This window comes from Bacteroides sp. Marseille-P8574, from assembly GCF_902825465.1.
Taxonomy (GTDB): domain Bacteria; phylum Bacteroidota; class Bacteroidia; order Bacteroidales; family Bacteroidaceae; genus Bacteroides; species Bacteroides uniformis.
The window spans coordinates 1,326,447-1,441,789 of sequence record NZ_CADEBE010000002.1 but is presented as its reverse complement, the minus strand read 5'-3'; the positions used below and the strand labels follow the sequence as shown (position 1 = coordinate 1,441,789).

Sequence of the window (115,343 nt, the reverse complement as noted above, 5' to 3'; positions counted from 1 at the left end):
CAGAGCATAGGCATGGCAGGCAAAGCGATATTCCTTTCCCTTACCCGACAGATGCTGATTCTGCTTCCTTGCCTGCTTATCCTGCCGCAGTTCTTCGGAGTGGCAGGAGTGTGGTACAGCATGCCGGTATCCGATTTGCTTGCAAGTTTGATAGCATTGGTGATGTTGGTTTGTCAATTCCGCAAATTCAGAACCTCTCCCTTGTAGGGATAGGTCGGGGGAGAGGCTCTGAATTTTTCTTCCTACTTTCTGCAGATATTCCGTAAGAATATTTATATTTGCTATCTGCAAACCAATAGATGAATAAGCGTATGGGCAATAATTTTATAATCAATATAGGCCGTCAACTGGGCAGTGGCGGACGGGAGATAGGCGAGAAACTGGCTGCCCGTCTGGGTATTGACTTTTATGATAAGGAACTGATTAGGTTGGCTTCTGAAGAGAGTGGACTGTGTTGTGAGTTCTTTGAGAAAGCTGATGAGAAAGCTTCACAAGGTATTATTGGAGGGCTCTTCGGCATGCGTTTCCCTTTTGTCAGTGACGGGGCTATCCCGGCCACGAATTGCCTGAGTAATGATGCTCTGTTCAAAGTGCAGAGTGACGTGATACGCAGATTGGCGGAGGAGAAGTCCTGCTTGTTTGTGGGGCGTTGTGCCGATTACATTCTGCGAGAACATCCACGCTGTGCCAATGTCTTCATTTCCTGCTCCAATGAGGAGCGCATCAAGCGTATTTGCCGAATGTATTCCATTTCTGAGCGTGAAGCGGAGGAGATGATGAACAAAGCGGACAAGAAGCGTGCCGAATACTATAACTACTACAGCTACAAAAAATGGGGAGCTGCCGAAACATACCACTTGTGTATCGATTCTTCCGTATTAGGTATTGAGGCTACGGTGGACTTTATAGAAGAGTTCGTCAAGAAGAAGCTAAGACTTTAAGGAATTAAAATTAAAGGCTGCGTAGTTGGGTTAAACCAACATTGCGCAGCCTTTAATTTTAATTCCTTAATTTCCTCCTACATCATTGTCAGCAGTATCATCTGTCCCGCCAGAATTCGCAGGAACATTGTCAATGGATATACCGTGGAGTAACCTACTGCCGGAGCATCATTGCCTGATGTCTGATTGGCGTATGCCAATGCAGGAGGGTCTGTGTTGCTACCTGCTATTAAACCCATCAGGGTGAAGTAGTTCACTTTGCAATAGAAACGGGCTATCATGCCGATTATCAACAAAGGGATGACGGTTATCAGGAATCCATAGCCTACATACAGTAATCCGCTGCCTTCTACTACTGTTTGTACAAAATGCTCACCGGCTTCTATACCTACACTGGCAAGGAAGAGTACAATACCGATTTCACGCAACATCAAGTTAGCGCTCATGGTGGTGTACGTCACAAGATGCATTTTGTGACCAAAACGTCCGATAAGGATTGCCACTACCAGCGGACCACCTGCGAGACCTAACTTAACCGGTGTCGGCATACCCGGGAATGCGATGGGGAGGCTTCCCAGCAGGATTCCTAGGAAGATTCCCACGAAAATAGTAACGATATTCGGAGTGTCCAAACGTTTCAACTGGTTGCCCAATACACCGGCTACACGCTCTACGGCATCTTGCTGGCCAACCACCATTACGCGGTCACCTACTTGAAGTACCAGATTGGGATCAGCAAACAAGTCCATACCTGAGCGGTTGATACGGGTTACATTTACACCGTACATACTGCGGAAGTGGAGGCTTCCCAGCTTCTTACCGTTGATTTCGGACTTAGTGACGAGGATACGACGGGAAACCATTGGGGTGTCCTGCTTTTCCCAGTCTACATGTATTTCTTTTCCGATAAAGGCAGCTACCGCTTCGGCATCTTCTTCGGAGCATACGATGAAGAGCTGGTCTCCTACGTGGAATACCGTTTCATGGTTGGGGATACTGACGTGCCCCTCATGGCGTATGCGTGAACAGACAAACGGACGTCCCAGGAAATCCTTTATCTGGAGCAGGGTCTTTCCGGAAATTGATTCGTTGCGTACTTCGAGGTGAAGCATGTGCGGCTGATGCTTTACATCTGCTTCCTGCGTATTGAGTTCCTGCTCCTCTTTCTTGAGGTTCACCCGGCAGATATAACGGATGGCTATGATGGAACCTATGATACCTACCACACCAAGCGGATAGGCGCAGGCATATCCCAATGCGATGGGGTCTCCCGTATAGTTTATTTGGTTCAGGGCTTCTTGTGCGGCACCCAGACCCGGAGTATTGGTTACGGCACCATAGAGAATACCTACTATCATTGGCAAGTCTATCCCTCCGTCAATGAAGTAGATGCTCAATGCTACTGCGATATTCAGCAACACGATACCGACAGCAAGCATGTTCAGCCGCATCCCCCCTTTCTTAAAGGAAGAGAAGAAGGAAGGCCCGACTTGCAGACCGATACAGAATACAAATAAAATCAAACCGAATTCGCGGATGAAATGCAAAATGTGTGTTTCGCCCGTGAAGCCAAAATGCCCCATCAGGATACCCGCAAAGAGGACGAATGTAACCCCCAACGATACCCCGAAAATCTTAATCTTACCCAGCAATACGCCCACAGATATTACGAATGCATACAAACAAACGATGTGAGCGACAGATGAAGGGTCCCATAACAAGCTTTCTAACCAATTCATAGTACCTTTTAATATGTCGTTTTTTTAAATTTCGCGCAAAATTACTTAATAAAAAGGAGGTGACAAAAGCTTTGTGGTACTTTTTGCTATATCAACTTTGCAAAAATAGGGTGTGTTTCCGGTGAATACGCTGAATCCGTATGGATGCGGAGTCATCTGTAAGTGCAATTTTCTCTAAAAAAAGATTTTGTTCTAAGTATTTCCTTATATTTGCAAGTCTCTTGATGACAAAAATGAATAGTATTCATCTATTTTAATTTTAAATAAACTATGGCAGACAGTAAAGAAAAACTCTTCTCCGACTTCTCTCCCGTTTCCACTGAGCAGTGGATGGAGAAAGTTACCGCAGACCTGAAAGGGGCGGATTTCGAGAAGAAACTCGTTTGGAAGACAAACGAAGGATTTAAAGTGAAACCTTTCTACCGTATGGAGGACCTGGAAGGTTTGAAGACGACAGATGCTCTTCCCGGCGAGTTCCCTTATCTCAGAGGTACCAAGAAAGATAACAATGAATGGCTTGTGCGTCAGGAAATCAAAGTGGAATGCCCCAAAGAGGCCAATGCCAAGGCGTTGGATATCTTGAATAAAGGTGTAGATTCACTCTCTTTCCATGTAAAGGCCAAGGAATTGAACGCAGAGTATATTGAAACTTTGTTGAAAGATATCTGCGCAGAATGTGTTGAGTTGAATTTCTCTACCTGCCAAGGGCATGTGGTGGAACTTGCGGAACTTCTTGTCGCTTATTTCCAGAAAAAGGATTATGATTTGACGAAGTTGCAGGGTTCCATCAACTATGACTACTTCAACAAGATGCTGGCCAAAGGTAAAGAAAAAGGTGATATGGTGGCAACAGCCAAGGCACTGCTCGAGGCTACCGCTTCCCTTCCGAAATACCGTGTGTTGAATGTGAATGCGTTGACATTAAACAATGCAGGTTCTTATATTTTCCAGGAGTTGGGTTACGCTTTGGCTTGGGGTAATGAATATATGAATCAGTTGGTTGATGCCGGTCTGCCGGCTGCAATGGTAGCCAAGAAGATTAAGTTTAATTTCGGTATCAGTTCCAACTACTTCCTTGAAATAGCCAAATTCCGCGCTGCACGTATGCTGTGGGCTAATATTGTGGCTTCTTACAGTCCTGAGTGTCTGCGCGACTGCGAAAACAAGGGTAAGGATAACGAGTGTCGCTGTGCAGCCAAGATGAAGATTCATGCGGAAACTTCTTCATTCAACCTGACTTTGTTTGATGCACACGTAAACTTGTTGCGTACGCAGACTGAGGCGATGAGTGCCGCCCTTGCCGGTGTTGACTCAATGACGGTTACTCCGTTCGACAAGACTTATGATGCTCCTAACGAATTCTCTGAGCGTATGGCGCGTAACCAACAATTGCTGTTGAAAGAAGAATCGCACTTCGATAAGGTTATAGACCCGGCTGCAGGTTCTTACTATATCGAGAACTTGACCGTCTCTATTGCCAAGCAGGCTTGGGACCTCTTCCTCGCTGTAGAAGAAGACGGTGGTTTCTATGCTTCCGTGAAAGCCGGAAAAGTGCAGGCTGCCGTAAACGAGAGCAACAAGGCACGTCATGCTGCAGTCGCCAAGCGTAAGGAAGTGTTGCTGGGTACTAACCAGTTCCCCAACTTCAATGAAAAGGCCGGGGATAAGAAACCGGTTGAGGCTACTTGCTGTTGCGGCGGCGGACATACGTGCGAAAAAGATGTTCCGACACTGAACTTTGACCGTGCTGCCAGTGAATTTGAAGCGTTGCGTCTCGAAACAGAGGCTTCCGGCAAACGTCCGAAAGCGTTTATGCTGACTATCGGTAATTTGGCCATGCGCCAAGCACGTGCACAGTACTCTTGCAATTTCTTGGCTTGTGCCGGATATGAAGTTGTAGACAACCTCGGTTTCTCCACTGTAGAAGAAGGTATAGAAGCTGCAATGGCTGCCAAGGCCGACATCGTGGTATTGTGTTCAAGTGATGATGAATATGCAGAATATGCTGTTCCCGCCTTCAAGGCTCTGAATGGTCGTGCCATGTTTATCGTAGCCGGTGCTCCTGCTTGCATGGACGACTTGAAGGCTGCCGGTATCGAGAACTTTATCCATGTCCGTGTCAACGTGCTGGAAACATTAAAGGAATACAACGCTAAACTTTTGAAGTAAGATGAGAAAAGATTTTAAAAACTTAGATATATATGCCGCTTTTCAACCCGTCAATGGTGCTGAGTGGCAAAAGGCTAACGGCATCCATGCTGATTGGAAAACGCCGGAACACATTGAGGTGAAGCCTGTTTATACAAAAGAAGACCTTGAGGGAATGGAACATTTGGGTTATGCTGCCGGACTTCCTCCTTATTTGCGTGGTCCGTACTCTGTAATGTATACATTGCGTCCCTGGACTATCCGTCAGTATGCAGGTTTTTCTACAGCGGAAGAGTCAAATGCCTTTTACCGTCGTAATTTGGCTTCCGGACAGAAAGGTCTGTCCGTAGCTTTCGACTTGGCCACTCACCGTGGCTACGACCCCGACCACGAACGTGTAGTGGGTGACGTAGGTAAGGCAGGTGTGTCTATCTGTTCCTTGGAGAATATGAAGGTGCTGTTCGATGGAATTCCTTTGAACAAGATGTCCGTCTCCATGACCATGAACGGTGCCGTACTTCCTGTTATGGCATTCTACATCAACGCAGGTCTGGAGCAGGGTGCCAAGTTAGAAGAAATGGCTGGTACTATCCAGAACGATATCTTGAAGGAATTCATGGTGCGTAATACCTATATCTACCCGCCTGCATTCTCTATGAAGATTATTTCTGATATCTTTGAATATACTTCTCAGAAAATGCCTAAGTTTAACTCTATCTCCATCTCCGGCTACCACATGCAGGAAGCGGGTGCTACGGCAGACATCGAGTTGGCTTACACCCTGGCAGACGGTTTGGAATATCTGCGTGCCGGAACGGCTGCGGGTATTGACATCGATGCTTTCGCACCGCGTCTCTCTTTCTTCTGGGCCATCGGAACGAACCACTTTATGGAAATTGCCAAAATGCGTGCCGCACGTATGTTGTGGGCAAAGATTGTGAAGCAGTTCAACCCGAAGAATCCGAAGTCGCTGGCTTTGCGTACGCACTCCCAGACTTCCGGCTGGTCGCTGACAGAGCAAGACCCGTTCAACAATGTGGGCCGTACTTGTATCGAGGCGATGGCTGCTGCATTGGGACATACTCAGTCACTGCATACCAATGCTCTTGACGAGGCTATTGCCTTGCCGACGGATTTCTCTGCACGTATTGCACGTAATACGCAGATTTATATTCAGGAAGAAACTTACATTTGCAAGAATGTAGACCCATGGGGTGGCTCTTATTATGTGGAAAGTTTGACCAATGAGTTGGCTCACAAGGCTTGGGAATTGATTCAGGAAGTAGAGAAGCTGGGCGGTATGGCAAAAGCCATCGAAACCGGTATTCCCAAGATGCGTATCGAAGAGGCTGCTGCACGTACACAAGCCCGTATTGATAGCGGTTCACAGACCATTGTCGGCGTGAACAAGTATCGTCTGGAGAAAGAAGCTCCGATTGATATTCTTGAAATCGACAATACGGCTGTCCGTCAGGAACAGATTGAAAACCTGAAGCGTCTGAAGGAAGGACGTAACCAGGCAGAAGTGGACAAGGCATTGGAGGCTATTACTGAATGTGTAAAGACAGGTAAGGGTAACTTGCTGGAACTGGCAGTCGAGGCAGCCCGTGTCCGTGCCACTTTGGGGGAAATCTCTTATGCTTGCGAAAAGATTGTAGGACGTTATAAAGCAGTAATTAGAACTATATCAGGCGTGTATTCATCAGAAAGTAAGAATGACAGCGACTTCCACCGTGCTTGTGAATTAGCTGAGAAGTTTGCGAAGAAAGAGGGACGTCAGCCTCGTATCATGGTAGCAAAGATGGGGCAGGACGGTCACGACCGCGGTGCCAAAGTTGTTGCAACCGGATATGCCGACTGTGGCTTCGATGTGGACATGGGACCCTTGTTCCAAACACCGGCCGAGGCTGCCCGCGAAGCAGTTGAGAACGACGTTCATGTAGTGGGGGTTTCTTCATTGGCTGCCGGACACAAGACATTGGTTCCGCAGATTATCGAAGAACTCAAGAAGTTGGGACGTGAGGACATCGTAGTGATTGCCGGTGGTGTAATCCCCGCACAAGACTATGACTTCCTTTACAAGGCAGGCGTAGCTGCCATCTTCGGCCCCGGTACTCCGGTTGCCAAGGCTGCTTGCCAGATATTGGAAATCTTGTTGGATGAAGAATAATCCGACACGTTAAATGTTAAAAGAGGGACGGCATATGTTTACATATCCGTCCCTTTTTCTTAATCTGTGTTATAGAACATATTTTTTAGTTGGATAATTTGCAGATTTATCAGAAGTCCGTATCTTTGCAATGTGTTTTTCATAGTATTAGATTTAAGGTTAACAAAGGTTGGAGTACAGCGGTACTCCTTTTTTTATGTTCATATGTCAGCTTTTGGGGAGAAAAAATTACCAGGTCTATGTTATCGTTCCTTGCTTATCGTTTCGTTCTTGCCCCCTTTTTATTACCTTTGTCCCACTAAATAAAATAGCGAATGATAGTTTGTATTGCCGAAAAGCCCTCTGTGGCGCGTGACATAGCCGATGTATTGGGAGCGAGAGAAAAGAAAGACGGATACATCGAAGGAAATGGATACCAGGTGACCTGGACATTCGGTCATCTTTGTACGCTGAAAGAGCCGCATGAATATACCCCTAATTGGAAGTCATGGAGCTTGGGAAGCCTGCCCATGATACCTCCCCGTTTCGGCATTAAGCTGATTAGTAATCCCACATACGAGCGCCAGTTCCATACGATAGAGAACCTCATGCAACATGCCGATATGATTATAAACTGTGGTGATGCCGGGCAGGAGGGAGAATTGATACAGCGTTGGGTGATGCAGAAGGCCGGGGCACGTTGTCCGGTGAAACGTCTTTGGATATCTTCATTGACAGAGGAAGCTATTCGTGAGGGGTTTGCCAAGCTGCGTGATGCGTCGGATTTCCAGCCTTTGTACGAAGCAGGCTTGTCGCGTGCCATTGGCGACTGGCTGCTCGGGATGAATGCCACCCGCCTCTACACCATGAAGTATGGGCAGAACCGGCAGGTACTTTCTATCGGCCGTGTGCAGACGCCGACACTGGCGCTGATTGTAAACCGTCAGTTGGAAATACAGAATTTTGTTCCCAAGCAATACTGGGAGCTGAAGACCGTCTATCGTGATACCACTTTCTCCGCCATCCTCCGGAAAAGTGAGGAGGAACTGGTACTGGAAGCCGAGAAGCAGAAAGAGGCCATAGCTGCTGGGAAGAAACCTAAAAAAGAAGAAGAGAATCGAGGTATCGACCCCATTACCGACCGCGAACGTGGGCTTGCTCTATTGGATCAGGTTAAGAATTTTCCTTTTACTGTGACGGATGTCACCAAGAAAGAGGGGAGGGAGGCGCCACTTCGCTTGTTTGACTTGACTTCTTTGCAAGTGGAATGTAACAAGAAGTTTGCCTATTCCGCTGATGAGACGCTGAAAATCATCCAGTCTTTGTATGAGAAGAAAGTGGCTACCTATCCACGTGTAGACACTACCTATTTGAGTGATGACATCTATCCCAAATGCCCCGGCATCTTGAAAGGTCTGCGTGATTACGAGACATTTACAGCCCCTTTGACAGGAACTGCATTGTTGAAGTCCAAAAAGGTTTTCGATAACTCGAAGGTAACAGACCACCACGCCATTATTCCTACCGGCCAGCATCCGCAGAATCTGACGGATATGGAACGTCGCGTATTCGATTTGATAGCACGCCGTTTCATTGCTGTATTCTATCCCGATTGTAAGTTTGCCACTACCACCGTATTGGGCGAGGTAGAGAGTATAGAGTTCAAGGCCACCGGCAAGCAGATTCTGGAATCGGGTTGGCGTGTTATCTTCGGCACCCCCTCGGTACAATCGCAGGAGGAGAAAGAGGAAAAGGGAGAAGAGGAGAATGTGCTTCCGGCTTTTGTGAAAGGAGAAAGCGGACCGCACGTTCCTGATTTATATGAGAAGTGGACGCAACCGCCCCGGCCTTATACGGAAGCCACCCTGCTGCGTGCTATGGAAACGGCGGGCAAGCTGGTGGATAACGACGAACTGCGTGATGCGCTGAAGGAAAACGGTATCGGTCGTCCGTCTACCCGTGCAGCCATCATCGAGACGCTGTTCAAGCGGAATTATATCCGCAAGGAAAAGAAGAATCTGATAGCCACTCCTACCGGTGTGGAGCTGATACAGATTATTCATGAGGAGCTGTTGAAGTCGGCGGAACTGACCGGTATTTGGGAGAAAAAACTACGTGAGATAGAAAGGCGGACATATAATGCCGGACAATTCTTGGAAGAATTGAAGCAGATGGTATCGGAAATCGTGATGAGTGTACTTTCTGATAACAGCAACCGCCACATCACCATCCAAGCGTCTGCTCCCGAAAAGGGCAGTAAGGCTTCTGCCAAGACAGAGGCTGCCGATAAGCCAAAAAAGGAGCCGAAGAAAAGAGCACCGAGAAAGTCTGCCGCCGCAGGTAAAAAGACGAAACAGGCTTTGGGCGCTGTGGCAGCTTCAAGTGTGGAGGTTCCCGTACAAGCTGACGATTTCGTCGGTCAGTCTTGTCCGCTTTGCGGAAAAGGTACCGTTATCAAGGGGAAAACAGCTTACGGTTGTTCTGAATGGAAATCCGGATGCACATTCCGCAAGCCGTTTGAATAAGGGTAATCACATTAAATAATTCTCTCCGCCATGTATTTCCAGAGGGGAGCAGCCATCAGCGCCTGGCGGATGCTTCCTTGCTGCAGCAATTCCTTGACCTCTTGCAAGGAAAGCAGGTGTACGGTCAGGTTTTCTGTATCTTCCAACTGTTGCTCGGAGATTTTCTCCACGTCCGTAGCCAGGAAACAGTAGGTAATGTTGGTGTGGGTACTTGGATTGGGAGAGATTTGCATGAACTCTTTCCATACTCCGTTTCCATAGCCGGTTTCTTCCAAAAGTTCCCGTTGTGCGGAAACCATCGGAGAGCCGTCCTCTTCTTCGCATACCCCTGCACAGAGCTCATAGGACGTTTCTTGTATGCCATGCCGGTATTGGCGGATAAAGACAAATTGTCCATCACGGGTGATGGCAATGGTATTCACCCAGTTGGGATATTCCAATATATAATAGGAGGGGATGTGGTTGCCGTTGGGTAGCACTACATGGTCCTTACGCACAGTGAGCCACGGGGCCCGATGAAGGTATTCGCTGGATAAGACGGTCCAGGTGTCTTTTGATTTTTCCATAATGGTAGAATTGACTATATTTTAAACAGCATCCCTCCGATATTATCTGCCGTGGCTCCCGTTACCGAGGCGAGGCATCCGGGTGTGTCCGCCATATAGAGGGCACCCAGGAAAGCAAAGATTAGGGCTTCCTTGTACTCTATGATTTGCCGGCTGGGAATCACGATTTCACACGGACACAAAGCGTCGATACGTTCTATGAGGAACTTGTTGAATGCACCTCCACCGGTAATCAGCAGCTTTCCATTGCCATCGGGCAAGGGGTGGGCGGTGATGATGCGTGATATTTGCCAGGCGGCATGCTCGTAAAAGGTACGTAGCATATTTTCCATACTCAAGCCATAACGCTCGAGCATGGGATATACCAGTGTTTCCACCCACTCTCGTCCCAATGATTTCGGTCCGGACTGATGGTAGAAATCCATTCCGTTCAGTTCGTCCAGCAGTTCTTGGCAAATGTTGCCTTGCCGTGCTATCTCGCCGTCACGGTCAAATTCCAATCCTATTTGCCGGCAGTAATGGTTGATGATGTAATTCACCGGACTGATGTCAAAAGCGATGCGCCGCCCGTCCTGCTCGAATGAGATGTTGGAGAAGTCGCCGATATTCAAACAGAAGTCGTAGTCAGCAAAAAGCAACCGGTCGCCAATAGGTACGAGTGGAGCGCCCTGCCCACCTAGCATGATGTCCAGCCGCCGGAAATCCGAAACGGTAGGTATATGGGTTTCAGCGGCAATGGCGGCTCCATCACCTATTTGGTACATGATTCTCTTTTGAGGCTCATGGAAGATAGTATGCCCGTGGGAGGCGATAATATCGGGGTGGACTCCAAATTCTTGCATGAACTCGTTGACACGTTCACCGAGAAACTTTCCATAGGAGCTGTGGAAAGTGATGAACTCCAAAGCACTCATTGTCTGTGCACCGGTACCCAATATCTGCTTCATGGCGTCAGGGTAGCTATAGCCTTTCGCACAGTCTATGTGGAAAGACCATTTTCCAGCTTGTCGTCGGAAAGTGCAACAACATACGTCCAGTCCGTCAAGAGAGGTGCCGGACATCAGGCCGATGGCTTGAATTTGGAAGTCTTTCATCCTGATTTTCTTGTTTTATTTATAATTGAGGTAGAATTCGACAACGGCTTCTATTCCTTTACGGAAGATGTCCAATGGTATATTCTCATTAGGTGAGTGGATGGCGTTGGATTCGAGCCCGAAGCCCATCAATACGGTTTTGATACCCAGCACTTGCTCGAAGGTGGAAATGATGGGGATACTTCCACCTCGACGCACTGCCAGCGGTTTCTTTCCGAATGCTTTTTCAAAACCTTTTTCGGCGGCTTGATAGGCGGGCAGGCTGATGGGGCATACATATCCTTGTCCGCCGTGCATCGGAGTGACTTTTACCTGCACCGAATCCGGTGCTATGTCTAAGATATAGTCGGCAAACAGTTTGGATATTTTATGGTGGTCCTGGTGGGGAACTAACCGGCAGGATACCTTGGCGTATGCCTTGGATGGGAGCACGGTCTTGGACCCTTCACCCGTATATCCGCCCCAGATGCCGCATACGTCGAAAGATGGACGGCAACTGTTACGTTCCAGCGTACTGTAACCTTTCTCTCCGAAAAGCGCTTTTACATTGATAGCCTTTTTGTATTTCTCTTCGTCGAAAGGAATGCGGGCTATCATGTCGCGCTCAGCTTGGGGAACTTCTTCCACATCGTCATAGAAACTCGGTATGGTGATACGTCCCCCCGCATCCGTTACTTTGCTGATAATCTGGCAAAGCACGTTGATGGGATTGGCGACGGCACCGCCGAAGTGTCCGCTGTGCAGGTCGCGATTAGGGCCGGTCACTTCTATTTCCCAATAGGCAAGTCCGCGCAATCCAGTGGTCAGTGAAGGCAGGTCGGCGCCAAGCATGCTGGTGTCCGAAACCAGTATGACATCTGCTTTTAGCAGTTCTTTGTGCTCTTGGCAGAAGCTTTCCAGACTGGGCGAGCCGATTTCTTCTTCTCCTTCGAAGATGAATTTCACGTTGGTTTGCAGCAGTCCGTTTCTGACGAGGTATTCAAATGCTTTCACTTGTATGAAAGACTGCCCTTTGTCATCATCAGCACCACGTGCCCAGATATGTCCGTCGCGTATTTCAGGCTCAAAGGGTTCGCTTTTCCAAAGTTCGAGAGGCTCGGCCGGCATCACGTCGTAGTGGGCATATACCAATACGGTCTTGGCGTCCGGGTCTACGATTTTCTGTCCAAAAACAATTGGATTTCCTTTTGAAGGCATTACCAGAGCTTCGTCTGCTCCGGCTTCGAGCAACAGTTGTGCCCAGCGTTTGGCGCAGGCAAGCATATCGTCGTGATACTCGGGTTTGGCACTGATGCTTGGAATACGGATGAGGCTGAACAAGTCTTCCAGCATTTTAGACTCGTTCTCTGTAATATATTTCTTTATTTCCATAGGTGAATATTATAGCTGAGTTGTTCTGTCAATCAGGTAATAATCCAGCAATGTCATTGCTGTCATTGCTTCCACGATGGGTACTGCGCGTGGCAATACGCACGGATCATGGCGTCCGCGGGCTTTCAGGGTGGTGTCTACACCGTCAATGTTCACGGTGTGTTGCTCCATCAGTACGGTTGCCACGGGTTTGAAGGCTACACGGAAATAGATGTCTTGTCCGTTGCTGATTCCACCTTGTATACCGCCCGAATGATTGGTGCGGGTCTCGATACGTCCGTTGTTGTTGTAGAACACGTCATTCTGCTCTGAGCCTTTTTGCTTTAATCCCTTGAAACCGTCTCCATACTCGAATGCTTTTGCTGCATTGATGCTGAGCATGGCTGCTCCGAGTGCCGCATGGAGCTTGCCGAATACGGGTTGTCCCAGTCCGATGGGGCATCCTTTGATGACACAGGTCACCACTCCTCCGATAGTATCTCCTTCTCCCTTTATCTTGAAGATGAGTTCTTCCATTTCTTTCGCCTTCGCCGGGTCGGGGCAGCGGACCGGATTGGTCTCTATCAGGTCGAGGTCGTATGCGGTATAGTTCTCTTCAAGGCGGATAGAGCCTACTTGTGAAGTGTATGCCGTGATGTGTATACCCAACTGCTTTAGTGCCAATTTGGCCAAGGCGCCCGCCACTACACGCGAGATTGTTTCACGGGCCGATGAACGTCCGCCTCCGCGATGGTCTCGGATGCCGTATTTTACCTTATAAGTATAGTCGGCATGTGACGGACGGTAGACCTCTTTCAGGTTATTGTAATCGTCAGAATGCTGGTTTTGGTTCCATACAATGAATCCTATGGGGCAGCCCGTGGATTTTCCTTCGAAGATGCCGGAGAGAAACTCCACTTTATCACCTTCTTTCCGGGCAGTAGTGATACGTGACTGTCCGGGGCGGCGTCGGTCGAGCTCTGCCTGGACGAAATCCATATCAATGACTATTCCTGCAGGGAATCCGTCTATCACTCCTCCCACACCCTTACCGTGTGATTCCCCAAAACTGGTAAGACGGAGAATATTTCCAAATGAGTTGAACATATCAAATGCTTTAAAGGTTTATATATGAGGTTAATGTGCCAATACGCTTTATAGGAAATGCTTTTGACTTTATAAAGATAACAACTTTCTGTCTGATAACCAAACTTTATTGCAATATGTTGTGTAAGGGGTTGTAATACAAGGATACTTTCTAAAATATTCCATTGATAACCAAATGTGATAACCGATTTTAATAACGTTTGGTGATAACAAGGAATGAGCGAACAGTTATTTTTGGATTTCAGTCTGAATTTCAATTTACGGCAGACGAGGAGGAATGTGCCGACCATCATTTACGCTCTGTTTACCTTCCAGGGGAAACGGTGCAAGGTCAATATCGGTGCGAAGGTTTATCCGGCACAATGGAACAAGCGGAGGCAGATAGCCACCGTCAGCAACGGGCAGACAAGGTTGGATAACCGCAATAATGAGATAGTCAATAAAAGAATAAGGGCCGTACTTGCCGCCTTTGAAGAGAAGAAGAGCTATCTTTGCGAGAACTTGGAGAGAATGGACTTCCTTCTTGAAGAACTGAGGCAGGCCATCAATCCTAACCTTAAAACCCGTCATGCAGCCATGAAAGAGAACAACGAATTATCCGCAACGCTTATATTAAGTCGGATGGCAGAGAGCAACATCGCTTCGGAGAGCAGTAAAAAAATTTATCTGGGATATGTGTCGGCATTCAAGGAATATCTGGAAGCCAAAGGCATAAGCGACAGATTATCCTCTATAAATAGGGACGTGCTGGAAGACTACCAGCAATATTTGCAGGGAAGTCGGCCTGCGACAGTCAAGACCCTTCTGAACAAGGTCAAGGGCATTGTAACGCTGATTAACCATGCCAACAAGGACAAGACTGTAAGGTCGAACATAAACACCAACGGCATAGCATACCTGGAAGACAACCGGAGCAGGGAGCAGAGGAAGAGCAAGCAGGTTCCGTTGACGGAAAGCCAGCTGTTAGCCATATACAACTACACGGACTTGAACGCCAAGGAAAGGGAAACCAGGGACTTGTTCATCTGCCAGTGCCTGCTGGGGCAACGCATATCGGATTTGCCCAAAATTCTTAAGGGTGACTACCGGATAACGAAGCTGGAGGACGGCAACGAGGTGATTTCATTCATGGCCCAGAAGACTTCGCAGGAAGCCACATTGTATCTCTTTCCGGTAGTAAAGGAAATTTTAGATCGGTATAGGCAGACTGGCTTTGAGCACATAGACCTGCTTGCGGAGGACAAGAAGGTAATCGCCAGGAATGAAGTCAAACTGAACAAGACCATAAAAGAGGTGTGCAGGAAAGCCGGGCTGGACAAAGATATAGACTATGTCGAACAGATAGGCAGTAAGAGAATCGCACGGAGAAAGAAGCTGTTCGAGCTAATTCATACCCACACGGCGCGGCATACCTTCATCACTCTGATGTGCCGTTATGGTGTGCCTAAAGAGGATGTCATAGTGGCAACCGCGCATACGGACATCAAAATGATAGACGAGGTTTATCTGCACGAGACCGTAAATGACAAGGGAACGAGGTACGTCAATTCCATGAAGAGAATCAAGGGTAGTGCATTCTTCAAGGTCGAAGGGGCAGACAATACGGCAGATACAGTTGTAGACAAGGAAAGGACGGCCAGGCAACCGATTTCAACTGCGGGCAACATAACCTTTGAAACCTTGCTGGACACCCAGTTTCTTGCATCCCGAATCAATGAAGCCAGTGACATGGCAGAACGGATGGGGTATGTAAAGGACGGCAAACTGTATGACTACAATGACGAGATAAACGGCATTGTAAAAGAAGTGGAGGCTTTCATGCAGTCTCCTGCCCCCGGCTTTGAGGTAGCTTGTAAATATGTGGAGCGGTTGTCTGTCGGTAATCTATCCAATTTGAGAGATGAGCTGAAATTGCTAATAGTCAGATGTATGAGGATAGAAGCGAATACAGAAACCGTCATGCAGATTATTGACAAGGCTTTCAGAATGGGTATTCTGGATAATGACAGCCTTAATGACATGAAAGAGATTGTATCTGCAATATTGAAGGTTAAAGAGAAGGAAAGCGGAAAGTAATTCTGGAATGAAATGCTATCCTCCGGACAGATGTGGCTGTAAGGAGAGTTCAGACATGATAGAAAGCCATTAACTGACGTTAACTGATTATCCGGATACAAGGAGAGTTCGAGCATGATAATATTTCATTAACTGACGTTAACTGATTATCCGGCTGTAAGGTCCGTACATGATAAAACTCATTAACTGACGTTAACTGATTGTCCGGACTTGTGCTCCAATCCGGACTAAATCAAGTGATTACAAATAAAAGACCGTAAATTCTTGGAATTTATCAGTAGAATGGTTTACCTTTGCAGCAGTTAAATGATTAACTCATGTTGTTGATGAGTTAAGTATTGAGCAACATGTTCTTTGAAATCATGTACAATCCGACACCAGCACCTCGGTGCTATAAGCTACCACCGGATGGTACGCTGTAACAATTAAAGAATATATTCATAATTGTTAATATTATTAATTAGGCAATTTTCGGATTGCCGGGTATATATGAAGGTATAAGTATGCCTGCTCTTATATACCATTTAATAAATTATATATTATGGTATATATAGAAAAATTCGGGAGTGAAGAAGCTCCCAAGTGGTACTTTGTTACCAAAGTAATAATAAATGGTAAGGAACAAGAAATCATTCCTGCCTTCACTGATTATTCTATCAAACGTAAAGACTTTGAGAAGGATAAAGTGTGCGAATTTATAGATAAGAGCAAGTTCTTGCCGACTGTGGTTTGCTTCACAGAAGCAAAACCATTCTACGCAGAGAATGTTCCTCTATATGATTATGATGGCAGGAAGATTGAAGCCCTTCCCGATAATGCTCCGGCTGTAATGGTCTATCTGGATAAAGCCGACAATGTTAACTTGCTTGGTTTGATAGATGAGCCATTGCCTGCCGAATTGGTAAAATGTGATAGCGTTTCTGACGCTTACCGCAGAGTGGCAACAACCGCATATCTCTCCCAATGCCCCTCAAAAGATGAATGGATAGGATATGCTGGAATTGTAACGGGAGATGAATTATTTCAGAATATCCGCAAGTTCGGCATAAGGTACTCTATGCCCGGCACTGCCGTACAGGGATATTTTGGTATGAGCACTACTGTTTCTTTATTACAAAGCAAAGCTCTTGCAGCAAGTTCTTCCCCTTACAATGGGAAACACAGAAGCTATGAGGAGGCAGAGCGGTTAATGAAAGCAACGGTACAAGCCTTTGGCGTGAAAGCTGCAAAACAGACCAGATACATTAAAGCCATTAATTATTGTATCTCGCAATATGACTTTGAGACGGTCTGTAAAGTGCTTGACAACATCGGCGCAACAGAGAAGTTGCAGGTTGAAACAGTCAAGTGCGAAGATAAAATCAGTTGTATTCAGCAATTAATCATAGAACATGTTGTTGCGATGCGTGAGGCTCAACAGCAATAAGAATAACCGGATTGTACATGATACATAAAATAAGAGGCTGTCTCAAATTGATTTTGAGTTCAGCCTCTTTTGTTTTATAGTGTTCTCCGGTCTCAAAGAATCAGTGCTTTCGGTAAATCTGAACATCACATTCTCCCCGAACAGCTACGGTTATGGGAAAAATTTTTGCTTTATCGACCCCTCAACTCAAGATGTTAAAGAATCGGACATACCCTTTGGCATGCTCCCTTGAAGTCCGTATCTTTGTACCAGCCCATGAATTTGGAGCGAGATTACCTATTCCACCAGATTGTTCCAACCAACTACAAACCCCAGTCAAATGCAGGAATTAACTTATGAGGACATACGGAAACTGGCAATAAAAGAGGGTGTCAAGGACACCAAACTCCATATAGGACTTTGGGCTTCTGACCGATACGTCAAGACAAGGAAAGGGATTAAGGGTAAAAGATGTACCGTCTATTATCCTTTCAATAAAGCCGTTCCACTAAAAGATTTATTTTAGAAACAGATACAGTCCAATTATTATATCCCAGACCCGTTGCGGGAAACTGGAGGTATAAAGTTGTGGGGAACTGGAGGGATGACTTGCGGTAAACTGGAGACCTATTCACTACCTATAACAATACCTTATATCATTACCTACCATAGTATCGCAACGCTCCGCATTGCTTTACAAATGACGGAATGGCGACAGCGGGTAGTAGGGATGCTGACAAGTCGTGTTATCCCATGCAGGCAAGCAGATACAACCATTACCAACTAATAAATCCAAATAACGGTATGATAATACATGTACCAACAAAGACAGCTTTTAATAACAGACGTGAAGCCAAGGAGTTCTTTGGAGCGGCATACTTCTGTAAGATGCTGAGAGAAGGTAAAGATATTCTATTCATTAATGACGCACACATTGCTTTCAATGGAACAATATACAGTACTGACAAAGGAAATAACGGAGATAGACGGTAATAATAAATTTACGGCTACACTGGTATATGCCTATATAAAGTCAAGAGAAAACTATGAATCAAATGTTACCGGCAGGCTCACTTATCCTAATATTGCCAAGAATATAAAGGTGGCAGAAGGAACAGTCGAGAATATTGTACCTGCATTAATCTCCAGGAGGGCGCTATTCACTAAAGTAGACGGGAGGACTATGCCGGATGAGAAAGGAGAGATACATACACATAATACATACTACTTTGCCCCAAGCTATCCCAATTACTTCTACATCAATAATGCCTTCTTTAGTGAAGACATAAGCAGTGGCATTGCAAGCATCAAGGAAGCCAACAAGGTCAAAGGTCTGTTGCTCCAATTAAAAGCCGTATGTATAAATGAGACCAATAAATATATCAGCAGACAACCTTATAAGGGTGGAGTAAATATCAGTGAACTGTCAAGACTGCTTAATACTGACAGAGATACTCTGACCAGGTTACTGAAACTTGCTGTAGAACTTAAACAAGTGAAGTATATACCCAAAGGCATACTGATTACCAACAGACATATCATACCGGATTATATAGTGGCACATAATAATAGGCAAGGCAAGCCTCTATTGACAGCGGTATATCATACAATCTATAACTGGTGTCTTGATAATGGGATTATTCCTCCGGATAGGAATGACACGATACATAAAGCGGGCAATAAAGTGAAAAGGAGCAATGAGATACTATCCAGAATAGCCGCCAAATTTAATGTGACCGATGAGGATATTGTAAGGTTGGCAGATGCCAGTCATGTAAGTGTCAATGTGTATCTACAGAATGCAATAGAGACCGAACAGCCTTTCATCCATTGTTACCTCCCTTATGTGCTAAGCCGGAGACTTGTTACCAAACCGGAATACATTACGTTGGAATATATAGCAAGTACATTGAATATACCGCCAATTGACAGTGAGGATGAAGATAACTCCATAATCATGCTATAAGTATTGTCACAATACAACCTTTTAATAGGATATATTTCCATTATATACCCCAACTCAAATTAGGTAGTTTCCAAACAACACCCCCTCCCTTCCAGATACGGGAAATGCTTCCATATAAGGTACAGAGCCATATAGAGTGGAATTACTGGCAGTAGAGAAAAATGGCTGGCATGTATATCCGTATCTGGTGCATGTTTCAAGCGCTTCTTTACTGTTACTCCTAACTACCCTCACCGTATCTTTAGGGGAAATGAACACCAGATGCGAAATCACCTTCCAGCCCCGAACGCTTGAAATTCTGTAACAGCCATTACGGGCAGATACAGATTTATTACAGAAATACACATGCGTGCAAGGCTGGGAGGCTTTCTGCTTTCTGGCTATCATTCCCTTTCAATTCATTCATTACTAACCAATAAATTATCGCTTATGGAAGATTTAAAGGCAATTCTGACGGTTGGTGCAATACTCGTTGTACCGTTCATTGCAGCACCAAAGGCAATGTTTGCCATAGTGCTGTACATTATCATTTATATGGCATTCAGATGGAGAAATTTCTAATTATCAACTTAATAATTTACAGATTATGGAAGCATTACAGATTATGCCAGTCATGGCACAGAGAAGGAACAGTAATTTAGGAGAATTTGCAGAGGATGCAACGGTTGTAACGGACGATACAAAGGGGAAACGACCTCTGTTCATAGAGGCTAATACAGTTGAAGCGACTTTACAGCATTTGAGGGACGACTGTATAATTCCAGTATTCGCCAAAGACAACGAGGCTACACTGTCGCACGTCTCGTTCATTGAAACGGTGCAGGATGCAGCTAATACATTCTTTAACGGTGAACGGATAGGGCAGCCGGATATAAGGGTGTCACACGTTATCAAAGGTCGTATTCCAGAAGCAATACATAAGCCTGCCAATCAGTTATTAGAGAGTGACAAGACCATTTATTACGAGCGTTGCGCTTTCGTGATTGAAATACCTACCATCTACGAGACGGTGAACGGTAATAGGCTGACCCTTACTGTAGGTGGGGTTAGGGCTTATAACCATACCAATCTGTACAGTAAAAAGGGTGCAGAGCGTTTTAAGGTATTCATAGGCTTCATTTGTAATGTCTGCACCAATTTATGTGTATCAACAGACGGTTATCTTACTTGTTTGGAAGTAACCAATACCAACGAATTATATCGTGCCGTATTGGAAATGTTCAACAAGTACGACCCTGCCAAGCACATACATCTGATGCAGACACTTGGCGGCTCATATCTGACTGAACACCAGTTCTGCCAGTTACTTGGGAGAATGCGACTTTATCCACTGTTACCGCAAGGACAGCAGAAGGCTATCCCCAGAATGCTGCTTACTGATACGCAGATAAACAGTGTAGCCAAAGCATATATTCATGATGATAACTTTGGCAGTCTTGGCAGTGACCTATCCATGTGGAAGTTCTATAACCTGCTTACTGGCAGTAACAAGAGCAGCTACATAGACAGTTTTCTGGATAGAGCCTACAACGCTACAGAACTGGCAACGGGCATTGCATCCGCTCTGCATGGTGATGAGAGATACAGTTGGTTTCTCTCTTAGTTGTATCTGGAATTATACTCTATTACTGATTTCTCAAAACTGGAGATTATGCTACGGAATTTATTCTATGTGTTACTGGCGACTTTGGTATTCTTCATTGCAATGGCATTGTTTCCATTTATAGCGGTGGGATATATCCTGCTATTGGGCTATGCCATTGTTAAAGGATAGCTTAGTATGAAGGACATCTATATAATAAGGTATAGGTGTCCTCTTACTGTTAATGGGAGAAATGTTCACTTTCATTATTAGTGAATGTATCTTTGATTATCAGCAAGTTGGATATTCCAACTTGAAAATGATATTCACTTTTATTCATTTCATTATAAGACTGAACGTTATGTCACTTAAATATTCAAGTACAACCGCAGATTATCTGCAATGGAGCGAGGCAATGAACTTGATAAGGAAGTTAGCCAAAGACGGGAATTATAAAATCTCGCTTCTTGTTGCTCTGGGCTGTTTTACTGGCTTAAGAATATCTGACATTCTGGCTTTACGCTGGAAGCAGATATTAAATGTGGAGGAATTTACCGTTATCGAAATCAAGACGGGAAAGCAAAGGACTGTGAGAATTAACATGCAGCTACAGAAGCATATCTGTGACTGCTACAAGCATATCAGTCCTATAGGCATAGACGCGCCTATATTGGTAAGCCGGAAAGGTACGGTCTATTCCATACAGAGGATAAATGTAGTCCTCAAAGAGGTTAAAAGGAAGTATAGGCTGCATATAGGCAACTTCTCATGCCACAGCCTTAGAAAGACTTTCGGCAGGCAGGTCTATAACATGAACAGCGAAAGTTCGGAGCTTGCACTGGTCAAACTCATGGAGCTATTCAATCACAGTTCTGTATCCATTACTAAGAGATACTTGGGATTAAGGCAGGAAGAACTGCTGAATACCTATGACTGCCTTAGTTTTTGATTACTGGCGGTTGCGCTCACCAATTATTAAGAATGGAGTGGAACAGCCTTTTAAGCCAATAATTCAAGTTGGGAGTAAATTTCTAAATTTCTACTCATATAGACCTTTTACAAATTTGCTCCTAACCTTGATTTATGGAGTAGGAATGCCTTTCTGCATTTAATAAACAATAAGTTCTTGCCAATCAAACGTAAATTCGTAACTTTGCAGCAATTCTAACAGCCTAATGCGTTGGGAAGTTGGAAGGACATATTAGTTAACGAAGAGCGTTTGAGATATTATCCTTAATCTGAAATCTGGACAATTTCATAAGTCAAGGATAATAGGCAAGAACGCTCACGTCAATGCTATATACCCACTTACTCAAGTGGACTATATAACGTTTGGCGTGGGCTATTGTTTATTACTTGACTTAGGGCAGTCCAGAGCCTCAGATTAGGTAATATTCAATGTTCCCACGCTTCTTTATTGTATAACAGTTAGTTAGGGGACACTGACTATAATACATGAATTAACCGTAAAGATACAGACTACTACTTATTAATTGACAACTCATTTATGAAGTGTGCAGCTATCGCTGTGTTCCTCACACTGATACAACTATTTATTATTAACTGCCACCTATTAGGGACGTAGAGGCATAAACAGATTTATAGCAATGAAGACATTAAGATTGATTGGAATGGCTATCGTAGCAGTAATTATGAGTGTTAACTTCGCAGCATGTAGTGATGATGATGATGAAGATAATAATGGTAATAATCCGTTGGTAGGTACTTGGATAGATAGCTATGGAGAAGATTATTATTTTATATGGAAATTTAATGCAGACGGTACGGGAATGAACCAAGAATATTATCATGGAGACCTTGAATATCCGGTTTCATTTACTTATACTTATGATGCTAAGACTACCGTTCTAACCGTTACATATAAAGATGACGTGAGTTTGATTCCAGAAGTTGATACTTATTATGTCACATTTAATGGTAATACCATGATTGCTAAAGAATTTGGGGAGTGGGGTGAAGATGAGCCAAACACTTGGACCAAGCAATAATTAAATAGATTGAAGTATAAAGGCAGCATGGAATTAACTCCCTTGCTGCCTTAACTGTTTACGCTTCTTGACTAACTTAGGCTTTCGTTTACTTGCCGCATCTTTGAAAAACTGTTCCAGCCTCTCTCTGGTAATAGGCAGGTATGTGACCTCTGTCAATATGGTTTCCCTAATCTCTTGTGGTAAATAATGAATTGTGTTATGCCTCTTGGGTATTGCTTGCATTTGTGTGGAAATAAAAGGTTGGTAATTGATTTATCTGCCACAAAGGTACTGATAAGAATCCGTCCAATCTAATGCAAGAGACGCATTCTGGGCTATCGGAATATATGTGTGTATTGGACGGGAAGGACAAGGCTGTGGATAGCAATAAAATGGAATTTTACTTCTGTGAGCGGAATAATGGACAAGGGTGCCTGGGCACAAATTACCCTAAGCCTAAAAGGGGGTTGGGAGTATTCCAAGAATTTCTCATCCGATTTCGTTCATTGTATGGCGAGAATGTCTATCTTTGTGACGGTTGGAATGAGTATTTTAGCACAGTATATGACAACCTCTCTTCTAATATACTGATAATCAGATGGGGTAATAAAGATAACAACTTTTTTTGGGATTCGTTTGAATAGAATGTATTTTTTTGCAAACAATAGGTTCCTTGTGGTGGCTATTTTGCAGTGTAGAGAGGCAAAAGAAGCGGTTCGGTACTAATCATATTAAAGATGAGCTGTGTTAAGTTGTTGAATATCATTTGTATATCGGTCCTAATGCAGTTCAATGTATTGGTACCTTCAGTGTCAATACTTGAAAACTCTACATTGATATAAGATCAACTTATGATTGATAAGAAGCGAACAATTGTTTTTTGTGGAATCCTTCTACTTGGATTAATAAGGGATATCTTAAAAATGGAACATCCTTTTTTTAGAAAAGACCTTGCTCAGTATTTCTAAAAAGTGTTCCTTTGCGTTTTCTCTTTAAAATGGAGACAATTATCTCTTGGGAGATTTTTTTATTAACTAAATATGTTTTTTTAAGTATGAAAAAGAATTTGTTTTTTTTATTTGCGTTGATTTGCTCTATGAGTTTGTTCACTGCTTGTAGTGATGACGACGATGATAAGATTAAAGACCCGGTTATTGGTACTTGGAAAGTTCCGGCTGTTGAATTGGATGAAAATAATTCGGTGATCGGAGGTAGTGTTTTTATGACATGGGAGGCACCTGAGGACACATATCTATCATTTTTGCCGGTAAGTGCTATTCCGTCGTTAGCTATACAGATGGGGTCTGTGATATTGCCGCAGGTATTGCAGGATGTTACTTTGAGTGCTGACGGTAATATAGTGGCCACTTATTCTTCTGCAGGGATAGATCTTTCAGGTGAGAAGCCAATAACTCCGGTATGGGAGACTTCACCGGCAGATTATGCAACCTTTAAATTGCAGGGGAATGGTAAAATGTTGCTTTTCCTGAATCTGGAAAAAATAATAGCCGATGCTAATACTAAAGCTGATATAACTACTGTTATATCTCAATTGTTGGAACTTGTGAAGAATGGAATCCCTGTGAATTATGCGTTGTCTAATAATAATGAAGAAGTGAAAATCTTTATTGATAAAGAACTTATGACTACTATTGCTGCTATGGGACCGGCAATTGCAGAATTGATTCCTGATGATCCGGATGCATTAGGTAGTTTTGGTCCTATGATAAAAGCTATATTGGGAGACCTTCCGACTGCAATGTCAAAAACTACAAAGTTTGAATTGGGTTTGAATTTGAAAAAGTAATCTAATTTAGACAGGAAGATAACAACTTAAGATAGGGAATCCCACTATTAAGCAATGTCTTAATAGTGGGATTTATTTTATTCCTTCTATTCCTTCTATTATAGAATAAAATACATTACCTTTGTCTGCATCTAAATTGAATAAATATGACAAAAACGGAAAGACAACAGATTATTGATTTGGTTAAATCCGAGGTCGTTCCTGCTATAGGTTGCACAGAACCTATAGCTGTGGCATTGTGTGTGGCAAAAGCTGCGGAAGTATTGGGCAGACATCCGGAAAAGATAACGGTTCTTTTAAGTGCCAATATCTTGAAGAACGCGATGGGCGTAGGAATTCCCGGTACAGGAATGATTGGGCTGCCTATTGCAGTAGCGCTTGGTGCCTTAATCGGTAAATCGGAATATCAACTGGAGGTATTGAAGGATTGTAATCCCGATGCCGTGGAAGAAGGAAGACGTTTTATAGATGAAAAGCGCATCCATATAGCACTGAAAGATGGCATTAAAGAGAAGCTTTATGTTGAAGTTTGTTGTGAGGTCGGGGATGAAAAGTCCACTGCTATCATTGCAGGTGGACACACTTCCTTTGTATACATGGCACGCAATGGGGAAGTGCTGTTGAACAAGCAGGCTGTTGCAAGCACAGAAAAGGAGGAAGGTGCGCTGGATTTAAGCTTGCGGAAAGTCTATGATTTTGCTTTGACGGCTCCGTTGGACGAAATTCGTTTTATCCTCGAAACGGCCCGTCTGAATAAGGCTGCCGCAGAAAGCTCTTTTGAGGGTGATTACGGACATGGCTTGGGAAAAATCCTTCGTGGTACTTACGAGCATAAGGTTATGGGGGACAGTGTTTTTTCCCATATTCTTTCTTATACTTCCGGTGCTTGCGATGCCCGTATGGCAGGAGCCATGATTCCGGTCATGAGTAATTCAGGAAGCGGTAATCAAGGTATATCCGCTACGTTGCCGGTTTTGATTTATGCCGAAGAAAACGGGAAATCAGAAGAAGAATTGATTCGTGCCTTGATGTTGAGCCATTTGACAGTAATCTATATCAAGCAGAGTTTGGGACGGTTATCCGCCTTATGCGGTTGTGTGGTTGCTGCCACTGGTTCCAGTTGCGGTATAACTTGGCTAATGGGGGGTACTTATGAGCAGGTGGCATATGCTGTACAGAACATGATTGCCAATCTTACCGGAATGATTTGTGATGGTGCCAAACCTAGTTGTGCATTGAAAGTGACTACCGGAGTTTCAACCGCAGTACTTTCAGCCATCATGGCCATGGAAAACCGTTGTGTAACTTCCGTAGAAGGTATTATTGATGAGGATGTGGATCAGAGTATCCGTAATCTGACAAAAATCGGTTCTAAAGGAATGAATGAAACGGATAAATTGGTATTGGAGATAATGACAAGTAAATAATTAAAAAAATGAAGAATTAAAAATGAAAGAATTATCATGCAGCATACTTATATTGCGTAGTTTGATTCTTTCATTTTTAATTCTTCATTTTTAATTCTTCTAGTGGCAGCATCCGCCTCCACATTCATGGTCGCCGCATCCGTCGCCACAGTCACCACAACCGCAGCTGCCGCAACCGCCACCCATCATACGGGCGACTTCGGCAAGTTCTTCGTTTGTAGCTAGGCGGCTTTCCACTACTTCTCCAGTGAAGTTCAAGTCACAACCTGCGAGCGGATGGTTCATATCCATTACGACGATATCTTCCTTCACTTCTACCACACTTCCGTTGATGCGTTGACCTTCAGAAGTCATCAAGGGGATAACGGCACCTTCTACTACACGATCGCTGTCGAATTTCCCTTCTATCATAAAGATTTCTTTGGGGAGGTCAATAACATGGTCGTCGTCATATTCACCATAAGCTTCTGATGCCGGAATGGTAAAGTCGAATTTATCGCCTATCTGCAAGTCTTTTATCTGGGCTTCAAAGGGTTCGAGTGTCATTCCCAGCCCTGAGATAAACTGAAAAGGATGCTCTACGGGTGCTTCTTCTTCGAAATCTTTTTCTCCGTTTTCGATTGAGTACAGCTTATATGCTACGGTGATGTACTTGTTTTCTACTGTTTCCATTAATTTTCTATCTTTATTTAATTAGTAAATACTTTTTTTGAGTATTTGAAGAGACAAAGATACGAATTATTTGTTTCGGGATGTAGAGAGCCTTTGGTAATTTTCAGATTATTAAATGGTTTCAATGATTGGCAATACATTTACATTGGCTGTCCGAATGGTTCTATTTAGAACTGTTAAGTGATAAAATAGGATTTTAGGGCGATATTTTCTTACGATTATTCATATTTATCTTATTTTTTTATTCAATTTGTTTGGAGATTATAAAAAAGCCCTTACCTTTGCAGCACATTTGAAACAAAAAAGAAGAATTAAGTTATGAATTTACATACATCTATTAACCTGGCATTCCTGCATATTATTCGCGTCGTGGTGGTGGCATCAAGAGCGTGAGAAAGGTTATGTATGTATTCGTATGTTAGAAGATAATTTATTAAGCCTTTCTCACTATAGTGGGAGAGGCTTTTTCATTAAAAGGAGATTTGAAAATGAAGCATCAGTTACGCAGCTCGTTCAGCACACAAGGTCGTCGCATGGCGGGAGCCCGTGCATTGTGGACGGCGAATGGTATGAAGAAAGAACAGATGGGTAAGCCCATTATCGCTATAGTCAATTCCTTTACACAATTCGTCCCCGGGCATGTACACCTGCACGAAATAGGCCAGTTTGTAAAGGAAGAGATTGAAAAGCGGGGATGTTTTGCTGCGGAGTTCAATACGATTGCCATTGACGACGGTATCGCTATGGGGCACGACGGAATGCTTTATTCCCTGCCTTCAAGGGATATCATTGCCGATAGTGTGGAGTATATGGTAAATGCTCATAAGGCAGATGCTATGGTTTGCATCAGTAACTGTGACAAGATTACTCCGGGGATGCTGATGGCAGCTATGAGGCTGAATATACCGACTGTGTTTGTTTCAGGCGGTCCGATGGAAGCCGGGGAATGGAACGGACAGCATTTGGATTTGATTGATGCCATGATTAAATCTGCTGATGAAAGTGTGGGCGATAAAGAGGTGGCACAGATTGAGCAACATGCCTGCCCCACTTGCGGATGCTGTTCAGGCATGTTTACCGCTAATTCCATGAATTGCCTGAATGAAGCGATTGGATTGGCACTGCCCGGTAACGGCACGATTGTAGCCACTCACGAGAATCGCAAGAAACTATTTGAGGATGCAGCCAGGTTGATTGTAGAGAATGCCTTTAGATATTATGAAGAAGGGGATGAGAGTGTACTCCCGCGCAGTATTGCTACCCGTGAGGCATTTTTGAATGCCATGACGCTGGATATTGCGATGGGCGGTTCCACTAATACGGTACTTCATTTGTTGGCTGTGGCTCACGAAGCCGGAGCGGATTTTAAGATGGACGACATTGACATGCTCTCCCGCAAGACCCCCTGCTTATGCAAGGTGGCTCCCAATACCCAAAAGTATCATGTACAAGACGTTAACCGTGCCGGTGGCATCATTGCCATCATGGATGAGCTTGCCAAGGGCGGATTGGTCGATACGAATGTCCATCGTGTGGATGGAATGACGTTGGCAGAGGCAATCGACCGGTATAGTATTACCAGCTCTAATGTATGTAAAGAGGCAATCAAGAAATACTCCAGTGCGGCAGCCGGAAAGTTCAATCTGGTACTCGGCTCACAAAATGCGTCTTATAAGGAACTCGATACGGACCGTGCGACCGGTTGTATCCGTGATTTGGAACATGCATACAGCAAGGATGGCGGTCTGGCGGTTTTGAAAGGAAATATAGCTCAGGACGGTTGCGTTGTTAAGACTGCCGGTGTAGACGAGAGTATCTGGAAATTTACGGGGCCGGCGAAAGTTTTCGACTCACAAGATGCGGCTTGCGATGGTATTTTGGGTGGAAAGGTAGTCAGTGGAGACGTCGTCGTCATTACTCACGAAGGACCGAAAGGTGGACCGGGTATGCAGGAGATGCTTTATCCTACTTCTTATATCAAATCCCGCCATCTGGGTAAGGAGTGTGCATTGATTACTGACGGGCGTTTTAGTGGTGGTACTTCCGGACTGAGTATCGGACATGTTTCTCCCGAAGCGGCTGCCGGTGGTAATATCGGTAAGATTAAGGATGGGGATATTATCGAAATTGATATACCGAACCGTTCTATCAATGTGAAGTTGACGGATGAAGAGCTTGCAGCACGCCCTATGACTCCGGTAACCCGCAACCGTGAAGTCTCCAAAGCATTGAAAGCATATGCCAGTATGGTGAGTTCCGCTGACAAAGGGGCTGTGAGGTTGATTGATTAAAGGCCTCACCCCCGACCCCTCTCCGAAAGAGAGGGGAGGAGGGAATGATACAAATTTCCGAAGTTTTTAATAAAAAGATAAAGTATGGCTGATAATAATAAAAAGAGTAACTTTTCCTCCCTCTCCCAAGGAGAGGGTCGGGGTGAGGCTCTAATAACAGGCGCAGAAGCATTGATGCGCTCTCTGGAGCATCAGGGAGTAAAGACTATTTTCGGTTATCCGGGAGGGAGCATCATGCCGGTATTCGATGCCTTATACGACCACCGGAAGGAATTGAACCATATCCTGGTTCGCCATGAACAAGGAGCCACCCATGCGGCGCAAGGCTTTGCACGTGTGTCGGGCGAGGTTGGCGTTTGTCTGGTTACCAGTGGACCAGGTGCTACCAATACTATCACGGGCATTGCAGATGCCATGATTGACAGTACGCCTATCGTTGTCATTGCCGGCCAGGTAGGGACGAACTTCTTGGGTACGGATGCATTTCAGGAAGTGGACTTGGTAGGCATTACTCAGCCTATCACGAAATGGAGTTACCAGATTCGTCGTGCAGAAGATGTGGCCTGGGCAGTGGCACGTGCTTTCTATGTGGCAAAGAGCGGACGTCCGGGACCGGTCGTGCTGGATTTTGCTAAAAACGCCCAAGTGGAGAAAACAGAATATGCGCCTACTAAGGTGGACTATGTCCGTAGCTATCTTCCCGTTCCCGAAATGAAGCCGGAGGCCATACGGCAGGCTGCTGAATTAATAAATGGTGCGGAACGGCCTTTGGTGCTGGTAGGACAAGGCGTGGAGCTGGGAGAAGCCCAGCAAGAGCTTCGTGCTTTCATTGAGAAAGCCGGAATGCCTGCCGGATGCACTTTATTGGGACTTTCCGCATTACCTACGAACCATCCGTTGAACAAAGGAATGCTTGGTATGCACGGTAACCTGGGGCCCAATATCAATACCAATAAATGTGATGTCCTTATCGCCGTAGGCATGCGCTTTGATGACCGTGTGACGGGTAAATTGGAAACATATGCCAAGCAGGCGAAGATTATCCACTTTGATATTGACCCTGCCGAAATAGATAAGAATGTAAAGACCGATGTTGCTGTCCTGGGAGATTGCAAAGAGACACTGGCTGCCGTTACCCAATTGCTGGAACCCGCCAACCATCAGGAATGGATTGACAGTTTCCGGCAATACGAGGAAGTGGAAGAGGAAAAGGTAATCCGTCCGGAATTACATCCGGCAGGAAAAGCGCTAAGCATGGGTGAGGTGGTGCGTGCTGTGAGTGAGGCTACCCATAACGAGGCGATATTGGTGACTGATGTCGGCCAGAATCAGATGATGTCCGCCCGTTATTTCAAATACAGCAAGGAACGTAGCATTGTTACTTCCGGTGGCCTGGGTACTATGGGCTTCGGCCTTCCGGCAGCTATCGGTGCCACTTTTGGACGTCCGGACCGCACGGTATGCGTATTCATGGGAGACGGCGGCTTGCAGATGAACCTGCAGGAGCTGGGTACCATCATGGAACAAAAGGCTCCGGTGAAGATGATTCTGTTGAACAATAACTTCTTGGGTAATGTTCGTCAATGGCAGGCGATGTTCTTCAATCGTCGCTATTCGTTTACTCCGATGATGAATCCGGATTATATGAAGATTGCTTCGGCATATGATATTCCTGCACGCAGGGTAATGACCCGTGAGGAGTTGGCAAAAGCGATTGAAGAGATGATAGTAACTGACGGACCGTTCCTGCTCGAAGCTTGTGTGGAGGAAGAAGGAAATGTAATGCCGATGACACCTCCGGGGGGGGCGGTCAATCAGATGTTGTTGGAATGCTGAAGTCATGCGAAATTAAAGAATTTACTCTATCTATGGATAAAAAACTATATACAATCATTGTTCATTCGGAAAACTTTGCCGGTTTGCTGAATCAGGTGACGGCTGTGTTTACCCGCCGGCAGATAAACATCGAGAGTTTGAATGTATCGGCCTCCTCCATCAAGGGGGTACATAAATATACCATTACCGCTTGGACGGACAAGGATACCATTGAAAAGGTGACCAAGCAGATTACCAAGAAAATAGATGTGCTGCAAGCCCATTATTTCACGGATGATGAAATCTATCAGCACGAGATTGCCCTTTATAAAATAACGACCCCTACGCTGGAAGAAAAACCGGAGGTGTCCAAAGTAATCCGTAAGTACAATGCCCGTATTGTGGAGGTGAATGCTGTATTTGCCATTGTTGAGAAGAATGGCATGAGTGAGGAAATAACTAATCTTTATGAGGAGTTGCGCCAGTTGGATTGCGTACTTCAGTTCGTCCGTTCGGGTCGCGTAGCCATTACGACCAGCTGCTTTGAGCGTGTCAATGAATATCTGGCGGACCGTGAAGCAAAATATCGTCAAAGTAAACACCAGGAATCATGATGAGCGAGAACAATAAAATAGGTACCTACAAGTTTGTTGCCGAACCGTTTCATGTCGACTTTACCGGACGGCTGACAATGGGAGTATTGGGCAACCATTTGTTGAATTGTGCGGGTTTCCATGCCAGCGACCGCGGTTTTGGCATCGCGACTCTAAACGAGGACAATTATACTTGGGTATTGTCCCGTCTGGCTGTCGAACTGGATGAAATGCCTTATCAGTACGAAGATTTCTCCATTCAGACTTGGGTGGAGAATGTCTATCGCCTTTTTACAGACCGTAATTTCGCTGTCATCGATAAGGAGGGCAAGAAGATTGGGTATGCACGTTCCGTTTGGGCGATGATTAGCATGAATACCCGTAAGCCGGCAGATTTGCTGGCTCTTCATAGTGGCAGCATTGTAGATTATGTTTGCGATGAGCCTTGCCCGATAGAAAAACCTTCGCGGATAAAGGTGGCCTCAAAGGAACCGGTTGCTGCTTTGGTAGCCAAATACAGTGATATTGACATTAACGGGCATGTGAACAGCATCCGTTACATCGAGCATATCCTTGATTTGTTCCCGATAGAGATGTATAAGGAGAAGCGCATCCGTCGTTTTGAAATGGCATATGTAGCCGAAAGCTATTATGGGGATGAGTTGACTTTGTTCATGGATGATGCCGGTGAGGGCGTTTACGATGTGGAGGTGAAAAAGAATGGCAGCGAAGTGGTCTGTCGCTCTAAAGTGATATTTACAGAGAAATAAATAAATTTATCAACGTTGGCGTAGCCACAAATAAAAATTAAAACAAAAAATGGCACAATTGAATTTTGGTGGTGTTATTGAGAATGTAATGACCCGCGAAGAATTTCCTTTGGAAAAAGCACGTGAGATTTTGAAAGATGAAACAATTGCAGTAATCGGTTATGGCGTACAAGGCCCGGGCCAGGCTTGCAACTTGCGTGATAACGGTTTCAATGTGATTGTAGGACAACGTCCGGGCAAGACATACGAAAAGGCTGTGGCTGACGGATGGGTACCGGGTGAGACTTTGTTCGGCATCGAAGAGGCTTGTCAGAAAGGTACTATCGTCATGTGTCTGTTGTCTGACGCAGCTGTAATGTCTGTATGGCCGACTATCAAACCTTACTTGACTCCCGGAAAGGCTCTTTACTTCTCTCATGGTTTTGCTATTACCTGGAACGACCGTACCGGCGTGGTTCCTCCTAAAGATATTGATGTTATTATGGTTGCTCCCAAAGGTTCCGGTACTTCACTTCGTACCATGTTCCTCGAGGGTCGTGGCTTGAACTCATCATATGCCGTCTATCAGGATGCTACGGGTAAAGCTTTTGACAAGACGATTGCACTGGGTATCGGCATCGGTTCGGGATATTTGTTCGAGACAACTTTCATCCGCGAAGCCACTTCCGACTTGACCGGTGAACGCGGTTCATTGATGGGTGCTATCCAGGGATTGCTGTTGGCTCAGTATGAAGTATTGCGCGAAAACGGCCATACTCCTTCTGAAGCATTCAATGAAACAGTGGAAGAGTTGACTCAATCTTTGATGCCATTGTTTGCCAAGAACGGTATGGACTGGATGTATGCCAACTGTTCTACTACGGCACAGCGTGGTGCGCTGGATTGGATGACCCCGTTCCATGATGCCATCAAGCCGGTTGTACAGAAATTGTATGCAAGTGTGAAGTCGGGCAACGAAGCCCAGATTTCTATCGACAGTAACTCCAAACCCGATTATCGTGAGAAGCTGAATGCAGAATTGAAAGCCTTGCGTGAAAGCGAAATGTGGCAGACAGCTGTTACAGTTCGTAAACTTCGTCCGGAAAACAATTAATCAGCTTTATATAAATAGGTGAAATACCCTCTTCGGTGTTACCGGAGGGGGTATTTCTTTATTATTGATTCCCTATATTTTGAATAAACTCCAATAGCTTCCGGTAAAAACCGTGATGTTTCAGCGTCTCTGCCTCTCCCAATATTACCAGCTTCATACGTGCCCGGGTGATGGCTACATTCATTCTCCTTAAATCATTCAGGAATCCTATCTGTCCTTCTTCGTTGGCACGGACAAGGCTAATGAAGATAACATCGCGCTCTTGCCCTTGGAAGCCATCCACCGTATTTACAGTGAACAAGCTGCGATAAGGCTTGAGTGAAGCGTCTGCCTTTATCTTGCTGCGGAGATATTGCACTTGTGCCTTGTAAGGGGAGATGATGCCGATGTCTATTTTTTCTTCCAGAATGCGGTTGCCACCGATACGGTTGATGTAGATTTTCAGTTCTGATAGGAGCAGGTCCGCTTCCGCCTTATTAATGCGCCCGAAAGTCTCTCCCACAAATTCTTCTTTGAAATCCATTTCGGAGGTGTCAATCCAGTGGATGGGGGTATCCCAGTCCAGGATGCCCCGGTAACGCACTTCGGGAGCGGCTTCCAACTCGCTATTATAAAACCATTGGGAAGGAAATTTCATGATTTCCTCGTGCATGCGGTATTGCACTTTCAGCAAAGAGACAACGGCAGGTTTGTTGGACACCACTTTCTCCATCAATGTTCGTTCCAGACCTCCACGGGCGGCTTCGTAGCATTTTATGGTGGGCGGAAGTTGGCAGTGGTCACCCGCCAACACCACGCGGTCTGCCTTTCGGATGGCTATCCAGCAGGCAGCCTCTAAGGCCTGGGCTGCTTCATCAATGAAAAGGGTGCCGAAACGGCGTCCGTTCAGCAGCCGGTGATTGCTGCTTACCAGCGTGGAGGCTATGACATGTGCCCCATCAAAAAGCTCTGAATTGATTTGTATTTCCAATGCGGTGGCGCGGTCGCGCAGGCGGCTCATACGGCTGCGTACTCCTTCGCGTTCGTCATAGCTGCCACGGCGGGCACGGCTGCCCAGTTCACGGAGATTTTTCCGGATGCTCCACAGTTCCGGATAAAGTGGATGGTTCTCGAAACGACGCTCGTAGGTAAAGGAAAGCATCTTGTCGTTGACACGGGTCGGATTGCCGATACGCAGGACATTGACGCCACGGTCCACAAGTTTTTCCGAAATCCAGTCGACGGCGGTATTGCTTTGGGCACATACCAGTACCTGCGGTTCCCGATGCAGGGTTTCGTAGATGGCTTCCACTAAGGTGGTCGTTTTTCCGGTTCCCGGAGGACCATGTACAATGGCCACGTCGCGGGCACACAGCACTTTGTTTACAGCTGTCTCCTGCGTGGAGTTCAGCCAGGGAAACCGTACGGGGTAGAGCTCTCGGAAACCGGCTTTCGAGGTTCCCAGCAATATGTCCCGCAATTCGGCCAGGCGGTTGCCTTTGGAGCGTAACGTATCTTCCAAGGCTTCGAACATGGTCCGATAGGATGTTTCGTCGAAATAAAGTTGCACGCCGAGGTTGTCCGTTTCCTGCACTTCCATAACGGCACCGGCTCCGGGCATTATCGCTACCATCCGTGTCTCGTCGGCATAGCTTACGGTAGCGGTGAAGTTCATATAGGTTATTTTCCCATCGGCAGACTGGCGGAAAAAACATACGGGACGGCCGAACTCAAAATTATGTTCTATATAGGTATTTTCTGTGTGTGTAATTTCTATTACTAATTGATTCAGTGAATTATAGTAACTTCGTCCCGGAGTGGCAGGATACCAGCAAAGTCCCCGTTTCACTTTCCGGGCAACTCCCATGTTTTCGGTTTGGCGTTTGAATTCCTCTTTTTCGTATTCGTATTCCATGCGCAGCAAAAGTTGTTGCTGCTGGAGGTGAATAATAGGACTATTTGAATCTTGTTCCTTCATGGTTGCAAAGGTAATCATTCTTCGCTTCCGACGGAAAAAATGCTTTATTTTGTTAAACTATTCAGCCTTTTTATTTGTTTATGATATTAATTTGTAATCTTTACAATAATGAAAAACTAAAAAATAGTGGTTATGGTATATGATTTAACGATGCTCAAAACGTTTTATGCCGCTTATTCGGAGAAGATAGAACGCGTACGGAACGTACTGCGGCGTCCGATGACTTTAGCGGAGAAAATTTTGTATGCTCATTTGTATGATGGGGATAAAGTGAAGAACTACAGACGGGGAGAAGACTATGTGAATTTCCGTCCCGACCGTGTGGCCATGCAGGATGCAACGGCTCAAATGGCCTTATTGCAATTTATGAATGCAGGCCGTGAGCAGGTTGCCGTGCCTTCCACTGTGCATTGTGACCATTTGATTCAAGCATATAAAGGTGCAAAAGAAGATGTTGCGACTGCTACGAAGACCAACGAGGAGGTCTATAATTTTCTCCGTGATGTTTCTTCCCGCTATGGCATAGGTTTTTGGCAGCCGGGAGCAGGCATTATTCACCAGGTGGTATTGGAGAACTACGCATTTCCGGGTGGAATGATGGTAGGCACGGACTCTCATACGCCCAATGCCGGAGGTTTGGGCATGGTGGCCATTGGTGTGGGTGGTGCCGATGCGGTGGATGTGATGACCGGCATGGAATGGGAACTGAAAATGCCGCGTCTGATAGGCGTACACTTGAAGGGTAAATTGAGTGGCTGGGTAGCTCCCAAAGATGTTATTCTGAAGTTGGCGGGTATTCTTACTGTAAAAGGGGGAACCAATGCCATCATTGAATATTTTGGACCGGGAACCGCTTCATTGTCTGCCACTGGAAAGGCTACCATCTGCAATATGGGGGCAGAGGTGGGGGCGACTACCTCCCTTTTCCCTTACGATGAGCGTATGGGTACCTACTTGAAGGCTACCGGACGTGAAGAAGTGGCAAAAATGGCTGCTTCCGTAGCTGCCGACCTTCGCGCCGACGACGAAGTGCTGGCAAATCCGGAAAAATATTACGACCGCATCATTGAAATAGACCTCTCGCTATTGGAACCGTATATCAACGGGCCCTTTACGCCGGATGCAGCAACACCGATATCGAAATTTGCCGAGGTAGTGATAACCAATAACTATCCCCGCCGGATGGAAGTCGGCCTGATAGGGTCGTGCACCAATTCGTCCTATCAGGATTTGAGCCGCGCAGCCTCCCTTGCCCGGCAGGTAAAGGAAAAGAATTTGAAGGTTGCTTCTCCGCTGATTGTCAACCCCGGTTCGGAGCAGATACGTGCCACTGCTGAACGCGACGGCATGATTGCCGCTTTCGAAGATATTGGCGCAACGATAATGGCGAATGCCTGCGGACCTTGTATTGGCCAGTGGAAGCGCGATACTGATGACCCCGAACGCAAAAATTCCATCGTCACCTCTTTTAACCGTAATTTTGCCAAACGTGCCGATGGAAATCCCAACACTTTTGCTTACGTCGCTTCCCCGGAGATAACGATGGCGCTGACCATTGCCGGTGACCTTTGTTTCGACCCGTTGAGGGATACGCTGGTCAATGCCAAAGGAGAGGTTGTGAAACTGTCCGAACCGGTCGGTGAAGAACTGCCGGCACACGGGTTTATAGGAGGAAAGGAAGGATACATTGCTCCAGGCAAAGGACAGACGGAAATTACGGTCAATCCTCATTCACAGCGCTTGCAACTGCTGACTCCCTTCCCTGCCTGGGATAGCATGGATTTGCTGAATATGCCTTTATTGATTAAAGTGCAGGGGAAATGTACCACCGACCACATTTCCATGGCAGGGCCATGGCTCCGTTTCCGGGGACATCTGGAGAATATTTCGGATAATATGCTGATGGGAGCTGTCAATGCTTTCAATGGAGAGACGAATAGTGTCTGGAATCGCTCTACCAATACCTATGGAACGGTGTCAGGCACGGCGAAATTGTATAAATCCGAAGGCATCCCTTCCATTGTCGTTGCCGAAGAGAATTATGGTGAAGGTTCCAGCCGTGAGCATGCTGCCATGGAACCACGTTTCCTGAATGTACGCGTCATTTTGGCGAAAAGCTTTGCCCGTATCCATGAGACGAATTTAAAGAAACAAGGCATGTTGGCGTTGACCTTTACGGATAAGGCCGATTATGACAAGATTCGGGAACGCGACCTGATTTCTGTCATGGGTTTGAAAGATTTTGCTCCGGGACGCACGTTGAAGGTGGTTCTTCATCACGAGGACGGGAGTAAAGAAAGTTTTGAAGTACAACATACGTATAACGAACAGCAGATAGCCTGGTTCCGGGCCGGTTCTGCACTTAATGCAAGATAGAATATGGAAAAAATTACTGTACCTTTTATTACCGGCGATGGGGTGGGAGCAGAAGTGACCCCATCCATGCAGGCTGTCGTGAATGCCGCTGTCAAGAAATCCTATGGTGACCGGCGTGGCATTGAATGGAAAGAAGTGCTGGCAGGAGAACGTGCCTTCCACGAAACCGGTTCCTGGTTGCCGGACGAAACCATGGAAGCCTTCCGTACCTATAAGGTGGGCATCAAAGGTCCTTTGACAACTCCCGTCGGCGGAGGTATCCGTTCCTTGAACGTAGCCTTGCGTCAGACGCTCGATTTGTATGTCTGCCAACGTCCGGTACGTTGGTATAAGGGCATTGTTTCTCCACTCAAAGAGCCGCAGAAGGTGGATATGTACGTATTCCGTGAGAATACCGAGGATATTTATGCAGGCATCGAATGGGAAGCCGGAACTCCGGAGGCTGAAAAGTTCTATCGTTTTCTCCATGATGACATGGGGGTGACAAAAGTCCGTTTTCCCGAAACCTCCTCGTTTGGCGTGAAGCCCGTTTCAAGAGAAGGAACAGAGCGCTTGGTGCGTGCCGCCTGCCAATACGCCCTTGAGCATCATCTGCCTTCCGTGACGTTGGTACACAAAGGAAACATCATGAAATTTACGGAAGGCGGCTTCAAGAAGTGGGGGTACGAACTGGCAGAACGTGAGTTTGGTAAAGAGCTGGCAGAAGGGCGTCTGGTCATCAAGGACTGCATTGCCGATGCATTCTTGCAGAACACGTTGCTTATCCCTGAAGAATATTCCGTGATTGCCACGTTGAATCTGAACGGCGATTATGTGTCCGACCAACTGGCTGCCATGGTAGGCGGCATCGGCATTGCACCGGGTGCGAATATCAACTATAAAACGGGGCATGCCATTTTTGAGGCTACTCACGGGACGGCTCCGAACATTGCCGGGAAAGACATTGTGAATCCCTGTTCCATCATCCTTTCCGCTGTGATGATGCTTGAATATCTGGGTTGGAAGGAAGCAGCCTCTCTTATAGAGAACGCCTTGGAGCAAAGTTTCACAGAAGCCCGTGCTACTGCCGACTTGGCCCGTTTTATGCCGGGTGGCGTCTCGCTGTCCACTTCGGCTTTCACCCGGGAGATTGTAAGGAGAATAGAAAATGGGAATAACGAATAAAACGAAACGATTATGAAGAAGGAGTATCTGATTTACAAGCTTTCCGAAGATTTGAAGGAAGCTACCCGGATTGAGAATGAACTGTTCAGGAAGTTTGATGTGAAGCGCGGTTTGCGTAATGAGGACGGCACGGGAGTCTTGGTGGGGTTGACCAAAATAGGCAATGTGGTCGGCTATGAACGCATCCCCGGTGGAGGGCTGAAGCCTATTCCCGGCAAATTGTTCTACCGCGGTTATGATGTGGATGACTTGGCACACGCCATCATCAAAGAGAAGCGTTTCGGTTTTGAGGAAATTGCCTACTTGTTGCTTTCCGGTCGCCTGCCCGACAAGGAAGAACTCTCTTCTTTCCGTGAGCTCATCAACGACAACATGCCGCTGGAACAGAAGACCAAGATGAATATCATTGAACTTGAAGGAAACAACATTATGAACATCCTGGCGCGCAGCGTGCTCGAGATGTATCGTTTTGACCCTGATGCAGATGACACTTCCCGCGATAATCTGATGCGGCAGAGCATTGAGCTTATTTCGAAATTCCCGACCATCATTGCGTATGCCTATAACATGCTTCGCCATGCCACCCATGGCCGTTCATTGCATATCCGCCATCCGCAGGAAAACCTTTCCATTGCCGAGAATTTCCTCTATATGCTGAAGAAGGACTACACGGAGCTGGATGCCCGCACACTCGACCTGCTGTTGGTTCTTCAGGCCGAGCACGGTGGTGGTAACAACTCCACTTTTACCGTACGTGTCACTTCTTCTACCGGGACGGATACTTACTCTTCGATAGCGGCAGGTATCGGTTCCTTGAAAGGGCCGCTTCATGGAGGTGCCAATATTCAGGTTGCCGATATGTTCCACCATCTGCAGGAAAACATTCAGGACTGGACGAACGTGGATGAGATTGATACTTACTTCACCCGCATGCTCAACAAGGAAGTCTATAACAAGACCGGTTTGATATATGGTATCGGACATGCCGTCTATACCATTTCCGACCCGCGCGCCATTCTGCTGAAGGAGCTTGCCCGCGACCTTGCCCGCGAAAAAGGGAAAGAACGTGAGTTCGCTTTCCTTGAACTGCTCGAGGAGCGCGCCATTGATGTGTTTGGCCGTGTGAAGAATAATGGAAAGACGGTTTCGAGCAATGTGGATTTCTATTCGGGCTTTGTCTACGAGATGATTGGGCTGCCGCAGGAAATCTTCACGCCTTTGTTTGCCATGGCACGTATTGTCGGTTGGTGTGCACATCGCAATGAAGAATTGAACTTTGAAGGTAAGCGTATTATCCGTCCTGCCTATAAGAATGTTTTGGATGAGGTGGCTTATGTGCCCATTAAGAAACGGTAAGTATTAGACTTGTATCTTTTAAATCGTTCCATCACGGGGGAAAAATCGTTCCACCATGGTGGAACGATTTTTTCTCCATGGTGGAATGAAATTTACTCCATGATGGAACGATTAGATTTTCGTATCTCTACTGCTTAATCTTCTCAGTAAAAAACACTGGTTTTTGCATGAAAAAACAATTATCCGGGGAAAACGATTTGTTTGTTGTGAGTTTTCTTTATCTTTGCTTCGCATAAATAAAGAACTATGAATCAGGAAACTTTTCAGATATTTCTGTGGGTAATGAGTGCTGTGGCATTGGTTGTCTTTATTGCACTCTATTTTGTCAAAGCGGGTTATGGCATGTTCCGTACTGCCTCGTGGGGAATCTCCATCAATAATAAATTGGCGTGGGTGCTTATGGAAGCGCCGGTATTCATCGTCATGTTTGGGTTGTGGGGGAAGAGTGGAGCGGGATTTGCCGTGCCGGTATATTTCTTCTTCCTGCTGTTTCAGTTGCACTATCTTCAGCGGGCCTTTATTTTTCCGTTCCTGCTGAAAGGTAAAAGCCGGATGCCGGTAGCTATTATGGCGATGGGTATCGTCTTCAACCTTTTGAACGGGATGATGCAGGCGGGCGGTTTGTTCTATTTCGCTCCCGAAGGCTTGTATGCCGATGGCTGGGCCTATTTGTTGAAACCTCATGCCTTGTTGGGAGTCATTCTGTTTTTTGCGGGTATGTTCGTCAATTTGCATTCCGACTATGTGATACGTCATCTGCGCAGGCCGGGTGATACGAAGCATTATCTTCCCGGAAAAGGACTTTACCGATACGTCACTTCTGCCAATTACTTCGGTGAACTGGTGGAATGGACGGGGTTTGCCATACTCACAGCTTCTCCCGCCGCCTGGGTGTTCGTCTGGTGGACGTTTGCCAACCTTGTTCCCCGTGCCGATGCCATTCACCGCCGTTATCGGGAGGAGTTTGGTGATGAGGCGGTAGGAAAGCGCAAACGCATCATTCCATTTCTTTATTAATGGAAAATGGAGAGTTGAAAATGGAAAATGAATAATTCATAACTTATAACTCATAACTCATAACGATGGAATCCAAGTTATTCACCCCCGTCACTTTCGGACCGTTGACTTTGCGTAACCGTACCATCCGTTCGGCTGCTTTCGAGAGCATGTGTCCCGGAAACGCTCCGTCGGACATGTTGCTCGACTATCATCGGTCGGTAGCGGCGGGAGGTATAGGTATGACTACTGTTGCTTATGCGGCAGTTACTCAGAGCGGCTTGTCTTTTGACCGCCAGTTGTGGATGCGTCCTGAGATTATCCCCGGACTCCGTAGGCTGACTGATGCCATACATGCGGAGGGGGCTGCGGCAGGCATCCAGTTGGGACACTGTGGCAATATGTCCCATAAGAGTATTTGCGGTTGTATGCCTGTCGGTGCATCTTCCGGTTTCAATCTTTATTCTCCTACTTTTGTGCGCGGACTTCGTGCCGATGAGCTGCCGGAGATGGCGCGCGCTTATGGACGTTCGGTGAATCTGGCACGGGAGGCCGGATTTGATTCTGTAGAGATTCATGCAGGGCATGGCTATCTCATCAGCCAGTTCTTGTCCCCGTCCACCAACCATCGGAAAGACGAGTTCGGAGGCTCGTTGCAGAACCGTATGCGTTTTATGGATATGGTGATGGAAGAAGTGATGAAGGCTGCCGGCAGTGATATGGCTGTGCTGGTGAAGATGAACATGCGCGACGGTTTCCGTGGAGGGATGGAGCTGGACGAGACGATGCAGGTGGCCCGGAGGCTGGAGCAGTCGGGAGCACATGCGCTGGTCTTGAGCGGTGGGTTCGTCAGTAAGGCGCCGATGTATGTCATGCGGGGCGAAATGCCTATCCGCAGCATGACGCATTACATGACCTGCTGGTGGTTGAAATACGGTGTACGCATGGTAGGCAAATGGATGATACCGAGCGTACCGTTTAAGGAAGCCTATTTCCTGGAAGATGCCTTGAAATTCCGTGCCGCCTTGAAGATACCGTTGGTTTATGTGGGTGGCCTGGTTTCCAGGGACAAGATAGATGAGGTGCTGGATGACGGCTTCGAGGCTGTGCAAATGGCACGTGCTCTGCTCAATGAGCCGGGGTTCGTCAACCGCATGCGTGCCGAAGAGAATGCACGTTGCAACTGCCAGCATAGTAATTATTGCATTGCCCGGATGTATTCCATCGAGATGGCATGCCATCAGCATTTGAAGGAGGAGCTTCCACCTTGTCTGAAAAGGGAGATAGAGAAAATCGAAGCGAAAGGCTGATTTTTAGTTTTTAATTTTCAATTTTTAATTATTAAAGTGAATTTAGCTGTTATAACCGGGGCAGACGGTGGCATGGGCATGGAAATTACCCGCGCAGTGGCAACTGCCGGCTATCAGGTCATCATGGCATGCCGTGACCCCCAAGCTGCCGAACCCAAGCGGCAACTGCTGATGCGTGAAACCGGTAATCCGCGTATTGAGACTGCTCCCATTGATTTGGCATCTCTGGCTTCAGTGGCCGCATTTGCAGAGCATCTGTTGAAGCGGGGAGAGCCGTTGGCGTTGTTGATGAACAATGCCGGAACCATGGAAACGGAACGCCGCATTACCGAAGACGGACTGGAACGGACGGTGAGTGTCAATTATGTAGGGCCTTACCTGCTGACCCGCAAGCTGCTGCCATTGATGGGAGAGGGGAGCCGTATTGTGAATATGGTATCTTGTACGTATGCCATCGGTCATCTTGACTTTCCGGATTTTTTCCTCCGGGGAAAGAAGGGTGGCTTTTGGCGCATTCCTATATATAGCAACACGAAGCTGGCATTGACTCTGTTCACCATCGACTTGGCCAGTCGCGTCAAGCACAAAGGTATTGTTGTGAATGCGGCCGACCCGGGGATTGTGTCTACCAATATCATCACCATGCATATGTGGTTCGACCCGCTGACAGATATGCTTTTCAGACCTTTTATCCGTACTCCCCGTAAGGGAGCTGCAACGGCTGTCGGCTTATTGCTGGATGAGGATGCCGGTAAACGTACGGGTACATTGAATGCCAGTTGCCGTCCCAAGTCTCTTTCGGAGAAGTATACCCGGCATGTACAGATGGAAGAACTGTGGGAGAGGACGGAAAATATAGTGAAGAAATGGTTGTAAAAAACAGAGAAGGCGCATATGTCGCCTTCTCTGTTTATGGGGTATCTGAACTGTCTGTCATCAGATCGACAGTTCTCTCAATACATTTACAAGGTCTTTTTTGATGGGTTTATCATTTTTGATGGCTTTCGTGAAAGGAACGTATACCACTTCATCGTGGTCAATGCCTATCATGACATTGCGCTGTCCTTCCATGATGGCGTCGATGGCGGCTGCGCCCAGACGGCTGGCAAGGATACGGTCGTGTGCCGTAGGACTACCACCGCGTTGCAAGTGACCGAGGATGGTTACGCGTACGTCATATTGGGGGTATTCGTTCTTTACACGCTCTGCATAGTGCATGGCACCGCCGGTCAGTTCACTCTCGGCTACCAGTACGATACTGCTGTTCTTGGATTTCCGGAAACCGTTCTTGATGAATTCTTCCAGTTGGTCTACTTCCGTACTGAATTCCGGGATAATGGCTGCTTCTGCTCCGGAGGCGATGGCGCCGTTCAGAGCGAGGAAACCGGCATCGCGTCCCATGACTTCTACGAAAAACAAGCGCTCATGGGAAGTGGCTGTATCACGGATTTTGTCCACAGCATCCAGGATCGTGTTCAGCGCGGTGTCGTAGCCGATAGTGGTATCTGTTCCATAAAGGTCATTGTCGATAGTTCCCGGCAGCCCGATACAAGGCACGTCAAACTCTTGTGCAAAGATACGAGCACCGGTCAGCGAACCGTCGCCTCCGATAATCACTAAGGCGTCAATGCCTTCTTTCTTCATGTTGTCGTAAGCAATCTGGCGGCCCTCGGGAGTCGTGAACTCTTTGCAGCGGGCTGTCTTCAGGATTGTACCACCCAGCTGGATGATGTTGCTGACATTTTGGCTTTTGAATTCTTTGATTTCGCCGGTTACCAGACCTTTGTAACCTCTATATATACCTTTAACTGAAAGTCCGTTGTAAATAGCCGAACGTGTCACGGCACGTATGGCTGCGTTCATTCCCGGAGCATCACCTCCTGATGTCAAGATACCAATGCACTTAACTGTTCCCATAACAATCTTTTTGTTTAGTATTAATAATCATGATGAAAAATAGATTTGGACTATTTTTTCATGCCGCAAAGATAAGGAAAAAGCTGAGGCCGTGACTAATAAATTACGTTAATTTGCTGTTCCAAAAGGATGACAAACTGTTATTTAAGTTTTGACTTTATGGCTTCTGAAATTTCTTCCATCAGCCATTTAGGGGTGGAAGTGGCTCCGCAGACACCGATGGAATTGGCACCGGCTAACAGAGAACTATCTATTTCTTCGGCACTGTCTATCAAATGTGAATTGGCATTGACTTTTTTACACTCACTGAACAGCATCTTGCCGTTGGAACTTTTTTTACCGCTAACAAAGAATATTAAATCATGGGAAGCGGCAAATTTTCGGATATTGGGTATCCGGTTTGCTACTTGTCGACAGATAGTGTCGTATGATTCAAAAGTAACTTCCGGTGAGATGTGTCCCTCTATGTATTTTACAATGTTTTGAAATCCGTCCAGAGATTTTGTGGTCTGGGAATAGAGCCGGATGTCTTTGCTGAAATCCAGTTTCCTTGCCTCTTCCTGCTTTTCAATAACGATGGCCTTTCCCGTAGTTTGACCTACCAGTCCCAGTACTTCGGCGTGTCCATTTTTGCCATAGATGACAATTTGTTTGTCTTGGCCGTCTTCCTGGACATACTCTTGCTTTATCTTCTTTTGCAGGCGGAGTACGACCGGGCAGGTTGCGTCAATGATTTCTATATTGTTGCGGCGGGCAATGTCATAAGTTTCGGGGGGTTCTCCATGAGCGCGAAGCAACACCTTGGCGTTGTGGAGGTGGTTGAATTCCTCATGGTTGATGGTAATCAGTCCCATTGCTTTCAGGCGTTCCACTTCACGGCTGTTGTGCACGATATCTCCCAGACAATAAAGGGTTCCTCCTTTCGCCAGTTCCTCTTCTGCCTTGTTTATTGCGGTGACAACTCCGAAACAGAAGCCGGAGCCTTCGTCTATTTCTACTTTTGCCATATCCGGTTCAGTTCTTCTCCTTTATAACCCGTTCGAATTGTTTGGCCAGCCATTCCTTTTGTTGGGAAATGGTCAGGTGGCTGTTGTCCAACAATAAAGCGTCAGAAGCTTTGCGCAGCGGACTTACTTCCCGGTTTTGGTCAATATAGTCCCGTTGTTTCACATTTTCCAGAATTTCGTCAAAGCTGGCTTCTTCCCCTTTGGCCTTCAGTTCATCATAGCGGCGTTGTGCCCGTATTTCGGGGCTGGCAGTTACAAAAATTTTCAGCTCGGCATCCGGGAAAACGGTAGTGCCGATGTCGCGCCCGTCCATAACGATGCCTTTGGCCTTGCCCATCTCTTGTTGCTGTGCCACCATAGCTTCGCGTACGAAATCCAATGCTGCAATGGGACTGACACGTGAAGACACTTCCATGGTACGGATTTTGTTTTCTACATTTATTCCGTTCAGGTAGGTGTCCGGGCGTCCGGTTTCGGGGTTCAGGCGGAAAAAAATATGTATATCCTTTATTAGACTTTTAAGTTTTTCGGTATCTATGCGGTCACCCTGGAAAATACCATTCTCCATACTATATAATGTTACTGCCCGATACATGGCACCGCTATCTATATATATGTAGCCGATTTCGCGGGCGAGGTCTTTGGCCATAGTGCTTTTTCCGCAAGAGGAAAAGCCGTCGATTGCTATTGTTATCTTTCTCATGACTTTTATACTATAGTTATATAGGTATAACACCTGCAAAACAGAAAATTTCAATATTTCATTTAAAATTCTTGCCAAAGATACGGTATTTTTAAAATATCTCGTTACATTTGTGGCACAAAAGCACATGGAGGCTTTTGAAGGATTAAAAAAATGAAAATGGAGCGCCTATTGTGTAAAAAAAAACAGCAGTGCGTGAACATTCTTGGGAAAAGTGCTATATTTGCCCCAAATGAGAAACACTAAAATTATATTATAAATTATGGAAATTAAGAAATCACCTAAGGCAGACTTGGAGAGTAAGAAGTCGACTTGGCTGCTTGTCGGTTATGTGATTGTGCTCGCTTTCATGTTTGTTGCGTTCGAGTGGACAAAGCGTGACATCAAGATTGATACGAGCCAGGCTGTTGCCGACTTAGTATTTGAAGAGGAAATTATTCCTATTACGGAACAACCGGAGCAGGTTACTCCTCCGCCCCCCGAAGCTCCTGCAATTGCAGAAACCTTGACTATTGTTGAGGACGATGCTGACGTGGAAGAAACTGCTATCGTATCTTCTGAAGAATTGAACCAGGCTGTGGAAATTAAATATGTTCCCGTAGCAGTGGAAGAAGAAGAACCGGAAGAACAGACTATTTTCGAAGTGGTAGAACAGATGCCTGAATTTCCGAATGGTGGTATGGCTGGTCTGATGCAGTATCTGAGCAAGAACATCAAATATCCTACTATTGCACAGGAAAACGGAACTCAAGGTCGTGTAACTGTACAGTTCGTGGTTAATAAGGATGGTAGTATTGTAGATGCTAAAGTTTTGAGAGGTGTTGATCCGTATTTGGACAAAGAAGCTGTCCGCGTGATTATGGGTATGCCGAAGTGGAAGCCTGGTATGCAGCGTGGTAAACCCGTTCGCGTTAAGTATACTGTACCTGTAATGTTTAGATTGCAGTAATAAAATATCTATAAGTGGGAGAGGCTGCCGGAATGCAGCCTCTTTTCATTATCCGCTATTTCCTAAATTCTGAAAATGTCATGTTTACAGCTTCCGAGCTTTTAGAAAGAATAAATTCTCATATTGCAGAATTGCAGTTTACCCGTACTCCTCAAGGTTTATATGCTCCCATTACCTATGTGCTGTCCATGGGTGGAAAAAGAATCCGTCCGGTATTGATGTTGATGGCCTACAATCTGTATCAGGAGGATATTACCCGTATTTTTAATCCTGCAATGGGTATTGAAGTGTATCATAATTATACTCTTTTGCACGACGACTTGATGGACCGTGCAGACCGTCGCCGTGGCAAGGATACAGTACATAAAGTCTGGGATGACAATGCTGCCATTCTTTCGGGGGATGCAATGCTTGTATTGGCTTATCAGTTTATGGCTCAATGCCCGGTTGAACATTTGAAAGAAGTGATGGATATATTTAGCTTGACCGCACTTGAAATCTGTGAAGGGCAACAGCTGGATATGGAGTTTGAACATCGGAAAGATGTGAAGGCAGAGGAGTATCTGGAAATGATTCGTCTGAAAACTTCGGTATTGTTGGCTGCAAGTCTGAAGATTGGTGCTCTTTTGGGAGGGGCTTCTTCTGAAGATGCGGAGCTGTTGTATGATTTTGGCATGAACTTGGGTGTCGCTTTTCAGTTGAAAGATGACTTCCTGGATGTTTATGGCGATGCTGCCGTCTTTGGAAAGAATATTGGAGGTGACATTCTGTGCAATAAAAAGACCTACATGCTGATAAAGGCTTTTGAACATGCGGATGAAGGCCAGTTGACTTATTTGAATGCTTGGGTGGATGCTGTTTCATTCAATCCGGAGGAGAAGGTTGCTGCGGTGACGGAACTGTATAACCAGATTGGTGTCAAGGAGTTGTGTGAGAAAAAAATGGAAGAGTATTGTGAGCGCGCAATGGAAAGTTTATTGGCGGTGAACGTGGCGGATGAAAAGAAGGAAGAATTGAAGAGCTTGATGGCTAACTTGATGCATCGGGAAGTGTAACTTAAATCCGGGAGAAATGCCTTATAGAAGATTGCCTAATACAGATCAAGCGAGAATACGGGCGCTGAAAGCAGTGGTCGTCAAGGGTGATATATGTAATGTGTATGATTTGGCCGTATCTTTGAAGGTATTGACTGATGCGCGGAATTTTCTTACAAAGTTTGAAGCTGCGCAAGCTTATTATGCCGACTGTTTTGAGCGGCAGGCTCGGGCGGGACGTAAGCATCAGGCTAATGTAAAGACTGCCCGTCTGTATATTTCTCATTTTATCCAGGTGTTGAATTTAGCTGTCATCCGTTCTGAAGTGCGTATTGCTCATAAGGAATATTACGGTTTGGACACAAGCAACAATAATGTGCCTGATTTATCGACAGAGCCTGCTTTGGCAGAGTGGGGGCGTAAAATCGTGGATGGGGAAAACAAGCGTATATCTCAGGGAGGAATTCCCATTTATAACCCTACGATTGCAAAAGTGAGGGTGCATTATGATATTTTCATGGATAGTTATGAGAAACAAAAGAATCTTCAATTTTTAACAGCCCGCAGTTTGGACACCTTGGCTTCGATGCGTGCAGAAGCGGATGAGTTGATTCTGCATATATGGAACCAGGTGGAAAAAAAATTTGAGGAGGTTACTCCTAATGAGAAACGGTTGGATTTATGCCGTGATTATGGAATAATCTATTATTATCGTACTGGTGAAAAACGCAAAGAGTAAGTTGAAGAATGAGATTGATTGATTCACATTCCCATCTTTTTTTAGAAGAGTTTGCAGGGGATTTGCCCCAAGTGATGGCCCGTGCCCGTGAGGCAGGAGTCACGCATATTTTTATGCCCAATATCGATAGTACCACCATAAAGCCTATGCTTCGGGTGTGTCGTGAATATAAGGGGTATTGCTATCCAATGATTGGGTTGCATCCCACGTCTGTGGATGCGGATTATGAAAAGGAGTTGGATATAGTGGCCCGGGAGCTGGCCTCATCGAACGAATTTGTTGCAGTTGGTGAAATTGGTATGGATTTGTATTGGGATAAGACTTTTCTCAGAGAACAGCAAAGGGCGTTGGGCAGGCAGATTGAGTGGGCTTTGGAATACGATTTGCCGGTAGTGCTGCATTGTAGGGAAGCGTTCGACCATATATATAATGTGTTGAAACTTTATCGGCAGACTCCTTTGAAAGGAATTTTCCATAGTTTTACGGGGACCTCGGAAGAGGCCTGCAGGATTATGGAATTTGCGGATTTCATGATAGGAATAAATGGTGTGGTGACTTTCAAGAAATCAACTTTGCCCGAAGTCTTGAAGAATATTCCTTTGGAACGTATCGTGCTGGAAACCGATTCCCCTTATCTGACTCCGGTTCCCAATCGAGGCAAGAGGAACGAAACCGCATATGTTAAGGATACTTTGGTAAAGGTGGCCGGAATCTATGGGAATTCTCCTGAAAAGGTGGCTCAGGTTACTTCTGATAACGCTTTAAAAGTGTTCGGAATGCTCAAATAAGCTCTTTAAGATTTTAAAGTTTATTAATTTTGAGATTTTATTTAATATAAAACGGGGAGAATGAGGCAGAACAACAAAAAAAAGAATACATTTGTAGCTGAAAACGCTTGTGGTTCGCATTTTTTTTGTAATTTGCACCCGATTTCAGAAAAGGCGTCTATTGGAGAGATGCTCGAGTGGTTGAAGAGGCACGCCTGGAAAGCGTGTATACCCCTAAAGGGTATCCGGGGTTCGAATCCCCGTCTCTCCGCAATGTGATAAAATGGAGATAAAACAACAAATTATAATAAATAAATTAATTAATTAATCTTAAAAATTAGACACACAATGAAAAAGTTATTTGCAATTGTTGCTGTGATGGGAGTCTTAACATTTGGCTCAACTCAACTTGCTCAGGCTCAAGATGCTCCTGCAGCTGAACAAACTGAACAAGCAGCTGTAGCACCTGCTGCTGACGCTGCTGCTCCTGCCGCTATGGAAGCTGCAGAAGGTGGTATCCACAAAGAGATTAAAACAAAGTTCATTGAAGGTACTGCATCTTTCATGAGTTTGGTAGCTATCGCATTGGTTATCGGTCTTGCATTCTGTATTGAACGTATCATTTATTTGAGTTTGGCTGAAATCAATACAAAGAAGTTCTTGTCTGCTATCGAAGCTGCTTTGGAAAAAGGTGACGTTGAAGCTGCTAAAGACATCGCACGTAACACAAGAGGTCCTATTGCTTCTATCTACTATCAAGGTCTGATGAGAATTGACCAAGGTATTGACGTAGTAGAAAAGTCTGTAGTATCTTATGGTGGTGTACAAGCTGGTTACTTGGAAAAAGGTTGCTCTTGGATTACACTGTTCATCGCTATGGCTCCGTCTTTGGGATTCTTGGGTACTGTAATCGGTATGGTGCAGGCATTTGATAAGATTCAGCAGGTAGGTGATATCTCTCCGACGGTTGTAGCAGGTGGTATGAAGGTTGCCTTGATCACTACTATCTTCGGTTTGATCGTTGCTTTGATTCTGCAGGTATTCTACAACTATATCTTGTCTAAGATTGAAGCTTTGACAAGTGAAATGGAAGATTCTTCTATCTCACTGTTGGATATGGTTATCAAATATGACTTGAAATACAAAAAATAATTAAGATGGCTAAGTTATCATATAAAGTATCATACTACGTACTGTATGTCATGTTCGCTATCATCTTGGTAGTGTTAGGCTTGTTCTACTTCGGTGGAGATGCTCAGGGCGATGCAGTATTGATGAGTGTTGACGCAGAAATGTGGCAACCGGCTCAGACAGACGCATTGATTTATTTGATGTATGTCTTGTTCTTTATAGCTATTATTGCTACCGTGGTTGGTGTTGTGTTCCAATTTGGATCTGCACTGAAAGATAATCCGGGAGCAGCGTTGAAATCTTTGATCGGTTTGGTTATATTGGTTGCAGTTGTTGTTATTTCTTGGGCTATGGGTAGTGAAGAGCCACTCGTTATTCCGGGTTATAGCGGAACTGAAAATGTTCCTTTCTGGTTGAAGCTTACTGATATGTTCCTCTATTCTATCTATATCTTGTTTGCTGGTACAATCTTGGCAATCATTTTTAGTAGCATTAAGAAGAAATTATCATAACCGATTGAGGTAAATCAATCTAAAGAGTAATTACAATGGCAAAAGGAAAAAGAAAAGTTCCTGATATTAACTCAAGTTCTACAGCGGATATTGCATTCTTGTTGCTGATTTTCTTCTTGATCACGACATCTATGGATACTGACCGTGGTTTGGCAAGACGTTTGCCGCCTCCACCGGAAAAAGACCAGAAGATTGAGGACCAGAAGAAGAAAGAACGTAATGTTCTGCAAGTCTTCTTAAATATGCAGGACCAGTTAATGTGTGGGAATGATTATATTACAGTTGACCAATTGCGTGCGAAAACAAAAGAATTCATTGCCAATCCGTACAATGATGAAACGAAGCCGGAAAAGATTTCAAAGAATGTTGCTTTCTTCGGTACGGTTCAAGTAACGGAAAATCATGTGGTTTCTTTGCGTTGTGACCGCGGTTCTTCCTATAAGGCATATATGGCTGTACAGAATGAGTTGGTAGCAGCTTATAATGAGTTGCGTGATGAATTGGCTCAAGAGAAGTGGCAGAAAAATTATGCTGAGTTGGATCAAGAACAGCAAGATGCAATTCGTGAAATTTATCCTCAGAGAATTTCTGAGGCAGAACCTAAAAAGTACGGAGAAAAGAAGTAATGGGAAAATTTAATAAGACTGGTAAACGTGAGATGCCGGCGTTGAACACTTCTTCTCTGCCTGACCTTATCTTCACCTTGTTGTTCTTTTTCATGATTGTGACAACGATGCGTGAGGTAACATTAAAGGTTGAGTTTAAGGTTCCGCAAGCTACGGAATTGGAGAAACTGGAGAAGAAGTCGTTGGTTACGTTTATCTACGTAGGAAAACCTACTGCCGAATTTCGTAAGAAGTTAGGTAATGAGAGCCGTATCCAGTTGAACGACAGTTATGCTGAAGTTGCTGAAATTCAAGATTATATTATTGGTGAACGTGCCAGTATGAAAGAAGAAGATCAGCCACAGATGACAGTGTCTTTGAAAGTTGACCAAGATACGAAAATGGGTATCGTAACAGATATCAAGGAAGCTCTTCGTCAAGCTTATGCTTTGAAGATTAACTATTCTGCGCAACCGCGTCAGTAAGAGTTGATTTAAGATATAATAAAGGTCGTTTCAACAAATGAAACGACCTTTATTGTTTTAAGTATATTGGATTTTTAAGATTTCACATTATATACTTCGCAGTAGATGTGTTCCTTTACAGAGTCAAAATCCTTTCCACATTCTATATCTCCATAGGCCATGATGAGCATAGGTAGGTAGTTGTCTCCTGCTTTGTAGGGTGGTTGTTGGTAGGGCTTTTCCCATAAGGAGAATCCTTGCCGTTGATAGAAGTTAATGCGGCGTTTAGCCATTTCTTCTTGGGGTATTTCCACTTCCAAGACGATGGGATGTTTTAAGAGTTGGCACAAATGGTTCAGTACACTCTTTCCATACCCGCCGTTACGCTGTGCGGGGTCAATGGCAAAATGCTCTATATAGTAGAAATGTCCGAAATCCCAGTAAGTGATGAGGCCTACCGGGGTGTTGTTATGGAAGATGATATTGTTATAGAAGTGCGTTTTGGTATCTGTATACTTGCGCAATTCCTCCAGTTCCCGGTACTCCTCTGAAGGGAACGATTGAGTCATTAATTTCTCCATATAGCTGTACAAGTCTGTGTCAGCTGTTGTAATACGTTGAAGTCTGATCATAAGTTCTTTAAGTTTAGTTTGTTCTTATTCTGTATAAAATTCAATGATGCGGCGGATAGCTCGTTGGCAGATAGGACAGAAAGTGGGATATTCATTGGTACGCATGCGGCAATTGTCTGCCGGACGGTAGATGCCTTTGGCAGAATAGCCGGCTCCTTCATATACACCTACGGGATATGTTCCACTTTCAGAAGAGGGAGTAGGAACGGGAATTCCTTGTGCAAGCATGTCTTCCCACTTGGAGGTGAAATTGATTCTCGTGCTGATATTCTGTTCCCAGGGTTCCACATCTAATGGATAGGTATCTGTCATCACGTCATTGTCATAGAAATATTCATCGGCCAGTCCGCCAAAGCTATGCCCGAACTCATGTACCACAACGGGGCGGAACATTGGATGGTGGGCGGTAGTAAGGGTATAGGAATTATAGATTCCACCGCCGCCATATTCTTCCGTATTGGCAAGGATGATGATGTGTTCATACGGTATTCCAGCCAGCGCATCGTGTATGGATTTGACACGGGAGGTTGTCAGATACCGGTCTGAATAGAATGTGCTGAAATGAGAACTGAATGCTGTCCGTTTCCATTCTCCGAGGCGTGGTACACTTACTCCGCTGTCTTCGGAGGGGCTGGCCACTGCTACAATGTTGAAGTACTTTTTCATGGACCGGAAGGGTTCGTGGGCAAACAGACTTTCGCAGGCAATGGCTGCATCTTTGTAGAATACCGGCATCTCTTCGGGAGTATATCCTTCTGCAAGGATGGCTACGTCGATGCATTTGTCTGTATTGCCGCTTTGCAGCAGATATTTATGTGGTGTGATGTGGGCAGTACCTTTCTGCTGTATTAGGATATCGTCGGGACTGACCGTATGTTTCATGCTTGCCCGTACATTTCTACGCGGGTCAAGGAGTGTTATTTCTATTTCTGCAGGACGAAGGGGATAGGGAAGGAGGAAGGTGTTTTCGAATCCTTTGGTTACTGCTTTGGCTTCATCTGTTTCCAGCCACTCCTGAAAGAGCGAAGAAAAGGATGTTTTGTAGATTACGTTGCCATTGGCAGCATCCCGCATAATGATTTGTCCGTTTCCTTGCAGGGGCAGTTCAGACAAGTGATGCTTCCTTCCTGCCCAAGAGGGGAGACAAGACAGTCCGTCCAGGCATATCTCTTGTTTGGCTGCATTTCCGGTAAAGATATAGTCGATACGTAGGGTCTTATCGGCAAAATAATCGGCAAAGCTTTGGGCATGCAAGGATATTGCTGCCATCAGGCATAATAGGAATAAGGAATACTTTTTCATAACGGTTCATTATTATTGCTACGACAAAGATAATATCTTTATTACCCCGTCTGATTATCAATATATTAGAAGAATAGTTGTCATATACTGTGCTAAAATACTCATTCCAACCGTCACAAAGATAGGCATTCTCTCCATACAATGAACGAAATCGAATGAGAAATTCTTGGAATGCTCCCAACCCCCTTTTAGGCTTAAGGTAATTTGTGCCCAGGCACCCTTGTCCATTATTCCGCTCACAGAAGTAAAATTCCATTTTATTGCCATCCACAGCCTTGTCCTTTCCGTCCAATACGCATATATATTCCGATAGCCCAGAATGTATCTCTTGCATTAGATTGGACAGATTCTTATCAGTACCTTTGTGCCAGATAAATCAATTATCAACCTTTTATTTCCACACAAATGCAAGCAATACCCAAGAGGCACAACACAATTCATTATTTACCACAAGAGATTAGGGAAACTATGGTTACAGAGGTCACATACCTGCCTATTACCAGGGAGAGGCTGGAACAGTTTTTCAAAGATGCGGCAAGTAAGCGAAAGCCTAAGTTAGTCAAGAAGCGTAAACAGTTAAGGCAGCAAGGGAGTTAATTCCATGCTGCCTTTATACTTCAATCTATTTAATTATTGCTTGGTCCAAGTGTTTGGCTCATCTTCACCCCACTCCCCAAATTCTTTAGCAATCATGGTATTACCATTAAATGTGACATAATAAGTATCAACTTCTGGAATCAAACTCACGTCATCTTTATATGTAACGGTTAGAACGGTAGTCTTAGCATCATAAGTATAAGTAAATGAAACCGGATATTCAAGGTCTCCATGATAATATTCTTGGTTCATTCCCGTACCGTCTGCATTAAATTTCCATATAAAATAATAATCTTCTCCATAGCTATCTATCCAAGTACCTACCAACGGATTATTACCATTATTACCATTATTATCTTCATCATCATCATCACTACATGCTGCGAAGTTAACACTCATAATTACTGCTACGATAGCCATTCCAATCAATCTTAATGTCTTCATTGCTATAAATCTGTTTATGCCTCTACGTCCCTAATAGGTGGCAGTTAATAATAAATAGTTGTATCAGTGTGAGGAACACAGCGATAGCTGCACACTTCATAAATGAGTTGTCAATTAATAAGTAGTAGTCTGTATCTTTACGGTTAATTCATGTATTATAGTCAGTGTTCCCTAACTAACTGTTATACAATAAAGAAGCGTGGGAACATTGAATATTACTACGTTGAGGCTCTGGACTGCCCTAAGTCAAGTAATAAACAATAGCCCACGCCAAACGTTATATAGTCCACTTGACTAAGTGGGTATATAGCATTGACGTGAGCGTCCTTGCCTATTATCCTTGACTTATGAAATTGTCCAGATTTCAACGTAGGATAATATCTTAAACGCTCTTCGTTAACTAATATGTCCTTCCAACTTCCCAACGCATTAGGCTGTTAGAATTGCTGCAAAGTTACGAATTTACGTTTGATTGGCAAGAACTTATTGTTTATTAAATGCAGAAAGGCATTCCTACTCCATAAATCAAGGTTAGGAGCAAATTTGTAAAAGGTCTATATAAGTAGAAATTTATAAATTTACTCCCAACTTGAATTATTGGCTTAAAAGGCTGTTCCACTCCATTCTTAATAATTGGTGAGCGCAACCACCAGTAATCAAAAACTAAGGCAGTCATAGGTATTAAGTAGTTCTTCCTGCCTTAATCCCAAGTATCTCTTAGTAATTGATACACTGGAATGATTGAATAGCTCCATGAGTTTGACAAGTGCAAGCTCCGAACTTTCGCTGTTCATGTTATAGACCTGCCTGCCGAAAGTCTTTCTAAGGCTGTGGCATGAGAAGTTGCCTATATGCAGCCTATATTTCCTTTTAACCTCTTTGAGGATTACATTTATCCTCTGTATGGAATAGACCGTACCTTTCCGGCTTACCAATATAGGCGCGTCTATGCCTATAGGACCGATATGCTTGTAGCAGTCACAGATATGCTTCTGTAGCTGCATGTTAATTCTCACAGTCCTTTGCTTTCCCGTCTTGATTTCGATAACGGTAAATTCCTCCGCATTTAATATCTGCTTCCAGCGTAAAGCCAGAATATCAGATATTCTTAAGCCAGTAAAACAGCCCAGAGCAACAAGAAGCGAGATTTTATAATTCCCGTCTTTGGCTAACTTCCTTATCAAGTTCATTGCCTCGCTCCATTGCAGATAATCTGCTGTAGTGCTTGAATATTTTAAACTCATAATGTTCAGTTTTGTATGTAAATGAATAAAAGTGAATGTCATTTTTAAGTTGGAATATACAACTTATTGATAATCAAAGAAACATTCACTAATAACAGAAGTGAATATAATAAATAAAGGACACCAAGTTAATGATGTCCTTTGTTACGTTCAAGCCTATATAAACGGCAAATAGGCTTCATCCAATGCACCGCTCTCAATAATCTTTTTGCAAAGTTCATGTGAGGCTTGATTTCTAAGGTCTGTACCATAGCTTTCATCACCAACCATCTGAATGATTGCCACAATGGTTCTCATAAGCTCCTGCTGTAGTGTACGGTGATAATACCTCGTACTCTCTGCAAACCTTTTAGGATTCCAACTATAATCGTTCAAGGCTCTTTCAAGTTCTTGCGCTGCCTTGTATTCGCGACTGTCTTCTATTACCATATCTTTTAATATTTAAGAGGTTTATAAATAAAAAGAGCACCTATACCTTATTATATAGATGCCCTCCATACCAAGCTATCCTTTGATAATGGCGTAGCCCAGCAGCAGGATATATCCCACCGCTATAAATGGAAACAATGCCATTGCAATGAAGAATACCAAAGTCGCCAGTAACACATAGAATAAATTCCGTAGCATAATCTCCAGTTTTGAGAAACCAGTAATAGGATATAATTCCAGATACAGCTAAGAAAGAAACCAACTGTATCTTTCATCACCATGCAGAGCGGATGCAATACCCGTTGCCAGTTCTGTAGCGTTGTAGGCTCTATCCAGAAAGCTGTCTATGTAGCTGCTCTTGTTGCTGCCAGTAAGCAGGTTGTAGAACTTCCACATGGATAGGTCACTGCCAAGACTGCCAAAGTTATCATCATTAATGTAGGCTTTAGCCACACTGTTTACTTGTGTATCAGTAAGCAGCATTCTGGGGATAGCCTTCTGCTGCCCTTGCGGTAACAGTGGGTAAAGTCGCATCCTGCCAAGTAAGGTCACAAACTGGTGCTCATTTAGGCAGGTATCGCCTAAACTCTGCATCATGTGGATATTCTTGGCTGCATTGAAATTATTAAGCAGTTCCAATGTAGCCTTGAACAGTTCCTTTGTGCCCATTAGCTTTATATCATCCTTATATCCGTCTGTAAACTCGCACATGTTACAGCATACGGAATTCTTGAACGATACAGCCAGTCTGAACAGTTCTGGGCTTTTCTTGGTAGCAAGGTTCTCCCTATTCAATGCACGTACCCCCACTATGGAAAGGTTGAGCCTATTCCCAGACACTTCCTCATAGATGGATGGTATGTCTATGGCGAAAGCGCACCTTTCATAATACTGGGTCGTGTCAGCTTCCGTCAGCAGGTTCTTGGGTTTGTTGATGGCTTCCGGCTTTCTTCCCTTTATCACATGGCTGCACCTTATGTCTGGTTGCTCTATCCGTTCACCGCTATAGAATGAACTGGCAGCTTCCCAGACCGTTTCAATGAATGCGTTGTGTGAAATGGTAAGTTCATTATCCTTGCTGAATACTGGTATCACACAGTCATTCTTCAAGTGCTCCAAACTCACCTCCACGGAATTAGCCTCAATGAAATGGTTCACCTTCTTGGGCTTTGTAATCTCTTCCACAACTACCGTTGCATCCTCTGCAAATTCGCCTAAATTGCTGTTCCTTCTCTGTGCCATGACTGGCATAATCTGTAATGCTTCCATAATCTGTAAATTATTAAGTTGATAATTAGAAATTTCTCCATCTGAATGCCATATAAATGATAATGTACAGCACTATGGCAAACATTACCTTTGGGGCTGCAATGAACGGTACAATAAATATTGCACCAACCGTCAGAATTGCCTTTAAATCTTCCATAAGCGATAATTTATTGGTTAGTAATAAGTGAATTAAAGGGAATGAGAACCGGAAACAAAAAGCCTCCCAGCCTTGCACGCATGTGCATCTCTGTAATAAATCTGTATTTATCCGTAATGGCTGTTACAGAATTTCAAGCGTTCGGGGCTGGAAGGTGATTTCGCATCTGGTGTTCATTTCCCCTAAAGATACGGTGAGGGGAGTTAGAGGTAACAGTAAAGAAGCGCTTGAGATATGCACCAGATACGGATATACATGCCAGCCATTTTTCTCTACTGCCAGTAATTCCACCCTATATGGCTCTGTACCTTATATGGAAGCACTTCCCGTATCTGGAAGGGAGGGGGTATTATTTAGAGACTGCCTAATTTGAGTTGGGGTATATAATGAAAATATATCCTATTAAAAGGTCGTATCGTGACAATACTTATAACATGATTATGGGGTTATCTTCATCCTCACTGTCAATTGGCGGTATATTCAATGTACTTGCTATATATTCCAACGTAATGTATTCCGGTTTGGTAACAAGTCTCCGGCTTAGCACATAAGGGAGGTAACAATGGATGAAAGGCTGTTCGGTCTCTATTGCATTCTGTAGATACACATTGACACTTACATGACTGGCATCTGCCAACCTTACAATATCCTCATTGGTCACATTAAACTTGGCGGCTATTCTGGATAGTATCTCATTGCTCCTTTTCACTTTATTGCCCACTTTATGTATTGTGTCATTCCTATCCGGAGGAATAATCCCATTATCAAGACACCAGTTATAAATTGTATGATATACCGATGTCAATAGAGGCTTGCCTTGCCTATTATTATGTGCCACTATATAATCCGGTATGATATGTCTGTTGGTAATCAGTATGCCTTTGGGTATATACTTCACTTGTTTAAGTTCTACAGCAAGTTTCAGTAACCTGGTCAGAGTATCTCTGTCAGTATTAAGCAGTCTTGACAGTTCACTGATATTTACTCCACCCTTATAAGGTTGTCTGCTGATATATTTATTGGTCTCATTTATACATACGGCTTTTAATTGGAGTAACAGACCTTTGACCTTGTTGGCTTCCTTGATGCTTGCAATGCCACTGCTTATGTCTTCACTAAAAAAGGCATTATTGATGTAGAAGTAATTGGGATAGCTTGGGGCAAAGTAGTATGTATTATGCGTATGTATCTCTCCTTTCTCATCTGGCATAGTCCTCCCGTCTACTTTAGTGAATAGCGCCCTCTTGGAGATTAATGCAGGTACAATATTCTCGACTGTTCCTTCTGCCACCTTTATATTCTTGGCAATATTAGGATAAGTGAGCCTGCCGGTAACATTTGATTCATAGTTTTCTCTTGACTTTATATAGGCATATACCAGTGTAGCCGTAAATTTATTATTACCGTCTATCTCCGTTATTCCCTTTGTCAGTACTGTATATTGTTCCATTGAAAGCAATGTGTGCGTCATTAATGAATAGAATATCTTTACCTTCTTTCAGCATCTTACAGAAGTATGCCGTTCCAAAGAACTCCTTGGCTTCACGTCTGTTATTGAAAGCTGTCTTTGTTGGTACATGTATTATCATACCGTTATTTGGATTTATTAATTAGTAATGGTTGTATCTGCTTGCCTGCATGGGATAACACGACTTGTCAGCATCCCTACTACCTGCTATCGCCATTCCATCATTTGTAAAGCAATGCGAAGCGTTGCGATACTATGGTAGGTAATGATATAAGGTATTGTTATAGGTAGTGAATAGGCCTCCAGTTTACCGCAAGTCATCCCTCCAGTTCCCCACAACTTTATACCTCCAGTTTCCCGCAACGGGTCTGGGATATAATAATTGAACTGTATCTGTTTCTAAAATAAATCTTTTAGTGGAACGGCTTTATTGAAAGGATAATAGACGGTACATCTTTTACCCTTAATCCCTTTCCTTGTCTTGACGTATCGGTCAGAAGCCCAAAGTCCTATATGGAGTTTGGTGTCCTTGACACCCTCTTTTATTGCCAGTTTCCGTATGTCCTCATAAGTTAATTCCTGCATTTGACTGGGGTTTGTAGTTGGTTGGAACAATCTGGTGGAATAGGTAATCTCGCTCCAAATTCATGGGCTGGTACAAAGATACGGACTTCAAGGGAGCATGCCAAAGGGTATGTCCGATTCTTTAACATCTTGAGTTGAGGGGTCGATAAAGCAAAAATTTTTCCCATAACCGTAGCTGTTCGGGGAGAATGTGATGTTCAGATTTACCGAAAGCACTGATTCTTTGAGACCGGAGAACACTATAAAACAAAAGAGGCTGAACTCAAAATCAATTTGAGACAGCCTCTTATTTTATGTATCATGTACAATCCGGTTATTCTTATTGCTGTTGAGCCTCACGCATCGCAACAACATGTTCTATGATTAATTGCTGAATACAACTGATTTTATCTTCGCACTTGACTGTTTCAACCTGCAACTTCTCTGTTGCGCCGATGTTGTCAAGCACTTTACAGACCGTCTCAAAGTCATATTGCGAGATACAATAATTAATGGCTTTAATGTATCTGGTCTGTTTTGCAGCTTTCACGCCAAAGGCTTGTACCGTTGCTTTCATTAACCGCTCTGCCTCCTCATAGCTTCTGTGTTTCCCATTGTAAGGGGAAGAACTTGCTGCAAGAGCTTTGCTTTGTAATAAAGAAACAGTAGTGCTCATACCAAAATATCCCTGTACGGCAGTGCCGGGCATAGAGTACCTTATGCCGAACTTGCGGATATTCTGAAATAATTCATCTCCCGTTACAATTCCAGCATATCCTATCCATTCATCTTTTGAGGGGCATTGGGAGAGATATGCGGTTGTTGCCACTCTGCGGTAAGCGTCAGAAACGCTATCACATTTTACCAATTCGGCAGGCAATGGCTCATCTATCAAACCAAGCAAGTTAACATTGTCGGCTTTATCCAGATAGACCATTACAGCCGGAGCATTATCGGGAAGGGCTTCAATCTTCCTGCCATCATAATCATATAGAGGAACATTCTCTGCGTAGAATGGTTTTGCTTCTGTGAAGCAAACCACAGTCGGCAAGAACTTGCTCTTATCTATAAATTCGCACACTTTATCCTTCTCAAAGTCTTTACGTTTGATAGAATAATCAGTGAAGGCAGGAATGATTTCTTGTTCCTTACCATTTATTATTACTTTGGTAACAAAGTACCACTTGGGAGCTTCTTCACTCCCGAATTTTTCTATATATACCATAATATATAATTTATTAAATGGTATATAAGAGCAGGCATACTTATACCTTCATATATACCCGGCAATCCGAAAATTGCCTAATTAATAATATTAACAATTATGAATATATTCTTTAATTGTTACAGCGTACCATCCGGTGGTAGCTTATAGCACCGAGGTGCTGGTGTCGGATTGTACATGATTTCAAAGAACATGTTGCTCAATACTTAACTCATCAACAACATGAGTTAATCATTTAACTGCTGCAAAGGTAAACCATTCTACTGATAAATTCCAAGAATTTACGGTCTTTTATTTGTAATCACTTGATTTAGTCCGGATTGGAGCACAAGTCCGGACAATCAGTTAACGTCAGTTAATGAGTTTTATCATGTACGGACCTTACAGCCGGATAATCAGTTAACGTCAGTTAATGAAATATTATCATGCTCGAACTCTCCTTGTATCCGGATAATCAGTTAACGTCAGTTAATGGCTTTCTATCATGTCTGAACTCTCCTTACAGCCACATCTGTCCGGAGGATAGCATTTCATTCCAGAATTACTTTCCGCTTTCCTTCTCTTTAACCTTCAATATTGCAGATACAATCTCTTTCATGTCATTAAGGCTGTCATTATCCAGAATACCCATTCTGAAAGCCTTGTCAATAATCTGCATGACGGTTTCTGTATTCGCTTCTATCCTCATACATCTGACTATTAGCAATTTCAGCTCATCTCTCAAATTGGATAGATTACCGACAGACAACCGCTCCACATATTTACAAGCTACCTCAAAGCCGGGGGCAGGAGACTGCATGAAAGCCTCCACTTCTTTTACAATGCCGTTTATCTCGTCATTGTAGTCATACAGTTTGCCGTCCTTTACATACCCCATCCGTTCTGCCATGTCACTGGCTTCATTGATTCGGGATGCAAGAAACTGGGTGTCCAGCAAGGTTTCAAAGGTTATGTTGCCCGCAGTTGAAATCGGTTGCCTGGCCGTCCTTTCCTTGTCTACAACTGTATCTGCCGTATTGTCTGCCCCTTCGACCTTGAAGAATGCACTACCCTTGATTCTCTTCATGGAATTGACGTACCTCGTTCCCTTGTCATTTACGGTCTCGTGCAGATAAACCTCGTCTATCATTTTGATGTCCGTATGCGCGGTTGCCACTATGACATCCTCTTTAGGCACACCATAACGGCACATCAGAGTGATGAAGGTATGCCGCGCCGTGTGGGTATGAATTAGCTCGAACAGCTTCTTTCTCCGTGCGATTCTCTTACTGCCTATCTGTTCGACATAGTCTATATCTTTGTCCAGCCCGGCTTTCCTGCACACCTCTTTTATGGTCTTGTTCAGTTTGACTTCATTCCTGGCGATTACCTTCTTGTCCTCCGCAAGCAGGTCTATGTGCTCAAAGCCAGTCTGCCTATACCGATCTAAAATTTCCTTTACTACCGGAAAGAGATACAATGTGGCTTCCTGCGAAGTCTTCTGGGCCATGAATGAAATCACCTCGTTGCCGTCCTCCAGCTTCGTTATCCGGTAGTCACCCTTAAGAATTTTGGGCAAATCCGATATGCGTTGCCCCAGCAGGCACTGGCAGATGAACAAGTCCCTGGTTTCCCTTTCCTTGGCGTTCAAGTCCGTGTAGTTGTATATGGCTAACAGCTGGCTTTCCGTCAACGGAACCTGCTTGCTCTTCCTCTGCTCCCTGCTCCGGTTGTCTTCCAGGTATGCTATGCCGTTGGTGTTTATGTTCGACCTTACAGTCTTGTCCTTGTTGGAATGGTTAATCAGCGTTACAATGCCCTTGACCTTGTTCAGAAGGGTCTTGACTGTCGCAGCAGGCTGACTTTCCTGCAAATATTGCTGGTAGTCTTCCAGCACGTCCCTATTTATGGCGGATAATCTGTCGCTTATGCCTTTGGCTTCCAGATATTCCTTGAAAGCCGAAACATATACCAGATAAATTTTTTTAATGATCTCCGAAGCGATGTTGCTCTCTGCCATCCGACTTAATATAAGCGTTGCGGATAATTCGTTGTTCTCTTTCATGGCTGCATGACGGGTTTTAAGGTTAGGATTGATGGCCTGCCTCAGTTCTTCAAGAAGGAAGTCCATTCTCTCCAAGTTCTCGCAAAGATAGCTCTTCTTCTCTTCAAAGGCGGCAAGTACGGCCCTTATTCTTTTATTGACTATCTCATTATTGCGGTTATCCAACCTTGTCTGCCCGTTGCTGATGGTGGCTATCTGCCTCCGCTTGTTCCATTGTGCCGGATAAACCTTCGCGCCGATATTGACCTTGCACCGTCTCCCTTGAAAGGTAAACAGAGCGTAAATAATGGTCGGCACATTCCTCCTCGTCTGCCGTAAATTGAAATTCAGACTGAAATCCAGAAATAACTGTTCGCTCATTCCTTGTTATCACCAAACGTTATTAAAATCGGTTATCACATTTGGTTATCAATGGAATATTTTAGAAAGTATCCTTGTATTACAACCCCTTACACAACATATTGAAATAAAGTTAGGCTATCAGACAGAAGGATAATATCTTTAAAGCTCATCTGCAATTTTCCAGTCGTGCGAGATGGAATTTGCGTATACGCTTTGAAATGCCTGATATGCGGTATTATTCTTTTTTTTGTAAGAAAAGTTATAAACCGTATTTTTATTGGCGAAAAAATAGCTAACTTTGCATGTTGCCGTATAGATATGCGGGAGATATAGTAATTTATTAATCATTAGAATTTGAAATGGGACATCATCAGTTGGATACTTTAGACGAACAGATTTTAAAACTTATAGCCGATAATGCACGCATTCCTTTCCTTGAAGTGGCTAGAGCTTGTAATGTATCGGGAGCAGCCATTCATCAGCGCATTCAAAAGCTGACAAACTTAGGTATATTGAAAGGTTCTGAATATGTGATTGATCCGGAGAAGATAGGATATGAAACATGCGCCTATATCGGTATCTACCTAAAGGATCCTGCTTCCTTCGATGCTGTAACGAGAGCATTGGAAGCTATTCCCGAGATTGTGGAATGCCATTTTACAACGGGCAAGTATGATATGTTCATAAAGCTTTATGCCCGCAACAACCATCATTTGCTGAGCATCATACATGATAAGTTGCAGCCGCTGGGACTGGCGCGTACGGAAACCTTGATTTCTTTTCACGAAGCCATCAAGCGGCAGATGCCTATAACGGTAGAAGAAGAGGAAGATTGATTCTACCGACGGATATAATCGACGAATGCATAAGGGCAGGGATGCTTCTCATCTGCGGGGTGAGACTCCCTGCTTTTTTCTTGCCATACAGTCGGAGCGACTTCGGGAAAGTAGGCGTCCACCTGAGTGGCTTCTGCATCCACTTCGGTCAGGCAGAGGGCATCCGCAAAGGGGAATGCCTGGCGATAAACACTTGCACCGCCGATGATATAGACGTGTTCGTTGGGTTGGCAACTGTTCAGTGCTTCTTCCAGTGAGGGAAAAACTTCTGCACCGGGACAGAGCAAATCTTTTTGAGTGGACAGAACAACGTTGCGGCGGTTGGGAAGCGCGCCTTTGGGGAGAGATTCAAAGGTCTTTCGGCCCATGATGATGGTATTTCCCGTGGTGAGGGCTTTGAAACGCTTTAAATCATTGGGAAGCCAAAATAGCAATCGGTTCTGATAACCGATACCTCTCTTTCTATCTACTGCGGCGATAATACTAATCATATGTGTGTAAAATTCTTTTCTCTTTCTATCTTTTTATTATAGGATTTATACTGACACTTTCCCTGCAATATGCGGATGCGGGTTATAGTTGATCAGCTCGAAATCCTCGAACTTGAAGTCGAAGATGCTTTTCACATCAGGATTGATTCTCATCTGCGGCAAATCCCGCGGTTCACGAGATAGTTGGAGCTTTACCTGCTCCAAATGGTTCAGATAGATATGGGCGTCTCCTAAGGTATGGATGAAATCCCCGGCTTTCAGTCCGGTGACTTGTGCCATCATCTGCAGGAGCAGGGCATAGGAAGCGATGTTGAAGGGCACTCCTAAAAAAATGTCCGCACTACGCTGGTACAGTTGCAGACTCAGTCGTCCGTTGGCGACATAGAACTGGAAGAAAGCGTGGCAGGGAGGGAGGTTCATGTTGTCCAAATCGCCTACATTCCATGCGCTGACTATAATCCGGCGTGAGTCGGGATTGTGCTTGATGGTTTCTACAGCTTCGCTGATCTGGTCGATGGATCCGCCTTTATAGTTCGGCCAGGAGCGCCATTGATACCCGTAGATATGTCCTAGGTCGCCGTTTTCGTTCGCCCATTCGTTCCAGATACGTACACCGTTGTTCTGGAGATATTTCACATTGGTGTCTCCCCGGAGGAACCATAGCAGTTCGTATATGATTGATTTAAGATGCAGCTTCTTGGTAGTAAGGCAGGGGAAGCCTTCATCCATGTTGAAACGCATTTGGTGGCCGAATACGCTGATGGTGCCGGTACCCGTACGGTCGCTTTTCTCTACGCCTTCGGTCAGTACGCGGTTCAGCAGGTCTAAATATTGTTTCATGATGTAATGCTCTGTTTTTATCCGAACGCAAAGGTAGGGGAATTAATTAAAGATTAATAATTAAAAATTAAAAACTTAGAGGAAGGGGGTCATCAAGTTTCCCACCCAGCCTACGAATTTCTTCCATCCGGAACGCTTTTTCCAGACTTCAGGAGTGAGCAGCGTACTGTTTTGCATGTCTCGTTCGAACATGGCATTCAGTTCATTGGTGGTCTTGGGGTCGAAGATGAAAGCGTTTGTCTCGTAGTCGTAGCGCAGGCTGCGGCTGTTGAGATTGGCGGTACCTACTGTGCAAAAAGTGCTGTCTACCATCATTATCTTGGAATGGTGGAAGCCGCCGTTGAAGAGGTATATCTTGGCTCCTTTCTTCATCAGCTTATGTGCTATATAGAATGAGGCATCCGGTGTAAAGGCTATGTCTGACACGGCAGGTATCATGATTTCCACTTCAGTACCTTTTTTCAGTGCGTTCTTGATTGCCTTGCGGATTGATTTGGTCGGAACGAAATAGGGATTCACGATTCGGATATTCTTCTGTGCGGCTTGTATGGAAGCTGCATAGGCATGGCTGATGGAGCGTGGTGTTTCGCGTGGCGTGCGGTCTACGATGGCTATTTCTTCGGCAATACTGTCGGGCAGTTGCGGAGTGTCCGGAAAATAGGCGGGACCTCCAACGTGTTGTCCCGTCTCCCGGTTCCACATGGTCAGGAAGATGCCTTGCAGATAGCGCACGGCATCTCCTTCAAGATGTATGTGCATATCGTGCCATTTACCGATTTTAGGCAATCCGTTGATGTAGTAGTCGGCGATGTTCATGCCACCGGTATAACCTATCTTTCCGTCAATTACTACTATTTTCCGATGGTCGCGGTGTATGGCGTGGTTTACCCAGGGAAAAGTGATAGGGTCGAACTTGACGATTTCGATGCCTTGGGCATGGATGGATTTCAGATGGTGTTCCTTCAATGGTTGGTTGTTGGACCAGTTACCGAAGGCATCGAACATGGCGCGGACTTCAACCCCTTCCTTGACCTTCTCTGCCAGAAGGCTGAACAAGGCATTGGCTATGGAGTCGTTGCGGAAATTGAAATATTCCAGATGGATATGATGCCGGGCATGGCGGATATTCTCGAAGAGGTCGACGAACTTGTCATGACCGGTCATCAGTAATTTCACTTCATTGTTGTAAGTAACGGGAGCGCCCATTTCCTTCAAGTAATTCATGACGATGGAATCGCTTGTTGTTTGCGCTTCGATATTCCCAATAGAAAAAACGAATAATGTGATGAATAGAATCTTTCTCAAAACTTTCTCCTCTTATTTAGTTTTCTGAGTGGGCAAAGATACAATTTCTTGTTGATATATGTCTGTCCGTTTAAAAAAAAAATTAGCCCTTACCTTATTGGATAAGATAAGAGCCAAGACTTTGTTGGAGTAGTGCATGTCCTCTTTCTCCGGGCACGGATATGTATTTATGCCATGGATACAATCTTTCGGTAACCGAAATAGAGCAATACTACTCCGGCAATGATTAACGACTTGGGATCAAGCTCTGACGCTCCGCTCCGGATGGCAGAATCAAAGGTCTCGCGCAAGGTGTCTAGTATCAGCTGCACTCCGTCAAGGGCAACGAATAGTACGAGGCACAATGTGAAGCAGAATGCTGCCCATATTTGTGCCAAGTGGTGGCTACGGTCGGGCAAGTGTCGCAGTACGCGGCGGCTGAATCTGTTATCGGCTATTTCCTGCCGGTGTTCGGCAAAGAATGAAGTCAGGAGTTTATCATTATTTTCCATCATAACCATTTTGTTTTAAGTAGGAAGCCATTTTATCTTTCGCCCGCGAGAGGTGGCTTTTTACCGTTCCCGCCGGACATCCGGTGATACCTGCAATCTTTTCGATGCTTTGGTCTTCCATGTAGAAGAGCGTGATGCAGGTGCGTTCCATTTCCTTCAGTGTGGCGAGGGCACGGTAAATGTCTATGTGCTGCCCCACGTCCTGCTGCAGTGTGCTGCATTGAGCATCCACTTGGTACGTATCCAAACCGTCTGTTTCCTTCCGGCTGCGAATATAGTCATAAAAAACATTATAGGCAATACGGTAGAGCCAGGTCGAGAAATTGGATAGATTCTTGAACGAAGCGATGTTTGTATAGGCTTTGATAAACGTATCTTGTGCCAAGTCGTCACTCAACTCGCTGTCGCCGCAGGTCTGGTGCAGGAAGAACCGCCGTACGGACGACTGGTACTTCTTCACCAACCGGTCGAAGGCCTTGGTGTTTTGAAATACCACGACCTGTGCGACTAACGATATGTCATTGAGTTGACTCATTTTTCTTCGTTCTTCTTCTGTTGGCTGTAGAAAATCACCAATTGTCCGAAGCCGGTGAACATGACGAGTAAGCCGATACATCCGAGACCGAATTCTCCGGTAATGGCCCAAAGGAAGATGAACAGGCCGATGCCGACGAATATGTTGTTGATGCCTTTGCTACGGATGTCTGTTGCTGCGGCTTCTTTGAAGAAGTTTTCAGGCAGTTGCTGTCCGCTGGCCAGAGCTTGTTCTGCCAGGCGGTACTTGGCCTTCCGGTTTTTATAGCGGAAGAAGAATACTACGAATATGATGAGTAGCGGCAGTCCGAATACAAAGACGATGGCTGTTACGGCAATCACGGTCTCCGAAGTCTTGCTTCCGAGGTCGAACCCGTTCCAGTCCATACTGCTGTTGTGGTGGGTTCTCCATTTTTCCGGAGCATCGCTACTGCCGGTACCGTTTTCATAAGTCATGATGCTGAGTGTGTCTGTTACGGTTTCTCCATTGATGACAGTGTCCCTCAATTCGATGACTCTTTTCTTGTTCCCCTGACCGTCGTTCTCTGTTACGGTTCTGTTTGCGCCTTGCACCAGTGTGCAGAACATCATGGCGAGCATTAATCCTAAAATGATACGTTTCATAATCTATGGTTTTTTAATTTGTTTCTTTGTTGGTTAGACGTATCGTCACCTTTATAAAGTTGCAAAGAGAAGATATTTTTTTTAGAAAACCGGAAATAAGACGATATTTTTCCGGAAAATGTCTTATTGTCTTTTTCCTGGAATAACAAGAAGTAGGTATTTGCGACTGTAAATAGAGGTAAATATACAAACCGGGTTGTTTCTTATTGTAAATACTGTTATCTTCGCACATCTGTTTTTATTGGGAAGTCTTGATGAAGTTGAGGAATATAATGAAGTGTTTCCTCCCTCTGCTGTTCATTGCCTATCTGGGAGGAATTACGCTGTTTACCCACTCGCATGTGGTGAATGGTGTTATCATTGTGCATTCCCATCCATTCAAGGGACAGCATGAGCATACAGAGGTGCAGTTAGAAACCATTTTCTATCTTGCCTCTTTCGTCTCCTCTTCCCTTCCGTTGCTTCCGGTTGCCGCGACGGTTTTCCTTGTTTTGTTGTGTGTACTGAGCATTCTTGCCACGGAATGCATCAAGTGTGTAAAGCTTCGTGGCGGTATTTGCCTGCGTGCTCCCCCTTCTTTTTTTCAAATCCGATAGATTAAGGCAATTCCGTTGTGGGATTGCGTCAACCTCATTGATTAACATATTATTTTAGAAGTACATGAAAAAATATATATTTTTTGTGGTGGGAGCAATATGTCTGTTACTCTCATCAACCGTTTATGCCGAAGATTTGAAGAGTACCGATGCCAATATTGTCGGTCATGTAATAGAAAAAAGTACAAGGGAACATTTGCCTTATATGACAGTTTCGCTGAAAGGCACCACCATCGGGACCATGACCGATGCCACCGGTCACTATTTCCTAAAGAATCTGCCTGAAGGTGAGTTCACGTTGTCCGTCAGTGCCGTAGGTTATAAGTCGCAGGAGCGCAAAGTCGTTCTGAAACGTGGTAAGACCTTGGAAGAGAACTTTGAGTTGGAAGAAGACATGGTGGCACTGGACGGGGTGGTAGTTACAGCCAACCGCAACGAGACTGCCCGGCGTTTGGCACCCACTTTGGTCAAAGTGGTTACTCCTAAACTGTTTGAGCAGACAAATTCGCATACTTTGTCGCAAGGACTGGCCTTTCAGCCAGGTGTGCGGGTGGAGACCGATTGCCAGAATTGCGGTTATTCACAAGTGCGCATCAACGGGCTGGATGGGAAATATACCCAAATATTGATAGACTCACGTCCCATCTTTTCCTCTCTGGCCGGTGTGTATGGGTTGGAACAGATTCCCGCCAACATGATAGAGCGTGTGGAAGTGGTGCGTGGAGGTGGTTCAGCCTTGTTCGGTTCTTCAGCCATTGCCGGGACGGTGAATATCATTACGAAGGAACCGATTCGCAATTCCGGTTCTTTCTCGCATACCATTTCCAATTTCGACGGTTCCGGCTCGTTCGACAACAACACGACCCTGAATCTTTCCTTGGTTTCTTCGGACAGTAAGATGGGGGCTTATGTGTATGGCCAGAGCAGGCATCGTTCGGCATGGGACTCCAATGGAGACGGTTTCTCCGAATTACCGAAGCTGAAGAACCAGACTGTCGGTCTGAATGCTTACTACCGGACAAGTGCCTATTCCAAGCTGAGCCTTGAATACCATCATATGGAGGAATTCCGCCGTGGTGGAAGTGGCTTCAGCCTTCCCCCTCATATAGCCGAGGATGCCGGATTGAACGGTACCGGGGCGCCCGGACTGGTGGAACAGCTGAAACATTCCATCAACACGGGTGGGCTCAAGTTTACGGCTTTCTCCAAAAACCAGAAACATACGTTCAGTACCTATGCTTCGGCTCAGCACATCGTGCGCAATAGTTATTATAGCGCTTATGGAATGACTACGGACTTTACCGGTGTGCTGGGTGCCCAGTATATTTATCATTTTGACAAGTGCCTGTTTATGCCTGCCGATTTGACCGGAGGCATTGAGTTCAATCACGACAATCTGCATGACAAGGCAACGGACGTACAGAAGTATCGTGATGCTGCTTTGGCCGAAGATCCTACGGCAACGGGTGACCGCTTGCAACAACTGATTGAGAAATATACCCCCGCCCCGTTGAACCAAATGGTGAATATAGCAAGCGCCTATGCCCAGAATGAGTGGAAGAACGAACAGTGGAGTTTCCTGATTGGCGGGCGCGTGGATAAAAACAGCATCATGGACAAGGCTGTTTTCAGTCCCCGTGCCAATATCCGTTATAATCCTACTCAGGATGTGAATATCCGTTTCAGTTATGCTGAGGGATTCCGTGCTCCACAAGCGTTTGATGAAGATCTGCATATCAGTAATGTGGGTGGAGAATTGGTTTCCATTGTCCGCGCCAAAGGATTGAAGGAAGAGCGTTCGCGCAGCTTCAATGCTTCGGTAGACTGGTATCATTACTTCGGAGATTTCCAGGCAAACCTATTGGTGGAAGGCTTCTACACGAAACTTTCCGACCCGTTTGTCCTGACGCCTCCGGTGAAAGACCCGGACGGTAGTGCTTATCTGATACAGACCCGCATCAATGGTTCGGGAGCTAAAGTGTATGGCGGCACATTGGAAGGAAAGGTTGCCTATAAGGATAAGGTTCAGTTGCAGGCAGGGTTGACACTTCAACGAAGTATCTATGACTCTCCCGAAGAATGGAGTGCGGATGAGGAGCACTTGTCGGAGAAAGAACGTTACAGTGACAAGATACTGCGTACTCCCGACGTCTACGGCTACTTTACAGCTACCTATATGCCGGTTAAAGCCTTCTCAATAGCTTTGAACGGCAATTATACCGGGCGGATGTACGTTCCCCATTTGCTTTCGGAGGTGAACGGTGAGGCGGATGTATTGGTAAAGAGTCCGGACTTCTTTGAACTTGGAACAAAGATAGCTTACGACTTTGATTTTCAAGGGTTCTGTTTGCAGCTCAATGCCGGTGTACAGAATATATTCAATTCTTATCAGAAAGATTTTGATAAAGGAGCGAGCCGCGATTCCGGTTATATCTACGGACCGGGTGCACCGCGTTCCTATTTTGCAGGGGTGAAACTCAGTTTTTAAAAAGAGTATTGAACCGTGCTTTTTGTTTAGCCCCGTAGATTGGTGAAACGTATTTTGCACTATCTTTGCTGCCATAAAACAGTTCAAAGCATGAAGCTACCCTCATCTTTCACCGATTATACACGCGCCCTCTTGGGTGTGGAAGAATATGAAAAGCTGGCTGCCGCCCTGGAAGGGGAGCAGCCGGTCAGTATCCGACTGAATGAAGATAAATTACCGGAATCTTCATTCAGTCTTTTTCGTTCCTCTTTGGAGCATGTTCCCTGGTCTGCTGCCGGATACTATCTGGACAAGCGGCTGACATTCACTTTCGACCCGCTGTTTCATGCAGGCTGCTACTATGTGCAGGAGGCTTCGTCCATGTTTGTGGAGCAGGCTTTGAGGCGGTATGTGGGCGAAGGACCGGTGGTGATGCTTGACCTCTGTGCGGCTCCCGGCGGGAAATCCACGCATGCCCGTAGCGTGTTGCCCGCAGGCAGTCTGCTGGTGGCCAATGAGGTAATCCGCAACCGCTCGCAGGTATTGGCGGAGAATCTTACGAAGTGGGGGCATTCCGGTGTGGTGGTCACTAATAATGACCCGGCGGATTTTTCTTCCTTGACGGACTTCTTCGACGTCATATTGACGGATGTCCCCTGCTCTGGCGAGGGGATGTTCCGTAAAGACCCCGTTGCGGTAAGTGAGTGGAGTGGGGAGAATGTGGAAATCTGCTGGCAGCGCCAGCGTCGCATCGTTACGGATATCTGGCCTTGCTTGAAGCCCGGAGGCATTCTCATCTACAGTACTTGTACCTATAATACAAAGGAAAACGAAGAGAACATCCGTTGGATACGGGATGAATTCGGGGCGGAGGTATTGCCATTGGAAATTTCTACTGACTGGAATATTACGGGTAATCTATTGTCGGGAGAGGACTTTCCCGCCTATCGTTTCCTGCCCCATCGGACGAAGGGGGAAGGATTCTTTTTGGCAGTTCTCCGCAAACCAGGCGTGAGCGATGGGAATACCTGGGCCGGGCAGGTGAAATCCCGGGAAAAAGGAAGAAAACCCCAAGGAAAAGGAGCGAAAACTCCGGGTGTTTCCAAAGAACAGCTTTCGGCACTGCATGAGTGGTTTGCGGTTCCGGATAATTACGAATTTATCGTCAATGGCAACAACGTCAGCGCTTTCCCTAAAGCGTATCTCTCCGAACTGTCGGCTTTGCGTTCGTCACTCCGTATCGTGCAGGCTGGGGTAGATGTTGCCGAGTTGAAAGGAAAAGACTGGATGCCTGTTCATGGGCTCGCCATGAGTATAGCACTGAATCCGGATGCCTTTGCCCATGAAGAGATAGGCCGCGAGCAGGCCATCAGTTATCTGCGCAAGGAGGCTGTTGTCCTTTCGGAGACTGCTCCGCGCGGCATTGTCTTGCTCACCTACAAACAGATACCTCTAGGATTTGTCAAGAATATAGGTAACCGTGCCAATAATCTTTATCCCCAGGAATGGCGCATACGCAGCGGATATTTGCCGGAAGGGGTGCTGGAATTGGCAACAATAACCGGGTGAAATCAATCACGTTACTGCAAAGCTGCTGTATATATTTTGCAGTAGCACTGCAGAGCTGTTGCAGTGACACTGCAAATATATATGCAGCGCGACTGCAACACATATGCAGTGGTGCTGCAACACATATGCAGTGCGACTGCAAAAAATATGCAGAACTTTGCAGTATAATAATAGAGTAGGAATGTACTATTTTTTATTGTTTCTTCAATGCAGTATTTTGTTTGTTCAAGCATTTTCTATATATAGATAACTGTTTTAAAACTAATACTATTTGCTTATGCTTAAAAAAACGATTACTGCCTTAAGCCTACTTTGTATCCTTGCAGCCTGCCAGAGTGACGACAACTCTTCACCACAACCCAAGCCCCGCAAAGACATTGCCTTGACCCGTGCCGAGCAGGAGATGACGGATTTAGGAACGGATTTCGCTTTCCGTTTCTTTAATCAGGTTTGTAAAACTGAGGTGGAAAAGCCCAATCTGTTCATCTCTCCTTTGAGCGCTTCGCTCTGTCTGTCTATGATTGCCAATGGAGCGTTGGGAAACACACTATCTGAGATGACAGATGTCCTGGGCTTTTCGGGCTATTCGTTGGAAGAAATGAACAACTATAATAAGAAGCTGGTGGAGGCGTTGCTCGATTTGGACAATACCACACAGTTGGGAATTGCCAATTCCATCTGGATAAAGAAAGGGTTCGGTGTTCATGACGACTTTGTAAGCGTAAACAAAAAGATGTATGACGCGCAAGTGCAGGAGCTGGATTTTGCCTCTCCCAAGGCTCCGGACATTATAAACGGCTGGTGTGCCGGGAAAACGAATAATTGCATCCCCAAAGTCTTGAATGAGATTCCGGAGACGGCGCGTCTTTATCTGTTGAATGCGCTTTATTTCAAGGGGATTTGGAAGAATCAATTCAAAAAATCGGATACGGCAGAAGAGGCTTTTACGAATGCTGACGGAAGCAAATCGACTGTACACATGATGAATCTTCGTGACGAGAGATTCAACTATGCCGAGAATGAGTATTTCTCAATGGCAGAGTTGCCTTACGGCAATGAGGCTTTCAGTATGGTGGTGTTCTTGCCGGCAGAGGGAAAATCGTTGGATGAGTGCCTGCCGAAGCTGAATGACGAGCGTTGGGGGGAATGGAACAGTAGTTTATCAAGCTCTGCCTTGAACCTTAAGTTACCCCGGTTTGAAATGGAATATGATAAAGAACTCATTGACGATATGATGGCAATGGGAATGCAGGAGGCTTTTACTCCATTGGCCGATTTTTCCGGAATGGCGGATGAGGATTTGTTTATCAGTTTGCTGCAACAGTTCACTTATGTGAATGTGAATGAAGAGGGGACGGAAGCTGCGGCTGTAACTGTCGGAGGAATGGACCTGGCCGTTCCCGGACCAAGTACGGTAATTCCGTTCTATGTGGACCGTCCTTTCATCTTCCTGATAAAGGAGAAGAGTACGGGGGTTATTCTGTTTATGGGTAAAGTCACAAAACTATAACTACAATATATTGAAATAGAAAGAGCTGTCTGCCAACCGCAGACAGCTCTTTCTATTTATAACCGGCTCTTGTATATCTGTGCCATTGCCTTCTGATACTGGTTTTCCAGTTGCAGAAGGTTTGTCTTGCTTTGATAGACAACCGATATTTCAACGAAGTATTCAATCATACTGATTTGTCCTCCCATAAGTGCTTGTTTCAGTAAAGAAAGGTCTTGCTGTTGATGGAAGGTGCGCTCGTATTCCTCCATGGAAGCGTGCAGGTTCTTGGCCTCTTCATAGAGTTGCCACAAGGCAGAGCTGGCTTGCAGTGCGGCGTTCTCCTTTTGATAGTCTATGTTGAGCGCTTGTGTCTTGGCTATCTTGACCTTATTGCGGTTTTCGAAAAGCGGGAAAGAGAAGCCTACTACTACGCCGTTCAGCGGATGCCCCGATTCGGTATTTCTACGGTAACCCAGTTCCAGTTTGGGTAGCCAGCCTTGCTTGCTTGCCGAAATCTGTTTCCGGGCGGCAGAACTTTCACCCTGCAAGGATTGCAGGGTGGGGTCTGAAGCCAGCAGTTCGTCGGCTAGCGAGCGGAAGTCGGCCGGCAACGGCACTGCCGGGTACTCTGTCAATCCGAGTGTTTGGGCGTCGGGTGTGGTACCGGGCATGGGACGTCCCGGTGTGAGCGGCTGGTTTCCGTTGAGGACAAGCAGCTCTTTCAGTTTGTTGTTAAGTGCCGTCTGGTTCATGCGGGCTTCCGTGCGTACATTCAGCAACTCCAGATTAATCTTGTTGGTTTCCAGTGCATTGGCATCTCCCGTTTCCAAACGTCGGGTGTACATGGCCGACAGCTCCTCCGCATTCTTTAACCGTTCGTCGAGCAGGGCTTGCTGGCGTTGCAGCATGATGATGTCCAGGCATACTTCCTTCGCTTGCAGCAATATCTGCTGGCGGAAGGCGGTGGCTTGTGCATCCAGTGCATTTGTCTTGAGTCGGTTCATCTTCCCTCGGGTGGCGTAAAGCGTGGGGAAGTCGAAGCTTTGTGAGATGACCATTTCGCCGACTGTTTCGTCACTGTTCTTGGAGTCCCAAAGGTGGGCGTATGACAGTGTAGGGTCGGGGAGGTTGTTGTTTGTCTTGTTCTCCAGTTTTTGTGAGGAAATGAGGTGGGAGTTAGCCTGCAACTCCTTGTTGTTGGCCTCTATCTGCTGGAGCACGGCATCAATGCCGGACGTTTGTGCGCTCATCCCCACAAAAGCGAGGATGGCGGCGCTGAATATGAAAAATCTTTTATTCATTGTCTGACGTTTTAGGTTGTTGGTTACGGTGCATCATCAGATAAACAATCGGAATGATGAAACCGTTCAGGAACGTGGATGTTAAAAGGCCGCCTAAGATAACCTTTGCCATCGGGCTTTGTATCTCGTTGCCCGGCAGGTCGCCACTGAGAGCCAGCGGGATAAGTGCCAGTGCACTGGATAGGGCGGTCATCAGGATTGGATTCAGACGGTCGAGCGAACCGCGGATAACGCTGTCGTAGACGCCATAGCCTTCTTCCTGCTGCAAGTGGTTGTAATGGCTGATGAGCAGCATTCCGTTTCGGGTGGCGATACCGAACAGTGAGATGAAACCGATGATGGCGGGGATACTCACTTCTCCCGTTGTGATGAGCAGGGCGAATACACCGCCTATCAATGCCAGCGGCAGATTGATAAGGATGATGGCGCTCTCCTTCACACTGCGGAATTCATGGTAGAGGAGCAGGAATATCACCACGATGGACATGAACGAAGTAAGTGCCAGAGTGCGGCTTGCTGCCTGCTCGCTTTCGAATTGTCCGCCGTATTCGATGTGGTATCCTTCCGGCAGTTTGATTTGTGCGTCTACCTGGGCTTGTATATCATTGACTACACTTCGCAGGTCGCGGTCGGCCACGTTGGCGGAGATGACGATTTTACGCTTTACATTCTCGCGGCTGATGGTGTTCGGACCCATGGCCGAGCGGATTTCCGCTACATAGTTCAGTGGAATTTTCTGTCCGTCGCCCGTATCAATCATCAAGTTGCGTATTTTTTCCATTTTGTCGCGCAGGTCGTCTTTCACGCGTACGGTTAGGTCGAAGCTCTTTCCCTTTTCGTAAACTTGGGAAACGGCTTCACCGGCCAGACAGACATTGACAAATTCCGAAAATTCGGGCAGTGAAATGCCGTATTTGGCAAGCATTTCCCGTTTGGGCGAAATGACAAGTTGCGGACGCTCAATCTGCTGTTCCACGTTTAGGTCAGCAATACCGGGAATACCCTGGATGGCACTCTTGATTTCATTGCCCAGAGTGAACATGCGGTTCAGATCGTCGCCGAACAGTTTGATGGCGATGTTCGCCTTTGTACCGGATAGCATGGCGTCTATACGGTGGCTGATAGGCTGGCCTATTTCCACGTTTGCCCCTACAATGGTACCCAGTTTTTCGCGGACTTCTGCCACGAGCTCGCTGCGTGAGCGGTCTTTCAACTCAAACGGTGCCTCAATCTCAGAGACGTTTACTCCCAGAGCGTGTTCGTCCAGTTCTGCACGTCCCGTTTTACGGGCCACGGTCTGTATTTCGGGGATGGAGAGCAGCAGCTCCTCGGCACGGTGCCCCATCTTGTCGCTTTCTTCCAGGGAGATACCCGGAAGCGAGGAGATATTGATGGTGAACGAACCTTCATTGAAAGGCGGCAGGAACGAGCGGCCCAGGGTGAAGAAACAGCCGAGTGCCACTACAAATAGTCCGATAATACCTCCAAGTACCCCTTTCTTATGCCCCAATACAAAAGTCAGTGCTGAACCATACCATTGCTTCATCTTGCGTGCTACGGCAGAATCGCTGTTTTCGTTATTTTGTTTTTTCGTTTTCTCTTTTCCCAATAGATAGGAGCAAAGTACCGGCGTTACGGTCAGTGCCACAACGGTTGAAGCCGCCAATGCCACGATGAATGCAATGCCTAGTGGTACCAACATCCTACCTTCCATACCACTAAGGAAGAACAGTGGTACGAAGCTGACAATGATGATCAGCGTTGAATTGAGGATAGGCATACGCACTTCTTTCGAAGCATTGAACACCACTTCCAGAATAGGAAGTCGCTCGCCGGCAGGTTTCAGTCGGTTTTCGTGCAAACGCTTGTAGACATTCTCCACGTCCACGATGGCATCATCCACCAGCGAACCGATGGCGATAGCCATACCTCCCAGGCTCATGGTATTTATCGTAAAGCCCATATAGTGCAGGGCAAGGATGGAGGCAATCAGTGACAACGGCAGTGTCACCAGCGAGATGACTGTGGTACGTACGTTGGCAAGGAACAGGAAAAGCACGATGACAACGAAAATACCTCCCTCCAACAACGACTTCTGAACGTTTCCGATGGAACTTTCGATGAAACGGCTTTGACGGAAGATGTCTGTGGAAACCTTTACGTCCGCCGGTAGATTCTTCTGCAGGTCTTGCAGGGAAGCTTCCAGTTTGTCTGTAAGCTCCAGCGTGCTTGTGGCGGGTTGCTTGGTGACTGTCAGCAGTACGGCATGCTTACCGCGTTCCGAGGCGGTACCCAGTTTAGGAAGTTTGGCTCCGATTTGAACGTCGGCAATATCTTCCAGCAGGATAGGGGTGCCGGAGACTCCGTTGCTCCGCACCACGGCCTTGGCTATCTGGTCTACCTTGTCGGTAGAAAGTACGCCGCGTACGATATATTCATTGCCATATTCATAGAGCACTCCACCATTGGCATTCAGGTTCATTTCGCGGGTGATGTTCATCACTTCGCTCAATGTCACGCCGTAATGGCGCATCCGTTCCGGGTCCAGCTGCACTTGATATTCCTTGATGTCGCCGCCCAGTACGGCAACTTGTGCCACACCGCCCGTAGAGAGCAGGCGGGGACGTATGGTCCAGTCGGCAATGGTACGCAAATCCAGCATAGAGGTCGAATCTGCTGTCAGACCTACAATCAGCATCTCGCCCAAAATGGACGATTGTGGGCCCAGTGTCGGCTTGCCTACGTTGGCCGGTAAGGATTCGCTGACGACTGCCAGTTTCTCACTGACAATTTGCCGGGCAAGATAGATATCTGTATCCCAGTCGAATTCTACCCAGACTACAGAAAAACCGTTCGTTGAGGAAGAGCGTACACGGCGCACACCCGTTGCACCGTTTACAGCCGTTTCTACGGGAAAAGTGACCAGTTGTTCCACTTCCTCTGCTGCCATACCGTTTGCTTCGGTCATGATGACCACGGTCGGCGCATTGAGGTCAGGGAACACATCCACTTCCGTATGCATGGCGGTATAAGTACCGCCAATCAGCAACAGCACCGATGCTACCAGCACCAGGATGCGGTTCTGAAGAGAAAAACCAATTATTTTGTTTAACATCTTTCTATTTACTATTTACAATGTACAATTGGGCTGCGCAATGTCAGCCGCACTTGCTGTTTTATCTAATATTTCTTGTTTATCTGACTTTACACTCCCATTCGTCACGTAACCCTTATACTGCATAGCGAAATGGTACTTTGTAAATTGTCAAATTGTACATGAGATTAGTGTTCATGGCTATGTGCCGGAATAGCATTCGTTGCCGATGCCAGCTTCACTTGATAGGCTCCTTGGGTTACGACGCGATCGCCTGCTTTTATGCCGGAAAGGATTTGTACACTCTCGCCATTGTCGGCACCCAGGGTGACAAGCTGTTTTTTGTAGCCCTCTTCATCCAGTTGCAGGTAGACAAAGAAGCTGCCTTGTTCCTCGGTCAGCGCACTGTGAGGAAGAGACAACACGTTCTCCATTGGTGAGGATAATAGGAATACTTCTACAAACGAGCCGGGAATAACGTCTCCCTTATTGTCGAATTCAAAAGTTACGGGTACATAATATCCGTTCTCACCCGAAGCCTTTCCATAAGAAAGCATGCGCCCGCCCAGTTCTTTCAATGTATATACCTTATTATTATAAGGAGTACAGAAGTTGGCGGAACCGATGCTGTTCAGGTAAGGATAGTACTTTTCGGATACATCCGCACGCAGGAAAAGCTTACGGTTCTGGGTGACGCTTACCAACGGCTGGCCGACGCTGACGTAGTCCCCTTCTTTCACCAACAGATTCTTCACATAACCGCTGATGGGAGAAACAACCGCCTGGCCGCTTGCCGAATGGTTCTTTGCGACTGCCTCGTAACTGATACGGGCATTTTCATAAATCTGTTCGGCTTGCGCGAATTCCTTTTCAGATACGATTTTGTTGCCTACGAGCGCTTTCATACGCTCGTATTCTTTTTGGGAAACCTCATAGGCTATCCGGGCTTTCTGCACCGGGTCTCCGTCGGCCATGTTTTTGGATGACAATACCACCAAAGGAGTACCTTTGCTGACGCTCATTCCTTCGATAACTTTTCCCTTGAAGGAAACCACGCCTGCTACTGTAGCTACGGCTACGCTCTCGTCTCCCTGGGCTGCCATCACCTGGCCGCTGGTCTTGATGACTTGGTGGAAACTACCCGGTTTAACAGTGCTGACTGCTACGCCGGCAGCTTGTGCCTTTGCCGGTGGCAGGATGATTTCATCGCTTCCTCCGGCATGGTTTTCCTGCTCTTCGTGCTCATGGTTGTGTCCCTCATGTTCGTGGTCATGTCCTTCGTGGTCATGTCTGTCATGATTGTGCTCTTCTGTTTCGTGATTATGTCCTTCGTGGCTGTCTCCGGACTTACTGTTGCAGGAGCCTAAAAGGAATAATCCCAAGACTCCCATGAAAATAACTTTTTTCATGATGATATTTGTTCTTACTTTTTGATTTTGAATACAAAGTTAGGGCATAGGGCGTGCAACCAAATTGCATTGTTCCTTATGCCGGATAGAAATCTGTCCCGGTGATGTTCCGGTAACAGTTAAGCAAGAAGAGACGGAGGGGCACGAAGTCCCGTAGCACATATGATAAATGTGCTATGAAGAGATTCCAAATAGATACACTCCTGCCTGCTTATATCAAACTCGGGTAGGATGAGTAACTTGGAAAAAGGTTCAATGAGTAGGGTGACTGTCCACAAGGCATCCGGATGTGAACACACATCATTGGAAGAGCTGGGCGTCTGTTGTACAAAGTGGGTTGTCATGCATCCCGTGTCGCAACAGCAGTGCTCGTTGCCCGGGCTATGACGGTGTCCGCAGCAATCGGCGGTGATATCATTCTTCATGCATATCATTCCGTCGGCATGATGATGGTGGGGAATGACGGGTATCACCAGCATTATCAAGCTGATGAAAAAAAGAATATAGGTTATGTACTGTTTCTTTTTCATTCCTCTATCTTTGGACGGATGCAAAGATAGAGGTTAAGGACTTAATTACCAAATAGAAAATGCTAAAAAGGTTTGAATAACATATTCAATCCCTCATTCATGCTGGGGTGGGTGAAAATGAAGTCCCGCAGGAAATGGTAACGCTGTCCCGTTTTCATGATTGATGCTACGGTATTGATTACTTCCGGTGCATCGGCACAAAGTAGGGTACAACCCAGAATCCGTCCGGTATGGATGTCTACAATGGCTTTGAGCATACCGTCTATGCTGTGTAGCGTACGGGCACGTGGAATCATGGCAGCAGGGATACGTGCCACATGTATGGAATAACCGTTCTTCATCGCTTCCTCTTCCGTCAGTCCTATATGTGCCAGCGGTGGGTCGGTGAAAATGGCAAAGGGGATTGGATACCGGTCTTTTGTACTCCTTTTTTTGTTTTCAAAGAGTTGGTTACGGATGATACGGAAATCATCGATGGACAAGTAGTCGAACTGTTCGTCTCCTCTTACGTCCCCCAGGGCCCATACGTGTGGGGCTGTAGTCCGTAATTGGTCGTCGACAACGATGGCTCCCCGCTTGTCTGTTTGTATACTCGCTTTTTCCAGATTCAGCTCTGCAGTCATGGGCTTACGGCCGATGGCTACCAGCAAGGCATCTCCTTTCAGGTAGTAGGGAGTGCCGTTTGCACTGTCCGTATAGGTCAGTGTTATTCCTTCGGCTGTGTCGTACACGGATTGGACACGGGCGTTCAACCGGACATTGATACGTTTTCGGTCCAATGCTTCCAGCATGGAGGCGGCAATGTCGCGGTCCACTTTAGGCAGAAAGCGGTTTCCCGCTTCCAGCAGTGTGACGTGGCTTCCAAAGCCTGCATACATAGTGGCAAACTCCAATCCGACAGCACCGCCGCCGATGACGAGCAGGTGTGCGGGCAGTTTGTCCGATTGCAGCAAGGTCTCACTGGTATATACATACTTGCTCTCCTTGAGTCCGTCGATGGCAGGCAGGATAGGGGAGGACCCGGTGTTGATGAATATTTCTTTCCCCTCAAGAATCGTTTCGTCCTTGCCGGAAATTATACGGATTGTATTTTCGGACAAGAAAGAAGCAGTTCCGTCATAGAGGGTTATGTTAGGCTTGTTTTTTACATTTTCATAATTTTTCTCACGCAGGAAGGATACAAGCTTGTCTTTCCGCGCCACGGCAAGTGCATACAGTTTGGACTGGTTCTTATAATCGTCATAGTATCTCCTTTCCGCATATTCCGATTCGTGAATCAGGGCTTTGGTGGGGATACATCCTACATTAACACATGTCCCTCCGTACATCTGGGGGGAGCGTTCCACTATGGCTACTTTCCAGTTCCGTTCGGACAGTTCAGCAGCCAATAACTTCCCGCCTTTGCCGAATCCTATTATGATGGCATCATATTGTTTCATTTTAATATCTCTTAGTTAAGTGTTTAGTAAAATGAAAACAATATGTATCGGCCATTTGTTCGGACGCCGGGTTTAGCGGATGCTTATCGTTCCAGTTCGCGGAGGGAGTCCATTTTCTTCTTTTCAAGGAATTCGTAGATGCCGCTCAAATGCTCTTTCACTTGCTTGTTCCCGAATTCATATACCTTGCTCACCAGTCCGTCCAGGAAGTCACGGTCGTGGCTGACGAGAATCAGGGTGCCGTCAAAATCCAGCAGAGCCTGCTTCAGGATATCTTTGGTTTTCATGTCCAGATGGTTGGTCGGTTCGTCCAGTATCAACAGATTCACCGGTTCGAGCAGGAGCTTTATCATGGCAAGGCGTGTACGCTCTCCACCGGAAAGCACCTTGACCTTCTTCATGGATTCTTCGGGGCCGCCGAACATGAAGGCGCCCAGCAGGTCGCGTATCTTGTTGCGGATTTCCCCTTTGGCAACGTCGTCTATGGTCTGGAACACGGTTAGGTTCTCATCCAGCAGTGAGGCCTGGTTCTGTGCAAAATATCCAATCTGCACGTTATGTCCTATGGTGAGTGTACCTTCATGCTCTATTTCCTTCATAATGCATTTTACCAACGTTGACTTTCCTTCACCATTCTTGCCGACGAAAGCAACCTTGTCTCCCCGTTCTATGGTGAGATTGGCGTTCTTGAAGACCACATGGTCACCGTAACTTTTCCCTACTCCTTCCATGATGACGGGATAATTGCCCGAACGGGGGGAGGGAGGGAATTTGAGGCGCAACGCTGAAGTGTCTTCTTCGTCCACTTCCAGCAGCTCCAGTTTTTCCAGCATCTTTACGCGGCTCTGCACTTGCAGGGTCTTGGAGTAGGTACCTTTGAACCGTTCGATGAATTCCTTGGTTTCGGCAATGAACTTCTGCTGGTCGTCGTAGGCTTTCTGTTGCTGTTCACGGCGTTCCTTGCGGAGTTCCAGGTATTTGGAATAGTTTACTTTATAATCGTATATCCGGCCCATGGTCACTTCGATGGTACGGGTGGTGATGTTGTCCACGAACTTGCGGTCGTGGCTGATGACGATGACAGCCTTTCCGTTGCTGATAAGAAAATCTTCCAGCCATTGTATGGATTCTATGTCCAGATGGTTGGTAGGCTCGTCCAGCAACAGTACGTCGGGCTTTTGCAGCAACAGTTTGGCAAGCTCGATGCGCATGCGCCATCCACCGCTGAAGTCACTGGTCTGGCGGTTGAAGTCTTCGCGTACGAACCCCAGTCCGAGCAGTGCTTTTTCCACATCCTCCTCGTAATTGGTGGAGTCGATGGCATAGAACTTTTCGCTCAAGGCGGAGACGTTCTCGATAAGTTCCATGTAACTGTCGCTTTCGTAGTCGGTACGCGTTTCCAGTTCCTTGTTGAGGCGCTCTATCTCGGCTTCCATTTCATGCAGGTGGGCAAAGGCCTGTGCTGCTTCCTGGAATACGGTACGGCCGTCTTCCGTCATAAGGTGCTGCGGAAGGTAAGCTATGACACTGTCTTTGGGGGCTGAGATTTTTCCACGGGTAGGCTGTCTTACACCTGCCAGGATTTTCAACAATGTACTTTTCCCCGCTCCATTTTTACCCATTAGGGCGATACGGTCTTTTTCGTTGATAACGAAAGATATGTCACTGAATAAAGTAGTTCCGCCGAATTCTACGGCCAGTCCGTCTATAGAAATCATTATATATTTTTTTAATGAGCTGCAAAGATAGTGCAAATCTATTATTTTTTATATCTTTGCCCCTATATAAACAAAACGCATAGGTCATGGAAATAGAAAAAGTGTCAGGAGATTACCGTCCGCTTATTCTGGTTGCGGAAGATGATGATAGTAACTTTAAACTGATAAAGGCTATTATCGGCAAGAAATGCGAGATACTATGGGCAAAGAATGGTGAGGATATTGTAAATTTGTTCGAAGAGAATCGCAACAAGGCGGAAGCTATTCTGATGGATATAAAAATGCCTATTATGAACGGGCTGGATGCTACGGTGATTATTCGCAAGAAGGATAAGGAACTTCCCATCATCATGCAGACCGCTTACGCCTTTACTGCCGACCGCGAAAAAGCCTTGGAGTGCGGAGCCTCGGAAGTGCTGGTAAAACCCATCACTCTGTCTGCTTTGCGTACATGTCTGAGCCGTTATTTACCTAAATTAGTTTGGTAAGGCTTTACTGATAATAAAAAGGGAACCGGATGACTAAGTAATGAATATATCATCCGGTTTCCTTCTTTTTATTCTTGTGCATTGTCTTTTCTCTCTTCCATCTTCTTTTTTACAAATTCGATTTTGAGATTGGCTTCTTCCATATTCTTCTTTATTTCCGTCATGGATGACAGCAGTTGTGCCAGTTCGTAGACGCTGGCAAGGGCCTGGCGGTCGGCGGGAGTCATGGTGATGGAATAGGGACGTTCCCCTTGATAGTTGACTTTGATATTCTTGTCCTTGTTCAGATAAAGGAACCCCATGACGTTTCCGTCTTCTCCCAGTTTGAAGTCTGCCTTTTCAATCTTTTCACCGAGGTCAGTGGTTTCGTAGCTGTCTTTGGCGGCGGGTGTTTCGGCAAAACTGCCGTCGGGAGCAGTAACTTTGACGGCCACATGGTGGATATTATGGGCTCCGCAATAAATGGAAGTCATACTCATGACTCCGTTTTCGTCTACTTGGAAGCGGAGGAAAGAACGGTGCAGATTTTTTTCTATCACTTGGGAGGGATGCAGGTAATTGCCAATATTCTGGTATTCGGCATCTTTTTCAAAGGTGTATTTCCCTTTGATTGCGTCGAATTCCTTTTGCTTGGCTTGAAGCATACTGTCCAAGTAGACCAGGCTCTTTTCCTGCTCTTTCAGTTCCACTTCCTGCATCAGGCCGATGCCTGCACGGCGAGTTTCAAACGCTTTGGGATAGAGCATCTTGATGCTGTCAATCAGAATCTTCGCTTCATTGTAGTTGCCGAGTTCAAACGCTTCGCGGGCAGCTTGTAGTTTTTCACCGGCTTTCTTCTCCACATCTTCGCAAGAGAAGAGTGTATAGCATAGGCATGCAAGGAGTATTACTTTTTTCATATTTGTTGTTCTTGGAGTTAGAGTCCACAAAAATAGAAATAATATCTTTATCTTTGCAGCATTTTAATGTGCAAATGTGCTAATAGGCCATTAACACATTTGCGTATTCATTACATTAGCGCATTATTTATGATAGATTTGACGGCAGAAGAACTGAAGCAATATTTTAGTGATGATATATTCAAGCGGATATCCGAAACGGCTGATGAATTGGGATTGGAATGTTACGCAGTCGGTGGATATGTACGTGATATTTTCTTGCAACGTCCTTCCAAGGATATTGATGTGGTGGTGGTAGGCAGTGGCATTGCCATGGCCGAGGCGCTGGGTAAGCGTCTGGGGCGTGGGGCGCATGTTTCCGTCTTCAAGAATTTCGGTACGGCACAATTGAAGTACTATGGTACGGAAGTTGAGTTTGTGGGTGCAAGAAAAGAATCGTATACACACGATTCCCGCAAGCCTATTGTAGAGGACGGTACATTGGAGGATGACCAAAACCGCCGTGATTTTACTATCAATGCACTGGCTGTTTGTCTGAACCGGGCGCGTTATGGCGAGTTGGTCGACCCCTTTGGCGGTATTGGAGACTTGAAGGAAAGGACCATCCGGACTCCCCTCGACCCTGATATAACTTTCAGTGACGACCCTTTGCGCATGATGCGCTGTGTCCGTTTTGCCACCCAGCTGGGATTCTATATTGACGATGGGACATTCGATTCTTTGGAGCGTAATCGCGAACGCATCTCCATTATCTCCAAAGAACGCATTGCAGACGAACTGAACAAAATCATCTTGTCACCTATTCCGTCTAAGGGATTCATTGAGCTGGACCGCTGTGGTCTGCTGGAACTGATATTCCCGGAACTTGTCAGGCTGCAAGGCGTGGAGACGCGCAATGGACGCGCCCATAAGGACAATTTCTACCATACGCTCGAAGTACTCGACAACATCAGTAAGAAGACTGATAATCTTTGGCTACGCTGGGCAGCTCTTCTGCACGATATAGCCAAGCCTGCCACCAAGCGTTGGGAACCCCGTGCGGGTTGGACGTTCCATAACCATAATTTCATCGGCGAGAAGATGATACCCGATATTTTCCGCAAGATGAAGCTCCCTATGAATGAGAAGATGAAATATGTGCAGAAAATGGTGAGCCTGCACATGCGTCCCATTGTGATAGCGGATGATGTAGTGACCGACTCGGCAGTGCGTCGCCTCTTGTTTGAGGCAGGTGATGATATAGACGACCTGATGACACTGTGCGAAGCTGATATTACTTCCAAGAATATGGAGCGTAAGAAACGCTTCCTTAATAATTTTCAGTTGGTACGCCAGAAGCTGAAGGATTTGGAGGAACGCGACCGTATCCGTAATTTCCAGCCTCCGGTCAGTGGTGAAGAAATCATGAAGACTTTTGGCCTTTCTCCTTGCCAGCAGGTAGGTGCCTTGAAGAGTGCCATTAAGGATGCCATTTTGGACGGCATTATTCCCAATGAATACGAAGCCGCCCGTGCGTTTATGTTGCAACGGGCGGAGAAGATGGGACTTAAGAAGTTATGAGTTATAACACATAACTTATTCTTCGGCCTGGAACTTGCGGCTTACTTTCATCAGGTTGATGGTGTAGGTCACTACGTTCTGGGCTTCTTGTATCATAGTCAGATATACCATGCTGACTTTGATACTGCCACTCTGACTTTGAATGCGTTGCAGCTCTTCGCGTTTCAGGTGAGACAACTGGCCGTTGAGATCGTTGGCTTTGCGAATCTCTGTTTCCAGTTCACCATAATTGTTCGTTTCTAACTTATGGCGGCATACTTGTAACAGATAGCAGATGTCCTCGGCTACGTCTGTAAATTCTCCTTTCTGAATGGCATCCAGCGGTTTGAAGTTGTTGTCTATATGTTCCAGACACGGTTCGCAAAGACGGCCTATGCTGTACACCAGTTCGCTGGCAAAGTCGTTGCCTTGATAGTAATAGAGTCCTTTTTCCAGTACGGTATTGTTGTCGAGGCGGCACATGGCAAGTGTTCCGGTACGCTTCATCTGCTTGATGAGTTGTTTTTCGAATTTTACTGAGCCCATGGCACGACGCAGTCCGCGTAGATTCTCGTGTAGGAAGGAAGTGACGGTACGTTCAAAATTCTCTTCTGTGAATTCCATAATCTTCACCAGTTCTTCACGGGTATGCTTACGGAGTAATTCGATGACTTCGTTGTTGTCCGTACTCTTCATCAATTGTTTCAGGGTCTCGTTGCCTTTTTCTTTCTCCTTGCGCTTTTTGTACATCACTTGGCTACGAATCAGCATGAAGACTGCCAGACCAATCAGTGCCAGGATGGCAACCGTACCGCCGAAATGGATAATCAGTGCTACGAAGAAACAGATGGTGAACGCTGCTCCGGCAGTGATGAACCAGCCGCCGATAACGCTGAGCACACCCGTAATGCGGAATACCGCCGAATCACGTCCCCAGGCACGGTCGGCAAGCGATGTACCCATGGCTACCATAAAGGTGACATAAGTGGTGGAAAGGGGGAGTTTCAAGGAAGTTCCCAAGGCGATGAGCAGACCAGCCAATACGAGATTGATGGAAGCGCGAACCAAGTCAAAAGCGGCGCCGTCGGCTATGATGGCTTCATCCTTCTGGAAGCGTGTGTTCATCCACCGCTTGCTGCTTTCGGGCATCGTTTTGGATATTCCGTTAGCCAGGGTCATGCTGAAGCGTACCAGCGTGCGGGCTATCGGGGTACTTCCGAAGTTCTCTTCACCGTCATCCTGGCGAGCAAGGTCCACGGAAGTCTTGATGACGTTGTGGGCTTTCTTGGATGTGCAGAGTGCATAGACCATGATAGCGCCTGCACCGATAAGGAAATACCACGGGGTTTTGGCTGCACCGAGGAGTGAGGACATCAGGAATCCGTCGGGGCCGGCGGCCGTACCATTGGCTGTATAGTCAATAAATGAGGAATATCCTGCGAGGGGGACACCGATAAAGTTCACCAAGTCATTGCCGGCAAAGGCAAGGGCGAGGGCGAAAGTACCCATCAGAACCACTACTTTGAAGACATTTATCTTGCACCAATGCAGTATCTGCATCAGTATGGTGAAGAATACAAAGAAACCGGTTATCAGCAATGCGGTATTGTCGTGTATCCATTGCTTATTTTCAGGGGTCATGAATGAGCTGTCTTTCAGCCCCTTTATCAGCATGAAGTAGATGATGCTGGTGGCAGCTATACCACCGAACAGCGCGATGCTGTATTTCATGTTCTTCTTGTAGTTGAAGGTGAACACGATACGTGCCAGCCACTGTACCAGCATACCGAAGAAGAAGGCAATGGCTACGGATACAAAAATGGCCATGATGACAGACAGCGCCTTGTCTGTATTGATGAGGTCGCCCAGTCCCAATGTATCGTTGTTATAGACCTTGATGAGCGCCAGTGCGAACGTACCTCCCAACAGTTCGAACACCATGGATACAGTGGTGGAGGTAGGCATTCCCATAGTGTTGAAGACATCTAATAGCACGACGTCCGTCAACATGACGGCAAGCAGAATGCACATGATTTCGGCAAAGTAGAAGTGCTCCGGTTGATAGATGCCGTGTCGTGCAATGTCCATCATGCCATTGCTGAGTGCCGCACCGATGAAGACGCCAATGCCTGCAATGAACAGTATGGTTTTGAAAGATGCTGCCTTTGCTCCGACAGCCGACTGAAGAAAATTGACCGCATCATTACTGACACCTACCACGAGGTCGAAAATCGCGAGTACGAACAGAAAGATGACGATACCCAGATAAATTGTTTCCATAAACATGTATTTTATTTCCGGCTGCAAAGGAAAGAGTTTGGTGTTGCAGGGAAATGTCATACATGTTACAGAAGTGTTACAAATGTTTCTGAGATGGCTTGTAAGTGACCATATTAGACTGAAATACTCTATTTAACCAGAAAAAGTAATCATTAATTCTAATCATAAAGTTTAATAATAAAGGGTATGGATGAGCAGATATTTTTAGATTTTAAGTTGAATTTTAATTTGTGTAGCTCAAAGCTAGATAGACCAACTCTTGTTTATGCAGTTGTTTATTTTAGGGGTAAACAATATAAGATTAGTACTGGTGTGAAAGTATATCCAAATCAATGGAACAAACGAAAGCAGATTGCAATGGTTAGTACTGGTTTTACAAAGTTGGATAATCGTAATAATAGCATTGTGAATAGTAAACTTCAAGAGATTTTATATCGTTTTGAGCAAAGTAAATTATACCTTTGTGACAATGTAGAACAGATTGGCTGTTTATATTATATATTGAAACGGTATATTAATCCTAATATGAAAGATAGAAGTGTTAAAATGAAAATAGAAGAAGTTGGTACTGTTATACTTTCTAGATATGCTGAAAAAAAAGGACGAGGGTATGATGGAGCAGTTAGTAATTTAAAGAAGTATCTAAAAGAGAAAGAAAGAAGTGATACTTTGGAGAATATAAATAAAAAATTATTGGAAGATTACCAAGAATATTTGTGTAATACTCCAACTAAAGGGAATGTGGTAAGAACGTATAATACAATAAAGGATACGTTGATGAAGCTAAGAACTTTGCTTAAAATGGCACATGAAGATGCTAATATTACGTTTGACTATTATAAAAATGAGATAGATAAATTTAAGATTATACAAAGTGAATTGAGTAGGAAAGAAAAGAAGAGCAAACAAGTACCGTTAACAGAAGAGCAAGTAGAGATTTTGTATAAATTAAAGTTATCTGGCATAGAAGAAGAGGTTAGAGATGTGTTTGTGTGTCAATGCTTATTGGGGCAACGCATTGGTGATATGCCTAGATTATTTAGGGGGGATTATACTATAATTGACAATAATACAGTTACTATTCCAGTACAGAAAACCAATGAGGATGCTACTATTTATTTATTCCCAATAGCAAAAGAATTATTGAGTAAATATCGTGAAAGGGGCTTTAGACATTTACAAATTCCAGCAACAGAGGAAGAATGCAAAAAAAGTAGAATGGTAGATGTCCTAAATAGTATAATAAAGAAGATTTGTAAAGATGCAGGCTTTGATAGTGGTGTCACTTATAAAGAGCAAAGGGGAACTGAGAAACTAACTTTGACAAAGAAATTGTATGAATTAATTCATACCCATATTGCAAGGCATACTTTTATAACAATAATGTGTAATATGGGCATTCCTAAAGAGACTGTTATTATTGCAACAGCCCACGAAGACACCAAAATGATAGATGAGGTTTATTTACATCAATCTGCCCAAGACAATGCGATGAAATTAGCTGCTGCCATTGAGGAGAAAGCCAGAGGTAGTATTTTTAATACTGGTGAAACATTTCCAATCAATAAAGTAGAGCATACTATGAATGTTCCAATAGGAATTACTTTTGAAACCTTGCTGGACACTCAATTTTTTGCATCCAAAATCAATAAGGCTGTTGAACTACAATCACAAGTAGGTCACTTGAAAGATGGGAAACTATGTAGCTATGACAATGAAATTGCGTCCCTTATAAGCGAGATAGAAAAGTTCTCCCAATCTTCCACTTCTGATTCTGATGTGGCAAAGCAATATGTGAAACAGTTATCTGTTGGGAAGCTGTCAGACTTGTATGACTGTTTTAGGGAAATGATTATCAAGTGCGTTAAGATTGGTATCAGTAGGGATGCAATTATGCAGTTTATCAATAAGGCTTTGGAAATAGGCTTGTTGGATAATGCAAGATTCACCAATATAAAAGAAATCACTACAGCCTTATTGGATAAAAGAAATCAAGACTGACAAGTTTTTTATGAAATTAGGATTTCTGGTAAGGCTGAACAGCATATTCTCCCCGAACAGCTACGATTATGGGGAGAATTTTTGCTTTATTGCCCCCTCAACCCAAATATTCCACAATTTCTACTTGTCGTTTGGTGATGCAGTCGGGACTTTATACCTTTGCACTGTGATTGAAAGTCAGAAATGACCGAGTTCCTCGTCACCCAGATTCACCACTACAAACCTAAATCCACTTCAAATGAAAGAACTGACCTACGCTGACATTCGTAAAATGGCACTGGAGCACGGTATCAAGGACACAAGGCTGCACATTGGGCTTTGGGCTTCTGACCGATACATCAAGAAACGAAAAATGATTCAAGGCAAGATGTACATGGTTTACCTGCCGTATCACAAACCGGAGCAGGAATAGTTTTCAAGTTCCAAACTTACTTCCAAGCTATCAGAAGAGGACATACCCTCACTCCATGAAGCTCCCTACACGAAGTTTTAAGAAAGTTGTCAAAGTGTTTTGGCACCTCACCAAAGTGCAGTATCTTTGCAACATCAACATGAGATAAGGGCGGTATCACTGAAACCACTGAATTACCGACTTGAGGCACATCTGAAATTGAATTGTCTGAATTTACCTGCCATTTCAATCCACCTTATCTTGCCAGATTATCTATTTAATAATTATTTATGGGACTAAGAATGAATGGAGAAACAGAACTTACATTCAAGCAACTACGTGAGCTTGCACTAGCCCACCAGGTAAAGGACAGCAAGACTGTTATTGGAATATGGGCTAAGCTGAACGGCTATTCCAAGAGACGCAAGCAGAAAGATAACAAGGTTTACACCGTTTACATCAAGATGAGCAATGATAAATCCAATAAAACTAACAACTATGAGAACGCATAGACTACCACAATTAATCAAGTACATTGACGTTAGAGGCGTTAACAAATCAATGATTGAATTTAAGGCAAATCTAGACAAACTGAACGACTTCTTTAGTATATTTCCCAAGTGGGGAATTTCTGTAACAATTAAACTGCTTAAAGAGTTAAGGAATGATTCTGAAGCCATGTGTAACAAATATTTCAGTATCATATCAGAAAGAATCTTGAATGAACTTTCTGCACGACCAGACGGTCTGGATGTTGAGAGCTACAAGAAAGAGGCTAGCCAATTAAAGGTGCATTTCAATCGCATTAAACTGTGCATGCGAAATACAGATTTCAGATTCTTCATTCATGAAGGATTGAACGAGGACATGTTTTATGTCTCAAATAATAAAGTTTATGGAAACCTAAACACAATGTACTTCTATATCAACGAAAATTCACGCTATGCAGAATGTGGAGATGAATCTTTTATTTTAAACAAATTGCAGGACATCTGTCACGAACTGAACGAACTCAGACAGTATGACATTTTGAATGCGTTACCAAAATTGATAAAGGATAGTCCCAACGAGGGATATGTAGTTGACTCAAACGCTTTCGACGAATGTATGGATAAGGTATTGTATAAGAGATGACAATAAAATGTATAAGGGAGGACTGTGCAAACGGTTCTCCCTTTTCGTGTTCATACCCACCAGACATATATCCCCAACTGTATATGTAACCAAGTCCAATACCCTGCCGCCATGCGAGCCAAGAACAGAAGTGATAAATACAGATGTACATCTAGTCTGGAATTTACCTATTCCCTATTTTGAGACTCCAATAAGTATTCCCGATTTTAATACCGGTACACTCCCTAAAATGATACCCTAGTAACATACCTATTATATAACATACCTTATATATGAAAAATGAAGTTCCTACGGAACTACAATTTTCTGGAACGGGAGTTACAGATAATTCCACTAATCAGATGAATGACAACCAATCAATTCTAACGCTAAAGCAGTATGATATGGTATAAACCAGACAACATTATTTTTAAGAACAGGAAGGAAGCCAAGAAGTATTTTGGAACTAATAAATATTACAAGATTGAACGGGAGAAGAAAGATATAATATTTATAGACGACCACAAATCCATAGCTACTGATGGGGGCAATCAGACAGACATTGATAAGTAAGGATATTATCAGTTTCAAGAAGACACTGAACGCTTATATCTACTCCATTATAAAAATGAACAGCAATTATTATAACGGGATGTCAGAAATCACCTATCCTAAAATAGCTGGACTGTCAGATATATCAGAGGGCATTATAAAGGCACATCTAAGTGAGAAAGATGAGAAGGGGAAGTTTGTTTTTAAGGACAATCCACTATTTCTAGGCTGGGAATATTTCTATGTTAACAGTAAAACCCATATCAGATATAAAATGAATACCAAGCCAGAGAACTATTTCATATTGAGGAATGACTTTATTCTGGATAAGAATCTAACCCCTAAAGAAAAAGACTTCTTGCTAAAGTTCATGGCTATTTGTACTAATAATACACATTACTTAAAAGCAAGCAAACAAGACATTAAAGATAAAATAGGAGTAGGTAAAAACAGCACTGTAATTGACAGCCTCATCAATAAAGGGTATATAGTTCTTATTAATGGATATTATATTGCCAGATGCAAAGACATGCCATTATCCAGAGACTTGGAAAGAGCCAATATCTACCAGACAATAGAGGACTTCTGTATAGAACACGGAGTTATACCACCAGCCTATGACAGAAAGAAAATAAATCTTATTCTTACCAAATACACTACTGTTGGCAAAAGCAACCGTCAAGACTTCAAACAAACACTAATTAAGAAATGCGAGCATATAGAGCAAGGGAATTATCAGTATTTATTAACTGCACTAGGTCTATATAAGAAGGAGATTAAACCATATCCCCAACCAGAAAAATTTGAAATCATATTATAGGGGAAAGCTCCAGACTGGCAGATAAGGTCTGGGGCTTTTTTGTGTCATTCTCACCGCCTCTATCCATATAAGTAATGTTGAGGTGTGACAAGTCAATCCATAGACCGTTGTCATTGGCAAATTTTATCAGTTCTTCCGTTTGCCTTCCCTTATAGCCCTCTGTTGGTTCAGTTTCTCCTGCTGCCTCCTTACATCTTCCAATGATGCAGGCTGCCTGCTCCAAGAGGCTATTGATTGGCGTGTTCGCTCTATCCATTGCTTGTGAAATTCATTGATATAGTCCATAACCGCATAATCATGAGTTTATGCAAATGTAGTCAATTCATCTGGAATTGGCAAGCCAAATGCCCAACTCAAAAATATAGGTACTTAAAATCATACCCCTCCCCCTTTAGTTCTGGGAAGTGTTTCCATATAAGGTACAGAGCCATATAGGGTGGAATTACTGGCAGTAGAGAAAAATGGCTGGCATATATATCCATATCTGGTGCATGTCTCAAGCGCTTCTGTTGTGTTACCCCTAACTACCCTCACCGTATCTTTAGGGGAAATGAACACCAGATGCGAAATCACCTTCCAGCCCCGAACGCTTGAAATTCTGTAACAGCCATTACGGGCAGATACAGATTTATTACAGAAATACACATGCGTGCAAGGCTGGGAGGCTTTTTGTTTCTGGCTATCATTCCCTTTCAATTCAATCATTACTAACCAATAAATTATCGTTTATGGAAGATTTGAAGGCAATTCTGACGGTTGGTGCAATACTCGTTGTACCGTTCATTGCAGCACCGCAAGCAATGTTTGCCATAGTGCTGTACATTATCATTTATATGGCATTCAGATGGAGAAATTTCTAATTATCAACTTAATAATTTACAGATTATGGAAGCATTACAGATTATGCCAGTCATGGCACAGAGAAGGAACGGCAATTTAGGCGAATTTGCAGAGGATGCAACGGTAGTTGTGGAAGAGATTACAAAGCCCAGGAAGGTGAACCATTTCATTGAGGCTAATTCCGTGGAGGTGAGTTTGGAGCACTTGAAGAATGACTGTGTGATACCAGTATTCAGCAAGGATAATGAACTTACCATTTCACACAACGCATTCATTGAAACGGTCTGGGAAGCTGCCAGTTCATTCTATAGCGGTGAACGGATAGAGCAACCAGACATAAGGTGCAGCCATGTGATAAAAGGGAGACGTCCAGAAGCCATCAACAAGCCCAAGAACCTGCTGACGGAAGCTGACACGACCCAGTATTATGAAAGGTGCGCTTTTGCCATAGACATACCATCCATCTATGAGGAAGTGTCTGGGAATAGGCTCAACCTTTCCATTGTGGGGGTACGTGCATTGAATAGGGAGAACCTTGCTACCAAGAAAAGTCCAGAATTATTCAGACTGGCGGTATCGTTCAAGAATACCGTATGCTGTAACATGTGCGTGTTTACAGACGGATATAAGGATGATATAAAGGTAATGGGCACAAAGGAACTGTTCAAGGCTACATTGGAACTGCTTAATAATTTCAATGCAGCCAAGAATATCCACATGATGCAGAGTTTAGGCGATACCTGCCTAAATGAGCACCAGTTTGTGACCTTACTTGGCAGGATGCGACTTTACCCACTGTTACCGCAAGGGCAGCAGAAGGCTATCCCCAGAATGCTGCTTACTGATACACAAGTAAACAGTGTGGCTAAAGCCTACATTAATGATGATAACTTTGGCAGTCTTGGCAGTGACCTATCCATGTGGAAGTTCTACAACCTGCTTACTGGCAGCAACAAGAGCAGCTACATAGACAGCTTTCTGGATAGAGCCTACAACGCTACAGAACTGGCAACGGGTATTGCATCCGCTCTGCATGGTGATGAAAGATACAGTTGGTTTCTTTCTTAGCTGTATCTGGAATTATATCCTATTACTGGTTTCTCAAAACTGGAGATTATGCTACGGAATTTATTCTATGTGTTACTGGCGACTTTGGTATTCTTCATTGCAATGGCATTGTTTCCATTTATAGCGGTGGGATATATCCTGCTGCTGGGCTACGCCATTATCAAAGGATAGCTTGGTATGGAGGGCATCTATATAATAAGGTATAGGTGCTCTTTTTATTTATAAACTTCTTAAATATTAAAAGATATGGTAATAGAAGACAGTCGCGAATACAAGGCAGCGCAAGAACTTGAAAGAGCCTTGAACGATTATAGTTGGAATCCTAAAAGGTTTGCAGAGAGTACGAGGTATTATCACCGTACACTACAGCAGGAGCTTATGAGAACCATTGTGGCAATCATTCAAATGGTTGGTGATGAAAACTATGGTACAGACCTTAGAAATCAGGCCTCACATGAACTTTGCAAAAAGATTATTGAGAGCGGTGCATTGGATGAAGCCTATTTGCCGTTCATATAGGCTTGAACGTAACAAAGGACATCATTAACTTGGTGTCCTTTTTTATTATATTCACTTCTTTACAAAGTGAATGTTTCTTTGATTATCAATAAGTTGTATATTCCAACTTAAAAATGACATTCACTTTTATTCATTTACATACAAAACTGAACATTATGAGTTTAAAATATTCAAGCACTACAGCAGATTATCTGCAATGGAGCGAGGCAATGAACTTGATAAGAAAACTGGCTAAAGATGGAAATTACAGAATTTCCCTTCTTGTTGCTCTGGGCTGTTTTACTGGCTTAAGAATATCTGACATTCTGGCTTTACACTGGAAGCAGATACTAAATACCAGTGAATTTACAGTGATAGAGAAAAAGACAGATAAGGTAAGAACTATTAGGATAAACGCCCAACTTGGGCAGCACATTAAAGAGTGCTATGAACAGATAAAGCCTATAGGGATTAACGCACCTATTTTAGTGAGCCAGAAAGGGACTGTTTTCACTATCCAAAGAATCAATGTGATACTGAAAGAGGTGAAAAAGAAGTATAAATTAAAGGTTAAGAACTTTAGTTGTCATTCACTTAGAAAGACTTTTGGCAGACAAGTTTATAATATGAACAGTGATAATTCAGAGCTTGCCCTAGTAAAACTCATGGAACTGTTCAATCATAGTTCTGTAACCATTACTAAAAGATACTTAGGTTTGAGGCAGGAAGAACTACTTAATACCTATGACTGTCTTAGTTTTTAACACACAAGTTTAGTTCTAATACAAACGCTTTTCGTATATTTGTGCCGTTCCAGTAATGGAATAACATATTTATTTAACGAAAGGCGTTTTGCATTATCCTTGTCTCTAAAGTTCGCCAAAATTTTACACTACGAGGATATGCACAACGCCCATACTTGGCTATATACCTGCTTTCTGGCAGTATACATAGTCTAGGTGTGGGCAACTTGTGTGTATTTGTAGTGTGGGTGTTTGGCGATACCTAGAGACAGATATGCTGATAGTTCCCACACCTTTCTTGTATGTAGAAATTGCATCTTTGGGAACTGGATGCACAATTAAATGCAAGAATTATGAAACACATATCATTACAGTTGTCCCCAACCTTGTTTGTGCTTTGCATGGCAGGTGAAATGTTAAATCCTTTACAAATTCATAGATTAGGCATTTTTATCTAAAAATCTTTGTGCAGGAATGCGGATTAATTAATATCTTTGAAAGCAAATAAGAAGGCATTGTATTAGCCTTTTTCATAGAGGCTATTTCAGTCCTCCAGTGTCTTGAATACTATGTGAAACAACTTCTGAAAGGGGACAAGGAAGTAGAAATTAACATTTAGAGGGAAGAGGTTATTTAACTAATCTGTAAATGAGAATTCTATACTAAAGTAGAAATATAATTTATCTAATGAATATATAGTTATATGGCACCAACTTTTCGTTTAAGTCCAGAAAGCCTGCAAATGATTGAGAATATCTGTAATGGCTTTAGAAGATTTGAGAATTATCATATTGTAACAACTGATGATAATTGGAGTACTGGAACATTTCATGTTGATGTTTATCACATGGGACGCTTTTGTTCTAAATATATGTTTTGTCCCACTCTGAATGGTAAAATTGGTTCAATAGCCATATATGGCGTTGGACTACCTGACCATCTAAAAAAAATACAAGCATCTATGAACTGTTTTGGTTTAAGTGTTGCAGAAGTTTCCATAGACAAAGAAGGAATGTCTCCTTATGTGGATGTAGTGCTAGCTCCTTATTAAAGTGTGTATACCTATAATATGATAAATTTTTATTCCTTTCTAATATTTTGATTTGCAGATTGTAATATTCAATTTGTATATTATGGATTAATATTAGTAATGATTGGGTAAAGCTAAGTGATTTTAAACAAATGTAAGTATAAATCTTTATTTTTAATACAATGACAGACTTTTATAAGAATTTAATGAACAGTATCAATTCTGAAAAGGAAAGAAACGCCAAAATGATGGGAGCGTTAAGAATTGAGGATAAAGCTGCAATTTTACAGCTTGTATGCCAATTGATTATTTCTGCGGATGGCGGTATGATAGAAGAAAGGGACGATTGTGTGGTAGATTATGTTCTGAAAGAGTTAGGATATGATACAAACACTAGCTCTGGGGCAACGGACGGCAATTTATTATGGAATCGTGCTACTGAATTCAACCCATTTGAAGCATTCCAAATAGTATCAGAACTTGATAGGGGTGTGAAAAATATGGTTAAGACCATATTACTGCAAATTTGTAAAATGGGAGGCAATTTTGTAAATAGAGTGGATATTGCCCAGCAGATATTTCAAAGAACAAATATTGAATATTATCCAGTAGACTTGACATTATGATAACACGGGCAGAAGCTCAACAAATAACCGTTTCTTCTTATAATGACTTATGTAACAGGCATGGAGGAACGGTCAGAGGAAATGATACTATCTCTGATATAGTGAATGTTGGATGTCACTACCTCTTGTCCCATTACAAGGATATTGTACAAACTGCTGATAAAGACGAAGTATATGACTTGGTTCCTCTGAACTATAAATATATGGCAGAAGCAAAAATTATAGCAGGGGCAATGAAACAATGGTTGCCAGATTTATTGACTCAACAACATATTGATGGTATTGCTTCCATGATTATCCTCAATATAGGTTGGTCTGGAATGTGGAATTTTTTATGCGATTATTTTAAGCAAGAGCATGATAGAGTAATATGAAAACATTCTTACTGGACAGCTTTAACAGATATAAAAGATTTAGTGAGGAATTGGATGTTAGGACTATATTGTGTAATAAGCCTTGGCTGATATTCAATGATTGTGGGGACAAGGAATTATATGTTTTTCAAGAAGACGGTTCTCTCATTGCATCAGTAAATGGTAATGTTACCAATGCTAAATGGCAATATATACCTGCCAATAAATCTCTTGTTGTTTCTTTCAAGGAACAATCATATATGTTTCATCCTTCGTTTATTAATAACGTCATATTCGCTTTACAGCAAGATGGCACAGAAAGGTTTGCCTTTATGATAAGTGAAGAGCAAAGTGAATCTTTTTATCCTAAATCTCTTAAAGAGCTGAATAACTATTTTGAAGGAATAGAACGTAAAAGAAACGAAGCGAAAGAACAAGAGAAAAGATGGCTGATTGAACAGCAACAGAAAGAGCAGCAACGAATAGAGGAAGAGAATAAAAGACAGCAACAATATCGTATAGAGCAGGAAAGACAACGACAAGAGGAAGCTAGAAGAGCAGAGGAGGAGCGAAGAAGAGAAGAAGAAAAACTTGCAGAAATCAAGAAAGAGAATGATATATTAAAACAATACAAATTATTTTTGGCTGCAAAAGTTTTAGGCTATAATTTAATAGGAATTATTACTGTAACACTCACAATTTTAACATATAATAGCGCCACTGACGGGGTTTGGGTTATTGTTCCTCTTATAGTTTTCTGTATATCATATTATCTTCATAAAGCAATTATTTCATGGCTACGGAGAAGAATAATATCTAATCATTTACAAACTAAAAAGAAGAAAAAAGAAAAGGAAGATAGAAAGAGAAAAGAAGAATGGGGAAAGTATATAAAGCAGAGAGACCAAAGAGATTTTGAACAAATTGAAAAGCATAGAATGGAAAGAGAAAGACAAGAAAAAAGAATGAGAAGAAAAAATTATAAAATTACGAGGTGGCTTAATAAAATGCTTTTGAAGTGATTGAATTAAATGAGGTGAAATCAACAATTAGAATCACTTTAAGACTTGTTTGGAATAACATACCCGTCTATAAAATCATTTTAATAAATGGAGAATGAAAATATTTAGAATATTAATAGTATTGATGGTATTGGCTTCTGGATTTTATGCTTGTGTAAATAAAGAAAACGAAACTAGAGATAATGCCATTGACAGTACATTACAGACCAGTGCTACTGCCATACTGGAAAGCAAGTTGGCTGAACTTAATGCCCAATCTGGGCAGGTAATTGTTATGGAAGTCCAGACTGGGCAAATAAAGGCTCTGGTTGGACTTGAAAGGAAAGACAGTGCAGACTACCAACCATGCGAGAACTTCTCTGTACAACAGCCTACTGGCTTGATGCAGGGTGTTTCACTGTTGGCTGCACTGGAGACTGGAAAGGTGAAAATGAGTGATAGGGTGAATGCTGGCAATGGCATTTATGTCTGCAAGGGAGATACAGTTTTCGACCATAACTGTCATAGAGGCGGCTATGGTGAAATTACAGTAAAGCAAGGACTGGCTAGCGGCTCAAACATTGCTACAGTCAAGACTATGGAGAATGCTTTTGGTAACAATGCACAAGCATACTTTGATGTATTGTCAAAAATGAGCTATGGCAAGCCAGACAGTATCAATGGCATTCTGCAACCCTATAGGATTACAGAAAAAAATATCACTTGGAACTGTATAGGATATGAACAGCTTATTTCTCCTATTCAAGTCCTTACATTCTACAATGCTATCGCCAATAACGGGAAAATGGTGCAGCCTCAACTATACAAGGACAGTGTAGTGGTTATCAATCCCCAGATAGCAAATAAGGCTAATATCGACAGCTTGAAACTGGCACTGGCATATAATGTAACAGACGGACTGGGGCAACCTGCCAAGTCAGATAAGACTACCGTAGCAGGAAAACAAGGCACTATCATAGTCTCTACAGATAATGGCAATACAATGTATGCAGTGGAGTTCTGTGGTTACTTCCCTACTGACAATCCCAAGTATAGTGTTGTTGTATCTATTAACAAGACTGGTTTGCCTGCTAGTGGTGGGGTGATGGCAGGTGATGTTTTTAAGAAGATAGCTGATTATATTAATGACTGGGAAGTATGAGCGTAATAGTGTTTATTATTTGCCTTATTTCGTGTATAGCAAGTATAATAGGATATTTGAGAAGAAAGTATAAGCAGCGGTCTAGATTTATGCACGGTTATTATGAACATGACCCAAACAGTTATAATAAACTAAGCTTTTCTGGTGTACATATACTACTCATTCGTGGTGTACATATACTAAGCCCTTATGATGTGTACAAACTATTTGTTGGACAAAACAAGAATAGGGATTACCAACAAAGGGAGCATGATTACCATTGGTATAGGTTTGATAGGTATGAATTGACAAGTTCCAAGAAGTATATATTTACAAATATAGTCTTGTGTATAGCAATGGCAGTTATGATTATTCATTATACCTTTCTAGTTATGGACGGTGTTGCTATTTTAGAGGGAGGTTATCAATATATTCCACTACTAATATCTGTGGCTATTTGTACAAACAAATTAATCAATGAATACAAAGCATACAAGATAGCAAAGGTTATTGAGAATATATATGATAATATGTTACCTCAAATAATAGAAGGGAAGAGAATAAATCTAAGTTTTAAATATTTAGGAGAGTATGTTACTCTTGCTTTTAAATTTGTCATATTTCCCGATGGAATACGTATGATAGATGAAAGACCATATAAGCGCGGAGAGATAGATGTATTTATTGCTATAAACAATAATGAAACAGAGAAAGGTCTATATATCTATAAAGAAACTAACGATGAATGAATATATAGAGCTTATAGATGAGCTTTGTGCTAAATGTGATTCTGGGGAATAAAGGGAAGAAGGAGGAATGAACTATGATAAGAATGACAAGCAATGATTTTTATAACTTCTTGGAGAAGGTTTTAGAGAGATACGAAGAGTTATCAGAGAAAGTATATTTTATAGGGGAAATAGAAAAAAGTTCTCTATCTTTATAGAGACCAATTAACATGTTTGGATTATGCTCAAATGGTTTAATAAGAAGAAAGCAGAAGTTCTTAAAAGTGAAAAGCCACATACCATTATTAAATGTGGCATTACCCCTACATACATAAAAGTTCTAAAGGAAAACGAGGTATTTGTATTTGGAAGTAACTTGCAAGGCATACACGGTGGCGGTGCAGCACGAATTGCCAGAGAATGTTTTGGCGCAATCATGGGGCAAGGTGTAGGGCTACAAGGACAGTCTTATGCCATACCTACTATGCAAGGTGGAGTGAAAACAATAAAACCGTATGTTGATGAATTTATAAAGTTTGCTCAAATTCATACAGAATTTCATTTTTTGGTAACAAGGATTGGCTGTGGCATTGCAGGCTTTAGGGATGAAGACATTGCACCATTGTTTGAGAATGCCATAAATCTATCTAATATAAGTTTGCCAAAAGAATTTGTTGATATTATTATTACATCCTAATAATCTAAGTTTATTGGTATATAGTTATTATGTTTATAAAGCAAAGTTTGTAATTATGCGTATAAAAGACATGGATAAGTCACCATATTCTATTGGAAATCCACCATATTTCCCGTTTACAGAAATTATAGGAGATTGGAAGTATGAGTACCCACAAATGGGAACTTGTATAGGTACGAACCTAAAAACGGGAAATGGCTTCTTTTGTGAATACAATCCACCTATTGATTATCTAACCTCGGCAAATACGGATTATGAAGGAGGTCTGTAAATGATGAAAGGGGATAGACTTTTTTTAGTTATGGCAGATTTATGTAGCAATGCCTTACCGCTTACTTTGCCTACAATCATCTCCAATTTCAATAATACTGGAGTTGTAAGAGGATGTATCATATTGCTGCCACCTAAATTTGAAAGACGAAAACAAATAGAATTAGCTAATGAGCGCATGAGTATTCTGTCTCCATTATTTGACTTTCTTATTGTGGTTAATCCTCAAAAACTTTCCCGTGAATTTGTAAAGATGCATAATATTAACGGGTTTGAAGCTTTTTATAATGAATTATGGAAAGATACTGCAACTCTAACAGCTATAGTCCATACTTCCAAGAGCTTGGATGAAGTTAGGGTAAATTGGCAAAAAAACAAATCGTCAAAAGCACTATTACAGTGTGGAGCTTTATATATTATTAGAGATAAGGATATTGATTTTACTCCTAGTAAGAGAACTTTGCTTCTAAGTATAGGATACGCAGGTAATGGAGTGGCAGAAGAAGTTCATTTATTAGGTTTAAACAATATGGCGGTGGTTCGATTAGGAATTGGTGATGTGAGATGTTGGGGAAATAGTCATGGATTGGATTTGGCAGGAAGTTGGAATTATTTTTATGGGATTGATAAAAGTTACCGTTTTTGTATTGAATTTGTGAAGGAGAATATAAATGCAATCCAATATGATATAGAGTACTTTTTAGGGTTCGATGTTTCTTGCCAACCAGATATACAAATTAAAGAACTTGAAAAATATAGTAAACACGGTCATTAATAAACACAATAGTATGATAAAATTCAGCCAAATACCATATTCTACATATTCCTATGATGGAATGCCCAAACCAACATGGGTAAAAGCTATTTGTCCCCCAAACGGTTTTCCTCATAATTTCAGCTTATCTGATGATGATATGCTAACCTATTATCTTGAAATATTTAGGAATAGAACTGCTAAGGATAAGCCATATATAAACCAATATAACTCTATAGAAGAATTGGAAGAAGATATATATGGAAACTGTTTATATAATTGGATTCCTAAAGATTTTAAGGAAATATACTATACTCTTGATAAACAAGAATTTTTCCATAAAATAAATGTGTTGATAAAGCAACATGGTAATGCCATTGTAATAAAACATCGTGCTTTATGTATAAAAACAGATGAGAATATCAACTTGTATTCTTTTTACAAAGGTTTATGTCCAGATAAAGATATATTGTCTATATGTATTCCAATAAGAATATTTGAATTAGGACTATGGGAGGAAGGAAGCTTAATGTATATGACTGACGAAGATTATGATAATTTATTAGAAGAACTTCTAGTTAAACAAGAAGCAGGAGAATTAACGGAAAACAAAATAGAAGAAATAATAGGTTCTGTAATCACAAACTATTGGTTTATTGATATAAAGCCAATCCAATAAAATACTCAAAAAAGAGATTACATCATAGAAGGACTTACTGATTGTTATGTAGAATATGATGAGAATGGTTAGGAGGTATTCATTCCTAATGAACTAGGAAAATTAGGATATAAAAATGGAGATAAATTATGATTACATATGAGATATATCAATGGATTATACGTAAGTTAAAACCAAAGCCAAAGGTCAGAGTATATAGTAATGATGTACGTGTAGATTATCCTGAGGGCAGGCATATTCCAGAATGGATATATGAGCAGTTATGGAAGGATATTGATTGCAGTAAACCAGTGAAATTGGATAAGCCTATGTGTGAAGACTGGATAGATGATAAGTTTAAGGAGATTGAAGAACAGTAGATGAATAACTATAAATCTAAAAAAATAATAGGAGGAACAAACAATGATAATGACAAATGAAGAATATACTAACTTTAGTGGAGATTTATTTGCCAAATTTAAGGCAGGGGAAATGACAGCAGAGGAAGTATACGCAGAATTAAATAAGGTAGAAGGCGTTGTATTCTCTGGTCCGCCCAGACGTAACTTGCCAGAGAAGACTATTGAGGAGATTGAAGAAATAAAACGAGAATTCAACATTAAATGAATTAATATGGATAATGAATTATCAGAACCAATTTATGAGGATTATGGTAAATTCCAAGTTCTTAATGAAGCTAACATTATACGTACTGACGAAGAGATAAAAGAATTGTTTAATTGTAAAGGAGAATGGGAAGTTACAGATGGAGTTACAGATATGAGTTTCTAGTTATTAATATATTCATCCATAGGAGGAACGCCTTATGGACTTAATAGAGGAAATGTGGATAAGCAAACCACAAAGAAGAATAACTAAATTATCTGATTTATCAGACGGAGTTATAGCAAGAATAAAGTTTTATAATGCTAATAAGGAATATACTGTAGAAAACTTTAAAATGATATTTTTTGAATATCAGAGGTCTATATACTGCAATCAAGAAGTTGTAGAAGTAGTCCGTTCCATTAATGACTATGGCTGTATTGTGGATTATATTAATAATTCCCATTTCAGAAATGAATTGGATATATTTACCCCAGAATTTGATAAAAAGCGTACTCACCATATGACATCTTATAGGTCAAATGAAGATGTATTACAAGTAAGAGTAATTTCCAATGAAGGAGTTATAAAAAGCTATGATATGTCTGCAATAGGAATTACATTTAAAGATATATTTCACATTGTAGATAAGGAACGTAATCTTTAAGTCAATTACAGACTGGAAAGAAGCTGCCCAATGGTTGTCTGAATGGTCTTTTATGATAGCAACTCCGTTAATTATAACTAATAAAACTAATGATTATGAGTTCACTAAGAATGTTAAATAACATATTTGAGGAGTATGACTTATCCGAGGAAGAGTTTATCAAAGACCCTTATGGGTTTATAAATAAACTAGAAGATGAGAAGTTAAAGTGGCTATTGTTAATAGCAATGGAGATACAGGATTAATAATTATAAACCTTAAATGAATTAATATGGCTGGTAAACTAATGCCAAATAAACAACCGGAGTGCTTCACTCCCAATGCTCCAATTAAATACGCAATGGCAGGAGGAAGAGGAGTAATGATAGGTTGCGGAATTATGACAGCCTTATATGTTATAGGCGTAATTGTAGGGTTGTGTTTGTGCTATGGTTGGAGCAGCCTATTTTTTCCCATACTTCCATTTATCATCATAGGTGTTATGGTGGAATTTCCATGCTGTATATGGAAAGGCTTTAAGAAGTTCTACAATCTGGGATATGATAAGGAACGGAGAATATAAAAATGTTTTTCTCATGTTAGACTGATAAATAGGTAAAACAATGAGATATATGAGAAAGAAACTAATTATTGAATATCTTTTTGTTTTGTTAAATAATTTCGTGAATTTGTAATAATGCAGTAAGATTACTATATTTGCCAAAAAGATAAGATGCAAGTGTATGGTTAGAATGTCGTCAAAAGAAGATTTAAATGTTCCTACCTATCTGATTTAGCATTTATTGGCTATCATTAAGATTACTAATGAATCCCCCAATTTATTGCAAACGCAAGCGGACTATTCAACCATTTTTGAGACGATTGAAGATGTGAGATCATATATTTGTAAATGTGCTCAAGAATATGAAATCATAGAAGAGTTTACTTCTAAAAAAATTGAGGACTTAATTAATTGTTTTGATTTCCTTATTTGTGACCATAAACTAATTCGTCTCTGTAATTTATTGTTGTTATTTAAAAAGGCACAAGAGATTAAACTCGTATCTGATACCAATGAGCGTAAAACCTTAGAAGCTGACGAGCAGAAAATTATAGAAACAGCTATACAGAACGAATTATTTGAGCACTTGAAGATAAGCCATAAGTTGGAAGAATATGCCCCATTAATAGTCTGGAACCGTTCCAATCCTCCCACCAGTTTTATTTATGAGAAAAAGGAGGGTATATACACCTATGCTGCTAGTAATCCACGACCTATTTCTATTGACAAAAGTGCTCTTAAGCAAATGAAGAATAAAGAGGCTGAAATTTTAAAATCGCAAACTTATATTACTAACCACTTATATAAAAGATTGATACAAAAAGGATTTGTTCTTCCTTCTCCATCACGTACAAAACTAAAGACTAAACCTGCATGTTTCATTTATGATACTTTGATGTTTTTGGGGTATTTCTCTAATGATTATTCCATTATGAATAACAAATATCGAATCAATAAGGCTAAGAGAGACCGTATAAAAGAGATTATAATATTCACAAAATGAAGGTTATCCAATCCATTTAAAATTGGGGGAATCATTAACACAACATCTCATTCTATCCCCCCCTAGGACAAATTCTTATGTCCCGTTTTTTATCGACCTTTGCCACCAGAAAGGAACGAGAGTAGAAATGTTTCTACTGGGATGTCCTATTTTTATTATGAACAAAAAAAATGAGCTAGCACTTCAAGTTTTAACACTAGCAGTGCTAGCCAGTAAAGGACTCAAGATAGCTAGGCTATCGGGTAACCGCAAGTTTGATGAAAAGGTGGTCAAATCCAAAATGAAGTCCATGAAGAAGAATGGCATGTTAGTCCCTGCTATCATTGTAGATGCAAAGGAAGCCATTAAAGCCGGATTGGAGATTGTGGACTTTGGAACGGGAGAAATCATTAGCGCAGCTGATGCTGAATATTATGTTGTATTGGTTGACGCTAACCATCGCTACCAAGCTCACCTGAATCTTCTTAAAGAGAATGAAGGTTTGAAAGAAGAAGAACAGTATAAAGGTGAGTTTTATCTTATTTATGCTTTGAATGACAAGCTTGCCATCTCAAAGCTGTTATCAGAAATCAACATTTGTACAAATCCATGGCGAGGTAATGATTTTCCTAAAAGTGTTAAAATGGCAAATAAAGAGAATCTGCCACTACTTGATTTCATTGACGAGCTTACAAATGATGATTGGTCTTTAGCAGCCGCTTCCAAATGGGCAACTTTTAAAAGTGACATTACTAAAGAGATACTAGCGGATGCGGCAGATAATAAAATTAGCGAGAAGCTAAGGAATACCAGTGGTATAGAACGAGGACGTAAATTATTGGAAGCTGCCAAGAAAAGCTTTTCGGTCAAATTCCTTAAAAGCCGGAACATCATTGATTGGCTCATAGCCCAATATGACAAAGCTAATGATGATAATAAAACGGCTACCGTTAACCAACTGGCTAAATTCCTAGAAAGCTTAGGTCGGGATAAAGCTGAATTAATTGAGAAAACTAAAGGACAGCGAGGTGGCGATACCAAAGAGACCATTATAAATCGTCTTCTTAACAATTTCTACGAGCAGTTCACACAATCTCAAAGTGCTTCTACTGATGAGTAAAATTAAAAGCCGGTTATCGAGATGATAGCTGGCTTTTTTGTTTATTGTACTTATAACTTTTTCTATCCCTAATAGTAGTTTATTCAATTTTATAAGTTATTTTTGTACAATTCTAGATGGGGTGTTTTAAGCCAAATATTTAATAATATCTCTGTAATTGCTTGTAAAACAGTATATGTTAGAAATGTCATACATGTTACAGAAATGTTACAAAGCAATTGACGATTGATAATTGACGATTGATAATTATCGTTAATCGCTAATCCTTGATCCCTTGTTTCAAGTATTCGTAAAAGCTATATTGCGACCGTACCTTCTCCTTTTGCGGTCGCGACGACTTCCAGCAGTTTCGCAACCGGTCGTCCACAAAGCAGGCTTTCCGTTTGTCTGACAGTTGTATGGATAGCATATCGATGAGCTCTTGCTTCAAGTCCGGGTCCAGAATGGGGGTGACGGCTTCGATACGGCGGTACAAGTTACGCCGCATCCAGTCCGGCGAGCCGAGGAAGAGCTTGGGTGCGCCGCCGTTGCCGAAGTACCACACACGGGCATGTTCCAGAAAGGTATCCACGATGCGTGTCACGCGGATGTTGCGGCTGTACTCCTGCCCGGGGATGAGGCAGCAGATGCCGCGGACAATGAGGTCTATCTCTACACCGGCTTGCGAGGCTTCGTAGAGGCGGTCTATCATGGCGGGGTCCTGCAGGGCATTCATTTTTAGGATAATCCGTCCTTGCTTGCCTTGCCGGGCCAGTTCTATTTCGTGATTGATGAGGCGGTTCAGTTCAGGAATCAAGTTGAAGCGGGCCACAAGCAGGCGGTGGAACACCGGATTTTCCTTTCCCTGCAGAGTACGGAACAAGTTGTGCAGGTCGTTTACAATCACCGGGTTGCAGGTGAATAGTCCGCTGTCCGCATAGAGGGTGGCGGTCTTTTCGTTGAAGTTGCCGGTACTGATGTAGGCGTAGCTTGTCAGTTTGCGCCCTTCTTTGTCGCGGCGTAGCACGAGGGCTACTTTGGCATGTACCTTTAGTCCTGGTATGCTGAAAATGATGTTGATGCCGGCGGCTTTCATCATCTCGGCGGTGGCGAGGTTGTTTTCTTCGTCGAAGCGGGCTTTCAGTTCCACAAAGACGGTGACTCTCTTTCCGTTCTGTGCAGCGGCTATCAAGGTGTTGATGACGGTGGAGTTCTCTGCCACGCGATACTGAGTCACCATGATTTCGCGCACGGTGGGTTCATGGACGGCTTCATATAGGAAATGGATGAAGTGGTCGAAGGAGTGGTAGGGATAATGCAGCAGCAGGTCCTTCTTCTCCACATAGCGGAAGATGGATTCGCGTTCGTCCAGGCAGGTCAGCTTCATGGGCTGGGGTTTTTTGATGGGACGTACGCTTTGGTTGGGATTGGGCAGATGCCGCAAATCCTCCATGTTGAGGTGCTTGTCTCCCGGCACCAGCTCCCGGCGGTCTATGCGGTAGGCATCTACCAGAAAGTCGAGGAAGTCCTGGGGCATGGCGCGGTCGTATACAAAACGGCACACGGCGCCTATCTTGCGTTTCTTTACCTTCTTCTTCACCTGCTCGATGATTTCGGAGGTATTGGCGGCATCGTCTATCAGAATATCCGCATCGCGTGAAATCTTGATGCAATAACTGCTGTCCACTTCATAACCGGGGAAGATGGTATCCAGATTGGCCTTGATGATGTCTTCAATGAACATCAGATAATAGTCTTTCCCCACCTTGGGCAGCTGGATGAAGCGCGGCACTTTGCTGTACGGCAGTTTCATCACGAAATACTGGATACGGTTTGGAGAACTGGCGGGAGCTCCTTTCAGATGAAGCCGTACGGCTAGATAGAGACGGTTGTCGCGCAGGAATGAAATCACCTTGTCCTTGCTTACGGGCACCGGGGCCAGATAGGGGAATATCTCTTCGCGGAAGAAGCTGCGCACAAAGTCGCGGTGAAACGGTTCTACGTTGCGGCTTTGATAGAATATGATGTGATGTTTCCGCAGGGCGGGCAGTATCTTCTGTTCGTAGATGCGGATACGCTCCTCCAGTTGGCGGTTGACTTCTTGGTTGATTTCATCTACCAGTTCGGCGGCAGACTGCATAGTCTCTTCATCGCTTTGCGAGGCTCCGGTGGCTATGGCCTTATGGTCGGCTACGCGTATCTTGTAGAATTCTTCCAGATTGGAAGAGTATATAGAAATAAAGTTGATGCGTTCGTATAGCGGCAATGTCTCGTCTTCCGCTTCCAGCAGTACGCGGTAGTTGAAGGAAAGCCAGCTGATGTCACGTTTGAAATATCTGTTGTCCATGGTGTTAAGGTGTTAATGTGGCATATTAGCACATTACCACATTGTATTCTTCCCAAATATAATTACCTTTGTCTTAATAAACAAAGGAAAGATGACAAAAGTTGGTTTATTATCGGATACGCATGGCTACTGGGATGAAAAGTACCTGCAATATTTTGAGGGCTGTGACGAAATATGGCATGCCGGTGACATCGGTTCGCTGGAAGTGGCACAGAAGCTGGCGGCTTTCCGTCCCTTCCGTGCCGTGTATGGCAATATTGACGGGCAGGAGATACGGCAGCTCTATCCGCAGATTCTCCGTTTTACGGTGGATGGGGCAGAGGTGCTGATGAAACATATCGGCGGTTATCCCGGCAACTACGACCCTTCCATCAAGGGCAGCATTCTGGTGCGTCCCCCAAAGCTGTTCATCAGCGGGCACTCGCATATACTGAAGGTGAAGTATGACAAGACGTTGGATGTACTCCACATCAATCCGGGCGCTGCGGGCATTCAAGGTTTCCATAAGGTGCGTACGATGGTACGCTTTGCGGTTGATGGGGGAACGTTTAAAGATTTGGAGGTGATAGAACTTGCTGACCGATGATGTAGTTTGTTTATTTACAATGGATTGTATTTACCGATTGTTTACGCTATAGTGTAAAAGCCGTTACATGCTAATGTAAAGGTCGTTACGCTATTGGGTAAAGGCCGTTACACTATTTGGTAAAGGTCGTTACACGCTGAGGTAAAGACCGTTTCATCAAGGGGTGACGGCCGTTACGCACTGAAGTAAGCAAAACAATGTACCGGAGTAAGCAAAGCAATGAAGTAAAAAGATGAAACCAAGCCTTCACTTAATCGAATTTTTCCATTATCTTTGTGCCCGAATAGCAAGTAGAGCCGTGGGGCATCGTCCTCCTTCTTATTTTATTCTCCATTTTGAAGTATCACCGAAAAAGAACTGAAATATGAAAGGAATTATTCTTGCAGGTGGCAGTGCCACTCGTCTCTATCCGTTGTCCAAGGCTATCTCCAAGCAGATAATGCCCGTCTACGACAAGCCGATGATATACTACCCGCTCTCTACACTGATGTTGGCGGGAATTCGCGAAGTGCTTATTATCTCTACTCCACGTGACTTACCCATGTTCCGCGAACTGCTGGGAACCGGCGAAGAACTCGGCATGTCCTTTTCCTATAAGATACAAGAGAATCCCAACGGATTGGCACAAGCCTTTGTGCTGGGTGCAGAGTTCTTGGACGGCGGACCGGGCTGCCTCATCCTGGGCGACAACATGTTCTACGGTCAAGGCTTCTCCGCCATGCTGAAGCGTGCCGCTTCCATAGACAAGGGTGCCTGCATCTTCGGTTATTACGTCAAGGACCCCCGTGCCTACGGTGTAGTGGAGTTTGATGCCAACGGCAAAGCCGTCTCGCTGGAAGAAAAGCCTGCCAACCCTAAAAGCAACTATGCCGTCCCCGGACTGTACTTCTACGACTCCACCGTGACAGAGAAAGCTGCCTCCTTGAAGCCCTCTGCCCGCGGCGAATACGAAATTACCGACCTCAACCGTCTCTATCTGGACGAGGGCACGCTGAAAGTGGAGCTTTTCGGTCGCGGTTTTGCCTGGCTCGACACCGGCAACTGCGACAGCCTGCTGGAAGCCAGCAATTTTGTCGCCACCATCCAGAACCGTCAAGGCTTCCGCGTGAGCTGTATCGAAGAGATTGCCTGGCGCAAGGGCTGGATAGATGTAGACCGCCTGTATCGCTTGGGTGAACAGCTTGGCAAGACCGAATATGGCAAATACCTGATGGAACTGGCTGAATCGAAGCGATGAACTCTTTGTTCCCCAAAAAGAGAAGGAGAATAGTTCTCCTATAAAGGCCCGCTGACTTTAATTTTTTAATTTATAATTTTTAATTCTCATGAAGACTTATCTCGTAACCGGTGCTGCCGGCTTTATCGGCGCCAACTATATTAAATATATCTTGGCAAAACATAATGATATTAAAGTGGTGATACTGGATGCCTTGACCTACGCAGGCAATTTGGGCACCATTGCCAATGACATTGACGATGAACGTTGCTTTTTTGTAAAAGGTGACATCTGCGACCGCGTGCTTGCCGACGAACTGTTTGCCAAGTATAAATTCGATTACGTAGTGAATTTTGCTGCCGAGAGCCACGTAGACCGTAGCATAGAGAATCCCCAGCTTTTCTTGATGACCAACATCCTGGGTACACAAAACCTGCTCGATGCCGCCCGCCGTGCCTGGGTCACGGGTAAGGACGAGTCCGGTTATCCCACTTGGCGCAAAGGCGTCCGTTACCATCAGGTGTCTACCGACGAAGTTTACGGCTCACTTGGTGCCGAAGGCTACTTCACAGAGCAAACCCCGCTCTGCCCGCACAGCCCTTACAGCGCCAGCAAGACGAGTGCCGATATGGTAGTGATGGCCTATCACGACACCTATAAGATGCCCGTCACTATCACCCGCTGTTCCAACAACTACGGTCCTTATCACTTCCCCGAAAAGCTGATTCCGCTTATCATCAAGAATATTCTCGAAGGCAAGAACCTCCCCGTCTATGGCGACGGCAGTAACGTGCGTGACTGGCTCTACGTGGAAGACCACTGCAAAGCTATCGACCTGGTTGTCCGCGAGGGTGTGGAAGGTGAAGTTTACAACGTAGGCGGTCACAACGAAAAGACCAATCTTGAAATCGTGAAGCTGACTATTGCCACCGTCCGCCGCTTGATGGAGGAAGAACCCCGTTACCGCGCAGTGCTGAAGAAACAAGTAAAGGCCGCCGACGGTACGATTGACATCAGCTGGATAAACGAAGGCCTCATCACCTTCGTCAAAGACCGCCTAGGTCACGACCAGCGTTATGCCATCGACCCCACAAAGATTACCAATGCCCTGGGCTGGTATCCGGAGACGAAGTTCGAGGTCGGCATCGTCAAGACCATTGAATGGTACCTGAACAACCAGCCGTGGGTGGAAGAAGTGACCAGCGGTGACTATCAGAAGTATTACGAACAGATGTATAGAGATAGGGGGTAAGGTTTAGGGATTAAGGATTAGGGTCTAACCGCTAATCCTTAACCCCTAAACCCTCAATTCAGCGCCACCGCTAACAGCAATCCTAAGAACAGCATATTGCGCGACGTCTCGCCCAGTATGCTGTTCAGCTTTTTACCGCTGCCTATCTGTACCATCTTGCGCCACGTCAGCGCGTGCATGTAGAGGTAGACGCAGGGAGCCCAGATAAATTCCAGCGGAGTCAGCTTGCCCGTGTAGACAAACCAGAAGCAGAGCAGCACGGCGGCGATGCCCAGTGCCAGATACATATTCTCACCGAATTTCTTGCCGTAGCGCACCACCAGCGTACACTTGCCGCTCACTACGTCCTGCTCGCGGTCGCGATAGTTGTTCACCATCAGCAAGGTGTCTATGGCGAGGCCACTGACGAGCGACAGCACCACCACATCCATATTCAGCGTATAGGCCTGCACGTAGTAGGTGCCGCATACGGGCACGAAGCCGAAGAACACCAGCACCAGTACGTCGCCCCAGCCCCGATAGGAGAGCAGCGTGGTATAGAGGAAAGCAAACAGTATGCACACCACGCCCAGCACCACCAGTTCCCAGCCTCCGTGGGGCAGCTGCCCCCAGACGGTGAACAGCACTGCCAGCCCTGCCAGGCACGACAGTGTCAGTGCGATGCCGATGCCGGTTTTCATGGCTGCCGGCGTAATCCAACCTTCGGCGCAGGCGCGCTGCGGCCCCAGCCGGTCTTCCCGACGGTCGGTCCCTTTCTGGAAGTCGAAGAGGTCGTTGATAAAGTTGGCGGCAATCTGCATGCCGCAGGCAAAGAGGGCGCACAGCAGGGCGGGTGCGGTCTTGAACTGTCCGTCGCTGAAGGCAAGGGCACTGCCCAGCAATACCGGGATGATGGCTCCCGTCAACGTCTTGGGGCGGGCGGCGAGAAACCATGCGTAGGGTGAATTCTGTTTAATCTCGTTCATCGTAGTTCCAATTTAGTTCGGCATCTGCCAGCAAAAATACTGAAA

The 115,343-nt window shown here is 44.2% G+C and carries 109 protein-coding genes, 1 tRNA gene and 1 pseudogene (1 of these 111 only partly in view); 72 read left to right on the top strand and 39 right to left on the bottom strand.

Going from position 1 to position 115,343, the window contains the following annotated elements:
* Together HUX74_RS18715 and HUX74_RS18710 are read left to right on the top strand one after the other, a co-directional pair.
* Window positions 1-207, top strand: partial view of an MATE family efflux transporter gene (locus tag HUX74_RS18715; RefSeq protein ID WP_138344996.1) — the final stretch only. It extends 1,146 nt beyond the left edge of the window; 207 of the gene's 1,353 nt are visible here — the last part of the coding sequence; its start codon lies off the left edge, out of view; the stop codon is at window positions 205-207.
* Between the two features lie 104 nt (window positions 208-311).
* Window positions 312-941 carry an AAA family ATPase gene (locus HUX74_RS18710; RefSeq protein WP_044467857.1) on the top strand — a complete coding sequence of 210 codons (630 nt, stop codon included), beginning with the start codon at window positions 312-314 and terminating at the stop codon, window positions 939-941.
* Window positions 942-1,018: 77 nt separating this feature from the next.
* Here the strand turns inward: HUX74_RS18710 and HUX74_RS18705 are convergent, their stop codons facing one another.
* Complete coding sequence (locus HUX74_RS18705) at window positions 1,019-2,680, bottom strand: putative transporter (protein ID WP_044467851.1); 1,662 nt, start codon at window positions 2,678-2,680, stop codon at window positions 1,019-1,021.
* A 270-nt stretch (window positions 2,681-2,950) separates the two neighbouring features.
* Between HUX74_RS18705 and mutA the strand changes: the two genes are divergently transcribed.
* The 3 genes from mutA to HUX74_RS18690 all read left to right on the top strand — a co-directional run bounded on the left by mutA (window position 2,951) and on the right by HUX74_RS18690 (window position 9,502).
* A complete protein-coding gene (gene mutA, locus HUX74_RS18700; RefSeq protein ID WP_044467850.1) occupies window positions 2,951-4,849 on the top strand; it encodes a methylmalonyl-CoA mutase small subunit in 1,899 nt (632 codons plus the stop codon).
* Window position 4,850: 1 nt separating this feature from the next.
* On the top strand, window positions 4,851-6,998 hold the full coding sequence (gene scpA / locus HUX74_RS18695; RefSeq protein ID WP_005833154.1) for a methylmalonyl-CoA mutase: 2,148 nt from the start codon (window positions 4,851-4,853) through the stop codon (window positions 6,996-6,998).
* 314 nt (window positions 6,999-7,312) lie between these two features.
* Window positions 7,313-9,502 (top strand): DNA topoisomerase 3, encoded by a 2,190-nt coding sequence (locus tag HUX74_RS18690; protein ID WP_138345009.1) that lies wholly within the window; start codon window positions 7,313-7,315, stop codon window positions 9,500-9,502.
* Window positions 9,503-9,513: 11 nt separating this feature from the next.
* Here the strand turns inward: HUX74_RS18690 and HUX74_RS18685 are convergent, their stop codons facing one another.
* From HUX74_RS18685 to aroC, 4 genes are read right to left on the bottom strand one after another with little or no spacing between them, the layout of a single operon-like run.
* Window positions 9,514-10,068, bottom strand: coding sequence for an NUDIX hydrolase (locus HUX74_RS18685; protein ID WP_005827192.1), 555 nt, complete (start codon window positions 10,066-10,068; stop codon window positions 9,514-9,516).
* A gap of 14 nt (window positions 10,069-10,082) precedes the next feature.
* Window positions 10,083-11,162, bottom strand: coding sequence for an anhydro-N-acetylmuramic acid kinase (locus HUX74_RS18680; RefSeq protein ID WP_174647220.1), 1,080 nt, complete (start codon window positions 11,160-11,162; stop codon window positions 10,083-10,085).
* Between the two features lie 15 nt (window positions 11,163-11,177).
* Entirely contained in the window at window positions 11,178-12,533 is a 1,356-nt protein-coding gene (locus HUX74_RS18675; RefSeq protein ID WP_117600014.1) for a dipeptidase, read from the bottom strand.
* 9 nt (window positions 12,534-12,542) lie between these two features.
* Window positions 12,543-13,619 (bottom strand): chorismate synthase, encoded by a 1,077-nt coding sequence (gene aroC, locus HUX74_RS18670; protein ID WP_005827187.1) that lies wholly within the window; start codon window positions 13,617-13,619, stop codon window positions 12,543-12,545.
* A 216-nt stretch (window positions 13,620-13,835) separates the two neighbouring features.
* On the opposite strand from aroC, the gene HUX74_RS18665 reads away from it, so the two are divergent.
* The 10 genes from HUX74_RS18665 to HUX74_RS18625 all read left to right on the top strand — a co-directional run bounded on the left by HUX74_RS18665 (window position 13,836) and on the right by HUX74_RS18625 (window position 25,873).
* Entirely contained in the window at window positions 13,836-15,695 is a 1,860-nt protein-coding gene (locus HUX74_RS18665) for a tyrosine-type recombinase/integrase (protein WP_174647219.1), read from the top strand.
* Window positions 15,696-16,236: 541 nt separating this feature from the next.
* Window positions 16,237-17,121: a hypothetical protein gene (locus tag HUX74_RS18660; RefSeq protein ID WP_174647204.1), complete on the top strand. Its 885-nt coding sequence runs from the start codon at window positions 16,237-16,239 to the stop codon at window positions 17,119-17,121.
* 319 nt (window positions 17,122-17,440) lie between these two features.
* On the top strand, window positions 17,441-17,626 hold the full coding sequence (locus HUX74_RS18655) for a hypothetical protein (RefSeq protein ID WP_174647205.1): 186 nt from the start codon (window positions 17,441-17,443) through the stop codon (window positions 17,624-17,626).
* Window positions 17,627-18,043: 417 nt separating this feature from the next.
* Window positions 18,044-19,066, top strand: a complete 1,023-nt coding sequence (locus HUX74_RS18650; protein WP_174647218.1) for a hypothetical protein — start codon at window positions 18,044-18,046, stop codon at window positions 19,064-19,066.
* 586 nt (window positions 19,067-19,652) lie between these two features.
* On the top strand, window positions 19,653-20,669 hold the full coding sequence (locus tag HUX74_RS18645) for a DUF3871 family protein (RefSeq protein ID WP_174647217.1): 1,017 nt from the start codon (window positions 19,653-19,655) through the stop codon (window positions 20,667-20,669).
* A gap of 48 nt (window positions 20,670-20,717) precedes the next feature.
* Window positions 20,718-20,840 (top strand): hypothetical protein, encoded by a 123-nt coding sequence (locus HUX74_RS20950; RefSeq protein ID WP_255342452.1) that lies wholly within the window; start codon window positions 20,718-20,720, stop codon window positions 20,838-20,840.
* A gap of 169 nt (window positions 20,841-21,009) precedes the next feature.
* Window positions 21,010-21,597, top strand: coding sequence for a tyrosine-type recombinase/integrase (locus HUX74_RS18640; RefSeq protein WP_174647216.1), 588 nt, complete (start codon window positions 21,010-21,012; stop codon window positions 21,595-21,597).
* Between the two features lie 658 nt (window positions 21,598-22,255).
* Window positions 22,256-22,657 (top strand): hypothetical protein, encoded by a 402-nt coding sequence (locus tag HUX74_RS18635; RefSeq protein ID WP_174647215.1) that lies wholly within the window; start codon window positions 22,256-22,258, stop codon window positions 22,655-22,657.
* 1,036 nt (window positions 22,658-23,693) lie between these two features.
* The gene (locus HUX74_RS18630) at window positions 23,694-24,446 is read left to right on the top strand and encodes a DUF4925 domain-containing protein (protein WP_087331999.1); all 753 of its coding nucleotides are present in this window, start codon (window positions 23,694-23,696) and stop codon (window positions 24,444-24,446) included.
* A 146-nt stretch (window positions 24,447-24,592) separates the two neighbouring features.
* A complete protein-coding gene (locus tag HUX74_RS18625; protein ID WP_005827178.1) occupies window positions 24,593-25,873 on the top strand; it encodes a serine dehydratase subunit alpha family protein in 1,281 nt (426 codons plus the stop codon).
* A 99-nt stretch (window positions 25,874-25,972) separates the two neighbouring features.
* Here the strand turns inward: HUX74_RS18625 and HUX74_RS18620 are convergent, their stop codons facing one another.
* Window positions 25,973-26,545, bottom strand: a complete 573-nt coding sequence (locus HUX74_RS18620) for a peptidylprolyl isomerase (protein ID WP_117600018.1) — start codon at window positions 26,543-26,545, stop codon at window positions 25,973-25,975.
* Between the two features lie 488 nt (window positions 26,546-27,033).
* On the opposite strand from HUX74_RS18620, the gene ilvD reads away from it, so the two are divergent.
* From ilvD to ilvC, 5 genes are all read left to right on the top strand, one after another.
* Entirely contained in the window at window positions 27,034-28,836 is a 1,803-nt protein-coding gene (gene ilvD / locus HUX74_RS18615; RefSeq protein ID WP_138345018.1) for a dihydroxy-acid dehydratase, read from the top strand.
* 84 nt (window positions 28,837-28,920) lie between these two features.
* Complete coding sequence (gene ilvB / locus HUX74_RS18610) at window positions 28,921-30,672, top strand: biosynthetic-type acetolactate synthase large subunit (RefSeq protein WP_174647214.1); 1,752 nt, start codon at window positions 28,921-28,923, stop codon at window positions 30,670-30,672.
* Window positions 30,673-30,704: 32 nt separating this feature from the next.
* Window positions 30,705-31,265: an acetolactate synthase small subunit gene (gene ilvN / locus HUX74_RS18605; protein WP_005833135.1), complete on the top strand. Its 561-nt coding sequence runs from the start codon at window positions 30,705-30,707 to the stop codon at window positions 31,263-31,265.
* Window positions 31,265-32,014 carry an acyl-[acyl-carrier-protein] thioesterase gene (locus tag HUX74_RS18600; protein WP_174647353.1) on the top strand — a complete coding sequence of 250 codons (750 nt, stop codon included), beginning with the start codon at window positions 31,265-31,267 and terminating at the stop codon, window positions 32,012-32,014. The genes ilvN and HUX74_RS18600 overlap by 1 nt, the downstream gene beginning before the upstream one ends.
* A gap of 49 nt (window positions 32,015-32,063) precedes the next feature.
* Window positions 32,064-33,107 carry a ketol-acid reductoisomerase gene (gene ilvC, locus HUX74_RS18595; protein WP_005833131.1) on the top strand — a complete coding sequence of 348 codons (1,044 nt, stop codon included), beginning with the start codon at window positions 32,064-32,066 and terminating at the stop codon, window positions 33,105-33,107.
* Between the two features lie 61 nt (window positions 33,108-33,168).
* On the opposite strand, the gene HUX74_RS18590 is transcribed toward ilvC, so the two are convergent.
* Window positions 33,169-35,064: an AAA domain-containing protein gene (locus HUX74_RS18590; protein WP_174647213.1), complete on the bottom strand. Its 1,896-nt coding sequence runs from the start codon at window positions 35,062-35,064 to the stop codon at window positions 33,169-33,171.
* Window positions 35,065-35,196: 132 nt separating this feature from the next.
* Here HUX74_RS18590 and HUX74_RS18585 point away from each other — a divergent pair, with 132 nt between their 5' ends.
* The 6 genes from HUX74_RS18585 (at window position 35,197) to HUX74_RS18560 (ending at window position 43,142) form a co-directional block, all read left to right on the top strand.
* Window positions 35,197-37,440, top strand: coding sequence for an aconitate hydratase (locus HUX74_RS18585; RefSeq protein WP_131225396.1), 2,244 nt, complete (start codon window positions 35,197-35,199; stop codon window positions 37,438-37,440).
* 3 nt (window positions 37,441-37,443) lie between these two features.
* Window positions 37,444-38,604 carry an NADP-dependent isocitrate dehydrogenase gene (gene icd, locus HUX74_RS18580; RefSeq protein ID WP_138345024.1) on the top strand — a complete coding sequence of 387 codons (1,161 nt, stop codon included), beginning with the start codon at window positions 37,444-37,446 and terminating at the stop codon, window positions 38,602-38,604.
* Between the two features lie 12 nt (window positions 38,605-38,616).
* A complete protein-coding gene (locus HUX74_RS18575; protein WP_131225394.1) occupies window positions 38,617-39,960 on the top strand; it encodes a citrate/2-methylcitrate synthase in 1,344 nt (447 codons plus the stop codon).
* A gap of 246 nt (window positions 39,961-40,206) precedes the next feature.
* Window positions 40,207-40,977 (top strand): DUF1295 domain-containing protein, encoded by a 771-nt coding sequence (locus HUX74_RS18570; protein ID WP_138345763.1) that lies wholly within the window; start codon window positions 40,207-40,209, stop codon window positions 40,975-40,977.
* 65 nt (window positions 40,978-41,042) lie between these two features.
* Window positions 41,043-42,266, top strand: coding sequence for an NADH:flavin oxidoreductase (locus HUX74_RS18565; RefSeq protein ID WP_138345765.1), 1,224 nt, complete (start codon window positions 41,043-41,045; stop codon window positions 42,264-42,266).
* Between the two features lie 36 nt (window positions 42,267-42,302).
* Complete coding sequence (locus HUX74_RS18560; RefSeq protein ID WP_138345767.1) at window positions 42,303-43,142, top strand: SDR family oxidoreductase; 840 nt, start codon at window positions 42,303-42,305, stop codon at window positions 43,140-43,142.
* A gap of 60 nt (window positions 43,143-43,202) precedes the next feature.
* Here the strand turns inward: HUX74_RS18560 and pfkA are convergent, their stop codons facing one another.
* The 3 genes from pfkA to cmk form a co-directional block, all read right to left on the bottom strand.
* A complete protein-coding gene (gene pfkA, locus HUX74_RS18555; RefSeq protein ID WP_005827137.1) occupies window positions 43,203-44,183 on the bottom strand; it encodes a 6-phosphofructokinase in 981 nt (326 codons plus the stop codon).
* Between the two features lie 140 nt (window positions 44,184-44,323).
* Window positions 44,324-45,190 carry a 4-hydroxy-3-methylbut-2-enyl diphosphate reductase gene (locus tag HUX74_RS18550; RefSeq protein ID WP_117964110.1) on the bottom strand — a complete coding sequence of 289 codons (867 nt, stop codon included), beginning with the start codon at window positions 45,188-45,190 and terminating at the stop codon, window positions 44,324-44,326.
* A 7-nt stretch (window positions 45,191-45,197) separates the two neighbouring features.
* On the bottom strand, window positions 45,198-45,893 hold the full coding sequence (gene cmk, locus HUX74_RS18545) for a (d)CMP kinase (protein ID WP_174647212.1): 696 nt from the start codon (window positions 45,891-45,893) through the stop codon (window positions 45,198-45,200).
* A 262-nt stretch (window positions 45,894-46,155) separates the two neighbouring features.
* Between cmk and HUX74_RS18540 the strand changes: the two genes are divergently transcribed.
* The 9 genes from HUX74_RS18540 to HUX74_RS18500 all read left to right on the top strand — a co-directional run bounded on the left by HUX74_RS18540 (window position 46,156) and on the right by HUX74_RS18500 (window position 52,115).
* Window positions 46,156-46,842, top strand: coding sequence for an energy transducer TonB (locus HUX74_RS18540; protein WP_117600030.1), 687 nt, complete (start codon window positions 46,156-46,158; stop codon window positions 46,840-46,842).
* Window positions 46,843-46,922: 80 nt separating this feature from the next.
* Complete coding sequence (locus tag HUX74_RS18535) at window positions 46,923-47,897, top strand: polyprenyl synthetase family protein (RefSeq protein ID WP_117600078.1); 975 nt, start codon at window positions 46,923-46,925, stop codon at window positions 47,895-47,897.
* A 16-nt stretch (window positions 47,898-47,913) separates the two neighbouring features.
* On the top strand, window positions 47,914-48,615 hold the full coding sequence (locus tag HUX74_RS18530) for a hypothetical protein (protein ID WP_131225390.1): 702 nt from the start codon (window positions 47,914-47,916) through the stop codon (window positions 48,613-48,615).
* Window positions 48,616-48,623: 8 nt separating this feature from the next.
* Complete coding sequence (locus HUX74_RS18525) at window positions 48,624-49,403, top strand: TatD family hydrolase (RefSeq protein WP_117600032.1); 780 nt, start codon at window positions 48,624-48,626, stop codon at window positions 49,401-49,403.
* Window positions 49,404-49,565: 162 nt separating this feature from the next.
* Window positions 49,566-49,653 (top strand) — tRNA-Ser (locus HUX74_RS18520).
* Window positions 49,654-49,730: 77 nt separating this feature from the next.
* Window positions 49,731-50,534: a MotA/TolQ/ExbB proton channel family protein gene (locus tag HUX74_RS18515; RefSeq protein WP_117964113.1), complete on the top strand. Its 804-nt coding sequence runs from the start codon at window positions 49,731-49,733 to the stop codon at window positions 50,532-50,534.
* Window positions 50,535-50,539: 5 nt separating this feature from the next.
* Window positions 50,540-51,025, top strand: a complete 486-nt coding sequence (locus HUX74_RS18510; protein ID WP_117600034.1) for a hypothetical protein — start codon at window positions 50,540-50,542, stop codon at window positions 51,023-51,025.
* A gap of 35 nt (window positions 51,026-51,060) precedes the next feature.
* Window positions 51,061-51,651, top strand: a complete 591-nt coding sequence (locus HUX74_RS18505; protein ID WP_117600035.1) for a biopolymer transporter ExbD — start codon at window positions 51,061-51,063, stop codon at window positions 51,649-51,651.
* The gene (locus tag HUX74_RS18500; protein ID WP_025833345.1) at window positions 51,651-52,115 is read left to right on the top strand and encodes a biopolymer transporter ExbD; all 465 of its coding nucleotides are present in this window, start codon (window positions 51,651-51,653) and stop codon (window positions 52,113-52,115) included. Before HUX74_RS18505 ends, HUX74_RS18500 begins: the two co-directional genes overlap by 1 nt.
* A 74-nt stretch (window positions 52,116-52,189) precedes the next feature.
* On the opposite strand, the gene HUX74_RS18495 is transcribed toward HUX74_RS18500, so the two are convergent.
* The 12 genes from HUX74_RS18495 to HUX74_RS18445 all read right to left on the bottom strand — a co-directional run bounded on the left by HUX74_RS18495 (window position 52,190) and on the right by HUX74_RS18445 (window position 63,829).
* The gene (locus HUX74_RS18495; RefSeq protein WP_117964114.1) at window positions 52,190-52,726 is read right to left on the bottom strand and encodes a GNAT family N-acetyltransferase; all 537 of its coding nucleotides are present in this window, start codon (window positions 52,724-52,726) and stop codon (window positions 52,190-52,192) included.
* 24 nt (window positions 52,727-52,750) lie between these two features.
* Window positions 52,751-54,028 (bottom strand): IgA Peptidase M64, encoded by a 1,278-nt coding sequence (locus tag HUX74_RS18490; RefSeq protein ID WP_174647211.1) that lies wholly within the window; start codon window positions 54,026-54,028, stop codon window positions 52,751-52,753.
* A 630-nt stretch (window positions 54,029-54,658) separates the two neighbouring features.
* The gene (locus HUX74_RS18485; RefSeq protein ID WP_174647210.1) at window positions 54,659-55,069 is read right to left on the bottom strand and encodes a hypothetical protein; all 411 of its coding nucleotides are present in this window, start codon (window positions 55,067-55,069) and stop codon (window positions 54,659-54,661) included.
* A gap of 656 nt (window positions 55,070-55,725) precedes the next feature.
* Window positions 55,726-56,313 carry a tyrosine-type recombinase/integrase gene (locus HUX74_RS18480; protein ID WP_174647209.1) on the bottom strand — a complete coding sequence of 196 codons (588 nt, stop codon included), beginning with the start codon at window positions 56,311-56,313 and terminating at the stop codon, window positions 55,726-55,728.
* A 156-nt stretch (window positions 56,314-56,469) separates the two neighbouring features.
* On the bottom strand, window positions 56,470-56,742 hold the full coding sequence (locus HUX74_RS18475; RefSeq protein WP_009037602.1) for a hypothetical protein: 273 nt from the start codon (window positions 56,740-56,742) through the stop codon (window positions 56,470-56,472).
* 75 nt (window positions 56,743-56,817) lie between these two features.
* Complete coding sequence (locus HUX74_RS20945; RefSeq protein ID WP_255501490.1) at window positions 56,818-56,940, bottom strand: hypothetical protein; 123 nt, start codon at window positions 56,938-56,940, stop codon at window positions 56,818-56,820.
* A 48-nt stretch (window positions 56,941-56,988) separates the two neighbouring features.
* Entirely contained in the window at window positions 56,989-58,011 is a 1,023-nt protein-coding gene (locus HUX74_RS18470; protein WP_174647208.1) for a DUF3871 family protein, read from the bottom strand.
* A 584-nt stretch (window positions 58,012-58,595) separates the two neighbouring features.
* Complete coding sequence (locus tag HUX74_RS18465; RefSeq protein WP_174647207.1) at window positions 58,596-59,618, bottom strand: hypothetical protein; 1,023 nt, start codon at window positions 59,616-59,618, stop codon at window positions 58,596-58,598.
* Window positions 59,569-59,757 (bottom strand): hypothetical protein, encoded by a 189-nt coding sequence (locus tag HUX74_RS18460; RefSeq protein ID WP_174647206.1) that lies wholly within the window; start codon window positions 59,755-59,757, stop codon window positions 59,569-59,571. Before HUX74_RS18460 ends, HUX74_RS18465 begins: the two co-directional genes overlap by 50 nt.
* 278 nt (window positions 59,758-60,035) lie before the next feature.
* On the bottom strand, window positions 60,036-60,221 hold the full coding sequence (locus HUX74_RS18455) for a hypothetical protein (protein WP_174647205.1): 186 nt from the start codon (window positions 60,219-60,221) through the stop codon (window positions 60,036-60,038).
* A 319-nt stretch (window positions 60,222-60,540) separates the two neighbouring features.
* Window positions 60,541-61,425, bottom strand: a complete 885-nt coding sequence (locus HUX74_RS18450) for a hypothetical protein (protein ID WP_174647204.1) — start codon at window positions 61,423-61,425, stop codon at window positions 60,541-60,543.
* A gap of 541 nt (window positions 61,426-61,966) precedes the next feature.
* The gene (locus tag HUX74_RS18445) at window positions 61,967-63,829 is read right to left on the bottom strand and encodes a tyrosine-type recombinase/integrase (protein ID WP_174647203.1); all 1,863 of its coding nucleotides are present in this window, start codon (window positions 63,827-63,829) and stop codon (window positions 61,967-61,969) included.
* 341 nt (window positions 63,830-64,170) lie between these two features.
* Between HUX74_RS18445 and HUX74_RS18440 the strand changes: the two genes are divergently transcribed.
* Window positions 64,171-64,647, top strand: coding sequence for an Lrp/AsnC family transcriptional regulator (locus HUX74_RS18440; protein ID WP_005827104.1), 477 nt, complete (start codon window positions 64,171-64,173; stop codon window positions 64,645-64,647).
* A gap of 2 nt (window positions 64,648-64,649) precedes the next feature.
* Here the strand turns inward: HUX74_RS18440 and HUX74_RS18435 are convergent, their stop codons facing one another.
* From HUX74_RS18435 to HUX74_RS18410, 6 genes are all read right to left on the bottom strand, one after another.
* Complete coding sequence (locus HUX74_RS18435; RefSeq protein WP_117964116.1) at window positions 64,650-65,138, bottom strand: dihydrofolate reductase; 489 nt, start codon at window positions 65,136-65,138, stop codon at window positions 64,650-64,652.
* Between the two features lie 45 nt (window positions 65,139-65,183).
* On the bottom strand, window positions 65,184-65,978 hold the full coding sequence (locus tag HUX74_RS18430) for a thymidylate synthase (RefSeq protein WP_138345777.1): 795 nt from the start codon (window positions 65,976-65,978) through the stop codon (window positions 65,184-65,186).
* 75 nt (window positions 65,979-66,053) lie between these two features.
* Window positions 66,054-67,235: a cardiolipin synthase gene (gene cls / locus HUX74_RS18425; RefSeq protein WP_255425205.1), complete on the bottom strand. Its 1,182-nt coding sequence runs from the start codon at window positions 67,233-67,235 to the stop codon at window positions 66,054-66,056.
* Between the two features lie 215 nt (window positions 67,236-67,450).
* Window positions 67,451-67,777: a DUF5056 domain-containing protein gene (locus HUX74_RS18420; protein ID WP_131225389.1), complete on the bottom strand. Its 327-nt coding sequence runs from the start codon at window positions 67,775-67,777 to the stop codon at window positions 67,451-67,453.
* Window positions 67,764-68,309 (bottom strand): RNA polymerase sigma factor, encoded by a 546-nt coding sequence (locus HUX74_RS18415; RefSeq protein WP_117964120.1) that lies wholly within the window; start codon window positions 68,307-68,309, stop codon window positions 67,764-67,766. The genes HUX74_RS18420 and HUX74_RS18415 overlap by 14 nt, the downstream gene beginning before the upstream one ends.
* Window positions 68,306-68,932, bottom strand: a complete 627-nt coding sequence (locus HUX74_RS18410; protein WP_117600042.1) for a DUF6249 domain-containing protein — start codon at window positions 68,930-68,932, stop codon at window positions 68,306-68,308. The genes HUX74_RS18415 and HUX74_RS18410 overlap by 4 nt, the downstream gene beginning before the upstream one ends.
* A gap of 254 nt (window positions 68,933-69,186) precedes the next feature.
* Here HUX74_RS18410 and HUX74_RS18405 point away from each other — a divergent pair, with 254 nt between their 5' ends.
* From HUX74_RS18405 to HUX74_RS18390, 4 genes are all read left to right on the top strand, one after another.
* On the top strand, window positions 69,187-69,528 hold the full coding sequence (locus HUX74_RS18405) for a hypothetical protein (protein WP_117991071.1): 342 nt from the start codon (window positions 69,187-69,189) through the stop codon (window positions 69,526-69,528).
* A gap of 64 nt (window positions 69,529-69,592) precedes the next feature.
* On the top strand, window positions 69,593-72,016 hold the full coding sequence (locus HUX74_RS18400) for a TonB-dependent receptor (protein WP_174647202.1): 2,424 nt from the start codon (window positions 69,593-69,595) through the stop codon (window positions 72,014-72,016).
* Window positions 72,017-72,106: 90 nt separating this feature from the next.
* Window positions 72,107-73,564: an rRNA cytosine-C5-methyltransferase gene (locus HUX74_RS18395; protein WP_131225387.1), complete on the top strand. Its 1,458-nt coding sequence runs from the start codon at window positions 72,107-72,109 to the stop codon at window positions 73,562-73,564.
* 277 nt (window positions 73,565-73,841) lie between these two features.
* On the top strand, window positions 73,842-75,074 hold the full coding sequence (locus HUX74_RS18390; RefSeq protein WP_174647201.1) for a serpin family protein: 1,233 nt from the start codon (window positions 73,842-73,844) through the stop codon (window positions 75,072-75,074).
* A gap of 56 nt (window positions 75,075-75,130) precedes the next feature.
* Here the strand turns inward: HUX74_RS18390 and HUX74_RS18385 are convergent, their stop codons facing one another.
* From HUX74_RS18385 to HUX74_RS18360, 6 genes are all read right to left on the bottom strand, one after another.
* Entirely contained in the window at window positions 75,131-76,357 is a 1,227-nt protein-coding gene (locus HUX74_RS18385; protein WP_117878674.1) for a TolC family protein, read from the bottom strand.
* Entirely contained in the window at window positions 76,350-79,472 is a 3,123-nt protein-coding gene (locus tag HUX74_RS18380; RefSeq protein WP_174647200.1) for an efflux RND transporter permease subunit, read from the bottom strand. Before HUX74_RS18380 ends, HUX74_RS18385 begins: the two co-directional genes overlap by 8 nt.
* A 167-nt stretch (window positions 79,473-79,639) precedes the next feature.
* Window positions 79,640-80,860, bottom strand: coding sequence for an efflux RND transporter periplasmic adaptor subunit (locus HUX74_RS18375; protein WP_174647199.1), 1,221 nt, complete (start codon window positions 80,858-80,860; stop codon window positions 79,640-79,642).
* Between the two features lie 119 nt (window positions 80,861-80,979).
* Window positions 80,980-81,390, bottom strand: coding sequence for a DUF6769 family protein (locus HUX74_RS18370; protein ID WP_117600050.1), 411 nt, complete (start codon window positions 81,388-81,390; stop codon window positions 80,980-80,982).
* A 62-nt stretch (window positions 81,391-81,452) separates the two neighbouring features.
* Window positions 81,453-82,829, bottom strand: coding sequence for an FAD-dependent oxidoreductase (locus HUX74_RS18365; protein WP_174647198.1), 1,377 nt, complete (start codon window positions 82,827-82,829; stop codon window positions 81,453-81,455).
* 83 nt (window positions 82,830-82,912) lie between these two features.
* Complete coding sequence (locus tag HUX74_RS18360) at window positions 82,913-84,547, bottom strand: ABC-F family ATP-binding cassette domain-containing protein (RefSeq protein WP_005827062.1); 1,635 nt, start codon at window positions 84,545-84,547, stop codon at window positions 82,913-82,915.
* Between the two features lie 86 nt (window positions 84,548-84,633).
* Here HUX74_RS18360 and HUX74_RS18355 point away from each other — a divergent pair, with 86 nt between their 5' ends.
* Window positions 84,634-85,035 (top strand): response regulator, encoded by a 402-nt coding sequence (locus HUX74_RS18355; protein WP_117964129.1) that lies wholly within the window; start codon window positions 84,634-84,636, stop codon window positions 85,033-85,035.
* Window positions 85,036-85,103: 68 nt separating this feature from the next.
* Here the strand turns inward: HUX74_RS18355 and HUX74_RS18350 are convergent, their stop codons facing one another.
* Window positions 85,104-85,934 (bottom strand): hypothetical protein, encoded by an 831-nt coding sequence (locus HUX74_RS18350; RefSeq protein WP_174647197.1) that lies wholly within the window; start codon window positions 85,932-85,934, stop codon window positions 85,104-85,106.
* A 129-nt stretch (window positions 85,935-86,063) separates the two neighbouring features.
* Here HUX74_RS18350 and HUX74_RS18345 point away from each other — a divergent pair, with 129 nt between their 5' ends.
* A complete protein-coding gene (locus HUX74_RS18345) occupies window positions 86,064-87,494 on the top strand; it encodes a CCA tRNA nucleotidyltransferase (protein WP_174647196.1) in 1,431 nt (476 codons plus the stop codon).
* 15 nt (window positions 87,495-87,509) lie between these two features.
* Here the strand turns inward: HUX74_RS18345 and HUX74_RS18340 are convergent, their stop codons facing one another.
* On the bottom strand, window positions 87,510-89,753 hold the full coding sequence (locus HUX74_RS18340; RefSeq protein ID WP_174647195.1) for an inorganic phosphate transporter: 2,244 nt from the start codon (window positions 89,751-89,753) through the stop codon (window positions 87,510-87,512).
* Window positions 89,754-89,939: 186 nt separating this feature from the next.
* Between HUX74_RS18340 and HUX74_RS18335 the strand changes: the two genes are divergently transcribed.
* The 6 genes from HUX74_RS18335 (at window position 89,940) to HUX74_RS18310 (ending at window position 94,630) form a co-directional block, all read left to right on the top strand.
* Window positions 89,940-91,754, top strand: a complete 1,815-nt coding sequence (locus HUX74_RS18335) for a tyrosine-type recombinase/integrase (RefSeq protein ID WP_174647194.1) — start codon at window positions 89,940-89,942, stop codon at window positions 91,752-91,754.
* A gap of 238 nt (window positions 91,755-91,992) precedes the next feature.
* Window positions 91,993-92,166, top strand: a complete 174-nt coding sequence (locus HUX74_RS18330; RefSeq protein ID WP_165853583.1) for a hypothetical protein — start codon at window positions 91,993-91,995, stop codon at window positions 92,164-92,166.
* A 269-nt stretch (window positions 92,167-92,435) separates the two neighbouring features.
* On the top strand, window positions 92,436-92,657 hold the full coding sequence (locus HUX74_RS18325; protein ID WP_120178125.1) for a hypothetical protein: 222 nt from the start codon (window positions 92,436-92,438) through the stop codon (window positions 92,655-92,657).
* Window positions 92,644-93,279 (top strand): hypothetical protein, encoded by a 636-nt coding sequence (locus HUX74_RS18320; RefSeq protein WP_133303487.1) that lies wholly within the window; start codon window positions 92,644-92,646, stop codon window positions 93,277-93,279. Before HUX74_RS18325 ends, HUX74_RS18320 begins: the two co-directional genes overlap by 14 nt.
* Window positions 93,280-93,657: 378 nt before the next feature.
* Complete coding sequence (locus tag HUX74_RS18315; RefSeq protein WP_165853582.1) at window positions 93,658-93,831, top strand: hypothetical protein; 174 nt, start codon at window positions 93,658-93,660, stop codon at window positions 93,829-93,831.
* A 55-nt stretch (window positions 93,832-93,886) separates the two neighbouring features.
* Complete coding sequence (locus tag HUX74_RS18310; RefSeq protein ID WP_174647193.1) at window positions 93,887-94,630, top strand: hypothetical protein; 744 nt, start codon at window positions 93,887-93,889, stop codon at window positions 94,628-94,630.
* A 43-nt stretch (window positions 94,631-94,673) separates the two neighbouring features.
* Here HUX74_RS18310 and HUX74_RS18305 read toward each other — a convergent pair.
* Window positions 94,674-94,886 (bottom strand): annotated as a pseudogene (locus tag HUX74_RS18305) (hypothetical protein); the annotation flags it as partial.
* Window positions 94,887-95,358: 472 nt separating this feature from the next.
* Between HUX74_RS18305 and HUX74_RS20940 the strand changes: the two are divergent.
* The 21 genes from HUX74_RS20940 to HUX74_RS18210 all read left to right on the top strand — a co-directional run bounded on the left by HUX74_RS20940 (window position 95,359) and on the right by HUX74_RS18210 (window position 108,953).
* Window positions 95,359-95,490 (top strand): hypothetical protein, encoded by a 132-nt coding sequence (locus tag HUX74_RS20940; protein ID WP_256373147.1) that lies wholly within the window; start codon window positions 95,359-95,361, stop codon window positions 95,488-95,490.
* Between the two features lie 25 nt (window positions 95,491-95,515).
* On the top strand, window positions 95,516-96,538 hold the full coding sequence (locus HUX74_RS18300) for a DUF3871 family protein (RefSeq protein ID WP_174647192.1): 1,023 nt from the start codon (window positions 95,516-95,518) through the stop codon (window positions 96,536-96,538).
* A gap of 48 nt (window positions 96,539-96,586) precedes the next feature.
* The gene (locus HUX74_RS20935; RefSeq protein ID WP_255501490.1) at window positions 96,587-96,709 is read left to right on the top strand and encodes a hypothetical protein; all 123 of its coding nucleotides are present in this window, start codon (window positions 96,587-96,589) and stop codon (window positions 96,707-96,709) included.
* Between the two features lie 75 nt (window positions 96,710-96,784).
* A complete protein-coding gene (locus HUX74_RS18295; protein WP_174647191.1) occupies window positions 96,785-97,057 on the top strand; it encodes a hypothetical protein in 273 nt (90 codons plus the stop codon).
* 155 nt (window positions 97,058-97,212) lie between these two features.
* Window positions 97,213-97,800 (top strand): tyrosine-type recombinase/integrase, encoded by a 588-nt coding sequence (locus tag HUX74_RS18290; RefSeq protein WP_174646358.1) that lies wholly within the window; start codon window positions 97,213-97,215, stop codon window positions 97,798-97,800.
* A gap of 682 nt (window positions 97,801-98,482) precedes the next feature.
* A complete protein-coding gene (locus HUX74_RS18285; RefSeq protein WP_117974297.1) occupies window positions 98,483-98,830 on the top strand; it encodes a hypothetical protein in 348 nt (115 codons plus the stop codon).
* A gap of 161 nt (window positions 98,831-98,991) precedes the next feature.
* A complete protein-coding gene (locus tag HUX74_RS18280) occupies window positions 98,992-99,435 on the top strand; it encodes a hypothetical protein (protein ID WP_174647190.1) in 444 nt (147 codons plus the stop codon).
* Window positions 99,432-99,809: a hypothetical protein gene (locus tag HUX74_RS18275; RefSeq protein WP_117878652.1), complete on the top strand. Its 378-nt coding sequence runs from the start codon at window positions 99,432-99,434 to the stop codon at window positions 99,807-99,809. The genes HUX74_RS18280 and HUX74_RS18275 overlap by 4 nt, the downstream gene beginning before the upstream one ends.
* Window positions 99,806-100,810, top strand: coding sequence for a hypothetical protein (locus tag HUX74_RS18270; protein ID WP_174647189.1), 1,005 nt, complete (start codon window positions 99,806-99,808; stop codon window positions 100,808-100,810). The genes HUX74_RS18275 and HUX74_RS18270 overlap by 4 nt, the downstream gene beginning before the upstream one ends.
* Before the next feature lie 124 nt (window positions 100,811-100,934).
* Window positions 100,935-101,951 (top strand): penicillin-binding transpeptidase domain-containing protein, encoded by a 1,017-nt coding sequence (locus HUX74_RS18265; protein ID WP_371808751.1) that lies wholly within the window; start codon window positions 100,935-100,937, stop codon window positions 101,949-101,951.
* Window positions 101,948-102,679 carry a hypothetical protein gene (locus HUX74_RS18260; protein WP_174647187.1) on the top strand — a complete coding sequence of 244 codons (732 nt, stop codon included), beginning with the start codon at window positions 101,948-101,950 and terminating at the stop codon, window positions 102,677-102,679. The genes HUX74_RS18265 and HUX74_RS18260 overlap by 4 nt, the downstream gene beginning before the upstream one ends.
* Window positions 102,680-102,962: 283 nt before the next feature.
* On the top strand, window positions 102,963-103,355 hold the full coding sequence (locus tag HUX74_RS18255) for a hypothetical protein (RefSeq protein WP_057254412.1): 393 nt from the start codon (window positions 102,963-102,965) through the stop codon (window positions 103,353-103,355).
* A gap of 301 nt (window positions 103,356-103,656) precedes the next feature.
* Window positions 103,657-104,400 carry a hypothetical protein gene (locus HUX74_RS18250; protein WP_174647186.1) on the top strand — a complete coding sequence of 248 codons (744 nt, stop codon included), beginning with the start codon at window positions 103,657-103,659 and terminating at the stop codon, window positions 104,398-104,400.
* Between the two features lie 13 nt (window positions 104,401-104,413).
* On the top strand, window positions 104,414-105,058 hold the full coding sequence (locus HUX74_RS18245; protein WP_174647185.1) for a hypothetical protein: 645 nt from the start codon (window positions 104,414-104,416) through the stop codon (window positions 105,056-105,058).
* A gap of 128 nt (window positions 105,059-105,186) precedes the next feature.
* Window positions 105,187-105,417 (top strand): hypothetical protein, encoded by a 231-nt coding sequence (locus tag HUX74_RS18240; protein WP_174647184.1) that lies wholly within the window; start codon window positions 105,187-105,189, stop codon window positions 105,415-105,417.
* 49 nt (window positions 105,418-105,466) lie between these two features.
* A complete protein-coding gene (locus tag HUX74_RS18235) occupies window positions 105,467-105,664 on the top strand; it encodes a hypothetical protein (RefSeq protein ID WP_147395375.1) in 198 nt (65 codons plus the stop codon).
* A gap of 6 nt (window positions 105,665-105,670) precedes the next feature.
* The gene (locus HUX74_RS18230; protein WP_174647183.1) at window positions 105,671-105,829 is read left to right on the top strand and encodes a hypothetical protein; all 159 of its coding nucleotides are present in this window, start codon (window positions 105,671-105,673) and stop codon (window positions 105,827-105,829) included.
* 34 nt (window positions 105,830-105,863) lie between these two features.
* Window positions 105,864-106,310 carry a hypothetical protein gene (locus HUX74_RS18225; RefSeq protein ID WP_174647182.1) on the top strand — a complete coding sequence of 149 codons (447 nt, stop codon included), beginning with the start codon at window positions 105,864-105,866 and terminating at the stop codon, window positions 106,308-106,310.
* Between the two features lie 271 nt (window positions 106,311-106,581).
* Complete coding sequence (locus tag HUX74_RS18220) at window positions 106,582-106,872, top strand: hypothetical protein (protein WP_174647181.1); 291 nt, start codon at window positions 106,582-106,584, stop codon at window positions 106,870-106,872.
* A 220-nt stretch (window positions 106,873-107,092) separates the two neighbouring features.
* Window positions 107,093-107,854 (top strand): hypothetical protein, encoded by a 762-nt coding sequence (locus HUX74_RS18215; protein ID WP_174647180.1) that lies wholly within the window; start codon window positions 107,093-107,095, stop codon window positions 107,852-107,854.
* Window positions 107,855-108,011: 157 nt separating this feature from the next.
* Complete coding sequence (locus HUX74_RS18210) at window positions 108,012-108,953, top strand: hypothetical protein (RefSeq protein ID WP_174647179.1); 942 nt, start codon at window positions 108,012-108,014, stop codon at window positions 108,951-108,953.
* A gap of 259 nt (window positions 108,954-109,212) precedes the next feature.
* Here HUX74_RS18210 and HUX74_RS18205 read toward each other — a convergent pair whose 3' ends face one another.
* Window positions 109,213-111,279 carry an RNA degradosome polyphosphate kinase gene (locus HUX74_RS18205; protein WP_174647178.1) on the bottom strand — a complete coding sequence of 689 codons (2,067 nt, stop codon included), beginning with the start codon at window positions 111,277-111,279 and terminating at the stop codon, window positions 109,213-109,215.
* Window positions 111,280-111,370: 91 nt separating this feature from the next.
* Between HUX74_RS18205 and HUX74_RS18200 the strand changes: the two genes are divergently transcribed.
* The 3 genes from HUX74_RS18200 to rfbB all read left to right on the top strand — a co-directional run bounded on the left by HUX74_RS18200 (window position 111,371) and on the right by rfbB (window position 114,333).
* Window positions 111,371-111,865 carry a metallophosphoesterase gene (locus HUX74_RS18200; RefSeq protein ID WP_005827049.1) on the top strand — a complete coding sequence of 165 codons (495 nt, stop codon included), beginning with the start codon at window positions 111,371-111,373 and terminating at the stop codon, window positions 111,863-111,865.
* Between the two features lie 364 nt (window positions 111,866-112,229).
* The gene (gene rfbA, locus HUX74_RS18195; RefSeq protein WP_044467335.1) at window positions 112,230-113,102 is read left to right on the top strand and encodes a glucose-1-phosphate thymidylyltransferase RfbA; all 873 of its coding nucleotides are present in this window, start codon (window positions 112,230-112,232) and stop codon (window positions 113,100-113,102) included.
* A gap of 88 nt (window positions 113,103-113,190) precedes the next feature.
* Entirely contained in the window at window positions 113,191-114,333 is a 1,143-nt protein-coding gene (gene rfbB, locus HUX74_RS18190) for a dTDP-glucose 4,6-dehydratase (protein WP_174647177.1), read from the top strand.
* Between the two features lie 53 nt (window positions 114,334-114,386).
* Here the strand turns inward: rfbB and menA are convergent, their stop codons facing one another.
* Complete coding sequence (menA, locus tag HUX74_RS18185; RefSeq protein WP_174647176.1) at window positions 114,387-115,298, bottom strand: 1,4-dihydroxy-2-naphthoate octaprenyltransferase; 912 nt, start codon at window positions 115,296-115,298, stop codon at window positions 114,387-114,389.
* Between the last annotated feature and the right edge of the window lie 45 nt (window positions 115,299-115,343).

What these genes read in the sequence shown, in the direction of transcription:
- HUX74_RS18710 (WP_044467857.1), top strand. Translation starts at nt 312, where the DNA reads ATGGGCAATAATTTTATAATCAATATAGGCCGTCAACTGGGCAGTGGC.
- HUX74_RS18705 (WP_044467851.1), bottom strand. Translation starts at nt 2,680, where the DNA reads ATGAATTGGTTAGAAAGCTTGTTATGGGACCCTTCATCTGTCGCTCAC.
- mutA (WP_044467850.1), top strand. Translation starts at nt 2,951, where the DNA reads ATGGCAGACAGTAAAGAAAAACTCTTCTCCGACTTCTCTCCCGTTTCC.
- scpA (WP_005833154.1), top strand. Translation starts at nt 4,851, where the DNA reads ATGAGAAAAGATTTTAAAAACTTAGATATATATGCCGCTTTTCAACCC.
- HUX74_RS18690 (WP_138345009.1), top strand. Translation starts at nt 7,313, where the DNA reads ATGATAGTTTGTATTGCCGAAAAGCCCTCTGTGGCGCGTGACATAGCC.
- HUX74_RS18685 (WP_005827192.1), bottom strand. Translation starts at nt 10,068, where the DNA reads ATGGAAAAATCAAAAGACACCTGGACCGTCTTATCCAGCGAATACCTT.
- HUX74_RS18680 (WP_174647220.1), bottom strand. Translation starts at nt 11,162, where the DNA reads ATGAAAGACTTCCAAATTCAAGCCATCGGCCTGATGTCCGGCACCTCT.
- HUX74_RS18675 (WP_117600014.1), bottom strand. Translation starts at nt 12,533, where the DNA reads ATGGAAATAAAGAAATATATTACAGAGAACGAGTCTAAAATGCTGGAA.
- aroC (WP_005827187.1), bottom strand. Translation starts at nt 13,619, where the DNA reads ATGTTCAACTCATTTGGAAATATTCTCCGTCTTACCAGTTTTGGGGAA.
- HUX74_RS18665 (WP_174647219.1), top strand. Translation starts at nt 13,836, where the DNA reads ATGAGCGAACAGTTATTTTTGGATTTCAGTCTGAATTTCAATTTACGG.
- HUX74_RS18660 (WP_174647204.1), top strand. Translation starts at nt 16,237, where the DNA reads ATGGTATATATAGAAAAATTCGGGAGTGAAGAAGCTCCCAAGTGGTAC.
- HUX74_RS18655 (WP_174647205.1), top strand. Translation starts at nt 17,441, where the DNA reads ATGCAGGAATTAACTTATGAGGACATACGGAAACTGGCAATAAAAGAG.
- HUX74_RS18650 (WP_174647218.1), top strand. Translation starts at nt 18,044, where the DNA reads ATGGAACAATATACAGTACTGACAAAGGAAATAACGGAGATAGACGGT.
- HUX74_RS18645 (WP_174647217.1), top strand. Translation starts at nt 19,653, where the DNA reads ATGGAAGCATTACAGATTATGCCAGTCATGGCACAGAGAAGGAACAGT.
- HUX74_RS20950 (WP_255342452.1), top strand. Translation starts at nt 20,718, where the DNA reads ATGCTACGGAATTTATTCTATGTGTTACTGGCGACTTTGGTATTCTTC.
- HUX74_RS18640 (WP_174647216.1), top strand. Translation starts at nt 21,010, where the DNA reads ATGTCACTTAAATATTCAAGTACAACCGCAGATTATCTGCAATGGAGC.
- HUX74_RS18635 (WP_174647215.1), top strand. Translation starts at nt 22,256, where the DNA reads ATGAAGACATTAAGATTGATTGGAATGGCTATCGTAGCAGTAATTATG.
- HUX74_RS18630 (WP_087331999.1), top strand. Translation starts at nt 23,694, where the DNA reads ATGAAAAAGAATTTGTTTTTTTTATTTGCGTTGATTTGCTCTATGAGT.
- HUX74_RS18625 (WP_005827178.1), top strand. Translation starts at nt 24,593, where the DNA reads ATGACAAAAACGGAAAGACAACAGATTATTGATTTGGTTAAATCCGAG.
- HUX74_RS18620 (WP_117600018.1), bottom strand. Translation starts at nt 26,545, where the DNA reads ATGGAAACAGTAGAAAACAAGTACATCACCGTAGCATATAAGCTGTAC.
- ilvD (WP_138345018.1), top strand. Translation starts at nt 27,034, where the DNA reads ATGAAGCATCAGTTACGCAGCTCGTTCAGCACACAAGGTCGTCGCATG.
- ilvB (WP_174647214.1), top strand. Translation starts at nt 28,921, where the DNA reads ATGGCTGATAATAATAAAAAGAGTAACTTTTCCTCCCTCTCCCAAGGA.
- ilvN (WP_005833135.1), top strand. Translation starts at nt 30,705, where the DNA reads ATGGATAAAAAACTATATACAATCATTGTTCATTCGGAAAACTTTGCC.
- HUX74_RS18600 (WP_174647353.1), top strand. Translation starts at nt 31,265, where the DNA reads ATGAGCGAGAACAATAAAATAGGTACCTACAAGTTTGTTGCCGAACCG.
- ilvC (WP_005833131.1), top strand. Translation starts at nt 32,064, where the DNA reads ATGGCACAATTGAATTTTGGTGGTGTTATTGAGAATGTAATGACCCGC.
- HUX74_RS18590 (WP_174647213.1), bottom strand. Translation starts at nt 35,064, where the DNA reads ATGAAGGAACAAGATTCAAATAGTCCTATTATTCACCTCCAGCAGCAA.
- HUX74_RS18585 (WP_131225396.1), top strand. Translation starts at nt 35,197, where the DNA reads ATGGTATATGATTTAACGATGCTCAAAACGTTTTATGCCGCTTATTCG.
- icd (WP_138345024.1), top strand. Translation starts at nt 37,444, where the DNA reads ATGGAAAAAATTACTGTACCTTTTATTACCGGCGATGGGGTGGGAGCA.
- HUX74_RS18575 (WP_131225394.1), top strand. Translation starts at nt 38,617, where the DNA reads ATGAAGAAGGAGTATCTGATTTACAAGCTTTCCGAAGATTTGAAGGAA.
- HUX74_RS18570 (WP_138345763.1), top strand. Translation starts at nt 40,207, where the DNA reads ATGAATCAGGAAACTTTTCAGATATTTCTGTGGGTAATGAGTGCTGTG.
- HUX74_RS18565 (WP_138345765.1), top strand. Translation starts at nt 41,043, where the DNA reads ATGGAATCCAAGTTATTCACCCCCGTCACTTTCGGACCGTTGACTTTG.
- pfkA (WP_005827137.1), bottom strand. Translation starts at nt 44,183, where the DNA reads ATGGGAACAGTTAAGTGCATTGGTATCTTGACATCAGGAGGTGATGCT.
- HUX74_RS18550 (WP_117964110.1), bottom strand. Translation starts at nt 45,190, where the DNA reads ATGGCAAAAGTAGAAATAGACGAAGGCTCCGGCTTCTGTTTCGGAGTT.
- cmk (WP_174647212.1), bottom strand. Translation starts at nt 45,893, where the DNA reads ATGAGAAAGATAACAATAGCAATCGACGGCTTTTCCTCTTGCGGAAAA.
- HUX74_RS18540 (WP_117600030.1), top strand. Translation starts at nt 46,156, where the DNA reads ATGGAAATTAAGAAATCACCTAAGGCAGACTTGGAGAGTAAGAAGTCG.
- HUX74_RS18535 (WP_117600078.1), top strand. Translation starts at nt 46,923, where the DNA reads ATGTTTACAGCTTCCGAGCTTTTAGAAAGAATAAATTCTCATATTGCA.
- HUX74_RS18530 (WP_131225390.1), top strand. Translation starts at nt 47,914, where the DNA reads ATGCCTTATAGAAGATTGCCTAATACAGATCAAGCGAGAATACGGGCG.
- HUX74_RS18525 (WP_117600032.1), top strand. Translation starts at nt 48,624, where the DNA reads ATGAGATTGATTGATTCACATTCCCATCTTTTTTTAGAAGAGTTTGCA.
- HUX74_RS18515 (WP_117964113.1), top strand. Translation starts at nt 49,731, where the DNA reads ATGAAAAAGTTATTTGCAATTGTTGCTGTGATGGGAGTCTTAACATTT.
- HUX74_RS18510 (WP_117600034.1), top strand. Translation starts at nt 50,540, where the DNA reads ATGGCTAAGTTATCATATAAAGTATCATACTACGTACTGTATGTCATG.
- HUX74_RS18505 (WP_117600035.1), top strand. Translation starts at nt 51,061, where the DNA reads ATGGCAAAAGGAAAAAGAAAAGTTCCTGATATTAACTCAAGTTCTACA.
- HUX74_RS18500 (WP_025833345.1), top strand. Translation starts at nt 51,651, where the DNA reads ATGGGAAAATTTAATAAGACTGGTAAACGTGAGATGCCGGCGTTGAAC.
- HUX74_RS18495 (WP_117964114.1), bottom strand. Translation starts at nt 52,726, where the DNA reads ATGATCAGACTTCAACGTATTACAACAGCTGACACAGACTTGTACAGC.
- HUX74_RS18490 (WP_174647211.1), bottom strand. Translation starts at nt 54,028, where the DNA reads ATGAAAAAGTATTCCTTATTCCTATTATGCCTGATGGCAGCAATATCC.
- HUX74_RS18485 (WP_174647210.1), bottom strand. Translation starts at nt 55,069, where the DNA reads ATGAAGACATTAAGATTGATTGGAATGGCTATCGTAGCAGTAATTATG.
- HUX74_RS18480 (WP_174647209.1), bottom strand. Translation starts at nt 56,313, where the DNA reads ATGAGTTTAAAATATTCAAGCACTACAGCAGATTATCTGCAATGGAGC.
- HUX74_RS18475 (WP_009037602.1), bottom strand. Translation starts at nt 56,742, where the DNA reads ATGGTAATAGAAGACAGTCGCGAATACAAGGCAGCGCAAGAACTTGAA.
- HUX74_RS20945 (WP_255501490.1), bottom strand. Translation starts at nt 56,940, where the DNA reads ATGCTACGGAATTTATTCTATGTGTTACTGGCGACTTTGGTATTCTTC.
- HUX74_RS18470 (WP_174647208.1), bottom strand. Translation starts at nt 58,011, where the DNA reads ATGGAAGCATTACAGATTATGCCAGTCATGGCACAGAGAAGGAACAGC.
- HUX74_RS18465 (WP_174647207.1), bottom strand. Translation starts at nt 59,618, where the DNA reads ATGGAACAATATACAGTACTGACAAAGGGAATAACGGAGATAGACGGT.
- HUX74_RS18460 (WP_174647206.1), bottom strand. Translation starts at nt 59,757, where the DNA reads ATGATAATACATGTACCAACAAAGACAGCTTTCAATAACAGACGTGAA.
- HUX74_RS18455 (WP_174647205.1), bottom strand. Translation starts at nt 60,221, where the DNA reads ATGCAGGAATTAACTTATGAGGACATACGGAAACTGGCAATAAAAGAG.
- HUX74_RS18450 (WP_174647204.1), bottom strand. Translation starts at nt 61,425, where the DNA reads ATGGTATATATAGAAAAATTCGGGAGTGAAGAAGCTCCCAAGTGGTAC.
- HUX74_RS18445 (WP_174647203.1), bottom strand. Translation starts at nt 63,829, where the DNA reads ATGAGCGAACAGTTATTTCTGGATTTCAGTCTGAATTTCAATTTACGG.
- HUX74_RS18440 (WP_005827104.1), top strand. Translation starts at nt 64,171, where the DNA reads ATGGGACATCATCAGTTGGATACTTTAGACGAACAGATTTTAAAACTT.
- HUX74_RS18435 (WP_117964116.1), bottom strand. Translation starts at nt 65,138, where the DNA reads ATGATTAGTATTATCGCCGCAGTAGATAGAAAGAGAGGTATCGGTTAT.
- HUX74_RS18430 (WP_138345777.1), bottom strand. Translation starts at nt 65,978, where the DNA reads ATGAAACAATATTTAGACCTGCTGAACCGCGTACTGACCGAAGGCGTA.
- HUX74_RS18420 (WP_131225389.1), bottom strand. Translation starts at nt 67,777, where the DNA reads ATGATGGAAAATAATGATAAACTCCTGACTTCATTCTTTGCCGAACAC.
- HUX74_RS18415 (WP_117964120.1), bottom strand. Translation starts at nt 68,309, where the DNA reads ATGAGTCAACTCAATGACATATCGTTAGTCGCACAGGTCGTGGTATTT.
- HUX74_RS18410 (WP_117600042.1), bottom strand. Translation starts at nt 68,932, where the DNA reads ATGAAACGTATCATTTTAGGATTAATGCTCGCCATGATGTTCTGCACA.
- HUX74_RS18405 (WP_117991071.1), top strand. Translation starts at nt 69,187, where the DNA reads ATGAAGTTGAGGAATATAATGAAGTGTTTCCTCCCTCTGCTGTTCATT.
- HUX74_RS18400 (WP_174647202.1), top strand. Translation starts at nt 69,593, where the DNA reads ATGAAAAAATATATATTTTTTGTGGTGGGAGCAATATGTCTGTTACTC.
- HUX74_RS18395 (WP_131225387.1), top strand. Translation starts at nt 72,107, where the DNA reads ATGAAGCTACCCTCATCTTTCACCGATTATACACGCGCCCTCTTGGGT.
- HUX74_RS18390 (WP_174647201.1), top strand. Translation starts at nt 73,842, where the DNA reads ATGCTTAAAAAAACGATTACTGCCTTAAGCCTACTTTGTATCCTTGCA.
- HUX74_RS18385 (WP_117878674.1), bottom strand. Translation starts at nt 76,357, where the DNA reads ATGAATAAAAGATTTTTCATATTCAGCGCCGCCATCCTCGCTTTTGTG.
- HUX74_RS18380 (WP_174647200.1), bottom strand. Translation starts at nt 79,472, where the DNA reads ATGTTAAACAAAATAATTGGTTTTTCTCTTCAGAACCGCATCCTGGTG.
- HUX74_RS18375 (WP_174647199.1), bottom strand. Translation starts at nt 80,860, where the DNA reads ATGAAAAAAGTTATTTTCATGGGAGTCTTGGGATTATTCCTTTTAGGC.
- HUX74_RS18370 (WP_117600050.1), bottom strand. Translation starts at nt 81,390, where the DNA reads ATGAAAAAGAAACAGTACATAACCTATATTCTTTTTTTCATCAGCTTG.
- HUX74_RS18365 (WP_174647198.1), bottom strand. Translation starts at nt 82,829, where the DNA reads ATGAAACAATATGATGCCATCATAATAGGATTCGGCAAAGGCGGGAAG.
- HUX74_RS18360 (WP_005827062.1), bottom strand. Translation starts at nt 84,547, where the DNA reads ATGATTTCTATAGACGGACTGGCCGTAGAATTCGGCGGAACTACTTTA.
- HUX74_RS18355 (WP_117964129.1), top strand. Translation starts at nt 84,634, where the DNA reads ATGGAAATAGAAAAAGTGTCAGGAGATTACCGTCCGCTTATTCTGGTT.
- HUX74_RS18350 (WP_174647197.1), bottom strand. Translation starts at nt 85,934, where the DNA reads ATGAAAAAAGTAATACTCCTTGCATGCCTATGCTATACACTCTTCTCT.
- HUX74_RS18345 (WP_174647196.1), top strand. Translation starts at nt 86,064, where the DNA reads ATGATAGATTTGACGGCAGAAGAACTGAAGCAATATTTTAGTGATGAT.
- HUX74_RS18340 (WP_174647195.1), bottom strand. Translation starts at nt 89,753, where the DNA reads ATGGAAACAATTTATCTGGGTATCGTCATCTTTCTGTTCGTACTCGCG.
- HUX74_RS18335 (WP_174647194.1), top strand. Translation starts at nt 89,940, where the DNA reads ATGGATGAGCAGATATTTTTAGATTTTAAGTTGAATTTTAATTTGTGT.
- HUX74_RS18330 (WP_165853583.1), top strand. Translation starts at nt 91,993, where the DNA reads ATGAAAGAACTGACCTACGCTGACATTCGTAAAATGGCACTGGAGCAC.
- HUX74_RS18325 (WP_120178125.1), top strand. Translation starts at nt 92,436, where the DNA reads ATGGGACTAAGAATGAATGGAGAAACAGAACTTACATTCAAGCAACTA.
- HUX74_RS18320 (WP_133303487.1), top strand. Translation starts at nt 92,644, where the DNA reads ATGAGAACGCATAGACTACCACAATTAATCAAGTACATTGACGTTAGA.
- HUX74_RS18315 (WP_165853582.1), top strand. Translation starts at nt 93,658, where the DNA reads ATGATATGGTATAAACCAGACAACATTATTTTTAAGAACAGGAAGGAA.
- HUX74_RS18310 (WP_174647193.1), top strand. Translation starts at nt 93,887, where the DNA reads ATGAACAGCAATTATTATAACGGGATGTCAGAAATCACCTATCCTAAA.
- HUX74_RS20940 (WP_256373147.1), top strand. Translation starts at nt 95,359, where the DNA reads ATGGAAGATTTGAAGGCAATTCTGACGGTTGGTGCAATACTCGTTGTA.
- HUX74_RS18300 (WP_174647192.1), top strand. Translation starts at nt 95,516, where the DNA reads ATGGAAGCATTACAGATTATGCCAGTCATGGCACAGAGAAGGAACGGC.
- HUX74_RS20935 (WP_255501490.1), top strand. Translation starts at nt 96,587, where the DNA reads ATGCTACGGAATTTATTCTATGTGTTACTGGCGACTTTGGTATTCTTC.
- HUX74_RS18295 (WP_174647191.1), top strand. Translation starts at nt 96,785, where the DNA reads ATGGTAATAGAAGACAGTCGCGAATACAAGGCAGCGCAAGAACTTGAA.
- HUX74_RS18290 (WP_174646358.1), top strand. Translation starts at nt 97,213, where the DNA reads ATGAGTTTAAAATATTCAAGCACTACAGCAGATTATCTGCAATGGAGC.
- HUX74_RS18285 (WP_117974297.1), top strand. Translation starts at nt 98,483, where the DNA reads ATGGCACCAACTTTTCGTTTAAGTCCAGAAAGCCTGCAAATGATTGAG.
- HUX74_RS18280 (WP_174647190.1), top strand. Translation starts at nt 98,992, where the DNA reads ATGACAGACTTTTATAAGAATTTAATGAACAGTATCAATTCTGAAAAG.
- HUX74_RS18275 (WP_117878652.1), top strand. Translation starts at nt 99,432, where the DNA reads ATGATAACACGGGCAGAAGCTCAACAAATAACCGTTTCTTCTTATAAT.
- HUX74_RS18270 (WP_174647189.1), top strand. Translation starts at nt 99,806, where the DNA reads ATGAAAACATTCTTACTGGACAGCTTTAACAGATATAAAAGATTTAGT.
- HUX74_RS18265 (WP_371808751.1), top strand. Translation starts at nt 100,935, where the DNA reads ATGGTATTGGCTTCTGGATTTTATGCTTGTGTAAATAAAGAAAACGAA.
- HUX74_RS18260 (WP_174647187.1), top strand. Translation starts at nt 101,948, where the DNA reads ATGAGCGTAATAGTGTTTATTATTTGCCTTATTTCGTGTATAGCAAGT.
- HUX74_RS18250 (WP_174647186.1), top strand. Translation starts at nt 103,657, where the DNA reads ATGGCAGATTTATGTAGCAATGCCTTACCGCTTACTTTGCCTACAATC.
- HUX74_RS18245 (WP_174647185.1), top strand. Translation starts at nt 104,414, where the DNA reads ATGATAAAATTCAGCCAAATACCATATTCTACATATTCCTATGATGGA.
- HUX74_RS18240 (WP_174647184.1), top strand. Translation starts at nt 105,187, where the DNA reads ATGATTACATATGAGATATATCAATGGATTATACGTAAGTTAAAACCA.
- HUX74_RS18235 (WP_147395375.1), top strand. Translation starts at nt 105,467, where the DNA reads ATGACAAATGAAGAATATACTAACTTTAGTGGAGATTTATTTGCCAAA.
- HUX74_RS18230 (WP_174647183.1), top strand. Translation starts at nt 105,671, where the DNA reads ATGGATAATGAATTATCAGAACCAATTTATGAGGATTATGGTAAATTC.
- HUX74_RS18225 (WP_174647182.1), top strand. Translation starts at nt 105,864, where the DNA reads ATGGACTTAATAGAGGAAATGTGGATAAGCAAACCACAAAGAAGAATA.
- HUX74_RS18220 (WP_174647181.1), top strand. Translation starts at nt 106,582, where the DNA reads ATGGCTGGTAAACTAATGCCAAATAAACAACCGGAGTGCTTCACTCCC.
- HUX74_RS18210 (WP_174647179.1), top strand. Translation starts at nt 108,012, where the DNA reads ATGAACAAAAAAAATGAGCTAGCACTTCAAGTTTTAACACTAGCAGTG.
- HUX74_RS18205 (WP_174647178.1), bottom strand. Translation starts at nt 111,279, where the DNA reads ATGGACAACAGATATTTCAAACGTGACATCAGCTGGCTTTCCTTCAAC.
- HUX74_RS18200 (WP_005827049.1), top strand. Translation starts at nt 111,371, where the DNA reads ATGACAAAAGTTGGTTTATTATCGGATACGCATGGCTACTGGGATGAA.
- rfbA (WP_044467335.1), top strand. Translation starts at nt 112,230, where the DNA reads ATGAAAGGAATTATTCTTGCAGGTGGCAGTGCCACTCGTCTCTATCCG.
- rfbB (WP_174647177.1), top strand. Translation starts at nt 113,191, where the DNA reads ATGAAGACTTATCTCGTAACCGGTGCTGCCGGCTTTATCGGCGCCAAC.
- menA (WP_174647176.1), bottom strand. Translation starts at nt 115,298, where the DNA reads ATGAACGAGATTAAACAGAATTCACCCTACGCATGGTTTCTCGCCGCC.